General features: G+C 70.3%; 92 protein-coding genes and 2 tRNA genes (1 of these 94 cut by a window edge). 51 read left to right on the forward strand and 43 right to left on the reverse strand.

Going from position 1 to position 93,443, the window contains the following annotated elements:
• The 3 genes in view from ACIGJI_RS12500 to ACIGJI_RS12510 are tightly spaced (at most 42 nt apart) and all read left to right on the forward strand, a layout consistent with a single transcriptional unit that may run on beyond the window.
• Nucleotides 1-178, forward strand: partial view of an alpha/beta fold hydrolase gene (locus tag ACIGJI_RS12500; protein WP_268776812.1) — the final stretch only. It extends 587 nt beyond the left edge of the window; 178 of the gene's 765 nt are visible here — the last part of the coding sequence; its start codon lies beyond the left edge, outside the window; the stop codon is at nt 176-178.
• Between the two features lie 42 nt (nt 179-220).
• On the forward strand, nt 221-2,092 hold the full coding sequence (locus ACIGJI_RS12505) for an ABC-F family ATP-binding cassette domain-containing protein (protein WP_363447053.1): 1,872 nt from the start codon (nt 221-223) through the stop codon (nt 2,090-2,092).
• A gap of 39 nt (nt 2,093-2,131) precedes the next feature.
• Nucleotides 2,132-3,910, forward strand: coding sequence for a Na+/H+ antiporter (locus ACIGJI_RS12510; protein WP_268776814.1), 1,779 nt, complete (start codon nt 2,132-2,134; stop codon nt 3,908-3,910).
• A 110-nt stretch (nt 3,911-4,020) separates the two neighbouring features.
• Here ACIGJI_RS12510 and ACIGJI_RS12515 read toward each other — a convergent pair whose 3' ends face one another.
• A complete protein-coding gene (locus tag ACIGJI_RS12515; protein ID WP_259951517.1) occupies nt 4,021-4,659 on the reverse strand; it encodes a hypothetical protein in 639 nt (212 codons plus the stop codon).
• A 264-nt stretch (nt 4,660-4,923) separates the two neighbouring features.
• Here ACIGJI_RS12515 and ACIGJI_RS12520 point away from each other — a divergent pair, with 264 nt between their 5' ends.
• The 3 genes from ACIGJI_RS12520 (at nt 4,924) to ACIGJI_RS12530 (ending at nt 7,630) form a co-directional block, all read left to right on the forward strand.
• On the forward strand, nt 4,924-5,829 hold the full coding sequence (locus tag ACIGJI_RS12520) for a MetQ/NlpA family ABC transporter substrate-binding protein (protein WP_363447051.1): 906 nt from the start codon (nt 4,924-4,926) through the stop codon (nt 5,827-5,829).
• Nucleotides 5,830-5,927: 98 nt separating this feature from the next.
• Entirely contained in the window at nt 5,928-6,971 is a 1,044-nt protein-coding gene (locus ACIGJI_RS12525; protein ID WP_187661970.1) for a methionine ABC transporter ATP-binding protein, read from the forward strand.
• Nucleotides 6,971-7,630: a methionine ABC transporter permease gene (locus ACIGJI_RS12530; protein WP_187661969.1), complete on the forward strand. Its 660-nt coding sequence runs from the start codon at nt 6,971-6,973 to the stop codon at nt 7,628-7,630. The genes ACIGJI_RS12525 and ACIGJI_RS12530 overlap by 1 nt, the downstream gene beginning before the upstream one ends.
• Nucleotides 7,631-7,636: 6 nt before the next feature.
• Here the strand turns inward: ACIGJI_RS12530 and ACIGJI_RS12535 are convergent, their stop codons facing one another.
• On the reverse strand, nt 7,637-8,560 hold the full coding sequence (locus ACIGJI_RS12535; protein ID WP_363447048.1) for a pseudouridine synthase: 924 nt from the start codon (nt 8,558-8,560) through the stop codon (nt 7,637-7,639).
• A 344-nt stretch (nt 8,561-8,904) separates the two neighbouring features.
• Nucleotides 8,905-9,654: an NAD(P)H-binding protein gene (locus tag ACIGJI_RS12540; RefSeq protein WP_363447046.1), complete on the reverse strand. Its 750-nt coding sequence runs from the start codon at nt 9,652-9,654 to the stop codon at nt 8,905-8,907.
• 63 nt (nt 9,655-9,717) lie between these two features.
• Between ACIGJI_RS12540 and ACIGJI_RS12545 the strand changes: the two genes are divergently transcribed.
• On the forward strand, nt 9,718-10,188 hold the full coding sequence (locus ACIGJI_RS12545; RefSeq protein ID WP_187661966.1) for an Rrf2 family transcriptional regulator: 471 nt from the start codon (nt 9,718-9,720) through the stop codon (nt 10,186-10,188).
• Between the two features lie 236 nt (nt 10,189-10,424).
• Here the strand turns inward: ACIGJI_RS12545 and ACIGJI_RS12550 are convergent, their stop codons facing one another.
• Both ACIGJI_RS12550 and ACIGJI_RS12555 read right to left on the reverse strand, forming a co-directional pair.
• A complete protein-coding gene (locus ACIGJI_RS12550) occupies nt 10,425-10,919 on the reverse strand; it encodes a MarR family winged helix-turn-helix transcriptional regulator (RefSeq protein ID WP_025105633.1) in 495 nt (164 codons plus the stop codon).
• Nucleotides 10,916-11,425 (reverse strand): GNAT family N-acetyltransferase, encoded by a 510-nt coding sequence (locus tag ACIGJI_RS12555; protein WP_363447043.1) that lies wholly within the window; start codon nt 11,423-11,425, stop codon nt 10,916-10,918. The genes ACIGJI_RS12550 and ACIGJI_RS12555 overlap by 4 nt, the downstream gene beginning before the upstream one ends.
• A 123-nt stretch (nt 11,426-11,548) precedes the next feature.
• Here ACIGJI_RS12555 and ACIGJI_RS12560 point away from each other — a divergent pair.
• From ACIGJI_RS12560 to ACIGJI_RS12585, 6 genes are all read left to right on the forward strand, one after another.
• Nucleotides 11,549-11,620: transfer RNA gene (locus tag ACIGJI_RS12560), tRNA-Gln, on the forward strand.
• A 1-nt stretch (nt 11,621) separates the two neighbouring features.
• Nucleotides 11,622-13,052: a bifunctional UDP-N-acetylglucosamine diphosphorylase/glucosamine-1-phosphate N-acetyltransferase GlmU gene (gene glmU, locus ACIGJI_RS12565; protein WP_315637954.1), complete on the forward strand. Its 1,431-nt coding sequence runs from the start codon at nt 11,622-11,624 to the stop codon at nt 13,050-13,052.
• Nucleotides 13,053-13,059: 7 nt separating this feature from the next.
• Complete coding sequence (locus tag ACIGJI_RS12570) at nt 13,060-14,094, forward strand: ribose-phosphate diphosphokinase (RefSeq protein WP_187661963.1); 1,035 nt, start codon at nt 13,060-13,062, stop codon at nt 14,092-14,094.
• Between the two features lie 92 nt (nt 14,095-14,186).
• Nucleotides 14,187-14,663, forward strand: a complete 477-nt coding sequence (locus ACIGJI_RS12575; RefSeq protein WP_363447041.1) for a hypothetical protein — start codon at nt 14,187-14,189, stop codon at nt 14,661-14,663.
• A gap of 15 nt (nt 14,664-14,678) precedes the next feature.
• Nucleotides 14,679-15,572 (forward strand): FAD:protein FMN transferase, encoded by an 894-nt coding sequence (locus ACIGJI_RS12580; protein WP_363447038.1) that lies wholly within the window; start codon nt 14,679-14,681, stop codon nt 15,570-15,572.
• Nucleotides 15,569-17,143, forward strand: a complete 1,575-nt coding sequence (locus tag ACIGJI_RS12585) for a flavodoxin reductase (protein WP_363447036.1) — start codon at nt 15,569-15,571, stop codon at nt 17,141-17,143. Before ACIGJI_RS12580 ends, ACIGJI_RS12585 begins: the two co-directional genes overlap by 4 nt.
• A 438-nt stretch (nt 17,144-17,581) precedes the next feature.
• Here the strand turns inward: ACIGJI_RS12585 and ACIGJI_RS12590 are convergent, their stop codons facing one another.
• Together ACIGJI_RS12590 and ACIGJI_RS12595 are read right to left on the reverse strand one after the other, a co-directional pair.
• The gene (locus ACIGJI_RS12590) at nt 17,582-19,069 is read right to left on the reverse strand and encodes a cell wall metabolism sensor histidine kinase WalK (protein ID WP_187661959.1); all 1,488 of its coding nucleotides are present in this window, start codon (nt 19,067-19,069) and stop codon (nt 17,582-17,584) included.
• Between the two features lie 26 nt (nt 19,070-19,095).
• On the reverse strand, nt 19,096-19,824 hold the full coding sequence (locus ACIGJI_RS12595; RefSeq protein ID WP_136051691.1) for a response regulator transcription factor: 729 nt from the start codon (nt 19,822-19,824) through the stop codon (nt 19,096-19,098).
• Nucleotides 19,825-19,988: 164 nt separating this feature from the next.
• Between ACIGJI_RS12595 and ACIGJI_RS12600 the strand changes: the two genes are divergently transcribed.
• The 3 genes from ACIGJI_RS12600 (at nt 19,989) to ACIGJI_RS12610 (ending at nt 23,546) form a co-directional block, all read left to right on the forward strand.
• On the forward strand, nt 19,989-21,452 hold the full coding sequence (locus ACIGJI_RS12600; RefSeq protein WP_363447034.1) for an ABC transporter permease: 1,464 nt from the start codon (nt 19,989-19,991) through the stop codon (nt 21,450-21,452).
• Nucleotides 21,453-21,499: 47 nt separating this feature from the next.
• Complete coding sequence (locus ACIGJI_RS12605; RefSeq protein ID WP_396654779.1) at nt 21,500-22,219, forward strand: ABC transporter ATP-binding protein; 720 nt, start codon at nt 21,500-21,502, stop codon at nt 22,217-22,219.
• A gap of 76 nt (nt 22,220-22,295) precedes the next feature.
• Nucleotides 22,296-23,546, forward strand: a complete 1,251-nt coding sequence (locus ACIGJI_RS12610) for an FAD-binding oxidoreductase (protein WP_363447032.1) — start codon at nt 22,296-22,298, stop codon at nt 23,544-23,546.
• Between the two features lie 51 nt (nt 23,547-23,597).
• On the opposite strand, the gene gndA is transcribed toward ACIGJI_RS12610, so the two are convergent.
• Nucleotides 23,598-25,052, reverse strand: coding sequence for an NADP-dependent phosphogluconate dehydrogenase (gndA, locus tag ACIGJI_RS12615; RefSeq protein WP_363447030.1), 1,455 nt, complete (start codon nt 25,050-25,052; stop codon nt 23,598-23,600).
• A 164-nt stretch (nt 25,053-25,216) separates the two neighbouring features.
• Here gndA and ACIGJI_RS12620 point away from each other — a divergent pair, with 164 nt between their 5' ends.
• Both ACIGJI_RS12620 and ACIGJI_RS12625 read left to right on the forward strand, forming a co-directional pair.
• A complete protein-coding gene (locus tag ACIGJI_RS12620; protein ID WP_363447028.1) occupies nt 25,217-26,275 on the forward strand; it encodes a D-2-hydroxyacid dehydrogenase in 1,059 nt (352 codons plus the stop codon).
• Between the two features lie 17 nt (nt 26,276-26,292).
• Nucleotides 26,293-26,817, forward strand: coding sequence for a gluconokinase (locus ACIGJI_RS12625; RefSeq protein WP_366243970.1), 525 nt, complete (start codon nt 26,293-26,295; stop codon nt 26,815-26,817).
• On the opposite strand, the gene ACIGJI_RS12630 is transcribed toward ACIGJI_RS12625, so the two are convergent.
• Nucleotides 26,802-26,927, reverse strand: a complete 126-nt coding sequence (locus ACIGJI_RS12630; RefSeq protein ID WP_259954603.1) for a hypothetical protein — start codon at nt 26,925-26,927, stop codon at nt 26,802-26,804. The genes ACIGJI_RS12625 and ACIGJI_RS12630 overlap by 16 nt on opposite strands.
• 225 nt (nt 26,928-27,152) lie before the next feature.
• On the opposite strand from ACIGJI_RS12630, the gene ACIGJI_RS12635 reads away from it, so the two are divergent.
• Nucleotides 27,153-27,770 (forward strand): 50S ribosomal protein L25/general stress protein Ctc, encoded by a 618-nt coding sequence (locus ACIGJI_RS12635; protein ID WP_363447024.1) that lies wholly within the window; start codon nt 27,153-27,155, stop codon nt 27,768-27,770.
• A 96-nt stretch (nt 27,771-27,866) separates the two neighbouring features.
• Nucleotides 27,867-28,448, forward strand: a complete 582-nt coding sequence (pth, locus tag ACIGJI_RS12640) for an aminoacyl-tRNA hydrolase (protein WP_280565640.1) — start codon at nt 27,867-27,869, stop codon at nt 28,446-28,448.
• 16 nt (nt 28,449-28,464) lie between these two features.
• Here pth and ACIGJI_RS12645 read toward each other — a convergent pair whose 3' ends face one another.
• Both ACIGJI_RS12645 and trpS read right to left on the reverse strand, forming a co-directional pair.
• Entirely contained in the window at nt 28,465-29,106 is a 642-nt protein-coding gene (locus tag ACIGJI_RS12645) for a hypothetical protein (RefSeq protein WP_363447021.1), read from the reverse strand.
• Between the two features lie 26 nt (nt 29,107-29,132).
• Complete coding sequence (gene trpS / locus ACIGJI_RS12650; protein WP_259954607.1) at nt 29,133-30,137, reverse strand: tryptophan--tRNA ligase; 1,005 nt, start codon at nt 30,135-30,137, stop codon at nt 29,133-29,135.
• Between the two features lie 62 nt (nt 30,138-30,199).
• Here trpS and ACIGJI_RS12655 point away from each other — a divergent pair, with 62 nt between their 5' ends.
• Nucleotides 30,200-30,865, forward strand: a complete 666-nt coding sequence (locus ACIGJI_RS12655; RefSeq protein ID WP_363447018.1) for a DUF4166 domain-containing protein — start codon at nt 30,200-30,202, stop codon at nt 30,863-30,865.
• Here the strand turns inward: ACIGJI_RS12655 and ACIGJI_RS12660 are convergent.
• The 6 genes from ACIGJI_RS12660 to sdhC form a co-directional block, all read right to left on the reverse strand.
• A complete protein-coding gene (locus tag ACIGJI_RS12660) occupies nt 30,859-31,698 on the reverse strand; it encodes an exodeoxyribonuclease III (protein WP_259954609.1) in 840 nt (279 codons plus the stop codon). The genes ACIGJI_RS12655 and ACIGJI_RS12660 overlap by 7 nt on opposite strands.
• Nucleotides 31,699-31,707: 9 nt before the next feature.
• The gene (locus ACIGJI_RS12665) at nt 31,708-32,913 is read right to left on the reverse strand and encodes a YihY/virulence factor BrkB family protein (RefSeq protein ID WP_259954610.1); all 1,206 of its coding nucleotides are present in this window, start codon (nt 32,911-32,913) and stop codon (nt 31,708-31,710) included.
• A 114-nt stretch (nt 32,914-33,027) separates the two neighbouring features.
• Nucleotides 33,028-33,795, reverse strand: coding sequence for a succinate dehydrogenase iron-sulfur subunit (locus ACIGJI_RS12670; protein ID WP_187661947.1), 768 nt, complete (start codon nt 33,793-33,795; stop codon nt 33,028-33,030).
• Nucleotides 33,796-33,797: 2 nt separating this feature from the next.
• A complete protein-coding gene (gene sdhA / locus ACIGJI_RS12675; RefSeq protein WP_259954611.1) occupies nt 33,798-35,624 on the reverse strand; it encodes a succinate dehydrogenase flavoprotein subunit in 1,827 nt (608 codons plus the stop codon).
• 19 nt (nt 35,625-35,643) lie between these two features.
• Complete coding sequence (locus ACIGJI_RS12680; protein WP_149085820.1) at nt 35,644-36,084, reverse strand: succinate dehydrogenase hydrophobic membrane anchor subunit; 441 nt, start codon at nt 36,082-36,084, stop codon at nt 35,644-35,646.
• Nucleotides 36,084-36,518 carry a succinate dehydrogenase, cytochrome b556 subunit gene (gene sdhC, locus ACIGJI_RS12685; protein ID WP_082758508.1) on the reverse strand — a complete coding sequence of 145 codons (435 nt, stop codon included), beginning with the start codon at nt 36,516-36,518 and terminating at the stop codon, nt 36,084-36,086. The genes ACIGJI_RS12680 and sdhC overlap by 1 nt, the downstream gene beginning before the upstream one ends.
• A gap of 165 nt (nt 36,519-36,683) precedes the next feature.
• Between sdhC and ACIGJI_RS12690 the strand changes: the two genes are divergently transcribed.
• The 9 genes from ACIGJI_RS12690 (at nt 36,684) to ACIGJI_RS12730 (ending at nt 47,125) form a co-directional block, all read left to right on the forward strand.
• Nucleotides 36,684-37,799: a mannose-1-phosphate guanylyltransferase gene (locus ACIGJI_RS12690; RefSeq protein ID WP_071329657.1), complete on the forward strand. Its 1,116-nt coding sequence runs from the start codon at nt 36,684-36,686 to the stop codon at nt 37,797-37,799.
• A gap of 147 nt (nt 37,800-37,946) precedes the next feature.
• Nucleotides 37,947-39,065: a BMP family protein gene (locus ACIGJI_RS12695; protein WP_187661944.1), complete on the forward strand. Its 1,119-nt coding sequence runs from the start codon at nt 37,947-37,949 to the stop codon at nt 39,063-39,065.
• A 105-nt stretch (nt 39,066-39,170) separates the two neighbouring features.
• The gene (locus ACIGJI_RS12700) at nt 39,171-40,685 is read left to right on the forward strand and encodes an ABC transporter ATP-binding protein (protein ID WP_363447015.1); all 1,515 of its coding nucleotides are present in this window, start codon (nt 39,171-39,173) and stop codon (nt 40,683-40,685) included.
• Complete coding sequence (locus ACIGJI_RS12705) at nt 40,682-41,989, forward strand: ABC transporter permease (RefSeq protein WP_187661942.1); 1,308 nt, start codon at nt 40,682-40,684, stop codon at nt 41,987-41,989. The genes ACIGJI_RS12700 and ACIGJI_RS12705 overlap by 4 nt, the downstream gene beginning before the upstream one ends.
• Nucleotides 41,989-43,272 carry an ABC transporter permease gene (locus ACIGJI_RS12710; protein WP_396667033.1) on the forward strand — a complete coding sequence of 428 codons (1,284 nt, stop codon included), beginning with the start codon at nt 41,989-41,991 and terminating at the stop codon, nt 43,270-43,272. The genes ACIGJI_RS12705 and ACIGJI_RS12710 overlap by 1 nt, the downstream gene beginning before the upstream one ends.
• Nucleotides 43,273-43,300: 28 nt before the next feature.
• Entirely contained in the window at nt 43,301-43,699 is a 399-nt protein-coding gene (locus ACIGJI_RS12715; RefSeq protein ID WP_363447013.1) for a cytidine deaminase, read from the forward strand.
• A complete protein-coding gene (locus tag ACIGJI_RS12720) occupies nt 43,696-45,009 on the forward strand; it encodes a thymidine phosphorylase (protein WP_187661939.1) in 1,314 nt (437 codons plus the stop codon). The genes ACIGJI_RS12715 and ACIGJI_RS12720 overlap by 4 nt, the downstream gene beginning before the upstream one ends.
• Nucleotides 45,010-45,057: 48 nt before the next feature.
• Nucleotides 45,058-46,173, forward strand: coding sequence for an adenosine deaminase (locus tag ACIGJI_RS12725; protein ID WP_363447011.1), 1,116 nt, complete (start codon nt 45,058-45,060; stop codon nt 46,171-46,173).
• 82 nt (nt 46,174-46,255) lie between these two features.
• The gene (locus tag ACIGJI_RS12730) at nt 46,256-47,125 is read left to right on the forward strand and encodes a PfkB family carbohydrate kinase (protein WP_363447009.1); all 870 of its coding nucleotides are present in this window, start codon (nt 46,256-46,258) and stop codon (nt 47,123-47,125) included.
• On the opposite strand, the gene ACIGJI_RS12735 is transcribed toward ACIGJI_RS12730, so the two are convergent.
• The 7 genes from ACIGJI_RS12735 to ACIGJI_RS12765 are packed head-to-tail and all read right to left on the reverse strand — an operon-like array spanning nt 47,122 to nt 53,395.
• Entirely contained in the window at nt 47,122-47,868 is a 747-nt protein-coding gene (locus tag ACIGJI_RS12735) for an alpha/beta hydrolase (RefSeq protein ID WP_259954619.1), read from the reverse strand. The two genes, ACIGJI_RS12730 and ACIGJI_RS12735, sit on opposite strands and share 4 nt — an antisense overlap.
• Before the next feature lie 36 nt (nt 47,869-47,904).
• Nucleotides 47,905-49,059, reverse strand: coding sequence for a mannitol-1-phosphate 5-dehydrogenase (locus ACIGJI_RS12740; RefSeq protein ID WP_363447007.1), 1,155 nt, complete (start codon nt 49,057-49,059; stop codon nt 47,905-47,907).
• Nucleotides 49,056-49,490: a PTS sugar transporter subunit IIA gene (locus ACIGJI_RS12745; RefSeq protein WP_187661934.1), complete on the reverse strand. Its 435-nt coding sequence runs from the start codon at nt 49,488-49,490 to the stop codon at nt 49,056-49,058. The genes ACIGJI_RS12740 and ACIGJI_RS12745 overlap by 4 nt, the downstream gene beginning before the upstream one ends.
• The gene (locus ACIGJI_RS12750; RefSeq protein WP_187661933.1) at nt 49,487-51,121 is read right to left on the reverse strand and encodes a PTS mannitol transporter subunit IICB; all 1,635 of its coding nucleotides are present in this window, start codon (nt 51,119-51,121) and stop codon (nt 49,487-49,489) included. The genes ACIGJI_RS12745 and ACIGJI_RS12750 overlap by 4 nt, the downstream gene beginning before the upstream one ends.
• Nucleotides 51,118-52,803 carry a phosphoenolpyruvate--protein phosphotransferase gene (gene ptsP, locus ACIGJI_RS12755; RefSeq protein ID WP_363447002.1) on the reverse strand — a complete coding sequence of 562 codons (1,686 nt, stop codon included), beginning with the start codon at nt 52,801-52,803 and terminating at the stop codon, nt 51,118-51,120. Before ptsP ends, ACIGJI_RS12750 begins: the two co-directional genes overlap by 4 nt.
• Complete coding sequence (locus ACIGJI_RS12760) at nt 52,800-53,081, reverse strand: HPr family phosphocarrier protein (RefSeq protein WP_187661931.1); 282 nt, start codon at nt 53,079-53,081, stop codon at nt 52,800-52,802. The genes ptsP and ACIGJI_RS12760 overlap by 4 nt, the downstream gene beginning before the upstream one ends.
• Nucleotides 53,078-53,395, reverse strand: a complete 318-nt coding sequence (locus tag ACIGJI_RS12765) for a PTS sugar transporter subunit IIB (protein WP_187661930.1) — start codon at nt 53,393-53,395, stop codon at nt 53,078-53,080. The genes ACIGJI_RS12760 and ACIGJI_RS12765 overlap by 4 nt, the downstream gene beginning before the upstream one ends.
• A 164-nt stretch (nt 53,396-53,559) precedes the next feature.
• Between ACIGJI_RS12765 and ACIGJI_RS12770 the strand changes: the two genes are divergently transcribed.
• Nucleotides 53,560-55,482 (forward strand): PRD domain-containing protein, encoded by a 1,923-nt coding sequence (locus ACIGJI_RS12770; protein WP_363447000.1) that lies wholly within the window; start codon nt 53,560-53,562, stop codon nt 55,480-55,482.
• Nucleotides 55,483-55,485: 3 nt separating this feature from the next.
• Here ACIGJI_RS12770 and ACIGJI_RS12775 read toward each other — a convergent pair whose 3' ends face one another.
• From ACIGJI_RS12775 to ACIGJI_RS12785, 3 genes are read right to left on the reverse strand one after another with little or no spacing between them, the layout of a single operon-like run.
• Nucleotides 55,486-55,749: an HPr family phosphocarrier protein gene (locus tag ACIGJI_RS12775; RefSeq protein WP_259954622.1), complete on the reverse strand. Its 264-nt coding sequence runs from the start codon at nt 55,747-55,749 to the stop codon at nt 55,486-55,488.
• 2 nt (nt 55,750-55,751) lie between these two features.
• The gene (locus ACIGJI_RS12780) at nt 55,752-57,422 is read right to left on the reverse strand and encodes a phospho-sugar mutase (RefSeq protein WP_366243961.1); all 1,671 of its coding nucleotides are present in this window, start codon (nt 57,420-57,422) and stop codon (nt 55,752-55,754) included.
• Nucleotides 57,419-58,252 carry a purine-nucleoside phosphorylase gene (locus tag ACIGJI_RS12785; protein ID WP_363446995.1) on the reverse strand — a complete coding sequence of 278 codons (834 nt, stop codon included), beginning with the start codon at nt 58,250-58,252 and terminating at the stop codon, nt 57,419-57,421. The genes ACIGJI_RS12780 and ACIGJI_RS12785 overlap by 4 nt, the downstream gene beginning before the upstream one ends.
• A gap of 48 nt (nt 58,253-58,300) precedes the next feature.
• Between ACIGJI_RS12785 and ACIGJI_RS12790 the strand changes: the two genes are divergently transcribed.
• Nucleotides 58,301-59,749: an NAD(P)H-quinone dehydrogenase gene (locus ACIGJI_RS12790; protein ID WP_025105680.1), complete on the forward strand. Its 1,449-nt coding sequence runs from the start codon at nt 58,301-58,303 to the stop codon at nt 59,747-59,749.
• A 97-nt stretch (nt 59,750-59,846) separates the two neighbouring features.
• On the opposite strand, the gene ACIGJI_RS12795 is transcribed toward ACIGJI_RS12790, so the two are convergent.
• Complete coding sequence (locus ACIGJI_RS12795) at nt 59,847-61,613, reverse strand: biotin carboxylase N-terminal domain-containing protein (RefSeq protein ID WP_259954231.1); 1,767 nt, start codon at nt 61,611-61,613, stop codon at nt 59,847-59,849.
• A gap of 78 nt (nt 61,614-61,691) precedes the next feature.
• Entirely contained in the window at nt 61,692-62,327 is a 636-nt protein-coding gene (locus ACIGJI_RS12800; protein ID WP_268776835.1) for a nucleoside triphosphate pyrophosphatase, read from the reverse strand.
• Between the two features lie 23 nt (nt 62,328-62,350).
• On the opposite strand from ACIGJI_RS12800, the gene ACIGJI_RS12805 reads away from it, so the two are divergent.
• Genes ACIGJI_RS12805 through ACIGJI_RS12820 form a run of 4 tightly spaced genes read left to right on the forward strand, consistent with a single transcriptional unit; the run spans nt 62,351 to nt 66,542 of the window.
• Nucleotides 62,351-63,595 carry a TRAM domain-containing protein gene (locus ACIGJI_RS12805; RefSeq protein WP_363446991.1) on the forward strand — a complete coding sequence of 415 codons (1,245 nt, stop codon included), beginning with the start codon at nt 62,351-62,353 and terminating at the stop codon, nt 63,593-63,595.
• A 43-nt stretch (nt 63,596-63,638) separates the two neighbouring features.
• The gene (locus ACIGJI_RS12810; RefSeq protein WP_071329676.1) at nt 63,639-64,298 is read left to right on the forward strand and encodes a response regulator transcription factor; all 660 of its coding nucleotides are present in this window, start codon (nt 63,639-63,641) and stop codon (nt 64,296-64,298) included.
• Nucleotides 64,288-65,523 carry an ATP-binding protein gene (locus tag ACIGJI_RS12815; RefSeq protein ID WP_187661923.1) on the forward strand — a complete coding sequence of 412 codons (1,236 nt, stop codon included), beginning with the start codon at nt 64,288-64,290 and terminating at the stop codon, nt 65,521-65,523. The genes ACIGJI_RS12810 and ACIGJI_RS12815 overlap by 11 nt, the downstream gene beginning before the upstream one ends.
• Nucleotides 65,520-66,542, forward strand: coding sequence for a hypothetical protein (locus tag ACIGJI_RS12820; RefSeq protein ID WP_363446989.1), 1,023 nt, complete (start codon nt 65,520-65,522; stop codon nt 66,540-66,542). The genes ACIGJI_RS12815 and ACIGJI_RS12820 overlap by 4 nt, the downstream gene beginning before the upstream one ends.
• A gap of 197 nt (nt 66,543-66,739) precedes the next feature.
• On the opposite strand, the gene ACIGJI_RS12825 is transcribed toward ACIGJI_RS12820, so the two are convergent.
• From ACIGJI_RS12825 to ACIGJI_RS12840, 4 genes are all read right to left on the reverse strand, one after another.
• Nucleotides 66,740-66,982, reverse strand: coding sequence for an acyl-CoA carboxylase subunit epsilon (locus ACIGJI_RS12825; protein WP_187661921.1), 243 nt, complete (start codon nt 66,980-66,982; stop codon nt 66,740-66,742).
• Complete coding sequence (locus ACIGJI_RS12830; RefSeq protein WP_396667030.1) at nt 66,979-68,568, reverse strand: acyl-CoA carboxylase subunit beta; 1,590 nt, start codon at nt 68,566-68,568, stop codon at nt 66,979-66,981. The genes ACIGJI_RS12825 and ACIGJI_RS12830 overlap by 4 nt, the downstream gene beginning before the upstream one ends.
• 87 nt (nt 68,569-68,655) lie before the next feature.
• Nucleotides 68,656-69,645, reverse strand: coding sequence for a hypothetical protein (locus ACIGJI_RS12835; protein WP_363446985.1), 990 nt, complete (start codon nt 69,643-69,645; stop codon nt 68,656-68,658).
• Nucleotides 69,646-69,724: 79 nt separating this feature from the next.
• On the reverse strand, nt 69,725-70,417 hold the full coding sequence (locus tag ACIGJI_RS12840) for an NTP transferase domain-containing protein (protein WP_336501841.1): 693 nt from the start codon (nt 70,415-70,417) through the stop codon (nt 69,725-69,727).
• Nucleotides 70,418-70,665: 248 nt separating this feature from the next.
• Here ACIGJI_RS12840 and ACIGJI_RS12845 point away from each other — a divergent pair, with 248 nt between their 5' ends.
• Genes ACIGJI_RS12845 through ACIGJI_RS12855 form a run of 3 tightly spaced genes read left to right on the forward strand, consistent with a single transcriptional unit; the run spans nt 70,666 to nt 74,532 of the window.
• Nucleotides 70,666-72,684: an ABC transporter ATP-binding protein gene (locus ACIGJI_RS12845; RefSeq protein WP_363446983.1), complete on the forward strand. Its 2,019-nt coding sequence runs from the start codon at nt 70,666-70,668 to the stop codon at nt 72,682-72,684.
• Nucleotides 72,660-74,225, forward strand: coding sequence for a hypothetical protein (locus tag ACIGJI_RS12850; RefSeq protein WP_187661918.1), 1,566 nt, complete (start codon nt 72,660-72,662; stop codon nt 74,223-74,225). The genes ACIGJI_RS12845 and ACIGJI_RS12850 overlap by 25 nt, the downstream gene beginning before the upstream one ends.
• Before the next feature lie 40 nt (nt 74,226-74,265).
• Nucleotides 74,266-74,532 (forward strand): DUF3039 domain-containing protein, encoded by a 267-nt coding sequence (locus tag ACIGJI_RS12855; protein ID WP_060923586.1) that lies wholly within the window; start codon nt 74,266-74,268, stop codon nt 74,530-74,532.
• Nucleotides 74,533-74,553: 21 nt separating this feature from the next.
• Here the strand turns inward: ACIGJI_RS12855 and ACIGJI_RS12860 are convergent, their stop codons facing one another.
• On the reverse strand, nt 74,554-75,879 hold the full coding sequence (locus ACIGJI_RS12860) for a nicotinate phosphoribosyltransferase (RefSeq protein WP_363446981.1): 1,326 nt from the start codon (nt 75,877-75,879) through the stop codon (nt 74,554-74,556).
• Between the two features lie 62 nt (nt 75,880-75,941).
• On the opposite strand from ACIGJI_RS12860, the gene murI reads away from it, so the two are divergent.
• The 4 genes from murI to ACIGJI_RS12880 all read left to right on the forward strand — a co-directional run bounded on the left by murI (nt 75,942) and on the right by ACIGJI_RS12880 (nt 79,166).
• Nucleotides 75,942-76,778: a glutamate racemase gene (gene murI, locus ACIGJI_RS12865; RefSeq protein WP_187661916.1), complete on the forward strand. Its 837-nt coding sequence runs from the start codon at nt 75,942-75,944 to the stop codon at nt 76,776-76,778.
• Between the two features lie 33 nt (nt 76,779-76,811).
• On the forward strand, nt 76,812-77,549 hold the full coding sequence (gene rph, locus ACIGJI_RS12870; protein ID WP_259954222.1) for a ribonuclease PH: 738 nt from the start codon (nt 76,812-76,814) through the stop codon (nt 77,547-77,549).
• A gap of 2 nt (nt 77,550-77,551) precedes the next feature.
• Nucleotides 77,552-78,145, forward strand: a complete 594-nt coding sequence (gene rdgB, locus ACIGJI_RS12875) for an RdgB/HAM1 family non-canonical purine NTP pyrophosphatase (RefSeq protein ID WP_363446978.1) — start codon at nt 77,552-77,554, stop codon at nt 78,143-78,145.
• 100 nt (nt 78,146-78,245) lie between these two features.
• Nucleotides 78,246-79,166: a cation diffusion facilitator family transporter gene (locus tag ACIGJI_RS12880; RefSeq protein WP_366243956.1), complete on the forward strand. Its 921-nt coding sequence runs from the start codon at nt 78,246-78,248 to the stop codon at nt 79,164-79,166.
• A gap of 9 nt (nt 79,167-79,175) precedes the next feature.
• On the opposite strand, the gene ligD is transcribed toward ACIGJI_RS12880, so the two are convergent.
• On the reverse strand, nt 79,176-81,161 hold the full coding sequence (ligD, locus tag ACIGJI_RS12885) for a non-homologous end-joining DNA ligase (RefSeq protein ID WP_363446975.1): 1,986 nt from the start codon (nt 81,159-81,161) through the stop codon (nt 79,176-79,178).
• A 57-nt stretch (nt 81,162-81,218) separates the two neighbouring features.
• Here ligD and ACIGJI_RS12890 point away from each other — a divergent pair, with 57 nt between their 5' ends.
• Nucleotides 81,219-82,031, forward strand: a complete 813-nt coding sequence (locus ACIGJI_RS12890) for a Ku protein (RefSeq protein ID WP_187661912.1) — start codon at nt 81,219-81,221, stop codon at nt 82,029-82,031.
• A 12-nt stretch (nt 82,032-82,043) separates the two neighbouring features.
• Here ACIGJI_RS12890 and ACIGJI_RS12895 read toward each other — a convergent pair whose 3' ends face one another.
• From ACIGJI_RS12895 to ACIGJI_RS12920, 6 genes are all read right to left on the reverse strand, one after another.
• The gene (locus ACIGJI_RS12895; RefSeq protein WP_187661911.1) at nt 82,044-82,808 is read right to left on the reverse strand and encodes a DedA family protein; all 765 of its coding nucleotides are present in this window, start codon (nt 82,806-82,808) and stop codon (nt 82,044-82,046) included.
• A gap of 78 nt (nt 82,809-82,886) precedes the next feature.
• A tRNA-Leu gene (locus tag ACIGJI_RS12900) sits at nt 82,887-82,968 on the reverse strand.
• Nucleotides 82,969-83,035: 67 nt separating this feature from the next.
• A complete protein-coding gene (locus ACIGJI_RS12905) occupies nt 83,036-83,617 on the reverse strand; it encodes a hypothetical protein (protein ID WP_363446972.1) in 582 nt (193 codons plus the stop codon).
• On the reverse strand, nt 83,614-84,459 hold the full coding sequence (locus tag ACIGJI_RS12910; RefSeq protein ID WP_363446970.1) for an endonuclease/exonuclease/phosphatase family protein: 846 nt from the start codon (nt 84,457-84,459) through the stop codon (nt 83,614-83,616). Before ACIGJI_RS12910 ends, ACIGJI_RS12905 begins: the two co-directional genes overlap by 4 nt.
• Entirely contained in the window at nt 84,456-85,253 is a 798-nt protein-coding gene (locus ACIGJI_RS12915) for a glycosyltransferase family 2 protein (protein WP_366243954.1), read from the reverse strand. Before ACIGJI_RS12915 ends, ACIGJI_RS12910 begins: the two co-directional genes overlap by 4 nt.
• 94 nt (nt 85,254-85,347) lie before the next feature.
• Nucleotides 85,348-85,740, reverse strand: a complete 393-nt coding sequence (locus tag ACIGJI_RS12920) for a hypothetical protein (RefSeq protein ID WP_363446966.1) — start codon at nt 85,738-85,740, stop codon at nt 85,348-85,350.
• A gap of 101 nt (nt 85,741-85,841) precedes the next feature.
• On the opposite strand from ACIGJI_RS12920, the gene ACIGJI_RS12925 reads away from it, so the two are divergent.
• From ACIGJI_RS12925 to ACIGJI_RS12945, 5 genes are all read left to right on the forward strand, one after another.
• Nucleotides 85,842-87,023 carry an ATPase, T2SS/T4P/T4SS family gene (locus ACIGJI_RS12925; protein ID WP_363446964.1) on the forward strand — a complete coding sequence of 394 codons (1,182 nt, stop codon included), beginning with the start codon at nt 85,842-85,844 and terminating at the stop codon, nt 87,021-87,023.
• A complete protein-coding gene (locus ACIGJI_RS12930; protein ID WP_187661904.1) occupies nt 87,020-87,877 on the forward strand; it encodes a type II secretion system F family protein in 858 nt (285 codons plus the stop codon). The genes ACIGJI_RS12925 and ACIGJI_RS12930 overlap by 4 nt, the downstream gene beginning before the upstream one ends.
• On the forward strand, nt 87,874-88,752 hold the full coding sequence (locus ACIGJI_RS12935) for a type II secretion system F family protein (protein WP_363446961.1): 879 nt from the start codon (nt 87,874-87,876) through the stop codon (nt 88,750-88,752). Before ACIGJI_RS12930 ends, ACIGJI_RS12935 begins: the two co-directional genes overlap by 4 nt.
• 227 nt (nt 88,753-88,979) lie before the next feature.
• Nucleotides 88,980-89,690 carry a hypothetical protein gene (locus ACIGJI_RS12940; RefSeq protein ID WP_363446959.1) on the forward strand — a complete coding sequence of 237 codons (711 nt, stop codon included), beginning with the start codon at nt 88,980-88,982 and terminating at the stop codon, nt 89,688-89,690.
• Nucleotides 89,691-89,692: 2 nt separating this feature from the next.
• Complete coding sequence (locus tag ACIGJI_RS12945; protein ID WP_359801397.1) at nt 89,693-90,202, forward strand: helix-turn-helix domain-containing protein; 510 nt, start codon at nt 89,693-89,695, stop codon at nt 90,200-90,202.
• A 104-nt stretch (nt 90,203-90,306) separates the two neighbouring features.
• Here ACIGJI_RS12945 and ACIGJI_RS12950 read toward each other — a convergent pair whose 3' ends face one another.
• Nucleotides 90,307-90,879 carry a hypothetical protein gene (locus ACIGJI_RS12950; RefSeq protein ID WP_359801395.1) on the reverse strand — a complete coding sequence of 191 codons (573 nt, stop codon included), beginning with the start codon at nt 90,877-90,879 and terminating at the stop codon, nt 90,307-90,309.
• A gap of 58 nt (nt 90,880-90,937) precedes the next feature.
• Nucleotides 90,938-91,210 (reverse strand): hypothetical protein, encoded by a 273-nt coding sequence (locus ACIGJI_RS12955; protein ID WP_363446954.1) that lies wholly within the window; start codon nt 91,208-91,210, stop codon nt 90,938-90,940.
• A 127-nt stretch (nt 91,211-91,337) separates the two neighbouring features.
• Between ACIGJI_RS12955 and ACIGJI_RS12960 the strand changes: the two genes are divergently transcribed.
• Entirely contained in the window at nt 91,338-92,429 is a 1,092-nt protein-coding gene (locus tag ACIGJI_RS12960) for a hypothetical protein (RefSeq protein ID WP_363446952.1), read from the forward strand.
• Nucleotides 92,395-92,898 carry a hypothetical protein gene (locus tag ACIGJI_RS12965; protein ID WP_363446950.1) on the forward strand — a complete coding sequence of 168 codons (504 nt, stop codon included), beginning with the start codon at nt 92,395-92,397 and terminating at the stop codon, nt 92,896-92,898. Before ACIGJI_RS12960 ends, ACIGJI_RS12965 begins: the two co-directional genes overlap by 35 nt.
• The last annotated feature ends 545 nt before the right edge of the window (nt 92,899-93,443 follow it).

The raw sequence follows: 93,443 nt of genomic DNA on the forward strand, positions 1-93,443 counted from the left end.
CTCCATCGTCGTGCGTGCGGAACCCAGCGCCTGGGTGACCGATGAGGACGCGCGACGGTTCGAGCACGGCGGGGTGACGGTGCGCAGCATCCCCGGCGCCGCCCACACCGTCTGGTACAGCCACTTCGAGGTCTTCACCGCCGCGCTGCCGGAGCTCTTCGCCCCCTCGCTCGTCTGACCGGGCGACCGCCCGACGCGGCGCGACTACCCTGGAGAGGACATGGCACATCTTCTCGGGGCCGAAGCCCTGCACCTCGAATACCCGACCCGCGTCGTCTTCGACGCCGTGACCCTCGGCATCGAGGAGGGCGACCGCATCGGCATCGTCGGCCGCAACGGCGACGGCAAGTCCAGCCTTCTCGCCATGCTCGCCGGCCGGAAGGAACCGGACTCCGGGCGCGTGACCGTGCGCGGCGGCACCCGCATCGGCGTCCTCGACCAGGCCGACACGCTCCCCGACGACATCACGATCGCCGCCGCCGTGGTCGGCGACATGGCCGAGCACGAATGGGCCGGAGACGCCCGCGTCCGCGATGTGATCGAGGGGCTGCTGACGGATCTGCCGTGGGACGCGCAGATCGGCTCTCTCTCCGGCGGGCAGCGCCGCCGTGTGTCCCTCGCGAAACTGCTCACGGGCGACTGGGACGTCATCGCGCTCGATGAGCCGACGAACCACCTCGACGTCGAGGCGATCACGTGGCTCGCCGGGCACCTCAAGAAGCGCTGGCCCGCGAACGCCGGAGCCCTCCTCGTCGTGACCCACGACCGGTGGTTCCTCGACGAGATCTGCACCGAGACGTGGGAGGTGCACGACCGCATCGTCGAGCCCTTCGAGGGCGGCTACGCGGCCTACATCCTGCAGCGGGTCGAGCGCGACCGCATGGCGGCGGCGACAGAGGCGAAGCGGCAGAACCTCGCCCGCAAGGAGCTCGCCTGGCTGCGCCGCGGTGCCCCGGCCCGCACCAGCAAGCCGAAGTTCCGCATCGACGCCGCCAACGAGCTCATCGCCGACGTGCCCGAGATCCGCGACAAGGTCTCGCTGCAGTCGCTCGCCGTCTCGCGGCTGGGCAAGGACGTCGTCGACCTGCTCGATGTGGGGGTGACGTACCCTTCGACAAGCTCAGGGACCCAGGGAGGCTCAGGGACCCAGGGAGGCTCAGGGACCCAGGGAGGCTCAGGGGGCGGGAAGACCGTGCTCAAGGACGTCGAGTGGCGGATCGCCCCGGGCGAGCGCACGGGCATCCTCGGCGTGAACGGCGCCGGGAAGTCCACACTCCTGGGGCTCATCTCCGGCACGGTCGAGCCCACCGAGGGGCGGATCAAGCGCGGGAAGACCGTGCAGGTCCGTACGCTCACGCAGCGCCTCGACGAACTCCTGCCGCACTGGAACGACCCCGTGCGCGTGGTCATCTCGGGTCTGCGCACGTCGTACACGCTCGGCGCCGGGTCGAAGGCGCAGGACCTCACGCCCGGACAGCTCCTGGAGCGACTCGGGTTCTCGTCCGCCCAGCTCTCGACGCCGGTGAAGGATCTCTCCGGTGGCCAGCAGCGTCGGTTGCAGCTGCTGCTGGTGCTGCTCGACCAGCCGAACGTGCTCATCCTCGACGAGCCCACGAACGACATGGACACCGACATGCTCGCCGCGATCGAGGACCTCCTCGACTCCTGGTCGGGCACGCTCCTCGTCGTGAGCCACGACCGGTACTTCCTGGAGCGGGTGACGGATCAGCAGTACGCGATCCTTCCCGGTCCGGACGGCGCGGGGCGCCTGCGGCATCTCCCGGGCGGCGTCGACGAGTACCTGCGCCTGCGACAGCACCTCGAGACGGCCCCGGCGACCGCGGCAGCGGCCCCCGCAACGAGCGGTCTCGACGGCGCTGCTCTCCGGGCGGCGCAGAAGGAAGCCGCCGCCCTGGAGCGCCGCATCCAGAAGCTCACGCAGCAGGTCGACACGGCCAAGCACGCCCTCGCCGACCACGACCAGTCCGACTACGAGGGCCTCGGCGAGCGGATGAAGGCGATCTCGGCGCAGGAGGCCGAGATCGAGGAGCTGGAGCTGCGCTGGTTCGAACTCACGGAGCAGATCGGCTGACGGAGGAATATCCTTCTCCCACGACTGTTGGGAGTAGCGATGGAAGGCCTCGAAGTAACCGTCCTGCTCGGACTCACGATCCTCGTCGGAACCCTGATCGCCCCGCGCGTGCGTCTCGCGCTGCCCCTCGTCCTCGTCATCCTCGGTCTGGCGCTGGGATTCATCCCGCCGCTGCGCGAGGTGCAGCTTCCGCCGGAGACCGTGCTGCTGCTGTTCCTGCCGGTGATGCTGTTCTGGGAGAGCCTGACCACGTCGCTGCGGTCGATCCGCCGCGACTTCCGCTACATCGTGCCGATGAGCACCCTTCTCGTCGTCGCCTCCGCGTTCGCGGTGGCCGGCATCGGCGTGCTGTTCGGCATGCCCTGGGAGATCGCGCTCATCCTGGGTGCTGCGGTCGCACCGCCCGATGCCACGGCCGTCGCGGCCCTCGGTCGGCTGCTGCCGCGTCGGATGTTCATGAAGCTCAAGGCCGAGAGCCTGACCAACGACGGCACCGCGCTCGTGCTCTACGCCATCGCCGTGTCCCTCGCGCTGGGCGGCCAGGTCACGCCGCTCTCGGTCACCTGGGACGTTCTGGTGTCGTACGTGGGCGGGATCGCCGCGGGGATCGTGGTCGCGGCCCTGGCCACGCTGCTGCTGCGCCGCATCTCCTCCACCATCGTCATCAACGTCACGCTGCTGCTCGTGCCGTTCTCCGCGTTCCTCATCGCCGAGCTCGTCCACGCGTCGGGCGTGCTCGCCGTGGTCGTCGCCGGACTGATCGTCGCCTGGGTGTCGCCGCGCGTGACGACGGCGGCCTCGCGACGGCAGGCCGACGCGGCCTGGCCGTTCGGCGTCTTCCTCCTGAACGGGGCGCTGTTCGTGCTCATCGGCCTCGAGGTGCAGTTCGTTGCGCACGAGATCTCCGCCGCCGCCATCGGCCGCCTGGTGCTCGTGACGCTCGCCGTGTGGGCGACGCTCTTCGCCGTCCGGTACGTGTTCCAGCTCCTCAACGTGCTGTTCCAGCGTCGCCCGGCCGAACGCCCGCCGCGCGGCGCCCGCTCCCGCGCCCGACTCGTGTCCACGGTCGCCGGCATGCGCGGAGCGGTGTCGCTGGCGATCGCACTGTCGGTGCCGACCGGCGTCTCCGAGGGGAGCGTCGTGGGCGGCCGTGACGAGATCGTCTTCGTCACCGCCGGGGTGATCCTGCTCAGCCTCCTCGTGCAGGCGCCTCTCCTCCCCGCGCTCGTGCGCTGGGCGCGATTCCCGGTCGACCATGCCGAGGACGAGGAGTACGAGCTCGCCGAGCGCGCGATCTCCGGAGCGGCCCTGGCCGCGCTCGACGACCTCGCCGCGGAGCACGGCATCGGCCAGGAGGTGCGCGACCGGGTACGTGCCGAGGGGTACCAGGCGCTGGAGTTCGCGAACGCCCGGACGCTCGCGCGGGAGCAGGCGCTCATCGACGCCGAGGCCGACGCGCTGGACGAGATGCTCGGCGAGCCCGATCCCTACGGCACCGGGGGAGAGGCGCGCAGCCGCGAGGACGAGGACGCGGGTGACGTCGCGGTGTCGGCAGGGACCGCCCCCGACCCCGAGGCGACGGACGGCACGACGCTGCAGATGATCGCGACCTCCGCCGACGTCGACCTCGCCCAGCGCTCGCCGCTCGTGCGGCACGAGGAGCACACCCGGCTCAAGCTCGCGCTGCTCGACCGCAAGCGCGAGGTCCTGCTCGGGCTCCGCGGCGCCGGCACCGTGGACGACATGGTGGTCCGCCGGATCTCCGCCCGTCTCGACCTGGAGCAGGTGCGTCTGCAGGGCATCGAAGAGCTCGACTGACCCGCCTCGCACGCGGCTATGCGGTTTCGTCGTTCCCGTCCCGATCAGACAGGACTTGCGAAGCGGGACCGGGCGCACGCTTGCGCCCGGTCCCGCTCCGGTAGCAACGGCTACACGCCTGAAAGATCCACCCAGTGCGTCAGCTTCAACCATGCGCTCCCGGTTCCCGAGAGCTTGAACTTCACCTCGGCGAGCACCCGGGGAGAGGTGAGCGAGTTCTGCGGCGGCTTGGTCTGGAAGCCCCACCCCGTGTTGTAACTGTAGGTATTCGTCGTGGGGGCCTTCTTGATGATGGACGGTGAGCCTCCGCCGCTGTAAATCTCTACCTTTCGACCCTGGAGGGCGAACCCGGGATCTGGCGTCCATCGACCGGTGACCTTCTCTGTCCGGATCTGATCGCCTTTGCTGTTCAGGCTGTAGGTAATCGTGATGGACGACTTGACCGATCCGTTGTCGTGGTTGCCGCCCACCGAGGAGCGTGGAGCCACGACACCGGGGATTACGGGCGCGCTCGGGACGGGAGGAGAAGGAACTCGCGTCTCTATGGTGGCGGTAGTGCTGCCCTCCTCAACCGGTATCTGCTCTGTCTGCTGGTAGACGATCTCTCCAGTTCGTACGTCTGACACGACGATCGTGGATGACGCATACGAAGGCTTCTCTTCGGTAGCCGCATACGCGGCTGACGTGAGGGAGAGGGAAAGTGCCGCGGCTGCGGCGACCGCGAGTCCGGCCTTCTGATGTCTGTTCATGATTTCTCCGGTCGTTGCTGTGGCGCCAGACGGCGCCTTCGCTCGGATGAGCGCGTCGAGCCCAGCACGTGCACCGAATTCTGGCGAAGACTGTTTCCTTGTCTCACGCGATCCGGTGCCGTGGGGAATGCGCCACCGCGGGCTCCACGTACCCCAGCAACCGAGGGTGCCACGCGGCTATGACGCCGTGTGACATCCCGATTCCGCGACAACGCGGCCTCCTGCCTAACGTTGTCGAGTCCCGCCAGGAAGGAACCCCTCATCATGTCCCGCCGCACCACCTCCGCCCTCGCCGCGCTCGCCGCGGTCCCGCTGTTCGTCGCCCTTGCCGGGTGCGCCACCTCGTCCGACGCGGGGTCCGGCGACGGCGGTTCCGAGAACGAGACCGTCAAGATCGGCGTGGTCGGCGAGAGCGACCCGCAGTGGCCCGCTTTCGTGGATGCGGCGGCTGACGCCGGCATCACGGTCGAACTCGTCGACTTCGGCTCGTACGAGCTGCCCAACCCGGCGCTGAGCGAGGGGGAGATCGACCTCAATCAGTTCCAGCACGTCGTGTACCTGGCGCAGTACAACGAGGCCTCGGGGGATGACCTCGCGGCGATCGGTTCGACGCAGATCTACCCGCTCGGTCTCTACTCGACGAAGTACGACTCGGTGAAGAACATTCCTGAGGGGGAGACCGTCGCGGTTCCCGACGACGCCTCCAACCAGGCCCGCGCGCTTCTCGTGCTTCAGGCCGCTGGCCTCGTCGAGCTTAAGGACGGCGGCACGGCTTTCTCTGATCTCGCAGATGTGGACGAGAGCAAGTCGTCGGTCAAGGTCACCGCGCTGGAGGCTGCTCTCACCCCGGAGGCTCTGCCCGACGTGGCTGCGGCCGTCATCAACAACGACTTCGTCGAGGATGCGGGCCTCTCGTTCGACGATGCGCTCTTCACCGACGACCCCGAGGACCCGAGCGCGCTCCAGTATGTGAACATCTTCGCGTCTCGCGCCGAGGACGTCGACAATGAGACGTACCTCAAGCTCGTCGAGATCTTCCAGACCGACGAAGCTGTGCAGGAGGGGCTGGCGAAGTCGTCCGGAGGAACCGGTGTCACTCTGCAGACGCCGGCAGATGAGCTGGCCTCGCTGCTGAAGGACGTCCAGAAGGACGTCGCTGCGAACGGTTGATCAGGTTCACCTGAGAGAATCGGGCGACGCGGACGCGTCGCCCGATTCGTCGTCTTCAGGCCGACCCCGCCCTTTCCTCCCTCAAGACCGGAGAACCTATGCCGATCGTCTCCCTCGAGCACGTGTCGAAGAGCTACCCCTCGCCGTCCGCATCCGGCACGCAGATCACCGCCGTCGACGATGTGTCTCTGCAGATCGAGCAGGGAGATGTCTTCGGAATCATCGGCTATTCGGGTGCGGGGAAGTCCACCCTGGTGCGGCTCATCAACGCGTTGGAGCCGGCCTCCGCGGGCCGCATCACCGTCGACGAGGTCGAGATCACCGCACTCAGCGAACGTGAGCTCCGGCGCGTGCGAAGCGGAATCGGGATGATCTTCCAGCAGTTCAACCTCTTCTCATCGAAGAGCGTGCGGGCCAACATCGCGTATCCGCTGAAGCTCGCGGGATGGTCGAAGGCCGACATCGACGCGCGCGTGACCGAGATGCTGTCTTTCGTGGGGCTGAGCGACAAGGCACGCTCGTACCCCGAGCACCTGTCGGGAGGGCAGAAGCAGCGCGTCGGGATCGCGCGGGCGCTCGCGACCAGGCCGGCGATCCTCCTCGCCGACGAAGCGACCAGTGCGCTGGACCCGGAGACGACACATGAGGTCCTCTCCCTGCTCAAGCGCGTCAATGAGGAGCAGGGCGTCACGATCGTCGTCATCACCCACGAGATGGACGTCATCCAGACGCTCGCGACCAGGGTCGCCGTCATGGACCGCGGGCGAGTGATCGAGCAGGGAGACGTGTTCGAGGTCTTCTCCAACCCGCAGCATGCCGCGTCGCAGCGATTCGTCGGTACGGTCGTCAAGGGCGTTCCCTCCCCGTCCGAACGCGCCGTCCTGCGTGAACGGCACCAGGGACGACTCGTAACGTTCTCCTTCCGTGACGGTGGTCCGTCCCAGGCGCAGGTTTTCCTTGAGCTGGCGGAGGCCGGGCTGGAGTTCGAGCTCGTCTTCGGAGGTATCAACGACATCCGCGGTAGGGCCTTCGGCCACTTGACTCTCGCGATCCGCGGGGACGACGCTCGCATCGACGCGACGCTTGCACGGATCTCGGAGCGCATCGAAGTGACGGACATCGACCGCGAGGAGGTGCGCTGATGGATCGTCTGATCGAGTTGGGTCCTGAGTTCTGGACGGCTGCCGTCGAGACGCTTTACATGGTGTCGCTGACGCTGGTGCTGGGCGGTCTGTTGGGAGGCCTGATCGGAGTGGGGCTGTACCTGACACGGCCGGGCGGCATGCTGCAGAACAGAGCGATCTCCGCCGTGCTGAACCTCTTCATCAACTTCTTCCGCCCGATCCCCTTCGTGATCCTCATCACGGTCCTGATCCCGTTCTCCCGATTCATCGTGGGCAGCGGCATCGGCACGAACGCTGCCATCGTCGCCCTGGTGGTGGCGTCGATGTTCGCCATCGGCCGGATCGTCGAGCAGCATCTGGTCGGTGTCTCGCCGGGAGTCATCGAAGCCGCGCGCGCGATGGGAGCCGGACCGTGGCGAACCCTCCTCACGGTGGTGATCCCCGAGGCGCTTGGGCCGCTAATCCTGGGATACACATTCGTGATCGTGGCGCTTATCGATATGACGGCGATGGCGGGTTACATCGGCGCAGGCGGGCTGGGAAACTTTGCGTTGACGTACGGCCGACGCCAGTTCGAGCCTGTCGTGATGTGGGCGGCTGTGCTCCTCATCGTCGTGTTCGTGCACGTGGCTCAGACGCTCGGCACCCGGCTCGCGCGGAAGGTCATGCGCCGCTGAGGCCGATCAGCGTGCCGGGGCCTCCTGCAGGCTCCGGCGCGTGGTGAACGTGCGCTCCTGCCCGCTCAGCGGATCGGTGAACCGGAGCTCGCGTGCGAGGAGCTGGAGCGGGCGGCTGAAGTCGTCCGGACGCTCCGGCTGCAGCACGGGGTAGAAGCCGTCATGGAGGATGCCGAGGCCGAGCGCGGCGAGGTGTACGCGGAGCTGGTGCATCTTCCCGCTGTGCGGACGGAGAAGCGTGTGCACGACGCGGTCGTCGGCGGCGATGACCTCGATGAGCGTCTCGGAGTTCGGCTCGCCGTCCTCATCCACCTGCACGCACACCTGACCGCGGAGCTTCTCGATGCGGTTGCGGTAGACGAGCGGGAATCGCGACGGATCCCAGTCTGCCGGGCGCGCGGAGACGGCCTCGTAGACCTTCTCCACGCGGCGGTCCTCGAAGAGCAGTTGGTAGGCGCCGCGGGTTGCAGGGCGGGCGGAGAACATCAGCAGCCCCGCCGTGGCCCGGTCGAGGCGGTGGATGGGCGTGAGATCCGGGTTGCCGAGACGGTTGCGCAGCCGGACGAGGGCGGAGTTCTGCAGGTACTTGCCGCCCGGCGTGGTGGGGAGGAAGTGCGGCTTGTCCACCACCACCAGGTGCTCGTCCTGGTGCAGGATCTCCTCGGCGAACGGGATCTCCTTCTCGGTCGGAGGCTCCCGGTAGTACCAGACGAACTCCTCGGCGCCGAGAGGCGTGTCCCGGGAGAGCGGCCGGCCGTCGCGCGCGACGATCTCCCCGCGGTCGAAGCGCACGAGCAGCCGCTCCGGATCCAGGTGGAAGAACCGCTCGACCATGTAGGCGGCGACGGTGGGCCATGCACCCGTCATCGGCACGTGCAGCCGGGTCGCGCCGACCCCGTCGCGCACGGGAAGCGGGGAGGGCATGCCCATGTCTCGGCCTTCGGAGCAGGGGTCGCGGGGCCGCGACCGGGTGCTTCCAGCCTAGGCGACCGGCCGGGCAGAGTCCGTGGGCCGCGGCCGCCACTCATCCCGCCTCGGTTGCACGATCCCGTTGCGCCTGCACGACCGTTCCGGGGTTTTCGTCCCACGTCCGGACCTCGGTCGTGCATCCGGAGTGGTGGGGACCCGACCGGAGACAGGGTCGCTGTCCGCCTCGGTTGCACGATCCGGTCGCGCCTGCACGACCGTTCCGGGGTTTTCGTCCCACGATCGGACCCTGGTCGTGCATCCGGAGCGAGGGGACCGGCGACGGAGCCCCGGAACCGGTCGGGGTGTCAGCGGGTTTCGGTGGACAGCCAGTCGTCGAAGGTCGTCGGCGCCGTCCGCGCGTCGTCGCCGGGAAGCAGCACCTCACCCGCGAACTCGACGCCGAGCGCGGCACCCTTCCACGCGGCGCGCAGCGGAAGCTCACGCCCCCACGCGGCGAGGGTGCGGCGCGCCATGTCGACGGCGTCCTCCGTGCGGGGTCCGGCGATGTCGAACGAGCCGCCGAGGGCCGGCGACTCCGCCGCATCCACGAGCGCGACGGCCACGTCTGCGGGCGCGATGGGCTGCAGCAGCAGAGGGGGTACGATGCCTTCACCGTCCTCGATGCTCCACTCGGCGATCATCGCGGGGAAGTCGTGGAACTGCGTCGCCCGCACGATGGTGAAAGGCACCGCGCCGCGCGTGACCTCACGCTCCTGGGCGCGCTTACCCGCGTAATGCGGATTGCCGCGCACCCGATCGAGCGCCGCGATCGAGAGGGCCACGTGGTGGCCGACCCCCGCCTCGCCCTCGGCGGTGAGCAGCGTGCGGCTGAGCGTGGTGAACACCCGCTCGGCCTCGGCGACGTCGGATACCGGGGGATTCGTCGCATCGACGACCGCATCCACCCCGCGCAGCAGGGCGGGGAGGCCTTCGCCCGTGGTCAGATCGACGCCCTCGCTGCGGCTGAGCGACAGCGGATCGTGCCCCCGACGCCGAGCCTCTTCGACGACCAGTCGCCCGATCCGCCCCGTTCCCCCTGCGACCGCGATGCGCATGCCCACTCCTTCAATCATGGATATTGTGTGTCCACAATAGGGCGGCCTGGATACGATGGGCAAGTGAAACTTCCCGAGACCTCCGAATGGGTGCTGCACACCGTCGCGGTGATCGCCCAGCTCCCCGCGGGGTCGACGGTGTCCGGAGCCCAGCTCGCCGAGCATTTCGGGGTGCCGGGGCCGTATCTGTCGAAGCAGCTCGCCAAGCTCGTCCGCGCCGGAATCCTCACAGGCAGCACGGGACCCCGCGGTGGTTTCCGTCTGGCCAGGGAGCCCGAGAGCATCAGCATCCTCGATCTCGTCTCCGCGGTGGACGGCGCCGCCGACCCCTACATCTGCCGCGAACTCCGTCAGCAGGGGAGGGGCGCCGCCCGCCCGGAGGACTGCACCGCGCCGTGCGGACTCGCCGTCGTGATGCGCCGCGCCCACGACGCCTGGCGGGCTTCGCTGAAGGCAGTGTCGATCGCCGAGGTCGTCGCCACGCTCCCGGACACCGTCCCGGCCAAGAACCGGCGCCTCCTCCTCGGTCCCTGACCTACCCGTTCGCACGATCCGTGCCGGGTCGTGTCCTGCGACGTCTGCACGATCCGGGTCCGGATGCACGACCCGTGTCGGATCGGTCCTGCGACGTCTGCACGACCCGGGTCCGGATGCACGACCAGGTGACCACTTCTCCCGGGCAGCCGTGCACGGATCGTGCAGGCGGAACAGACCGGACGGGTCGGACGGAACGGACGGAACAGGCCGAACCGAACCACTCCAGGATCGGGTCAGGTGTCGAAGCTGAGGCTCAGTTTCCGCAGCAGGGCGGCCAGCCGGTCACGGTCGGCGCGGGAGAGGGCGCGCAGCAGGTCGGCCTCGGCGTCCACGAGCCGGGTGATCGCGGCGTCCACGCGGACCCGGCCGTCGTCAGTCAGGGTCACGAGCACGCTGCGGCCATCCGCCGGGTCGGCCTCGCGGCGCACGAAGCGACGGCCGACGAGACGGTCGATGCGGTTGGTCATGGTGCCGCTCGACACGAGAGTCTGCTGCAGCAGCTGCTTGGGCGAGAGCTGGAACGGCGAACCCGCCCGGCGCAGCGCCGACAGCACATCCCACTCCCACGGCTCGAGGTCGCTCCGACGGAACACCTCGCGGCGTGCACGGTCGAGGTGCCGCGAGAGGCGATCCATGCGGGACAGCACCTCGAGCGGGGAGAAGTCGAGGTCGGGGCGCTGCGTGTTCCACGCACCGACGATCCGATCGACCTCATCCGCCTCGCTCATCCGTTCATTATCGCGTGCGGCGGCGTCGTGGCCGCGGATGACGTGGGGAGCAGCATCGTGAGGAACGCGCTGTGCGGATCGGGCAGGTACGAGCCGAACGGCGCGCCCTCCCGAAACCCGGCGGCGGTATACATGGCCAGGGCGGGAGCGAAGAAGGGGTCCTTGCCGGTCTCCAGCGAGAGGCGACCGATGCCTCGCGCGGCCGCGTCGTCGAGGAGGTGGCCGAGCATCGTGCGCCCGAACCCGCGCCCGCGGAACGCCGGGTCGGTGCGCATCGACTTCAGCTCCTCGTGTCCGTCGGCCACCACGGCCAGCGCACCGGTCGCGGCGATCCGTCCGTCGACGATCCCCGTGAAAAACCGGACGCGCGGAGTGAGGAGCCGGTCGAGCGGGAGCGCATGCTGGCTCTCCGGCGGAGCGGTGCCGTCCATCTCCGCATGGTGAGCGGCGATGAAGGCCGCGATCTCGGGGGTGGCGACGGTGACGCGCTCGATCACGATGGTCATCGCCCCAGCATCGCAGAGCGGTGTTTCGGGCGGATGACGGGCCGGTGCGACGCGGGTCGCACACACAGGAACGGACACCGGGACGTGGCAGACTTATCGGGCGGTGCCCCGGGGGTGCCGCGGTCCGCCGTGGTGTAATGGCAGCACGACAGCCTTTGGAGCTGTGAGGTCTAGGTTCGAGTCCTGGCGGCGGAGCATGACTGAGAACAACCTCGCCGTCGTCGTCCTCGCCGCAGGCCAAGGCACGCGCATGAAGTCGCGCCTGCCGAAGGTGCTGCACCGGATCGGCGGGCGTCCGCTCGTCGGACACGTGCTGACGACCGCGACCCGCCTGCACCCGGCGCACATCGAGGTGGTCGTGCGGCACGAGCGTGATCAGGTCGTGTCCGCGCTGCATGACGACTATCCGGAGGCGATCTTCGTCGATCAGGACGAGGTTCCCGGCACGGGGCGCGCGGTCCAAGTGGCGGTGGATGCCCTTCCCGCCGATTTTGACGGCGACGTCCTCGTCCTGTCCGGCGACTGCCCGCTGGCAGATGCGGACACGCTGTCCGCCTTCCTCGCCGAGCACCGCGCCTCCGGAGCGCCGGCGACCCTCATGACCGCCCTCGTCGATGACCCCACCGGCTACGGGCGGGTCATCCGCGACGCGGACGGCGGCGTCGACCGCATCGTCGAGCAGAAGGACGCGACGGAGGAGGAGGCCGCCGTCAGCGAGATCAACGCCGGCATGTACGTCTTCCGTGCCGCCACGCTGCGCAGCTACCTGCCCCGGCTCGGTGTCGACAACGCGCAGGGCGAGATGTACCTCACGGATGTGCCCGGCCTCGTGCGCCGGGACGGCGACCGGGTCGCCGCCTCGATCGTCTCGGACGTCGAGGTCACGTTCGGGGTCAACGACCGCGCCCAGCTCGCCGAGGTCGGTCGGCGCCTGAACGCCCGCATCGTGCGCCGCTGGCAGCTCGAGGGCGTCACGATCGTCGACCCGGCCACGACCTGGATCGACGACGACGCCACGCTCGCCCCGGACGTCACCGTGCTCCCGAACACGCAGATCCTGCGCGCGACGACGATCGCCGCGGGAGCGACGATCGGCCCGGACACCACGCTCGTCGACTGCGAGGTGGGGGAGGACGCGGTCGTCCGCCGCACCGACGCGACCCTGGCCGTGATCGGTGCCGAGGCGACCGTCGGCCCGTTCTCGTACCTCCGCGCCGGTACCGTGCTCGGCCCGAAGGGCAAGATCGGCGCCTACGTCGAGACGAAGAACGCCGAGATCGGCGAGGGCAGCAAGGTCCCGCACCTGTCGTACGTCGGTGATGCGACCATCGGCCGCGGGGTGAACCTCGGGGCGAGCACCATCACCGCCAACTACGACGACGTCAACAAGCACCGCACGGAGATCGGCGACGAGGTGCACACGGGCTCGCACACGGTGCTGGTCGCGCCCGTTAGGCTTGGTCCTGGTGCGAAGACCGGCGCCGGCGCCGTCGTCCGCAAGGACGTCCCGGCCGGTGCTCTGGCCATGAGCGTGGCCCCCCAGCGCAACATCGAGGGGTGGGTCGAGAAGAACAGAGCAGGGACGGGCGCGGCGGATGCCGCGGCCCGGGAGAATTCGGCGGAATAGGCGGAGCATGGCCCGGAAGAAGAAGACGGTCGACCTGGATCGCGACAACGGCGTGGCCCCCGGCCTCGTCGCCAAGACGAAGAAGCGTCTGGTCATCGCGGGTGGTCGATCGCATCCCGAGCTGACCGCGGCCGTCGCCGCCTCGCTCGGCACCGAGATCGCTCCGGTCGAGCACCGCACCTTCGCCTCCGGCGAGATCTACGCCCGCTTCGAGGTCTCGATCCGCGGCTGCGACCTCTTCCTCGTGCAGACGTTCGGCGAGCCGGTCAACGAGTGGCTCATGGAGACGCTCATCATGATCGACGCCGCCAAGCGCGCCTCGGCCAAGCGGATCACCGTCGTCGCCCCCTACTATCCGTATTCGCGTCAGGACAAGAAGGGCCGCGGCCGCGAGCCCATCAGCGCCCGCCTCGTCGCCGATCTGCTCAAGACGGCCGGCGCCGACCGCGTCATGAGCGTCGACCTGCACGCCGCCCAGATCCAGGGCTTCTTCGACGGCCCCGTCGACCACCTCTTCGCCAAGCCGGTGCTCCTGGACCACTTCGAGCGCACACTCACCCCGGAGGACCGCGAGATCCTCACGGTGGTGTCCCCGGACATGGGACGCGTCCGCGTGGCCGACACCTGGTCGGACAGCCTCGGGGCGCCGCTCGCGATCATCCACAAGCGCCGCGACCCGAAGGTCGCCAACCAGGTCTCGGTGCACGAGATCGTCGGCACCGTCGAGGGGCGCACCTGCCTCCTCGTCGACGACATGATCGACACCGGCGGCACGATCGTCAAGGCGGCGCAGGCGCTCAAGGCGAACGGCGCGCACCGCGTGATCGTCGCGGCGACCCACGCGATCTTCAGCGACCCGGCGTCCGAGCGGCTGCAGGACGCGGCCATCGACGAGGTCGTCGTCACGGACACCATCCCGCTCTCGGAATCGCGCCGCTGGGAGACGCTGACCGTGCTGCCGATCGCGCCGCTGCTGGCCCGCGCGATCCACGAGGTCTTCGAGGACGGCTCCGTCACAAGCATGTTCGGCGGGGACGCGTAACGCATCGGGACGGCACAGCCCGTGCATAGCCGGGCTGCTTACGGTCGAGTCATCGACGGAAGAGTCGACCGACGCCGACCACGGAGGACCCCATGATCCGCACGACCGTTCCCACCTCTGTCCGCACCGGCACTGCCCTCCTCGGGGTCGCAGGGCTGTTCGTCCTCGCCGGATGCTCGTCGACCGGCGACGCCGCAGACAGCTCGACCGGCACTGACGAGACCGCGGGGTCGAGCTCCTCGTCCTCGTCGAGCGGGGGTGACGCCTCCGGCACCTACACCGACGGCACGTACACCGCCGACGGCTCGTACCAGACCCCGGAGACGGTGGAGGAGATCACCGTCACGCTCACGCTCGCCGACGGCGTCGTGATGGAGGTCGAGGTGTCGGGCGACCCGAAGGCTCCGGAGACCGAGCGGTACCAGGGCGAGTTCATCGACGGGATCGCCGATGAGGTCGTGGGGAAGCCGATCGACGAGCTGAATGTCAGCCGCGTCGCCGGGTCGTCGCTCACGAGCGGCGGCTTCAACGACGCCGTGGCCTCCATCAAGGAGCAGGCCGCCGCCTAGGCGCGAGGCGTCCTCATGGGGGAGTGGCGATTCGAGGCGATCGGCACCGGGTGGGAGATCGAGACCGGCGCCCCGCTCACGGATGACGTCCGCGCGGCCGTGACAGTGGAGATCGAGCGGTTCGATCGCGCCTGGTCCCGGTTCCGCGACGACTCCGATGTGGCCCGGCTCGGACGGTCGGGCGGCTCGCTGTCCTCGCCGGACGCGGGGCCGATGCTCGACGCCTATCGCGATCTCGACGCCGCCACGGCCGGTGCCGTGAACCCCCTGGTCGCCGACAGCCTGGAGGCCCTGGGCTATGACGCCGCGTACTCGCTGCGGGCCGGGGATCCTCGCCCCGCTCCCGCGTCCTGGACATCCCTGCTGACCTGGTCGGCGGACACGGTCGAGGCGCACGATCCCGCCCTCCTCGACGTGGGCGCCCTCGGCAAGGGACGTCTCGTCGACCGCGTGATGGCGGTGCTGGCCGACATCCCCGGTGATGTTGTCGTGGATGCCGGTGGGGACATCCGCGTGCGGGGTGCCGGCGTGCGCATCGCGCTTGAGCACCCGTTCGATCCGCGGAAGGCGATCGGCGTCGTCGAGGTCGCTGACGGAGCGTTGTGCGCATCGGCCGTCAACCGAAGGGCCTGGGGCGAGGGCCTCCACCACGTGCTCGATGCGCGGACAGGACAGCCCGTCCGCACCTGGGCGGCGACGTGGGCACTGGCCCCGGAGGCGATGAGGGCAGATGCCGTGGCCACCGCGCTGTTCTTCGACGGCGGCCCGGAGCTGGCCACCCGCTGGGGCGTCGAATGGGTGCGCATGACCACCGACGGCCGTGTGCAGCGCTCGCCGGGCTGCCAGGCCGAGCTCTTCACCGCAGCTCCTGCGCGAGCCGCCGGAACCGTGGGAGACACGACACCATGACCACTGCCTTCGCCGCCGCCCGCCAGCGCGTCCTCGCCGTCCTCGGCGCGCTGTCGATGTACCGCCTCGTGCTGTTCGCGCTGACGGCACTCGCGCTCATCGCCCTCGTGCTCTCCCTGCTCGGGGTGATCGTCTCTCCGACCCCGGTCGAGCTGCTGGCCTCCTTCGCGGTGCTGGCGGTGGCGATCTCCGCCGTGGACGCGGTCGCCCAGCGCCTGCTTCGCCTTCCGTGGCGCGTCGAGTCGTCCCTCGTCACCGCCCTCATCCTCTTGTTCGTGCTGCGTCCTGGCATCGAGCCGTCGGCCCTGCTCGGCCTCGCGATCGCCGGCGCGGTGGCGAGCGCGTCCAAGTACCTCATCGCCTGGCGGGGACGGCACATCTTCAATCCGGCCGCGTTCGGCGCCGCGGTGGTGTCGATCCTCGGAGCGTTCGGCGCGTTCAGCTGGCTCGGCACCTCGTCCTCGTGGTGGGTCGGCACACCGGTTCTCGTGATCCCTGTCGTCCTCCTCGGGCTGGCCGTGCTGTGGCGCACGGAGAAGGTCGGCGTCGTCCTCCTGTTCCTCGTCGTCGCCGTGGCCACCTCGATCGTGCGGCAGGCGGTGCAGGCCGGGCAGTTCGACATCTCCTTCGACGTCGTCACGGCACTGTCGTTCGCAGTGCTCCAGTCACCGTTCCTCTTCCTCGGCGCCTTCATGCTGTCGGAGCCGTTGACGCTGCCGCCGCGGCGTCGTCAGCAGCTCGTCGTCGCCGTCGTGGTCGGGCTCCTCGCGGGGTGGCCGATCTCGGTGGGGGGCCTGTTCACGCTCGGTCAAGAGCGCGCCCTGCTCATCGGCAACCTCGTGGCCTTCGCGTTCGCCCTCCGCGGTTCGGTGCGCCTCGTCCTCGAGCGCCGCGCCCTCGTGACGCCGACCGCGCAGGAGCTCACGTTCCGGGCGAAGGGCCGCGTGCGGTTCCTGCCCGGGCAGTACCTCGAGCTCGATGTCCCGCATCGGCGCCCTGACGCGCGGGGGACGCGCCGCGAGTTCAGCATCGTGTCCGCCCCCGCCGACCTCCCGACACTCCGCATCGCCTACAAGAACGGCGACCAGCAGCATCCGTCGAGCTACAAGCGCGCTCTCGCGGCGGCCGCGCCCGGCGCGACCTTCGCGGTGACGGGCACCTGGGGCGATTTCATCCTGCCGCGTGGCGAGCAACCGGTACTCATGGTGGCGGCCGGCATCGGTGTGACACCGTTCGTCTCGCAGCTTCGGCAGCTCCAGGCGACGGGGCAGCGGCGTGACATCGTTCTCGTCTATGTGGCGTCCTCGGCGGAGGAGCTCGCCTTCCGGGACGAGCTGGCCGCGACGGGTGTGCGCACGGTCGTGTTCACCCGCGACGACCCGGCCGACCTTCCTCCGCACTGGACGTGGGGGCAGGGGGCACGCCTGGACGCGGAGACCCTGGAGAGCGCGGTGGACGACCTCTCGGCGCGGCACGCGTTCATCTCCGGCCCGCCGCGACTCATCGCCGACCTCGCGCCGGCGCTGCAGAAGGCCCGTTCCCTCACCACGGACGCCTTCGCCGGCTACTGACCCGGATCGTCTTCCCTTCCCTCGGCCTGGGGACGTTGCGACACCTGCACGACCCAGCGACACCCGCACGACGGAATCCCCGGTCTCGTCGTGCATAGCGCCCCCGGATCGTGCAGGCGGCCCGGCCACGACAGAACCGGGATGGGCGGATCGGTCGTGCGGGCGGGGTCGGGTCGTGCGCGCGCATGGGTCGTTCGGCCTCGGACACCAGCGGACGACGCCTGCACGACCCGGTGGCGCCTGCACGAGCGGACGGACGGATCGGTCGTGCGGACGGGACAGGGTCGTGCGGGTGAGCACGGGCTCGGCTCGACCTCGGACACCGGCCGGGGGACACCCGCAGGACCTGACCACGCCTGCACGAGGGGATGGACGGATCGGTCGTGCGGACGGGGTCGGGTCGTGCAGGTGGGCGCGACAGAAGTCGGAACCCCCGGGTCAGTCGGGCGGGGTCTCGCCGGGAGGAGTCATCGGGATACGGACCGTGAAGGTCGTGTCGCCGGGCTCGCTCTCGACCGAGATCCGGCCGTGATGACCCTCCACGATGGCCTTGACGATCGCGAGACCGAGTCCGGTGCCGCCGGTCTGCCGGGCGCGGGAGCTGTCCCCGCGGGCGAACCGGGCGAAGAGCTCGTCGCGGAGGGCGGGATCGATCCCCGGGCCGTCGTCGTGCACGCGCAGCACGGCCTCGTCGCCCTCCCGAGCCACGCTCAACGTCACCGTGGTCCCCGCGGGGGTGTGCGTCCGGGCGTTGGCGAGCAGGTTCGCGACGACCTGATGCAGGCGCCCTGCATCACCGACGACGGTCACCGGCTCGTCCGGCACCTCGATGTTCCAGTGGTGGTCGGCCGCCGTCGGCCGCGCATCCGAGAGGCCTTCGAGGGCGAGCTGGGCGAGGTCGACCGTGCCGTACACGAGTTCGCGTCCCTCGTCGAGACGGGCGAGGAGCAGGAGGTCCTCCACGAGCCGTGTCATCCGCAGCGACTGCGCCTGGATGCGCTCCAAGGAGGAGGTCGTGCCCTCGATGACTGCGTCTTCCTTCGTCGCCTCCGGTGCCTGACGCAGTGCCCGCAACGAGAGCTCCGAGTAGCCGCGGATCGAGGCCAGAGGCGTACGCAGCTCATGGCTCGCGTCGGCGACGAACCGGCGCATCTGCTCCTCGTTCTTCTGCCGCGCCGAGAGGGACGTGTCCACGTGGTCGAGCAGCTTGTTGAGCGCGGCGCCGACGAGCCCGGTCTCCGTCCGCGGATCGGCCTCGCTCGCTGGCACGCGCTCGGTGATGCTGACCTCGCCGCGGTCGAGCTGCTGATTGGCGACCCTCGTCGCGGTCGCCGCGACCGCGCGCAGCGGCCGCAGCCCCACGCGGATCGTGACCGCCGTGGTGAGGGCGAGGAGGATCAGGCCGCCCGCCGTGGCCAGCAGGATCACGGTGAGGAGCTGCGTGAGCTGATTCTGGACGTCGTCGCGGGGGAGCCCGGTGACGACGACGACGCCGTTGCTCGCGGTGGTCGCGACGACCCGATACGAGCCGAGGCCGTCGAAGGAGACCGTGGCAGGGGTGCCGAGTGCGACCGTGCCGTAGAGCTGCTGCAGCTGATCGGGGGTGAGTGGCTGCGGCGCGCTGTTCAGCGCCCCGCGGCTGTCCTCGAAGGCGACGCCGCTCGGTCCCGCGATGGGGCTGCCGAGCGACAGCAGCAACCCGGGCATGGGGTCCAGGCGATACAGGATGTTGTCGACGGTGGCCTCGGACGGCGCGATCCCCTCCACGATCCGATCCCTGATCGTCGCGGCGTAGCTCTTCACCTTGTTGTCGAGCTGGTCCTCCAGCGTGCTGCCGAGGGTGGCGCTGGTGATGACGGCGACGATGACGAGGATCAGCGACACGAACCCGATCACCGCGGTCATCAGCCGCGTCTGCAGACTCATGGGCCGTCGCGCCACCGTCGCTCCGCTCACTGCGGGGCCTTGATCATGTAGCCGACGCCGCGCACGGTGTGCAGGAGGGGCGTGCGGCCGGCGTCGATCTTCTTCCGGAGGTAGGAGATGTAGAGCTCCACGACCGAGGACTTGCCGCCGAAGTCGTAGCTCCAGACGCGGTCCAGGATCTGCGCCTTGGACAGCACCCGGCGCTCGTTGCGCATGAGGTACCGCAGCAGCTCGAACTCGGTCGCGGTCAGCTCGATCTCCACGCCGTCCCGGACGACCTCGTGGCTGTCCTCGTTGAGCGTGAGATCGGCGACCCGGAGGATCGACTGCCCGTCGTCGGCGCTGGCGTGTCCGGTGCGCCGGATGATCGCGCGGAGCCGGGCGATCACCTCCTCCAGGCTGAACGGCTTGGTCACATAGTCGTCGCCCCCGGCGGTGAGCCCGGCGACGCGGTCGCCCACGGCGTCCTTCGCCGTCAGGAAGAGGACGGGGACGAGGTTGCCCGCTTCGCGGAGCCGCTTGAGCACGGCCATCCCGTCGAGGTCGGGCATCATGATGTCGAGCACGAGGGCGTCCGGCTCGAACTCCTTCGCGACCTGGAGCGCCTCGAGGCCGGAGGACGCGGTGCGCACCTCCCAGCCCTCCATGCGCAGGGCCATGGCGAGCAGATCGGTGAGCATCTGCTCGTCGTCCACGGCGAGGATGCGCAGAGGGGAGCCGTCGGGGCGGCGCAGTTCGGGCAGGTCGCTGGTCATGCGTCTATTCTGCGGAACTTCCTATGTGATTTCTATGGAACGGGCTATGGGTTCTCTGGGAGATGTCCGCCTCATAGAACCCTCATCATCCGTCCCTCGGATCCGCATAACGGTCGTCCCTAGCGTCGGTTCCGCGCCGCGATCGTCGCGGCGGGAGGAGAGACATGTACGGACGATATCTGCGGCGCGAACTCGCGGGCCGCAAGAAGCAGACGGCGATCGTGGCCACCGGGCTCGCGATCGCGATCGGACTGGTGATCGTGGTGAACGCCCTGACGACCGGTGTGCGCGACGCCCAGACCCAGTCGCTGGCAGCGGTCTACGGAGTGGGGACGGATCTCACCGTCACCGGCGCCGCCGCGGAACCGGGCGACGGGACGGGACCGCGGTTCGAGTTCGACGAGGACGCGGGGGAGAGCGACGGCGAGACCACGACCCTGGAGCAGTCGACCCTGCGCACGGACTTCGGCCGGACGACGCTCGAGGCCGCGGTGCTGGACACGGTGGCCGGTACCGACGGCGTCGCCGCCGCGACCGGTGCGCTGAGCCTGACGAACTCGACATTCTCCGGTGAGCTGCCGAGCGGCGGCTTCGGCGGGCAGGACGGCGCGGAGGGCGGCGAGGCGCCCATGGAGGGCCAGGCGCCCCCGCAGGGTGGCGGCGGTGGCGGGGGCGGTGCGTTCGGCATCGACTCGTTCACCGTCCTCGGCATCGACCCGTCCGCGACGGAGCTCGGCCCGCTGGCCTCCGCCGAGATCGGCGAGGGGCGTGGGCTGGACGCCGACGACAGCGGAGCGCTCGTCGCTCTGGTGGACAGCACGTACGCCGCGAGCGAGGACATCGCCGTCGGCGACACCCTGGACATCGCCGGCTCCGACGTCGAGGTCGTCGGCCTCCTCACCTCGGCGTCGGATGCCGCAGACACCGCGGCGGACGTCTACCTCCCGCTCGACACCGCGCAGGAGCTGGCCGGCGTGGAGGACGTGATCTCCACGGTGTACGTGCAGGCGGATTCGGCGTCGTCCCTCGACGAGGTGCAGACGGCCCTGGCGGAGGAGCTTCCCGACGCCACCGTCTCCTCGCAGTCCGAGCTCGCCGCGACTGTCTCCGGCTCGCTCTCGAACGCGACGGCGCTCGTCACGAATCTCGGCACCTGGCTGTCGATCATCGTCCTCGCCGTCGCCGTGCTGCTCTCGGTGCTCCTCACCCTCTCCGGCGTCGGCCGTCGCACCCGCGAGTTCGGCACCCTGAAGGCGATGGGGTGGTCGAACGGCCGCGTCGTGCGTCAGGTCGCCGGGGAGTCGATGGTGCAGGGACTCCTCGGAGGAGCGGCAGGTCTCGTGCTCGGCCTCGCCGGGATCCTGATCATCACCGTCGTGCAGCCGACCGTGGCCGCCGGCTCCACGGCCGTCGGCGGAGGCCCGGAGGGAGGAGGCGGCTTCGGCGGCCCCGGCGGCATGGCCCCGGGCGCAGAGACGGCCGACATCGTGCTGCAGGCACCGCTGACCCCCTGGGTGCTCGTCGCCGCCGTGGGCCTCGCGGTGCTGGGCGGGCTCGTCGCCGGCGCCTTCGGAGGCTGGCGGGCCGCGCGGCTGAGCCCGGCCGAGGCCCTGCGGTCCGTCGCATGAGCGGCGTCGCGAACCACACAGGAGAGAAGGAGACCGAGATGACCACGATGACGGATTCCGAGGCCCGCGTTCCGGCCTCGTCGGCGGCGACCCCGCTGTACCGGGCGACGGGTGTCACGCGCACCTATACGCGGCGGGGACGGACGGTGACCGCGCTCACCGGCGTCGACCTGGAGATCATGCCCGGCGCCTTCGTCACGATCCAGGGGCCGACCGGAGGAGGCAAGTCGACGCTGCTGCAGCTGCTGGGGGCGCTCGACACCCCGACTGCCGGGACGTTGCAGCTGGACGGCCGTGAACTGTCGTCGGCGTCGCCGTCGGAGCTGGGACGGATCCGCGCGCAGGAGATCGGATTCGTCTTCCAGGGGTTCAACCTGATCCCGACGCTGACGGCGGTGGAGAACGTCGACATGGCCCTGGAGCCGCTCGGCATCGACCGGGCGGAACGACGCACGCGGGTCGCCGCCGCTCTCGCCCACGTCGGCCTGGCGGACCGCGGAGACCATCGTCCCGCAGAGTTGTCCGGCGGGCAGCAGCAGCGTGTCGCGATCGCGCGGGCGATCGTCAAACGCCCCCGAGTGCTGCTCGCGGACGAGCCGACGGGCAACCTCGACGAGAGCATGCGCGACGAGATCCTCGACCTCCTCGAACGGCTGTGCGCGGAGGGCATCACCATGGTCGTGGTCACGCACGACTCCGCGGTGGCGCGGCGGGCGACGAAACGGCTGCGTCTGACGCAGGGGACGGTGAGGGACATCACCCGGTAGTCGGCGGCGCGGGGGAGGGGCGGACGGCGAGCCGCCCCTCTTCCGCGATGTCCGACCCCGGGTCTACCGTGTGCTCATGGTCGACCACGTCGAATCCGCACAGCCCACCGTCCACCGTCCCTCCACCGTCTCCGAGGTCGCCGCGCTCGTCCGCGCCGCCGCGCAGGAGGCGGTCCCCCTGACCGTCGTCTCCGGCGGCCACGGGCCCTGGTCCCACGCCCCCGCTCCCGGTCTGCGCCTCGAACTCGGGGCGCTCTCCTCGATCGAGGTCGACGGCACCGCCGTGCGCATCGGCGGCGGTGCCGTGTGGGGCGACGTCGCGAAGACTCTCGCCGGCCACGGCCTCGCCCTGAGCTCCGGCGACACGGCCAGCGTCGGCGTCGGCGGTCTCACCCTCGGCGGCGGCATCGGCTGGATGGTGCGCGCCTGGGGTCTCGCCGTCGATCAGCTCGTCGGCGCCCAAGTCGTCACCGCGAGCGGAGACGTGGTGGAGGTCTCGGCCACGCAGCATCCCGACCTGTTCTGGGCGCTGCGCGGCGGTGGCGGCAACTTCGGCATCGTCACCCGTTTCGACTTCGAAGCGCATCGCCTGCCGGGGATCGCGCTGGCCGAGTCCGTCGTCGAGGGCGACGCGACGGCCGTGCTCCGGGCCGCGCGTGAACTCCTCCGCGACGCCCCGCGCGAGCTGACCGTCACGTACATGGACGTGCCGCCCATGGACCCGAGCGCTCCGGCCGGTGCCCGGCTGACCGCCGTGTGGGCCGGGCCCGACCCGGAGGCGCTGCGCGTGGAGCTCGCGCCGATCACCGCCCTCGACGGTGTCACGACGGAGATCACCGAACCCGCCTATCGGGAAATCCTGATGGAGATGCCGCAGCCCGAGGGCGGCGAGGCTCCCGCCCCTCCCGGGTTCCTCGGCGGGAACGGTCTCGTCGCCGACCTCGACGACGAGACGATCGATCGGCTGGTGGCCTATCGGCGGGAGTACCCCGCCTCGGTCGTCTTCCTCCGGTCCCTCGGCGGGGCGTTCGGCGACGTTCCGCAGGAGGAGACGGCCTTCCCGGCGCGCACCGCGACCTGGTTCGTCATGGCCGGTGCCTTCGATGTCGCGGGGATGCTCGACGAGGAGGGGCGGGCGAAGGCCGCCGCCGACGCGCAGCGGATCGTCGCGGGCCGCCTCGCCGAGTACAGCAACTTCGTCGACCGGGAGCGACCGGACGCGGTGTCCGGGATGTACGACGGCGACGGCTACGCGCGTCTGCGGGCGGTGAAGGCGCAGTGGGACCCGCAGAACGTGTTCCGCCGCAACCACAACATCCTCGTGTGACGCACGAAGGGCCGAGCACCGTACGGTGCCCGGCCCTTCGCAGACCCGAGGTCAGTGCGTGTCTTCGGCCTCGATCTCGGAGCGGTCGCCCGACCACAGCGTGTGGAAGGTGCCCTCCTTGTCGATGCGCTTGTAGGTGTGCGCGCCGAAGAAGTCGCGCTGACCCTGCACGAGAGCAGCCGGGAGGCGGTCGGCGCGGATGCCGTCGTAGTACGACAGCGACGACGAGAACGCCGGAGCCGGGATGCCGGACTGCGCCGCCGTGACCACCACGCGACGCCATGCCGCCTGGCCGCGGGTGAGTGCCTCGGCGAAGTACGGAGCCGTCATCAGCACGGGCAGGTCGGGGGTCTCCGCGTAGGCGTCGGCGATTCGGTTCAGGAACTGCGCACGGATGATGCAGCCGCCGCGCCAGATCTTCGAGATCGCACCGAGGTCGATGTTCCAGCCGTACTCGGCGGCGCCGGCACGGATCTCGTCGAAGCCCTGCGAGTACGCGACGATCTTGGAGGCGTAGAGCGCAAGGCGGACGTCCTCGACGAAGGCGTCGACCTCGTCGGCCGGGACCGTGAACTCCTCGTCCGGACCGGGAAGCGCCGCTGCGACCGCGCGCTGCTCGGGGTGCGAGGAGAGCGAGCGGGCGAACGTCGCCTCGGCGATGCCCGAGACCGGGACGCCGAGCGAGAGTGCGGTCTGCACCGTCCAGGCGCCGGTGCCCTTCGCGCCGGCCTGGTCCAGGATGACGTCGACCAGCGGCTTACGGGTCGCCGCGTCGACCTGGCGCAGCACCTCGGCCGTGATCTCGATGAGGTACGACTCCAGCTCTCCGCGGTTCCACTCGGCGAAGATCTCGGCGATCTCTGCGGGGGTCTTGCCGGTGCCGCGACGGATGAGGTCGTAGGCCTCGGCGATGAGCTGCATGTCCGCGTACTCGATGCCGTTGTGCACCATCTTGACGAAGTGGCCGGCGCCGTCGTGGCCGACGTGCGTCACGCAGGGCTCGCCCTCGGCGACTGCGGCGATGGACTTCAGGATCGGCCCGAGCGTGATCCAGGACTCGTCCGAGCCGCCCGGCATGATCGAGGGGCCGGTGAGGGCGCCCTCCTCGCCGCCGGAGATACCCGCGCCGACGAAGTTGATGCCGGTCTCGCGGACCGCCTTCTCGCGGCGGATGGTGTCGGGGAAGTAGGCGTTGCCGCCGTCGACGATGATGTCGCCCGGCTCGAAGACCTCCACGAGGGAGTCGATCACGGCGTCGGTCGGCGCTCCGGCCTTGACCATGATGATCGCGGTGCGCGGCTTCTGCAGCGAGTCGGCGAACTCCTGGTACGTCTTCGCGGGGATGAAGCCCGCCTCGGGATGCTCGTCGAGGAGGGTCTGGGTCTTCTCGTAGCTGCGGTTGAAGATCGCCACGGTGTTGCCCTCGCGGCTCGCGAGGTTGCGGGCGAGGTTCGACCCCATGACGGCGAGTCCGACGACTCCAATGTTCGCTGATGCTTCGGGCACGGAAGGCTCCTCGATCGTGAAGAAGGGTTGCCTTCAGCGTATCGCTGTGCGCCGGATGGAGGCGCACCCGATGACGCATCACCGTCATCGTCCGCGACGTCGGGCGGTCCGGAGGCTCCGGACCTCTACGCTGAAGGGAGCACAGGAGCTGGAGGGAGTCGGTCGTGACGGAGTCCGAGAAGAAGGTCCGCGCCGTCGTCGCGGTGCCGTTGACGGAGGAGCTGTGCGGGCTCATCGAGGAGCTCGAGCCGCGGCTCGAGGTCATCCACGACGCGGCGCTGGTGCCTCCCATGCGCGGTCCGGCCGACTGGTCGGGCGACCCTGACTTCACCCGCACGCCGGAGCAGCAGCGCGCGTTCGAGGCCCTCGTCGACTCCGCCGACGTGCTCTTCGGCATCCCCGACGTCGACCCCGACGCACTGGCGCGGACGGTCTCTGCGAACCCGCGGCTGCGGTGGGTCATGACCACGGCGGCGGGCGGCGGCAGCACGGTCAAGGCCGCGGAACTCGACCGCGCCGATCTCGACCGCATCGTCTTCACCACCAGCGCCGGCGTCCACGGCGGCACGCTCGCCGAGTTCGCCCTCTTCGCGGTGCTCGCCGGGGCGAAGGACCTTCCGCGCCTGCGGACCGATCAGGATCAGCGCATCTGGCCCGAGCGGTGGGAGATGCGCCAGGTCGACGAGATGACCGTGCTCGTGGTGGGACTCGGCGGCATCGGCGCGGAGTGCGCCCGCCGTTTCCACGCTCTCGGCGCTCGGGTGTGGGGGACCAGTCGCTCCGGTCGTCCGGTCGAGGGCGTCGATCGCCTCATCGCGCTGGACGACCTCGTGGACGCGGTGGGGGAGGTCGACGCGATCGTCGTCACGCTTCCGGGCACGGAGCAGACCAGACACCTCATCGGCGAGGAGGTTCTGCGGGCAGTGAAGCCCGGGGTCATCCTCACCAACGTCGGGCGCGGGAGCGTGGTCGATGAGGCGGCGCTGCTCTCCGCCCTCGACGACGGCCGCGTCGGCTTCGCCGGGCTGGATGTCTTCGAGCAGGAGCCGCTGGCCGCCGAGTCCCCGTTGTGGGCGCATCCGCGCGTGCTCGTCAGCCCGCACACGGCGGCGCTCAGCTCGAAGGAGGAGGAGCGCATCGCGCGGCGGTTCGCCGAGAACGCCACCCGCCTGCTCGACGGTCGGGAGCTGCGCGCAGTGGTCGACACGGTCGAGTTCTACTGAATCGGGATGCAGCAGGCATGAGCGTGCGCATCGTCGTGATGGGGCCGAGCGGATCCGGGAAATCGACGGTCGGTGCGGCGCTGGCGGAGAGCCTCGAAGCGCGCTTCGTGGACGGTGACGATCTGCATCCGCTGACCAACGTCGAGAAGATGGTAGCGGGGATCGCCCTCGATGACGAGGACCGGATGCCCTGGCTGCGGGTGGTCGGACGGACGCTCGCCGCCGAGACGCACATCGTCGTCGCCTGTTCCGCGCTGCGGTGGCGCTACCGGGATGCCATCAGGGCGGAGGCGCCGGACGCCTTCTTCGTCGAGCTCGGCGTGGCACGGGAGACGCTCGCCCGGCGACTGGGTGGACGGCCCGACCACTTCATGCCGGCCTCGCTGCTCGATTCCCAGCTCGACGCGTGGGAACCGCTGACGGGTGACGAGCCCGGCGTCCGGGTCGATGCCGCGCTCCCGCTGGTGCAGGAGGTGGCGGCGATCCGGAAGGCGCTCGCCGCGGAGACGGGAACGCCGGGGGAGCCTCAGTCCTTGCGGTAGCCCGAGCGGCCGAGGGAGAAGAGAGCCGCACCCGTGGCGACGGCCGCGCACACCGACATGGCGCCGATCAGCCAGAGGAGGACGTGGGAGAGGAAGGCGCCGTCGAGCATGGGGGTACTCCGAATTTCTGCAGTGGGGACCGGTGTCCTCAGCCTATCGGGTCATCCGGTACCATGGAGGCGTACCTCGGCGAGGGACGCTTCTGCGCGTGCGCGGGCGTCCGTGATCGACGCGGCGAAGCAAGCCCGGTGGCTTTCCTCACGCGTCCGCGTTCGAGTCCACAATTCCAAGACCACCGCGCGGCGCCTTCGCTGCGTGCCCCGAAGGAGAACCTCATGTCTGAAGACACCACGGTCCACGCCGAGCTGCGCAGCAGCTTCGGCAAGGGCTTCGCCCGCCGTCTGCGCGCCGCCGGCAAGATCCCCGCGGTCATCTACGGCCACGGCACCGAGCCCGTGCACGTCGCGCTGCCCGGCCACCAGGTCTCCCTGATCATCCGTCGCGCCAACGCGCTGCTCGACCTCGACATCGAGGGCACCTCGCAGCTCGCGCTCGTCAAGGACGTGCAGAAGGACCCGGTGCACCAGATCATCGAGCACATCGACCTCCTGGTCGTGAAGAAGGGCGAGAAGGTCGCCATCGACGTCCCCGTCGTCGTCACCGGTGAGTCGGCCCCCGGCACCATCGTCAACCTCGATGCCACGACCATCCAGGTCGAGGCGGAGGCCACCCACATCCCCGAGAACATCGAGGTCTCGGTCGAGGGTCTCGAGGAGGGCGCGCACATCACCGCCGCCGACGTCACCCTCCCGAAGGGCTCGACGCTCCTCACCGACGCCGAGGTCCTCGTGGTCGCGATCTCCGTCCCGGCCGCTCCGGTCGAGGACGAGGAGACCGCGGGCGAGTCCGCCGAGGGTGCCGCCGAGGCGTCCGAGGAGGCCGCCGCGGAGTGATCTCCGCCTGCTTCATCACGGAGGGGACGCGATCGGATCGCGTCCCCTCCGTCGTATCCTGACCGGGGTGACGGCTCCGGCGAGAGAGGACGAGGAATGGCAGCCACCTGGCTCGTGGTCGGTCTCGGCAATCCGGGACCCCGCTATGAGGCGACCCGCCACAACATCGGCCAGATGGTCGTCGATGAGCTCGCGGCGCGGCGCGGAGAGAGCTTCCGGGAGCACAAGGGCGGCGCGCGCGTCGTCGAGACCTGGCTCCGGCCCGGCGCCGACAAGCTCGTGCTCGCGAAACCCAACACCTTCATGAACGTGTCGGGCACCCCTGTCGCAGCGCTCGCTCGGTTCTACTCCGTCCCTCTCGACCACGTGGTCGTCGTGCACGATGAGCTCGACATCCCGTTCGACACGGTCAAGCTCAAGACCGGAGGAGGGCATGGTGGTCACAACGGCGTGCGTGACATCGCGCGGGCCCTCACGAGCCCGGACTTCCCGCGGGTGCGGGTCGGCATCGGCCGACCGACGGGGCGCCAGGATCCTGCCGACTGGGTGCTCTCCCCGTTCGGCAAGGACGAGCGTGCGAACCTTCCCCTGCTCGTGGGTGACGCCGCGGACGCCGTCGAGCTCCTCGTCGGGGAAGGCCTGCTCGCCGCGCAGCAGAAGCATCACGCACCGCGCTGACCGGCGCCCCGCGGGGTCAGGTGGTGAAGGTGGCGTATCCCGCGGCGCCGCCGACGGCGAAGGCTGTGAACACGGCGACGAAGAAGATGACTGCGCCGAGGACGGCGACGATCAGCGCGGCGATGCCCGCTCCACGTCCCTGCTTCCGGCGGATCGCGATGATGCCCAGCACGATCGCGGCGATGCCGAGAACCGTGCCGGCCCAGAACGACAGCTCCGTCCACAGCACCTGATCACGCGCGGGGGACAGGAACCCGAGATCTCCCGAGGAGCCGTTGATGCCCTGCGGGATGCGGCGGCCCACCTCGAACGCGCTGACGCCGCCGATGATCGGCATGACGACGGCCGCGAGGATCGAGAGGCCGAGGGCGAGCAGGCCGAGGAACCCCGAGGGCTTCGGCGCGGCATCCGGCGCGGTGTACGTGCCGGACGGTGCCGCATAGCCGCCCACGGGCACCTGATACGCCCCCGGAGGTGCAGCCGGGGGTGCCGGCTGGCCGTATCCGCCGGCGGGCGGGTACGGTGCCGGAGCCCTCGGCGGTACGGACGCGTACGCGGGCGGCGGGATCGCACCGGAGACCGAGTCCTGCGGGACCGAGGCCGTCGGAGGGGCGGGCGGAACGGCGCCGGACGGAGGGGGCAGCTGCGGATCGGTCACGATGTCATCCTAGGGTGGCGCGCGGCTCAGACCCGGCGCAGCAGTCCGACGCGGTCGTACACGTCGGACAGCGTCCGATCGGCGACGGCATCGGCGCGGGCGGCGTTCTCGGCGAGGATCCGGTCGAGCTCGGCCGGATCGTCGAGGAGTTCGAGCGCACGGTCGCGCACCGGAGCGAACTCCTCCACGACGACCTCGGCGAGGCCCTTCTTGAAGTCGCCGTACCCGCGACCCGCGTACTCGTCCTCGATCGCGGGGATCTGGCGTCCGCTCAGCGCGGCGTAGATGGTCAGGAGGTTCGAGACGCCCGGCTTGGCCTCGCGATCGAACCGCACGGTGCCCTCGTTGTCGGTCACCGCGCGCATGATCTTCTTCGCCGACTTCGCCGGGTCGTCCAGCATCCACAGCACGCCGGCATCGCTCTCGGCCGACTTCGACATCTTGGCCGTCGGATTCTGCAGGTCGTAGATGCGCGCCGTCTCCTTCTGGATGACCGGGACCGGCACCGTGAAGGTCTCGCCGAACCGCGAGTTGAAGCGCTCCGCGAGGTCGCGGGTGAGCTCGACGTGCTGCTTCTGGTCGTCGCCGACCGGCACGACGTCCGTCTGGTAGAGCAGGATGTCGGCGGCCATGAGCACCGGGTAGGTGAAGAGGCCGACGCTGGTCGCATCGGCGCCGTAGCGGGCCGACTTGTCCTTGAACTGGGTCATCCGTCCGGCCTCACCGAAGCCGGTGATCGTGCTGAGGATCCAGGCGAGCTCGGCGTGCGCACGCACGTGCGACTGCACGTATAGCGTCGACTGCGACGGCTCGATGCCCGCCGCGATGTACTGCGCGGCGGTACGGCGGGTCTTCTCGCGGAGCTCGGCCGGGTTCTGGGCGACCGTGAGGGCGTGCAGGTCGACGACGGAGAAGAACGCGTCGTACGAGGTCTGGAGCTCCCGCCACTGCAGGAGTGCGCCGATGTAGTTGCCGATCTGGAGGGAGTCGGCGGAGGGCTGCATTCCGGAGTAGAGACGAGGCTTGTTCACCCGTCAATCCTATGCGTCCGCGCGGCGGACCCCTGCGCCCGCCGATCCCTTACGCTGACGTCATGACGAGCGGTGCGCCTCCGACGCGGGGACAGGTGTTCCTCGACGCGTTGGGCGCGGACGCCGAGCGTCTGCACCCGGAGATCCTCGCGCAGTATCGCGCTCCCGTCGCGGCGGGGCACGCGGAGGGGGTGTTCGCCGTCGCGGGGCGCCGCTTCGGTCGCGCAGCCGGTCTCGTGCGTCCGATCGTCGGGCCGGGTCTTCTGGTGCCGACATCGGGACGAGATGTCCCGTTCGTGCTCCGCACGGCCTCGGGGCGCACAGAGACCGGCCGCGCGACGCTCGACTCCATCCGCGAGTTCCGTTTCCCCGGACGGACCGCGCGGATCGTCGACCGGCTCACGGTGAGCGTGCGGCCGGGACTGGTCCGGAACCTGCTCGGCGCCCGAGGCCGCGTGGAGCTCATCGAGGAGTGCAGCGTGACGGCGGAGGGCTTCCTGCGGATGCGCACCGTCCGAGTCGCGCTGCGGCTGTGCGGTCGGCGGTTCGCGCTGCGCGGTCCGCTCGGCGTGCGGGTGGACCTGGTCGACGGCTGGGACGCGGAGCACCGCCGGCGCACGATCGATATGCGTGCCGTGAACCCGCTGCTCGGCACCGTCTTGGAGTACCGCGGATGGTATCGGGAGTCGGAGCCGTCGCCCTCCGAGCAGCCCGACCCGGGTCAGTAGGTGTAGTCGACGACGACCGGCGCGTGGTCGCTCCAGCGCTGGTCGTACGCGGCCGCACGCGCCACGTGGTACGCCTGGACGCGCTCGGCGAGAGCGGGCGTGGCCAGGTGGTAGTCGATGCGCCATCCCGAGTCGTTGTCGAAGGCCTTCCCGCGCATGGACCACCACGTGTACGGCCCGTCCACCTCGCCGTGGAAGCGGCGGCCGACGTCCACCCAGCCCAGGCCGGTGCCGACCGAGCCGTCGACGCCGGTGACCGGGGTCCCGGCCTCACCGAGGAAGCGATCGAAGTAGGCGCGCTCACGCGGCAGGAAGCCGGCCTTGGTGCGGTTGCCGCGCCAGTTCTTGATGTCGAGCTCGCGGTGCCCCACGTTGAGGTCGCCGGTGACGAGGGCGAGGGCGCCGTCGGTGTTCAGGCTCGCCAGTCGCGCTTCGAACGCGTCGAGGAACTTCCACTTCTCGTCCTGCTTCGGGGTGTCGGCCTCGCCGGAGTGCACGTAGGCGCTGACGACGGTGAGCGGACGGTCGCCGATCAGGAAGTCCGCCTCGATCCAGCGCCCCTTGGAGTCGAAGTCCTCCGGGCCGAAGTCCGCCCGGGAGGCGAGCGCGGGGAGGCGGCTGGCGATCGCGACGCCTGCGCGCCCCTTGGCCGTGGCCTCGTCGTGAACGAAGGTCCAGCCGGGGAGGGCGGCCTCGATGTGCTCGTCCTGCCCGCGCACCTCCTGAAGGGTGAGGATGTCGATGTCTGCGGCATCCAGCCACGTGCTCATCCCGTTGCGGGCGGCCGCCCGGATCCCGTTGACATTGACCGAGGCGATACGCAGGTGAGGCATTCCTCCAGCCTAACGAGCACCGCCGACATCGCGGTTCTGACGGTGATCGAGCTCGGAGAGCAGGCGCTGCGCGAGAGGGGAGGTCGGGGGCGCGGGCGGGGGAGCAGAGGCCTCCAGTCGCGCGACCTCGTCCTCCGCCTCGCGGACGGCGTGCCCGGCCGCCCAGCTCCGATACCACGGGGCCTCGTCTTGCGCGGCTCGGGCGTCGCGCAATCGGATCCGCGCCGCCGCGAGCAGGGTGGCGTGCTCCGCCACCCGCCGCTCGGCCTCCGTCGGCAGCAGGAGCGGGAGGTCGCGGTCCTGGGCGGCGACGGCGATCCAGGAGGCGGCGACGAGCATGACCACCCCGTTCACCCGGAACCACAGCAGCAGCCCGACGAAGATCGCGAAGGTCGCCAGCAGGGGATTCGACGGCGTGTAGCTCAGGAGGAACCCGACCCCGAACTGCAGCACCGTCATGGCCGCGCCGCCGAGGAGGGCGCCCGGCCAGATGGTGCTCCAGTGCAGCGAGGTGCCGGTGAGGAAGCGCACCATCGCCGCCAGCGCCCCCGTCAGCAGGACGAACGACACGAGCACCGTGCCGATCCGGATGCCGAGGTTGAGGCCGTCCGATCCCGCGTCCCAGCCGAGGAGCGAGAGCACCCAGCTCAGCACGGCGGCGCTGGCCGAGCTGAGGGCGGAGCCGAGGATCAGCGAGACACCGAAGATGAGGGCGGCGAGGAGGTCGCGCGCTTTGAGGAGGAGGTAGCTGCGGCGGTCGGGCTCGAGGCCGAAGATGTCCCGCACGGCTCGCCGGGAGAAGGTCACCCAGCCGATCGCCGTCCAGATGACCGTGCCGAGCGCGATGAGGCCGGTGATTCCGAGGAACCCGGTGGTGTTCGACGCGATCTCCTGCACCTGTGCGGGCGTGAAGACGCCGCCCTCGTCGAGGATGAGGTTCGGGATGTAGTTGTTGATGATGTCGATGAGCCCGTTCACGGCCTCCTCGCTGCCGCCGAGCCAGAGCCCTGTGATGGCGAACGCGAGGTAGACCGCGGCGAAGATGGCGAACAGCGCCTGGTAGCTCACCCCGGCGGCGAGCAGGAAGCCGTTGTGTTGCAGGAAGTGGCGCCACACCCGCACCGGGAAGAGACCGAGGGTCCGCCGCGTCAGCGCGGTCGCGCGCTCGACCGCGGCATCGAGGCGACCATCGGTCGCCGAACCGGGCTCGGACACGCCCCCACCCTACCCAAGACCGGTCACGCCCTTCCGCGAGAACAGGCACAGACGCGAGAACAGGCGGCCCCGTCCGGGACCGCCTGTTCTCGCGTGGGTGCCTGTGTCGGTGCGTCAGGGACGGCCGCGGAGGACCGCCTGCTTGACCTCGGCGATGGCCTTGGTGACCTCGATGCCGCGGGGGCACGCCTCGGAGCAGTTGAAGGTCGTGCGGCAGCGCCAGACGCCTTCCTTGTCGTTGAGGATGTCGAGGCGGACCGCAGCGTTGTCGTCACGCGAGTCGAAGATGAAGCGATGCGCGTTGACGATGGCCGCCGGACCGAAGTACTGTCCGTCCGTCCAGAACACCGGGCATGACGACGTGCACGCGGCGCAGAGGATGCACTTGGTGGTGTCGTCGAAGATCTCGCGGTCGGCGATGGACTGCGTACGCTCCTTGCCCTTCTCCGGCACGGAGTTCGCGACGAGGAACGGCTGCACCTCGCGGTACGACGCGAAGAACGGCTCCATGTCGACGACGAGGTCCTTCTCCAGCGGCAGGCCCTTGATGGCCTCGACGTAGATCGGCTTCGAGATGTCGAGGTCCTTGATCAGCGTCTTGCACGCCAGGCGGTTGCGGCCGTTGATGCGCATGGCGTCGGAGCCGCAGATGCCGTGGGCGCAGGAGCGCCGGAAGGTGAGCGAGCCGTCGACCTCCCACTTGATCTTGTGCAGGGCGTCGAGGACGCGGTCGGTGGAGTAGAGCTCCACGTCGTAGTCGACCCAGTGCGGCTCGGCGTCGATCTCCGGGTCGAACCGACGGATGTTGAAGGTGACGATGAAGGACTGGATCCCGGTCTCTTCCGTCGTGTCTGCCGGGGCCTCGGCGAGGGCGTTGGACATGCTCAGTACTTCCTCTCCATCGGCGGGTAGTTGAACTCGCCCTTGTCGTTCTTGGTGAAGACGACGGGCTTCCAGTCGAGCTTGATGTGGTCGCTCGGGTCGGAGGAGTGCGGGTCGCCCGTGAGGTACGCCATGGTGTGCTTCATGTAGTTCTCGTCGTCGCGCTTCGGGAAGTCGTCGCGCATGTGGCCGCCGCGGCTCTCCTCGCGGTTCTGTGCGGCGTAGACGACGACCTCGGCGATGTCGAGCAGGAAGCCCAGCTCGACCGCCTCGAGTAGGTCGGTGTTGAACCGGTGGCCCTTGTCGTCGACGTGCACGTTCTTGTAGCGCTCACGGAGCTCGGCGATCACGCCGAGGACGTGCTGGAGGGATTCGTGCGTGCGGAACACCTGCGCGCCCTTGTCCATCTCGTCCTGCAGCGTCTTGCGCAGCACGGCGATCCGCTCGGTGCCCTGGTTGTTGCGCAGGCCCTCGAGCATGTCGGAGACGAACGCCGCGGGGTTCTCCGGAAGCGGGACGAAGTCCGCCGTCTTGACGTACTCCACCGCGTTGCGACCCGACCGCTTGCCGAACACGTTGATGTCGAGCAGCGAGTTCGTGCCGAGACGGTTGGCGCCATGCACCGAGACGCAGGCGCACTCACCGGCGGCGTAGAGGCCGGGGACGACGGTGTCGTTGTCCGCGAGCACCTCGCCGTTGTTGTTCGTGGGGATGCCGCCCATGGCGTAGTGCGCGGTCGGCATGACGGGCACCGGCTCGACGACCGGGTCGACGCCCAGGTACGTGCGGGCGAACTCGGTGATGTCCGGGAGCTTGGTCTCGAGCACCTCGGCGCCCAGGTGCGTGCAGTCCAGCAGCACGTAGTCCTTGTGGGGACCGGCGCCGCGGCCCTCGGCGACCTCCTGGACCATGCAGCGCGCGACGATGTCTCGGGGCGCCAGGTCCTTGATGGTGGGGGCGTACCGCTCCATGAAGCGCTCACCCGAGGCGTTGCGCAGGATCGCGCCCTCGCCGCGCGCACCCTCGGTGAGGAGGATACCGAGGCCGGCGAGGCCGGTCGGGTGGAACTGGAAGAACTCGAGGTCCTCGAGGGGGAGGCCCTTGCGCCAGACGATGCCCACGCCGTCGCCGGTGAGAGTGTGTGCGTTGGAGGTCGTCTTGAAGATCTTGCCGAAGCCGCCGGTCGCGAAGATCACGGCCTTGGACTGGAAGACGTGCAGCTCGCCCGTGGCGAGGTCGTACGCGACGACGCCGGCGACCTGCGTCGCCCCCGCCGCGTCCTTCACGGTGATGAGGTCGAGCACGTAGAACTCGTTGAAGAAGTTGATGCCGAGCTTGACGCAGTTCTGGAACAGCGTCTGCAGGATCATGTGGCCGGTGCGGTCGGCAGCGTAGCACGCGCGTCGGACCGGGGTCTTGCCGTGCTCAGCCGTGTGGCCGCCGAAGCGGCGCTGGTCGATCTTGCCCTCAGGGGTGCGGTTGAAGGGGAGGCCCATGTTCTCGAGGTCGATGACCGCGTCGATGGCCTCCTTCGCGAGGATCTCCGCCGCGTCCTGGTCGACGAGGTAGTCGCCGCCCTTGACGGTGTCGAAGGTGTGCCACTCCCAGGAGTCCTCCTCGACGTTCGCGAGGGCCGCCGCCATGCCGCCCTGCGCGGCACCGGTGTGCGAGCGCGTGGGGTACAGCTTGGAGATCACGGCCGTCTTCGCGCCGGGGCCGGCCTCGATGGCCGCCCGCATGCCGGCGCCGCCGGCGCCCACGATGACGATGTCGAACTGGTGGTAGTGCACGCCGTCACGGACGACGGAATCCTGCGTCTGGGTAGTCACTTCTCGTTTGCCTCTTCTTCTAGCCCTGCGCCTGGCAGGTCTCCCACAGCGTGCTCGACTCGGTCACACCCAGGCACGGGTCGAACGTGAAGACGACCAGGGTGCCGAGGAGGATGAGCAGGCCCGCGGCCAGGCCGAGGGCCCAGACGAGCGCCTTGCGCGCGGTGGGGTTGGTCACGTAGTCGTTCACGATCGTGCGCATGCCGTTGGCGCCGTGGATGAGGGCGAGCCAGAGCATCAGCACGTCCCACCACTGCCAGAACGGCGTGGCGAACTTGCCGGCGATGAAGGCGAAGTCAAGGGCGTGGATGCCCTCGCCGACCATGAGGTTGACGAAGAGGTGGCCGAAGATCAGCACGACGAGCACGACGCCCGAGACGCGCATGAAGACCCAGCCCCACTTCTCGAGGTTGATGCCGCGCTGACGGCGGGCGGGAGCGGCGACGGTCTGCGCGCTCATCAGTGTCCTCCTCCGAAGCCGGCGAACGCGAGCATCAGGTGACGCGGCACGAAGCCGGCCATGATGATGCCCCACACGAGCAGCACGCCCCAGAACAGCTGGCGCTGGTACTTGGCGCCCTTCGACCAGAAGTCGACGGCGATGATGCGCAGGCCGTTCATGGCGTGGAACACGATGCCCGCCACGAGCACGACCTCGCCGATCGCCATGACCGGGTTCTTGTATGTGCCGATGACCGCGTCGTACGCCTCCGGCGACACCCTGATCAGCGCCGTGTCGAGCACGTGCACCAACAGGAAGAAGAAGATGGCGACTCCGGTGATGCGGTGAAGCACCCACGACCACATGCCTTCGCGACCCCGGTAGAGGGTGCCGCGGGGGGTCTTGGACGTGGTTTCCGAAATCGACGGTGTCAAGCGAGCGCTTGTGGACACGGTCGTCCTCCCTGGATCGATGTGTTTCGGTCGCGTGCGCTGCTTCGTCCACATCTGGCCTGGAGGAGGGTCAGGCACGCCCGATCGGAGTCCATCCTATTCCCGTGCGGACGCCGCGGGCGACGAAGGGGAGCCTAAGTCGAACCCGCCGCTACGCTGGCCTGCATGAGCGAGCCGATCGAAGACTTCTATGCGGTCATCCCCGCCGGTGGCATCGGCAGTCGGCTGTGGCCGCTGTCCCGCGCGGACGCCCCGAAGTTCCTGCACGACCTCACCGGCTCCGGCCATTCGCTGCTGCGCGATACGTGGGACCGGCTGGAGCCGCTCGCCGGACCGGACCGGATCGCGGTGGTCACCGGCCGCGCCCACCGAGCTGCGGTGGAGGCGGAGCTGCCCGGCATCGCCGACCTCAACGTCTTCCTGGAATCCGAGCCCCGCGAGTCCGCGGCGGCGATCGGGCTGGCCGCGGCCGTGCTGCATCGGCGCAACCCGGACGTGATCATCGGCTCGTTCAGCGCGGACCACGTCATCCGGGGCACGCGGGTCTTCGAGTTCGCCGTCCGCGACGCCGTCGAGGTCGCCAGGGAGGGCTACATCTGCACGATCGGCATCGCGCCGACCGAGCCGGCGGTCGGCTTCGGCTACATCAAGAAGGGGCCGGAGCTGGTCGTGGAGCGCGCCAGGGAGGCGGCCCTCGTCGAGAGCTTCGTCGAGAAGCCGGATCTGGAGACGGCCAGGGCCTACCTCGCCGAGCGCACCTACCTGTGGAACGCGGGCATGTTCATCGCGAAGGCGAGCGTCCTGCTGGACGAGCTCGCGGCCAACGAGCCCGCCCTGCACGCCGGTCTTCTCGAACTCGCCGAGGCCTGGGACGACCGGGAGCTCCGCGGGCCCGCCGTCGACCGCATCTGGCCACGGCTGAAGAAGATCGCGATCGACTACGCCGTCGCGGAGCCGGCGGCGCGGCGCGGGCGTCTCGCCGTGGTCCCCGGGCACTTCGACTGGGACGACGTGGGGGACTTCGCGTCGCTGACGAAGCTCATCACGAACGGCCGCAAGAACGACCTCGCCGTCCTCGGGCCCCGCGCCCGGGTGCTGACCGACGCGGCCAGCGGCATCCTCGTCAGCCAGACCACCCGCGTGATCAGCCTGGTGGGGGTGCAGGACATCGTCGTGGTCGACACCCCCGACGCGCTCCTGGTCACGACGGTCGAGAACGCGCAGCGGGTGAAGGGCGTGGTGGAGTCGCTCAAACTCAACGGCCAGGGCGACGTGCTCTGATGAGCAGCGCTCCGTGCTCATCGGCAGGGTTGATTTCAGCTTTGTAACCATTGGCCCGGCCGCCCGGGGCCGACGTGCACGAACGTCGAAACACTAGGTAACTTTGATCGATCCGCGATGGCCGCGGGTTCGTTGAGGGAGGCATCCGTGACCATCTCCACCACCAAGAAGCTGCTCGGCGCGACGGTCGCCGCCGGTGTCGTCTTCGCTCTTGCCGGCTGCGGTCAGGCGCCGACCGACGAGTCCGAGGGCGGATCCGCCCCCGTCGACTCGGACTTCAAGCCGTGCCTCATCTCCGACGCCGGCGGCTGGAACGACAAGTCGTTCAACCAGTCGGCCAAGGAAGGCATGGACAGCGCCGCCGACGAGCTCGGCATCAAGCCGCTGGAGTTCGAGTCCGCCAACGACAACGACTACGCGCCGAACCTCGAGACCGCCGTCTCCGAGGGCTGCTCGCTCATCGTCTCGGTCGGCTTCAAGCTGTCCGCAGCCACGGTCGAGTCCGCGCTCGCGAACCCCGAGATCGACTACGCGATCATCGACGACTGGGCTGACAACGACTTCGACGGCACCACCGACGCGCCGAACATCAAGCCCCTCGTCTTCGACACCGCTCAGGCTGCCTACCTCGGCGGCTACGCCGCGGCCGCCTGGTCCGCAGAGGCCGGCGTGAACAAGGTCGGCACCTTCGGCGGCATGCAGATCCCGTCGGTCGCCGTCTTCATGGACGGCTACCAGCTCGGTGTCGAGAAGTACAACGAGGACAAGTCGGCCGACGTCCAGGTCTTCGGTTGGGACGCCGCCACCCAGAAGGGCTCCTTCACGGGCGGCTTCGACGCCAACGACACGGCCAAGCAGACCGCCCAGGGCGTGCTCGACCAGGGTGTCGACGTCATCCTCCCCGTCGGCGGCCCGGTCTACCAGAGCGCCGCAGCGGCGATCAACGACAGCGGCAAGGACACGCTGATGCTCGGTGTCGACAGCGACCTCGCCGTCGCCGACCCCAGCGTCGCCGACATCACGCTCGTCTCCATCATGAAGGCCATCGACGTGGCCGTCCGCGACGCGACGCTCGCGGCCGCCGCCGGCGAGTTCGATCCGGAGCCCTACATCGGCACGCTCGAGAACGAGGGCGTGAAGCTCTCCGGCTTCGGCGACTTCGAGGCGGACCTGCCCGAGGGCCTCACGGACGAGCTGTCCGCTCTCCAGGAGCAGATCATCTCCGGCGACATCACGGTGGAGTCCGAGAACTCTCCCACCCGCTGAGTCGGAGCCGTACCCAGCACGGGGCGAGTGGCGCAGGCTGCCACTCGCCCCGCACTGTGGGCGGCGACGATTCTCCTCGGTGACTCTTCTGGATAAGGTGCAGATATGAAGCTCGAACTTCGCGGCATCACCAAGCGATTCGGCAGCCTCGTGGCGAACGACCACATCGATCTCGTGGTCGAACCCGGTCAGATCCACGCTCTCCTCGGCGAGAACGGTGCAGGCAAGTCGACGCTGATGAACGTGCTCTACGGCCTGTATCAGGCGGACGAGGGCGAGATCCTCCTCGACGACGTCGTGCAGCACTTCCGCGGCCCCGGCGACGCGATGGCCGCGGGCATCGGCATGGTGCACCAGCACTTCATGCTCGTGCCGGTGTTCACGGTGGCCGAGAACGTCATGCTCGGTCACGAGCAGACCAAGGGCCTCGGCACGCTCGACATCGCGAAGGCGCGCGAGCACGTGCGCGCGGTCGCGGCGCGGTTCGGGTTCGACATCGATCCGGACGCCGTCGTCGGCGACCTGCCCGTCGGTGTGCAGCAGCGCGTCGAGATCATCAAGGCGCTGTCCCGCGACGCCAAGGTCCTCGTCTTCGACGAGCCCACCGCGGTGCTGACGCCGCAGGAGACCGACGAGCTCATGGCCATCATGCGCCAGCTCCGGGACGAGGGCACCGCCATCGTCTTCATCACGCACAAGCTGCGCGAGGTGCGCGAGGTCGCCGACCGCATCACGATCGTCCGGCTCGGCAGGGTGGTGGGGGAGGCCTCGCCGACCGCCACCAACGCCGAGCTGGCCTCGCTCATGGTCGGCCGCGCGGTCGAGCTGACCGTGCACAAGGAGGCGCCGCGCCTCGGCGAAGGCGGCCTGGAGGTCCGCAACCTCCGGGTGCTCACCTCGACCGGAGCCATCGTCGTGGACGACGTCGACTTCACGGTCCGCCCCGGTGAGGTCCTCGCCATCGCCGGTGTGCAGGGCAACGGCCAGACCGAGCTCGTCGAGGCCATCGTCGGCCTCGCCGCACGCGTCGAGGGGAACATCATCCTCGACGGCACCGAGCTCGTGGGCAAGAGCGTCCGCGGCATCCTCGACGCCGGTGTCGGGTTCGTGCCGGAGGACCGTACCGAGGACGGCCTCGTCGCCGGATTCTCGGTCGCCGAGAACCTCATCCTCGACCGCTCCGACGATCCCGCCTTCAGCCGGGCCGGGACGCTGCGTCGCGGCGCCCTGGAGGACTTCGCCAAGGAGCGCATCGCGGAATACGACATCCGCACGCAGGGCCCGGACACCCCCGCGGGAACCCTCTCCGGAGGCAACCAGCAGAAGGTCGTGATCGCGCGCGAGATGAGCCGGGAACTTCGGCTCTTCGTCGCGGCCCAGCCGACGCGCGGGGTCGACGTGGGCTCGATCGAGTTCATCCACAAGCGCATCATCGAGACGCGGGACGCGGGCATCCCCGTGATCGTCGTCTCGACCGAGCTCGACGAGGTCGCCGCCCTCGCCGACCGGATCGCGGTCATGTACCGCGGCACCATCGTCGGCATCGTCCCCGGTGACACGCCCCGGGAGACACTCGGACTCATGATGGCCGGAGCGGCCGATGCGGAGGTGACCGCGTGAGCGGCGCGACACCCGGTGCAGGAGACGTCACGAAGGGGCTGCCCCCCGAGCAGCTCCCGCCCAGCACGGGCCTGGCGGACGAGGTGCCGCCGCCCCCGCGCGGCAACGCCGTCCTCAAGGAGATCCTCCGCGGGAGTGCGGTCACGACGATCCTGGCGATCGTCCTGGCGCTCATCGTCGGCGGCATCCTCATCGCCTTCACGAACGAAGACGTGCAGAAGGCCTCCGGATACTTCTTCGCCAAGCCGAGCGACACGTTCGTCGCGGCATGGAACGCGGTCTACAACGGCTACGAGGCGCTGTTCCGCGGAGCGATCTTCAACGCCCGCGGCGCCGACTTCGCCGCGCAGATCCGACCGCTGACGAACACGCTGGGCTTCGCGGCTCCGCTGATCGCCGCCGGTCTGGGCGTCGCGCTCGCCTTCCGCGTCGGCCTGTTCAACATCGGTGCCCGCGGTCAGATGCTCGTCGGCGTCGCGGTCGCGGCCCTGCTGACGTTCAACCTCGACCTGCCGATCTGGTTCCACCTGCCCGTCACCCTGCTGGCCGGTATCGCCGGCGGGGCGCTCTGGGGCGGCATCGCCGGTCTCATCAAGGCACGCACGGGCGCGCACGAGGTGATCCTCACGATCATGCTCAACTACATCGCGTACTACCTGCTGCTGTGGATGATCCGCACGCCGGGGCTCCTGCAGAAGCCGGGGACCAATCAGGCGCTCGGTTCGGCGACGCCGGAGAGCGCGCAGTTCCCGACCCTGCTCGGCCCGCAGTTCCCGCTTCTGGATCTCGGCTTCGTCATCGTGGTCATCGCGACGGTGTTCGTGTGGTGGCTCATCGAGCGCTCCTCGCTGGGCATGCGCATGCGCGCGGTGGGGGAGAACCCGCACGCCGCTCGCGCCGCGGGCATCAGCGTCAAGCGCGTCTACGTCTACGCGATGCTCTTCGCGGGTGCCCTCGCCGGCCTCGCCGGCATGAACCAGCTCCAGGGCGCCGTCACCACCGGCGTCACCGAGACCATCGACGCCGGCATCGGCTTCGACGCCATCACGGTCGCCCTCCTCGGACGCAGCCGCGCGTGGGGGACCTTCGCGGCCGGAATCCTGTTCGGTGCCCTCAAGGCGGGCTCGTTCTCGATGCAGGCGCAGGACATCCCCGTGGACATCGTGCTCGTCGTGCAGTCGCTCGTCGTGCTGTTCATCGCCGCGCCGCCGCTGCTGCGCACGGTGTTCTTCCTCCCCAAGTCCGACGCAGAGAAGGCGGCGAAGGCGAGAGCCAAGGCCGCGAAGAAGGCGGTGACGGCATGATGTCGCTCGTGCAGACCGAAGCCGCCGACGGCACGGTGCAGCTCGCCACCGTCCGGGAGCGTCACCTCAAGGCACCGATCAGCCTCGCGATCGTCACCGCGCTGCTGGCCGTGCTCTTCCTCGCCGTGCCGCGCAGCGGCACCAGCACCTTCCGCCTCGGCGACCGCACGTCGGCCTTCGAGCTCCCCGACGTGGAGCTGCCCACCGCGCCGACCTTCTGGGTCGTCTTCGCCGTGCTCGTCGTCCTCACGGTCGCAGCGTTCCTCCGGGCGTGGACGTACCGCGCCCCGTCGATCTGGCTCATGGTGGTCTACGGCGTGCTCGCGGTCTTCGCGTTCCTGGTCTGGGCCGCAGCCGGGGGCCTCGTCCCCGTCACGAGCCTGCTGTTCGGTGCCGTGTCGCTGTCGGTGCCGCTCGTGTTCGGCGCGCTCGGCGGCGTCATCGGCGAACGGGCCGGTGTCGTCAACGTGGCCATCGAGGGGCAGCTGCTCCTCGGCGCCTTCTCGGCGGCGCTGCTGTCCAGCATCACCGGCAACGCTTTCGTCGGCCTTATCGGCGCCATGATCGGCGGCGTGCTCGTCGCGAGCGTGCTGGCGGCGTTCGCCATCAAGTACCTCGTCGAGCAGGTCATCGTCGGTGTCGTGCTCAACGTCCTCGTCACCGGGCTCACCGGATTCCTCTACGGAGCGCTCCTCGCCCCGAACGAGGCCGAGCTGAACACCCCGGTCCGCTTCTCCCGCATCGAGATCCCGGTGCTGAGCGACATCCCGATCATCGGTCCGGTGCTGTTCAACCAGACCTTCATCGTGTACCTCATGTTCATCACCGTGGCCGTCGTCGCGTGGGGCCTGTACCGCACCAAGTGGGGCCTGCGCCTCCGCGCGGTGGGCGAGCACCCGCAGGCGGCCGACACGGTCGGCATCCGGGTCAACCCGACCCGCTTCTGGAACGTGCTGCTCGCGGGCGCGATCGCCGGCATCGGCGGTGCGTACTTCACGCTCGTATCGGTCCCGCAGTTCGGCAAGGAGATGACGGCAGGTCTCGGCTTCATCGCTCTCGCCGCCGTGATCTTCGGCCGCTGGGACCCGATCCGCGCGACGCTCGCCGCCCTGCTCTTCGGATTCGCGACGAACCTGCAGAACCTGCTCTCGATCCTGAAGACGCCGATCCCCGGCGAGTTCATGCTCATGCTGCCGTACGTCGTCACGCTGCTCGCGGTCGCCGGATTCGCCGGTCAGATCCGGGGCCCTGCCGCCAGCGGCAAGCCGTACATCAAGTCGTAGAACCCGCAGGGAAGAAGGAACCACCACCATGACGGACATCGACTGGGATGAGCTGCGGCAGGTCGCCGCGGATGCCATGACCAAGGCGTACGCGCCGTACTCGCGCTACCGCGTGGGAGCGGCGGCTCTCGTCAGCGACGGGCGGATCGTCGCCGGCTGCAACGTCGAGAACGCCTCCTACGGCGTCACGCTGTGCGCCGAGTGCGCGCTCGTGGGCGATCTGTTCATGTCCGGCGGCGGGCAGCTCGTCGCCTTCGTGTGCGTCAACAACGACGGCGAGACGATCATGCCGTGCGGCCGGTGCCGCCAGCTGCTGTTCGAGCATGCGGTACCCGGCATGCTGCTGGAGACCGTCTCCGGCATCCGCACGATCGACGAGGTGCTGCCCGACGCGTTCGGGCCGCGCGACCTGGGGGACGCACGATGACCGCGGGACAGGCTCAGGGAGCCATCGAGCAGTTCGACGCGATCGACGTGATCCGGGCCAAGCGCGACGGAGGCGTGGTCCCGGAGCCGGCCCTGCGCTGGATGGTGGACGCCTACACGCGCGGCTACGTGTCCGACGCGCAGATGGCCTCCTTCGCGATGGCGATCTTCCAGCGCGGCATGGAGCGCGACGAGATCCGCGTGCTCACCGACGCGATGATCGCTTCCGGGGAGCGGATGAGCTTCGCGACTCTCGGCAAGAAGACCGTGGACAAGCACTCCACGGGTGGCGTGGGCGACAAGATCACCCTGCCGCTCGCGCCCCTCGTCGCCTCGTTCGGCGTGGCGGTGCCGCAGCTCAGCGGCCGCGGCCTCGGCCACACCGGCGGCACGCTCGACAAGCTGGAGTCCATCCCCGGCTGGCGCGCTGCGCTCAGCAACGAGGAGATGTTCGCGCAGATGCAGGGCGACGTCGGGGCCGTGATCTGCGCCGCGGGGTCGGGTCTCGCGCCCGCCGACAAGAAGCTCTACGCGCTCCGCGACGTCACCGGCACCGTGGAGGCCATCCCGCTGATCGCCTCCAGCATCATGTCGAAGAAGATCGCCGAGGGGACCGACGCTCTCGTCCTGGACGTGAAGTTCGGTTCCGGCGCCTTCATGCAGGACATCGACAGGGCTCGGGAGCTCGCGCGCACGATGGTGGCGCTCGGCACGGACTCCGGTGTCGCGACCACGGCACTTCTGACCGATATGAACGTTCCCCTGGGCCGCGCGATCGGCAACGCCAACGAGGTCCGCGAGTCGGTCGAGATCCTCGCCGGCGGGGGACCCGCCGACGTCCGGGAGCTGACCGTCGCGCTCGCGAGGGAGATGCTCGCCCTCGCCGGTCAGCCTGACGCCGACGTGGAGGCAGCGCTCGACGACGGCCGCGCCATGGACACGTGGAAGGCGATGATCCGTGCGCAGGACGGCGACCCCGACGCGGCGCTCCCGGTGGCGCGGGAGACGCACGTCGTGACGGCGCCCGCGGACGGCGTCGTGACCCGCATGGACGCGCTTCCCTTCGGCATCGCCGCCTGGCGTCTGGGCGCCGGGCGTGCGCGCGCGGAGGACCCGGTGATCTTCGAGGCGGGGATCGATCTGCATGCGAAGCCGGGGGACCGGGTGTCGGCGGGGCAGCCGCTGTTCACGCTCTCGGCAGCCGACGAGGCGCGCTTCCCCCGGGCGATCGAGGCGCTCGAGGGCGCCTGGGAGCTCGGCGACGAGGCTCCGACCGTGGGACCGATCGTCCGCGAGCGCATCACGGCGTGAGGCCCGGGCGCTAGCCTGGACGAACACCCCGCGACCGAGAGGATCCCCATGTCGATCGATGCGAGCGGCGACGTCGCCATCCAGGGCGTCTCCCTGCGGAGTCTGCCGAAGGTGTCGCTGCACGACCACCTGGACGGCGCGGTGCGCCCGGCCACGATCATCGAGCTCGCCGACGCGATCGGTCTCGAGGTCCCGGCATCCGACCCTGCCGCGCTCGGTTCGTGGTTCGCGAAGAAGAGCGACGCGGGATCGCTGGTGGAGTACCTGAAGACGTTCGAGCTCACCACCGCGGTCATGCAGACCCGTGAGGGGCTGACGCGCGTCGCGCGAGAGTTCGTCCAGGACCTCGCGGCGGACGGTGTCATCTACGGTGAGGTGCGCTGGGCGCCGGAGCAGCACCAGGCGCGCGGGCTCTCGCTGGAGGACGCCGTCGAGGCGGTGCAGCAGGGCATCGAGGAGGGTGAGGACGCTGTCGACCGCGACGGCCGCAGCATCCGCGTCGGCCAGCTCCTCACCGCGATGCGGCACACCGACCGGGCGCGGGAGATCGCCGAGCTCGCAGTGGACTTCCGCGGACGGGGTGCCGTGGGCTTCGACATCGCCGGCCCCGAGGACGGCTTCCCTCCGTCGGACCACCGCGCGGCCTTCGACTACCTCGCCGAGAACTTCTTCCCGGTGACCGTGCATGCGGGGGAGGCGGCCGGGCTCGCCTCGATCCGCTCCGCCCTTCTGGACGGGCGTGCGCTCCGACTCGGACACGGCGTGCGCATCGCGGAGGACCTCGAGGTCGTCACGCAGGAGGGCGACGAGGTGCAGGTGCGCTTCGGTGACCTCGCCCGCTGGGTGCGCGATCGGGAGATCCCGCTGGAGCTCTCCCCGTCGTCGAACCTGCAGACCGGAGCCGTCGCGGCGTGGGGGCAGACCCTCGCCGATCATCCGTTCGACCTGCTGTACCAGCTCGGGTTCGCGGTGACGGTGAACGTGGACAACCGCACCATGAGCGCGACCTCCCTCACGCGGGAGCTGGCGCTGCTCGTGCAGACGTTCGAGTACGACCTCGACGACCTCGAGGCCTTCCAGTTCAACGCCGCCGCTGCGGCGTTCCTCCCCGTCGAGGAGCGGGAGGAGCTCGTCGAGATGATCGCCGAGGGCTTCGGCGCCTGACCCGGCGGCCGACACGACCCGTCGCGGCCGACACGACCCGTCGGCACGGCCGGAACGGGAGGCGGGACGCGAGGATGGGGGCATGCCCGCCTCCGTCTTCCTCGCCGGTCCCGCCTCGTGGAACCGGATGGTCCTGCTCGACCGGCTCCCCGAGCCCGTGCCCCACATGCAGTTCGCGCAGGCGAGCTGGGAGACGGTCGGCGGCACGAGCGCCGGCAAGGCGCTGAGCCTGACGACGCTGGGGCGGCCGGTCGTGCTGCATGGCATCGCCGGAGAGGACGAGGACGGGCTGCGCGTCCGCGAGGCGCTGCAGGCGGCCGGAGTGGTCGCGCACTGGACGGACGGGATCACCGAGCGGCACCTCAACCTGATGACGCCGCGCGGTGAGCGGGTGTCGCTGTACCTCTCGACCCCGGCGGAGACGACGGGGGAGGCGGACGGGGCGGACGCGGCGGAGATGGCTGGAGCCGACGCCGTCGTCCTCGACCTGGCCGCCGAGCCGCGACGGCTGCTCCCGCTCGCAGTGGCCAGCGGCACGCCGCTGTGGGTCGACGTGCACGACTACGACGGCGTCGGGGAGTACCACCGGCCGTTCCTCGCGGCAGCCACGGCGGTCTTCTGCAACGCGGACCGGCTGGACGCGCCGGTGGAGTTCCTCCGCGCCGTCGTCGCGGAGGGAGCGGCGTTCGCGGTGTGCACGCTCGGCGCCGAGGGAGCGGTCGCGGTGGGGGCGGACGGTGCCGAGTTCCGGGTGCCCGCCGTGCCGACCACCGTCGTCGACACCAACGGCGCCGGCGACGCGTTCTTCGCGGGCGTCCTCGACGCGCGGCTGGGAGGCGCGGACCTGGCGTCGGCGCTCTCGGCGGGCGCACGCTCGGCCGCCGGAGTGCTGACCACCCGGCATCTGCACCCGCTGCTCGACCCGATCCTCGGGGATCCGCGGGCGGCCTAGGGCGCGACCTGCTCCAGGAACCCGCCGACGACCTCGGTGACCTCGGCGTCCATCTCGTCGTCGTCGATCGTCGGGGTACCGTCGCCGGACTGGGGTCCGTAGTCGCCGAAGGAGGCGTGGGAGGCGCCGTCGATCTCGACGAACTCGGCGTCCGCGGGGAGCTCGGAGCGGGCGTCCGCGATCTTCTCGGGTGTGGAGAGACCATCCTCGCTGCCGGAGACGCTCAGCACCGGGAGGTCGGTGCCTGCGAGGTCGGTCGCGCAGTAAGAGGCGAAGAGGACGAGGGCATCGGCGTCCGTCGCGAGTTGACAGGCGCGCACCCCGCCGAGGGAGTGGCCGCCCACGGCCCAGACGCCGACGTCGGGCGCGGCGCTCGTGAACGAGTCGAGTCCGCGGGGATCGAAGAACGCCAGATTGAGCCAAGGCCGCGTGATCACGACCGTGGTGCCCTCCGCCGCGAGCCCCTGGAGGATCGACGCGTAGGCCCAGGGGTCGACCTTCGCGCCGGGGATGAAGACGAGCCCCCGGTCGGAGGAGCCGTCCGCGGGCTCCAGGACGATCCCCTCATCGGCATCGGTCACCGTGATCGCCGGGTTCTCGCGGACGGCGGTCAGCGGTGCGGGCTCCGCGTCCATGACGCCGACCTGGCTCCAGACGAGGACTCCGCCGATGGCGAGGAGGATGACGATCGCCACGCTCCACAGGACTCGCTTCAGGACGCGGCGCCGGGGCTTCTTCTGCACAGCAGCAACGCTACCCCGGCCCCGACGCCGCGTCCCTCAACCGGCGAGCGCCGCTTGACGGAGGGCCACGGCGTCGCGGACGGCGGGGAAGAGCGGGTGCTCCGGATCGAGGCCAGTGGTGCGGACGGTGAAGCCCGCCGCGTTCTCCGTGCGCAGAAGGGTCTGCAGCTCGACCGACTGCTCGTCGGCGGCGTCGTCGAACTCCAGCGCGGAGGCGACGGCGGCCACCAGGGCATCCGTCGGCAGTCCGTGCTCGGCTGCCATCGCCGCGGGGCCGATGAACCGCTCGTGCCGGGAGATCTTCCGCAGGGGCTGACGGCCGACGCGCTGCACGGTGTCCACGAGCTCCGGGTTCCGGAACCGCTCCAGGATGGTCGCACGGTACTGCGCGAGGTCTGCGGGGTCGAGCCCGTGCTCGACGACCAGCACCGCCGAGGTCTCTTCGAGGGCGGCCGACACCTGCGCGGCGATCGCGTCGTCCGCGAGGGCGTCCGAGATCCGCTCGATGCCCGCCCGTGCACCGAAGTACGCGGTGGCGGCATGACCGGTGTTCACCGTGAAGAGCTTGCGCTCGATGTACGGCGCGAGGTCGTCGACGAAATGGGCGCCGGGGATACGCGGCGGGGTGTCGCCGAACGGCCGGGCCTCGATCGCCCACTCGAAGTACGGCTCGACGGTGACGTCGATGCCCCCACCGTCCGGCTGCGCCGGGACGATGCGGTCGACGGCGGTGTTCGCGAACACCGCACGCGCGAGGAGGACGTCGGCATCCGGCCCCGCCGCCGCGACGATCTCCTGCCGCAGCTGATCGGTGGCGCCGATGGCGTTCTCGCAGGCCATCACCTGCAGCGGCGCGGCCTCGGGGGAGCGCAGCGCGAGCCCGGCGACGATCGACGGGGCGACGAACCGCAGCACGGTGGGGCCGACGGCGGTCGTGACGACGTCGGCCGTCGCCACCTCCTCCGCGACCACGGCGGGGTCCGTGCGGCTGTTCACCGCACGGAACCCGGAGACGACGTGGTCGGTCCCTCCGGGGCCGGCTTCGTGCACGGTGTACGAGTCCGACCGGTCGATCGCCTCCACGAGTGCGTCGGCGACGTCGCTGAACACGACCTCGTACCCGCCCTCGTGCAGGAGCAGGCCGACGAAACCGCGCCCGATGTTGCCCGCCCCGAAGTGGACCGCCTTCATCCCTCGTTCACCTCCGAGAGGAGAGCGAACAGCTCGTCCGGCGTCGCCGCCGCTTCCAGCCGGGCGACGTCGTCCTCCTCCGAGAAGAGGATCGCGATGCGGGATAGGATGTCCAGGTGCTCATCGCCGACGCCGGCGATGCCGATCACGAACCTCGCCTGCTCGCCGTCCCAGTCGACGCCGCCGTCGTAGCGGACGACGGAGAGCGCGGACGCCAGGATCGTGTCCTTCGCCTCGTTCGTGCCGTGCGGGATGGCCAGGCCGTTGCCCATGTACGTCGACACGGTCTCCTCGCGCTGACGCATCGCATCGACGTACGCCGGGGTCACCGCGCCGGCGGCGACGAGGATGTCCGTCGCCTCCTGGAGCGCGTCGTCCCGCGACGCGCCTCCCGGGTGGATGCGGACCTGCTCGGCTGTGAGAACGCTCATTCTTCGTCCTTTCGCTGTTCCTTGACCATCTCGACGACCTCGTCGTACTTCGGCGAGTTCATGAAGTTGTCCACCGAGACGTGCAGGGAGTCCGGCGACTTCGCCGTGGCCCGGTCGGTGAGCTGCTGCTGCGTGATGACCACGTCGGCGGCGCCGTCGAGGTTGGCGATGGCGGCGTTCGTGACGGTGATGCCCTCGATGCCGGCCTTCTTCAGCTTGTTCCGCAGCACGCTGGCGCCCATGGCGGACGAGCCCATACCGGCGTCGCACGCGAACACGATGGTCTCGATCGGGGCCGCCGCGACCGCAGTGGTGGCGGGAGCGGGCGTGGACTCCGGTGCCGCCGTCGCGGTCGAGGTGCGCAGGGCGTCCATCGCCGCGGACGACTTGCCCTTGTTCGCCTCGGTCTGCGCGATGGCCGCACCGAACGTGTCGCCCTCGGCGGCGAGGTCGCGCTTGCGCGAGGCCCGCAGGATGACGCCGGTGATGAGGAAGGTCACCGTCGCGGCGATGATGACCGACAGGTACACCACGAGGAGGTTGGCGACGCCGGGGCCGATGGCCGCGGCGGTCACGGCGATGATGCTGCCCGGGGCGGCCGGGAAGGCCAGTCCGCCACCGAGGACCATGTTCGTGGTGACGCCGGCCGCTCCACCCGCGATGAGCGCGAGGATCGTGGTCGGCTTGCTGAGAGCGTACGGGAAGTAGATCTCGTGGATGCCGCCGAAGAACTGGATGATGGCGGCACCGGGAGCCGAGGCCTTCGCGGCGCCGACCCCGAAGAAGGTGAAGGCGAGCAGCAGGCCGAGGCCGGGGCCGGGGTTCGCCTCGATGAGGAAGAGGATCGACTTGCCCGTCTCCGCAGCCTGCTCGATCCCCAGCGGGGTGAACACGCCGTGGTTGATGGCGTTGTTGAGGAACAGCACCTTGGCCGGCTCGACGATGATCGACACGAGCGGCAGCAGGTTGAGCGACACGAGCCAGTCGACGGCGGCGCCCAGCGCGGCGCTGATGCCCAGCATGACCGGACCGAAGGCGAAGAACCCGACGATGGCGAGGAGCATGCCCAGGATGCCGGCGGAGAAGTTGTTGACGAGCATCTCGAAGCCAGGGCGGATCTTGCCGTCCCACAGCCTGTCGACCTGCTTCATGATCCAAGCGGCGATCGGGCCCATGATCATCGCGCCGAGGAACATCGGGATGTTCGTGCCGACGATCACACCGACGGTCGCGATCGTGGCGACCACGCCGCCGCGCTCGCCGTAGACCATGCGGCCGGCCGTGTTCGCGATCAGGAGGGGCAGCAGGTAGGTGACCATCGGGCCGACCAGGCCCACGTAGGCCAGGATGTTGCCGTCTGCGCCTTCGGCGACCGCGGTCATCGCGCCTTGCCAGCCGAGGACGGCGGAGTCGCCGCCGCCGCCGATGATCTCGGCGACGCCGGCCCAGTGCCAGCCGAACGGGCTCTCGGCGCCGAAGAAGCCCTTCGGGATGAAGAGCATCGTGATGAAGCCCCAGGCGATGAAGGCCGCGATGTTCGGCATGATCATGCCGGAGAGGAACGTGCCGAAACGCTGCACGCCCACGCGGAGGCCACCGGGGGCGGTGGCGGCGGGTGACGTCGTCGTCATGATGTGGTCTCTTTCTGATGAGGGGGGAGTGCCGCGGCGAGGGTCGCCGCAGCGGTGCGGGCGGAGGGGGCGTCGTCCGCGGCGAGCGCGGCTTCCGCGAGGCGGAGGGCGTCGTCGCGAGTGCGGGCGGCGAGCGCCTGGCGGACGTCCGCGAGGGCGGACGGCGCCATGGAGAGGCTCGTCGCACCGAGCCCCACGAGGACGACCGCGAGCAGCGGGTCGGCCGCGGCCTCGCCGCAGATGCCGACCGGCTTGCCGAGGCGGGCACCGGCGGTGCCGACCTCGCGCACCAGCCGCAGCACCGCGGGGTGCCAGGGGTCCTGGAACGAGGCGACCGAGCCGAGCAGCCGGTCCGCGGCCATCGTGTACTGCGTGAGGTCGTTGGTGCCGATGGACGCGAAGTCGGCGTGGGCGAGGACGCGGTCGGCGAGCAGGGCGCTGGACGGCACCTCGACCATGACGCCGGCCGTCTTCAGGCCGTACTCGCGGGCGAGGCCTGTGAAATACACGGTCTCCTCGACGGTGGCCACCATGGGCGCCATGACCCACAGATCGGCGTCGGTCGCGGCGTCGGCCTCAGCCAGCGCGGTCAACTGCTCGCGGAGGATGTCCTCGCTCGCGCGGAGAGCCCGCAGACCGCGCAACCCCAGGGCCGGATTCTCCTCGTGCGCGTCGTTGAGGAAGGCCAGGGGCTTGTCGGCCCCTGCGTCGAGCATCCGCACGACGACCTTCTTGCCGGGGAAGGCCTCCAGGAGCTCGCGATAGGACTCCCGCTGCTGGGCCACGGTCGGCGCCTGCGACGCGGAGAGGAACAGGAACTCGGTCCGGAACAGCCCGACGCCCTCGGCCCCGCGTGCGACCGCATCGGCGGCGTCGGCGGGCTTCCCCAGGTTCGCGAGGAGGGCGACCGGTGTGCCGTCGGCGAGCGCACCGGGCGTGAGCGGCGCGTCGTCCGCGACCAGTCGGGCCGCGGCGCGCTCGGCGGCGCGGCTGCGCTCCTCGGCGGTCGGTTCGCGGGTGATGACGCCTGCGGCGGCATCGACGATCACGGTCTCCCCGGTCGTCAGCGCGTGCCCGTCGCCGACGCCGACCACGGCCACGATGCCCTTCTCCCTGGCGAGGATCGCCGTGTGGGAGGTGGGGCCGCCGTCGGTGGTGACGAGGGCGAGCACCTGGTCGAGGTTCAGCAGCGCCGTGTCGGCGGGCGCGAGGTCGCGTGCCACGAGGACGAACGGGTGCCCGGGATCGGGCACGCCGGGGGCATCCACCCCGCGCAGCCGGGCCAGCACCCGCTGCGCGATGTCGTCGAGGTCGGCGGCGCGCTCGCCGAGGTAGCCGCCGACGGCCTCGAGCGTGGCCCGGAAGCCCGCGAAGGCGTCGTGAACGGCCCATTCCGCGGTGGCCCCGGCATCGATCCTCGCGTCGACCTCGTCCTGCAGCGTCGGGTCCTCGGCGATCATCGCCTGCGCCTCCAGCACCTCCTGCGCGGCGCCGCCGGCGGCCTCGCCACGCTGCGTCAGCTCCTGCGCGACGACGGCGACGGCCTCGCGGACCCGCGCGCGCTCGGCATCGGCCCCGGCGGTGCTCGGGACGTTCTCGGGCGCGGGCAGCGCCTCGGTCATGCGGACGACCGGTCCCTGCGCGACGCCGAGACCGATGCCCACGCCTCGCAACGCGCTCATCCGGCCGCGTCCTGGTCGTGGTCGGTCGTCAGCAGCTCGGTGAGCGTGTCCAGTACGCCCTCGGCGCCGTCGCCGTCGGCCGTGAGCGTCACGTAGTCGCCGTGCTCGATGGCCAGCGCGATCACCCCGAGGATGCTCGCGGCGTTGACCGGCGTGCCGGAGTCCTTGGCGATCGTGACCGCGAGCCCGGAGTCCTTCGCGGCCTGCGCGAAGATCTTTGCGGGCCGGGCGTGCAGTCCGTGCGAGGAGCCGATGCGGACGGTGCGGGTGGCGGTCATGGTGTTCCTTTCGGGGCCCCGCCGGCGGCGGCGAGGGTCGACTGGGCGAGAAGAAGGGTGCGGACGCCGTCGCGGTCCGCGAACACGTCGTCCGGCAGGACGGCGACGGGCGCGCGGGTCAGGTCGCGGATGGCGTCGAGGCGCTCACGCAGATGCGGGCCCACGAGGACGAGGTCGTGTCCGCCGAGGGGGACGGTGCTCTCGACCCCGGCACCCGCATCCCAGTCCAGGCCTGCTGCCGCTGCGGCAGTGCGCAGGCGCTGAGCGACGAACGTGCTCGACGCGCCGGCGCCGCAGACCACGAGAATCCTCATCGATGTCACCCTTCCTGAGAACAGTCTGGGAAACGTGACCACGGCGGCACCAACACGTTCTCTTCCGCCCCTGCGGAATGCTCCTCGCCGCGCCCGTGTCGCCGGAGGCTGTCATCATGGAGAGCAGTCGGACAGTGCCGTCAGCACGGGAACTCGGAGGGACCATGTCGCGCCAGCGTCAGGACCAGCTCCTCGCCGCGCTGCTGCGCGAGGAGGGCTGGGCGACCGCAGGCACGCTGGCCGATCTCCTGGGTGTGACCCCGCGGAGCATCCGCTCCTACGTCGCGGCACTGAACGCCCGCACGCCGGGCGCCGCGGTCGTCGAGTCCGGCCCCGCGGGCTATCGGGCGGGCCCCGGCGCCCGCGGCGCGCTGCGCGTCCGGCAGGGCGGCGACTCCGCCCCGCGCGAACGGCTGCACGCCCTCGTCCGGCTGCTCCTGGACGAGCCGGAGGGGATCGACGTCTTCGACACCGCGGATGCGCTGCACGTGAGCGAGGCGACGCTGGAGGCGGACCTGGTCCGCGTCCGCGGTCTCCTCGACGGGACCGACCTGACGCTCGACCGGGCCCGTGAGCGGGTGCGGCTCCACGGAGACGAGGCCGCCCAGCGCCGCCTGCTCAGCCGCCTCGCCCACGACGAGATGGACGACGCGTCGTTCCACCCGGAGATCTTCCGGCGGGCCCTCTCCGGGACCGCGGTCGATGCGCAGGCGGTCGGACCCTTCAAGTCGGCCCTCGTGCGCGAGCTCGGCGAACTCGGCTACTACGTCAACGAACTCGCGATCGCCGACGTGCTCCTGCACATCGCGATCGCCGCCGAGCGGGTGGCCGCCGGCCGTGCCCTCGAGGCACCCCCCGTGGGAGCTCGACCGGAGATCCCGCGGGTGGGAGCGGTGATCGCCGGCCTCGCCGCCGAGCACTTCGCCGTGGTCCTGGGCGAGGGCGACAGCGGTCACCTCGCCTCCCTGGTCCTGACGCGGATCGTCGCGCCGGGTGGCGAGGCGGCGCAGGAGCTCGCCCGCAGCGGCGTCGCCCCGGACGTGGAGGCGGCGGTCAGAGCGGAGATCGCGCGGGCCGCGGAGGACTACCGCGTCGACCTCGTCGACGAGACGTTCGTGCTCCGCCTCGCGCTGCACGTGCAGAACCTCCTGCGCCGCGCCGAGGAGAGCGCCCTCACCCGGAACCCGCTGACCCGCTCGCTGAAGACGACCTATCCGATGATCTTCGAGGTGGCGGTGTCGATCGCGAGCGGTCTGCACGACCGGCTCGGCACGCCCATCCACGACGACGAGATCGCCTACATCGCCATGCACGTCGGGGGACGGCTGGAGCGGAGCCGCAAGGCGGAGTCCATCCTCACCGCGACCATCGTCTGCCCCGGCTACTACGAACTCCACGAACTCCTGCGTTCGAGCGTGGACCGCTCGCTGGGTTCCGCGATCGAGGTCACCAGCGTCGTCACGAACGTCGACCCGGACTGGGCGTCGTTCGACACCGACCTCGTGCTGAGCACGATCGAACCCGGGGCTTCCGGCGACCGGTTCGTGCGCATCCAGCCGTTCCTCACGGACGCCGACGTCGACCGCATCCAGCAGGCCGCAGGGCGGCTGCGCCGCGGTCGACGGCTCGCCCGGCTGCGGGAGGAGCTCGCGCGGTACTTCCACCCCGATGCCTTCGTGCACCCGCTCCCTGACGAGGGCGAGGAGGCCATCATCCGGCGGCTCGGCGCCCCGCTCGTCCGCGCGGGGCTGATCGGAGACGACTACGTGGAGAACACGATCGTGCGCGAGCGCATGTCCTCCACCGCGTTCACCGATGCGCTCGCCGTGCCGCACGCGCTGCAGATGACCGCGACCCGGACGGCGATCGCGCTCGGCGTCGCGGACGGGTCGGCGGCCTGGGGGGACGGACGCGTGCAGGTCGTCGCGCTCGCCGCCTTCAGCGAGAGCGACAGGGCGGCTTTCCAGACCGTGTTCGAGCAGCTCGTCGAGGTGTTCAGCGAGCGGGAGAGCGTGCAGCGGATCGTCCGCCGCGGGGCGACCTTCGAGGGCTTCCTCGACGAGCTCGTCGCCGTGATCGACGGCTGAGACTCAGGCGTCGGGCGCGAGCACCAGGGCGAGCTGCGCGAGGACGCGCTCGGACGACGGACCCGGCGCCGTCTCCAGGGTCACGGCGTCCCCGGGGGCGAGGGCGAGGTCCATCACCGCGAGGACGCTGCGCAGATCCACGGCCGTGCCGCCGGCGGTGCGCAGCGTGACCGGGAGCTCGTGCGCCTGCGCGAGGCGCACGAGCTCCGCGACCGGTCGTGCGTGCACCCCGTTGTGGGCGCTGACGACGACGTGGCGGACGGGCATGGTCAGGAGCGCTCGTCCAGGAGGACCCGGACACCGGCCTCCAGCTCGGCGACGGCGGCCGCCGCACCCTCCGCGGAGTCGGCTGCGGCGTCGATGTAGACCTTGAGCTTCGGCTCCGTTCCGCTCGGGCGCACGATGACCCGGGATCCGTCGGAGAGCCGGTACCGCAGCACGTCCCCGGAGGGCTGCCCCGGTGCGCTCTGCAGCAGGTCCTCGGTCGACGCGATCGAGCGTCCGCCGATCTGCGTGGGCGGAAGCGAGCGCAGCGACAGCATCACCGTGCCGATGAGCGACAGGTCAGCCACCCGCACCGACACCTGGGAGCTCGCGAAGTGACCGTACGTGTCGCCCACCTCGCGGACGAGATCGGCGAGGGTCAGCCCGCGCTCCTGCGCCTCGGCGGCCAGCCCGAGCACGGCGACCGCGGCGGAGATGCCGTCCTTGTCGCGCACGGTCTCGGGGTTGACGAGGTAGCCCAGGGCCTCCTCGAAGCCGAAGACGATGCCGGGAGCCCGCGAGATCCACTTGAACCCGGTGAGCGTCTCGTGGAAGTCCAACCCGTGGTGGGCGGCGATGGCGCCGAGCCCGGGGGAGGAGACGAGCGAGCACGCGAGCGAGGCCCCGGGAGTTCCGGCCGCGGCACGCGCGGCGCGGGCGCCGAGCAGCAGTCCGACCTCGTTGCCGGTCAGACGTCGCCAGCCGTCCGCGGCGGTGTCGTCGGGGACGGCCACGGCGAGCCGGTCGGCGTCCGGATCGTTGGCGAGGATGAAGTCCGCCTTCGCCCTCCGGGCCGTGGCGAACGCCAGGTCCATGGCGCCCGGCTCCTCCGGGTTGGGGAAGGACACCGTGCGGAACGTCGCGTCCGGGTGGAGCTGCTCGTCGACCACGATCGGCCGCGGGTAGCCGGCAGCGTCGAGGATGCGCGCGAACGTCTCCCAGCCGACGCCGTGCATCGCGGTGTAGACCCAGCGCAGGCGGCGGCCTGCCGCGGGTGCGGGGGCGACGGCCGCGGTGGCGGCGACGTAGGCCTGGACGAGATCCTCGCCCGCGGTCTCGTAGGCGCTGGACCGCGGCAGGGCACGCACGTCTCCGCCGTCCGCGACGCGCTGGATTTGGGCGGCGATCTCGGCATCGGCGGGAGCCACGATCTGCGAACCGTGATCCGCGCCGCCGAGGTACACCTTGTAGCCGTTGTCGTCCGGCGGGTTGTGGCTCGCGGTCACCATCACGCCCGCGTCGGCGCCGAGGTGCCGCACCGCGAAGGCCAGCACGGGGGTGGGGAGCAGGCGGGGGAGCAGGATCGCGCGCAGGCCGGCACCGGCGAACAGCTCCGCGGAGTCCTGGGCGAACACCCGGGAGTTGCGGCGGCCGTCGTAGCCGATCACCACGGTCGGGGTCGCGCCCGCGGCCCGCTCGCGCAGATACGCCGCGAAGCCCGCCGCGGCCTGGGAGACGAGCACCCGGTTCATCCGGTTGCTTCCCGCCCCGAGCGCGCCGCGGAGCCCGGCCGTGCCGAACGCGAGACGACTGCCGAAGCGGTCGTCGAGCTCCGCCGTGGCGGCCTCATCCCCGGAGGCGGCGCGGGTGATGATGCCGGCCAGCTCGTCGCGGGTCTGCGGGTCGGGGTCCTGGCGCAGCCAGGCGCGGGCCTGGGCGAGCCGCTCCTCGCTCACAGGGCCTCGACCACCCGGGCCAGCAGGTCGGAGATCACCGGCTCCGCCTCGCGTCCGGCCTCGATGACCTCGGCGTGGCTGAGCGGGGTCTGCTGGATCCCGGCCGCGAGGTTCGTGATGAGCGAGAACCCGAGGATCTCCATGCCGGCCTCGCGCGCCGCGATCGCCTCGAGCGCGGTCGACATGCCGACGATGTGGCCGCCGATGTGCTTGGCCATCTGCACCTCGGCCGGGGTCTCGTAGTGCGGGCCGCGGAACTGCGTGTAGACGCCCTCGTCGAGGGCGGGGTCGACCGTACGGGCGATGTCGCGCAGGCGCTTCGCGTAGAGGTCGGTGAGGTCGATGAACGTCGCGCCCTCCAGCGGGGAGTCGGCGGTGAGGTTGATGTGGTCGCTGATCAGCACGGGCTGGCCGGGCTTCCAGGTCTCCTTGATGCCGCCGGCGCCGTTGGTGAGCACCATGATCTTCGCGCCGGTGGCTGCGGCGGTGCGGACGCTGTGCACGACCCGGCGGACGCCGTGGTCCTCGTAGTAGTGCGTGCGGGCACCGATGACGAGGATGTTCTTCCCGCCGGGCGTCCGGATGCTGCGCAGCGTGCCGACGTGGCCCTCCAGAGCGGGCTTCGAGAACCCGGTGACCTCGGTGGCGGGGATCGTCGCCATGGTCTCGCCGATGAGGTCGGCGGCCTTGCCCCAGCCGCTGCCGAGCGTGAGGGCGATGTCGTGCTTCTCGACGCCGGTCAGCCGCGCGATGTCGGCGGCGGCTTCGGCTGCGACCTCGAACGGGTTCGCAGCGGGGTCGTCGAGGGGGTTGCTGTGGGTTTCAGGCATGGATCCACTCTAGGAAGTGGCAGGCTCCGGTGCCAGGATTGCGGAAGAATGGAGAGCATGTCTTCCACCACTTTCGAGCGCACTCAGCGCGTCGCCGTCCTCGGCGGCGGACCCGGCGGTTACGAGGCGGCCCTGGCGGCCGCCCAGCTCGGAGCGGAGGTCACCCTCGTCGAGCGCGTCGGTGTCGGCGGATCCGCCGTGCTCACCGACGTGGTGCCCTCGAAGAGCCTCATCGCCACGGCGGACGCCGCTGTCGCCATCTCCGAGGCCAGCGACCTGGGCGTGAACTTCTACGCCAAGGGCGAGAACGGCAAGCCCCTCAAGCCGGAGATCGCCATCAACCTCGCGGCGGTGAACAAGCGCCTCGTGGCGCTGGCCGGTCAGCAGTCCGAGGACATGCGCACCACCCTCCTCGACGCAGGCGTGCGCATCCTCTCCGGTCACGGCCGTCTGGAGGGTCCGAACGCCATCGTCGTCTCCACGGGCGAGCGGGGCACGGACTTCGACCGCGTCGAGGCCGACACCATCGTCGTCGCGGTCGGCGCCTCGCCGCGCGAACTCGACTCCGCCAAGCCCGACGGCAAGCGCATCCTCACGTGGACCCAGCTCTACGACATGAAGGCGCTGCCCGAGCACCTCATCGTCGTCGGCTCCGGCGTGACCGGTGCCGAGTTCGCCTCCGCCTACATGAACCTCGGGGCGAAGGTCACGCTCGTCTCCAGCCGCGAGCAGGTCCTCCCCGGCGAGGACCAGGATGCGGCGCGGGTGCTGGAGAAGGTGTTCAAGCGCGGCGGCATGCAGGTGCTGTCCAAGTCGCGCGCCGAGAAGGTCGAGGTCACCGGAGACGGCGTCACGGTGACCCTGTCCGACGGTCGCACTGTCGAGGGCAGCCACTGCCTCATGGCGGTCGGCTCGATCCCGAACACGGCCGGCATCGGTCTGGAGGAGGCCGGTGTCGAGCTCGACGACTCCGGACACGTCCGGGTGAACCGCGTCGCGCGCACCTCGGTGCCGAACGTGTACGCGGTCGGGGACTGCACGAACTTCTTCCCCCTGGCCTCGGTGGCCTCCATGCAGGGTCGCACGGCGGTGTTCCACGCGCTGGGCGACATCGTCATCCCGCTCGAGCTCATCAAGATCACCTCCAACATCTTCACCGCGCCGGAGATCGCGACCGTCGGCTACGGCGTCAAGGACGTGGAGGACGGCCTCGCGGACGGCATGGTCTACAAGCTCCCGCTCGCCGCCAACCCGCGCGCGAAGATGATGGGCATCAAGGACGGCTTCGTCAAGCTCATCGCGCGCAAGGGCTCCGGCACCGTGATCGGCGGAGTGATCGTGGCCCCGAAGGCCTCCGAGCTCATCTACCCCATCGCGATCGCGGTCGAGCGTCGCCTCACCGTCGACCAGGTCTCCCGGGTCTTCGCCGCGTACCCCTCGCTCTCGAGCAGCATCACCGACGCGAGCCGCGCGATGCACCTCGTGAACATCTCCTGACCCGAGACCCCGCGCAATCGCCGAGACCCCGGGCTGCAGACATCTGCAGCCCGGGGTCTCGGCGTGAAAGCGGGGTCTCGCGTGTCAGGAGATCGGGTCAGGAGATCGTGAGGAGCTGGTGGCCGGCGGACACCGTGGTGCCAGCGGCGGCGTCGATGCTGCCGACGACGCCGTCCTTGTGCGCCTGCAGCGGCTGCTCCATCTTCATCGCCTCGAGGACGACGACGAGGTCGCCCTTGACGACCTGCTGCCCTTCCTCGACGGCGACCTTGACGACCGTGGCCTGCATCGGCGACTTCACCGCGTCGCCGGAGGCCCCGGCGTTGGCGACCGTGGCGTGGCTGCGACGCGACGGCGGCACCGCCGCAGGGCGTCCCGTGGTGCCGGGGGCGACGGCGACGCGATCGGGCAGGCTGACCTCGAGCCGCTTGCCACCGACCTCGACGACCACCGTGTGCCGGGCGTTCGCGGGGGCCGGAGCCTCGAGCTCGCCGTCCCACGCGGGGATGTCGTTGTCGAACTCGGTCTCGATCCACCGCGTGTAGACGCCGAACGTCCCGTCCTCGGCCGTGAAGGCGGGGTCGCGGACGACCTTGCGGTGGAAGGGGATGACGGTGGGAAGGCCTGCGACCTCGAACTCGTCCAGGGCCCGACGCGCGCGCTCCAGGGCCTCGGCGCGGTCCTTGCCGGTGACGATGATCTTGGCGAGCAGCGAGTCGAACGCGCCGGAGACCGCGTCCCCGGCGGTGACACCGGAGTCGAGGCGGATGCCGGGGCCGCCGAAGGTCTTGAAGACGTGGATGGGGCCGGGCTGGGGGAGGAATCCACGACCCGGGTCCTCGCCGTTGATGCGGAACTCGATGGAGTGGCCCTGCGGCTGGGGGTCGTCGTAGTCGATCGTGCCGCCGGCGGCGATGCGGAACTGCTCGCGGACGAGGTCGATGCCGGTGACCTCCTCGGACACGGGGTGCTCGACCTGGAGGCGGGTGTTCACCTCGAGGAAGGAGACCGTGCCGTCGGCGCCGATGAGGAACTCGCACGTGCCCGCACCGACGTAGCCGACCTCCTTGAGGATGGCCTTGGACGCCGAGTAGAGCTTCTCGTTCTGCTCGGGCGTGAGGAACGGGGCGGGTGCCTCTTCAACGAGCTTCTGGTGTCGACGCTGCAGCGAGCAGTCGCGGGTCGAGATGATGACGACGTTGCCCTCGGCATCGGCGAGGCACTGGGTCTCGACGTGCCGGGGCTTGTCGAGGTACTTCTCCACGAAGCACTCGCCGCGGCCGAACGCGGCGACCGCCTCGCGCGTGGCGGACTCGAACAGCTCCTCGACCTCGTCGAGCTCACGGGCGACCTTGAGGCCGCGACCGCCGCCGCCGTAGGCCGCCTTGATCGCGATCGGCAGACCGTACTCCTGCGCGAAGGCGACGACCTCGTCGGCACCGGAGACCGGGCCGGGGGTGCCGGGCGCGAGGGGCGCGCCGACCTTCTCGGCCACGTGGCGGGCGGTGACCTTGTCGCCGAGCGCTTCGATGGCCTCCGGGGAGGGGCCGATCCAGATCATCCCGGCGTCGATCACGGCGCGCGCGAACTCGGCGTTCTCCGCGAGGAACCCGTAGCCCGGGTGCACGGCGTCGGCGCCGGCGCGGCGGGCAACGGAGAGGATCTTTTCGATCTGGAGGTAGGTCTCGGCGCTGGTCGCGCCACCGAGCGCATACGCCTCGTCAGCGAGGCGCACGTGCAGCGCGTCCCGATCCTGGTCGGCGTAGACGGCGACCGAGGCGATCCCGGAGTCACGAGCGGCACGGACGATGCGGACGGCGATCTCGCCGCGGTTGGCGACGAGCACCTTCGCGATTTCAGGCATGGTTGCCAGCCTAGCGAGTAGCATCCCGATACTTTTGACGACTCTCGACAAGAAAGAGGGAAAAACGTGGAGGGGAGTCTACGACCACAGATCCGTCCACCGCACTCCGAGATCGGCAGCGAGACGGCGCACGGTGGAGAGTGACATCCCCACGACGGTGGAGGGATCGCCCTCGACCCGGGTGATGAAGGCGCCGCCGAGGCTGTCCACGGTGAAGGCTCCGGCGACATGGAGCGGTTCCCCCGATGCCACGTACGCGGCGATCTCCTCATCGCTGATGTCCTCGGCGAACGTCACGGCGGCCTCCGCGACAGCGGTCGCCTCGACGGGCTCGGCGCCGGGGGAGACGCGGAACACGGAGTGCCCGGAGTGCAGCACGCCGGTGGCGCCGCGCATCTCCTGCCACCGGCGCGTGGCCTCCTCCGGCGTGTAGGGCTTGCCGTAGACCCGGTCCCCGAGCGCGAACATGGAGTCCCCGCCGATCACGATGCCGTCGAACACGCCCTCGGCGGCCAGCCGCTCGGCGACGGCGGCGGCCTTGGCGCGAGCGAGCAGCAGCACGAGGTCGGCGGGTGCGACGGGGCCCATGCGCTCCTCCGCGGCGGCGGCCAGGGCGTCCTCGTCCACCTCCGGCGACAGCGTGAGGGGTTCGATGCCGGCCTGACGCAGCAGCATGAGCCGGGCAGGGGATGTCGAGGCGAGGCAGACGCGCATGGAGACCACCGTATCCTCGAAGGATGACTTCCTCCGCAGCCGACGTGCTCGATCTCGACATCACCGGCATCGCCCACGGAGGCACCTTCATCGCCCGTCACGACGGTCGCGTGGTCTTCGTCTCCGATGCGATCCCGGGGGAGCGCGTCCGAGCCCGCCTGCTGGATCCGTCCGCCGGCGCCGGGGAGCCCGACACCCGCAGCTTCTGGCGCGCCGAGACGATCGAGGTCCTCGAGGCCTCCCCGCATCGGCGGCCGCACATCTGGCCGGAGGCGGACGTCGCGCACGACCCCGCCCAGCGGCCCGGGGGTGCCGACCTCGGGCACATCGACCTCGGGCACCAGCGCGTGCTCAAGCGACAGGTTCTCTCGGAGGCGTTCGACCGCTTCGCCGGTCCCGGACTCGAGGCGCCGGAGATCGAAGCCGTGGAGTCCGGGGATGGGACGGGGTGGCGGACGCGGGTGACCCTGCACGTGGACGACGAGGGACGGATCGGCCCCTTCGCGGCCCGCAGCCACCGCGTCGTCCCGGTGTCGACGCACCCGCTCGCCCGCCCCGCGATCGCCGAGGCCGCCCTGGCCCTGCAGGGCGAGAAGGCCGGACGCATCGAGCTCGTGGAGCCCGCGGACGGCCGGGTGCGCATCCTCCGCCACCCCGAGGCCGAGCGGCGCTCACCGCGGGATCGTCGTCCTCGGCCGACACCCGAGGTCGTGCAGGAACGCGTCGGTGACCGCACGTTCGACGTCGACGCCGGAGGGTTCTGGCAGGTGCACCCCCGTGCCGCCTCCGTCCTCGACGGTGCCGTGTACGGCCTGCTCGACGGGCATGTGGAGCCGGACGCGACGCACTACGACCTGTACGGAGGCGTCGGCCTCTTCGCGCGGACCCTCGCGGATCTCGGCGGCACCGATGTCGTCACGGTGGAGTCCAGCCGCCGGGCGACGCAGCACGCCGCCGCGAACCTCGCCCCGCTCGACGTGACGGCGGTCACGGCTCGCGTCGACCGCTTCCTGCAGCAGCCTCGACGCGGAGGCGCCACGGGAGCCGTCGTGCTCGATCCGCCGCGGTCGGGGGCCGGGCGGGCGGTCGTGGAGGGCGTGCATGCGCTGAGTCCGTCCGCGATCGCCTACGTCGCCTGCGACCCGGTGGCCCTCGCCCGCGACCTCGGCACCTTCCGCGGCCTGGGGTGGGAGGTCGGTGCCCTCCGCGGCTTCGACCTGTTCCCGCACTCGCATCACTTCGAGGTCGTCGCCCTGCTCACCCGGTGAGCGCATTCCCGGCCCCGGGTCCGCGACTCACTAGGCTGTGGGCATGAGCACCGTCGCCCTCATCGACGACCACGAGTCCGTCCGCCTCGGCCTCGAGGCCGCGTGCGCCAGGGACGGGCAGACCGTCGTGTTCACCGGGAGCACGGTCGGCTCCTACCTCGTGTGGCGCTCGTCCACGGGCGCTCCACCCGCAGACGTCGTCGTGCTCGACCTCACGCTGGGGGACGGGACGACGGTCACGGAGAACGTCGTGTCCCTCGTCGCCGACGGCGCCAGCGTGGTGATCCACAGCGTCGCCGACCGTCCGGCAGCCGTCCGCGAGGCGCTGGCGGCCGGCGCGGCCGGAGTCGTCAGCAAGTCCTCCGCCCTCGACGACGTGCTGGATGCGATCCGCACCGTGGCACAGGGTGAGGCTCTGAACAACGTCGAATGGGCCAGCGCGGTCGACGGCGACCGCGCGTTCGCCGACGCCCAGCTGTCCACCCGGGAGCGGGAGGTGCTGCGCCTGTACGCGACCGGCCTGCCGCTGAAGGCAGTGGCCGAACGCCTCGGCGTCGCGTACTCCACCGCGAAGGAGAACATCACCCGGATCCGGGTGAAGTACGTCGAGGTCGGTCGGCCGGCGCCCACCAAGGTCGATCTGCTGCGGCGCGCGATGGAGGACGGCATCGTGACGGCCGACGGGGCGCCGAGTGCCCGCTGAGCCGCTGAGCGTCCGCGACGCCTGGAGCAAGATCCCGTCTCCCGGCAGCGCGGAGAACGGCTTCGAGCGGTTCACCGGGAAGCGGATGGAGCGCATCCTCGCGATCGTCGTCGCCCTGGGCTCCGCCGTGCTCGGGGCGCAGGCGCTGATCGCGGCCGTGCACACGATGTCCCGCGCGGACGTGCCGCACATCGCGATGCTCATCGCGGTGTTCGTGCCGTTGGCGGCGATGCTCGTCGCCTGCCTGGTCGGACGCGGCGTGCGCCTTGCCGCGGGGGTCTTCGCCGTCGTGTACGTCCTCGCGCTCGCGGCATGGCCGGTCGTCGTCGATCCCACCGACAAGGTGGCGGGGGACCAGCCGTGGATCTTCTTCCTCGTGAACGTCGGAGTCGTGGCGGCGATGCTGGCCTTCCCCGTGCGGCTGCAGTTCGCGTGGGCGGTCGGGGTGCCGTTCGTCTACGGGTACGTGCGTCTGGTGCAGGGCGACTTCTCGCGGGAGTTCTGGGTGACCACCGCGTTCGACGTCTCCTTCACGCTCATCCTCGGCGTCGTGATCGTCTCGCTCGGCTGGATGTTCCGCTCGGTCGCCGCGGGCGTGGACGAGGCGCGGGGCACGGCGGTGGCGTCGTATGCGACGGCGGCGGCCGCCGCGGCGGCGGAGGAGGAGCGTGTGGCGATGTCGGCGCTCATGCACGACAGCGTGCTGGCCGCACTCATCGCCGCCGAACGCGCGGAGGGCGAGCGGGCGAGAGAGCTCGCCGTGGCGATGGCGCGGGAGGCGCTCACGCGGCTCGCGAACACGGAGGCGGCGGTCGCGGAGGAGGGTAGCGATGAGCCGGTGGGCGCCGCGCAGATCGTCGTGGAGCTGCGACGGGCCCTCTCCGAGCTCGGCGCCGACGCGATCGTGGAGGAGCGCGGCGGGAGCGGCCTCATCCCGGGGCGCGCAGCGAGGGCTCTCGTGCTCGCGGCGCGGCAGGCGATCGGCAACGCGGTCGCGCACGCCCACGGGCGCGGCCTGCACATCCTCGTGGTCGGTCACGGCGACGAGGGCATCGCCGTGACGGTCTCCGACACCGGGAACGGGTTCGACGTCGACACGATCGGTCCGGATCGGCTCGGCATCCGCGCCTCCATCCTCGCCCGTATGGCCGGTGTCGCCGGCACCGCGCGGATCTCCTCCGACGAGGGCGGCACCGTCGTCACCTTGGGCTGGGAGCGCTCATGAACCGGACCGTGCGGAGTGTCGCGACCTCGCTCGCCGTCGGGTTCGCGCTGTACTTCGTCGCCCGCGGGATCTGGTGGATCGAGCAGCCGACGGCACCGCTGCTCATGGTCCTCGCGATCGCCGCGTACCTCGTCGTGGTGAACATCGCGATCCTCGGCAGCCCGGCCACGGTCCGGATGCCGCTGTGGTCGGCTCTCCTCGCGCTGGCCGTGAGCGCGGTGATCCCGGCGCTCGTGACCCTCTCGCTGGAACCGGACGATCGCACGGCGCCGTTCGCCACCTGGTACATCGGCGCTCTCGGGCTGCTCGGCGTGGTGTGCGTGGTCCGGCGCCGGCCCTGGGTGGGCTGGACGACGCTCGCCGTGCTCGTCGTCTCCGCGTCGCTCGCGCTGGGCATGGGCGTGGCGATGAACCTCGGCGTGGTGGGCTCAATCATGTGGGTGGCGGTCGCCCAGCTGCTGGTGATGTTCTGGGATCGCGCCGTCAGCGACACGGAGCGCCTGTCCGAGATCCAGCAGGCCGTGTCGGCCTGGCATGCGACGCAGCGCGTCCGCCAGCGCGAGCGTCGGCTGCGGACGCAGTTCGCCCTCGCGGTCGCCGGCCCGATCCTCAGCAGGGTGGTGGCCTCACGCGGGCTGCTCGACGACGACGAGCGCCTGGAAGCCCGGCTTGCTGAGGGACGTCTGCGCGACGAGCTGCGCGGCGCGGACCTGTTGAACGACGACGTCCGCAATGCGATCGACGCCGCGCGCCGCCACGGTGCCTCGGTGACCGTGTTCGACGAGGGTGGGCTCGACGGCGTGGACGAGGGGCGGCGGATGGAGATCCGGGACGAGCTCGCGGCGGTTCTGCGCAGCGCGGGTACCGGCCGGATCATCATCCGCTCCGCACGGGATCCGCTCGTCGCGGTGACGGTCGTCGGCCGCGCGGGCCTGCGGGCCTCGGACGACGACTCCGTGGACCTGTGGCACGAGATCGCCAAACAGCGGCGTGAGACCGCCTCCGACGCACGGAAGTGAGAGTGGGCGAGGGGCGGCGAATCCGCCTGCCCCTCGCCGTGCGGACAGTTACCCGAAAACCGTCCGCTGGTGGCCGATCAGCGTCTGTCTACCCTGGGACAGAGAGACCAGCCGAACGCGAAGCGTCCCCTTCAGTCTGCGGGGTCGTGCAACGGTTGTCTGTAGGTATTTTGGGGGACAAAACACGTCGACCCGATTCAGCCGGCGAAGCGTCCCCAGGGGATGTCGCGACGCAGCGGTCGGCGCAGCGGGCGCTGCGTGCGCGTCCACGCCGACACCCGCGGCTCCTCGACCGTCGCCTCCGCCTGCTCGGTCTCGTAGGCGTCGCCGAGCACCGCGATGAGGGCCGCGAGTTCCTCCTCCGTGGCGGCGCCGCGCGTGATCTCCAGAAGGAGCGGCGCGGGGGCCGTCCCGTCGACGGCGGATTCCTGCGCGCTCACAGCGGGATGTTCCCGTGCTTCTTCGGCGGCAGCTCTGCGCGCTTGCCGCGGAGCGCGCGCAGAGCCTTCGCGATCGCGACGCGCGTGTTCGCCGGTTCGATGATGCCGTCGAGCTCGCCGCGCTCGGCCGCGAGGAAGGGCGAGGCGACGTTGTAGGTGTATTCGTTGGCCAGACGCGTGCGGACCGCCGCCACGTCCTCGCCGGCGTCCTCCGCCTTGCGGATCTCGCCGCGATAGAGGATGTTGACGGCGCCCTGGCCGCCCATCACGGCGATCTCCGCGGTGGGCCAGGCGAGGTTCACGTCGGCGCCGAGCTGCTTCGACCCCATGACGATGTACGCGCCGCCGTACGCCTTGCGCAGGATCACCGTCACGAGCGGCACGGTGGCCTCCGCGTACGCGTAGAGGAGCTTGGCGCCGCGGCGGATGACGCCTGTCCACTCCTGGTCGGTGCCTGGCAGGTATCCCGGCACGTCGACGAGGGTCACGATCGGCAGCGAGAACGCGTCGCAGAACCGCACGAACCGGCTCGCCTTCTCGCCGGCCTCGATGTTGAGCGTGCCCGCCATCTGGGACGGCTGGTTGGCGATGATGCCGACCGAGCGGCCCTCGATGCGGCCGAAGCCGATGACGATGTTGGGAGCGAACAGCGGCTGCACCTCGAGGAAGTCGCCGTCGTCGACGACATGCTCGATCACCGTGTGGATGTCGTACGGCTGGTTCGGGGAATCCGGGATGAGCGTGTTGAGCGTGCGGTCGGCGTCGGTCGTCTCGAACTCGAACGCGCTCTCGTAGGACGGCAGCTCCGCCATGTTGTTGTCCGGCAGGAATCCGAGGAGCGTGCGGGCGTAGTCGATCGCGTCGTCCTCGTCCTCCGCGAGGTAGTGGGCGACACCGGAGCGCGTGTTGTGCGTGTAGGCGCCACCGAGCTCCTCCATGCCGACGTCCTCGCCGGTGACCGTCTTGATCACGTCGGGCCCGGTGACGAACATCTGGCTGGTCTTGTCGACCATGATGACGAAGTCGGTGAGGGCGGGCGAGTAGACGGCGCCGCCGGCGGCCGGGCCCATGATGATCGAGATCTGCGGGATCACGCCGGAGGCGCGGGTGTTCAGACGGAAGATCTCGCCGTACTTGCCGAGCGCGACCACACCCTCCTGGATGCGCGCCCCGCCGGAGTCGAGGATGCCGATGCAGGGCATGCCGCCGGCCAGGGCGAACTCCATGACCTTGACGATCTTCTCGCCGGCGACCTCGCCGAGCGACCCGCCGAAGGTCGAGAAGTCCTGCGAGTACACCGCCACGGTGCGGCCGTGGATGGTGCCGACGCCGGTGACGACGGAGTCCCCGTAGGGGCGCGAGCGGTCCATCCCGAACGCGGTGGTGCGGTGGCGCACGTACTCGTCGAACTCGACGAAGCTGCCGGGGTCGACGAGGAGTTCGATGCGCTCGCGGGCGGTCATCTTGCCCTTCGCGTGCTGCTTCTCCTTCGCCTTCGCCTCGGCGTCGACGACGGCCTCGGTGTAGCGAGCGCGCAGGTCCGCGATCTTGCCGGCGGTGGTAAAGGGGTCGGGCTTGTCCGTCACGGATTCCACCCTAGCGTCGGGTCCGCGCCGTCCGTTGGATGATCGGCACAACGGGTCGACGGATCCTTTGGCGAGGTGCGCGACCCCTCACGTCCCGGTCGCGCCGGAACCCGGGCGCGGCGGCAGATCGTGGTCGCCGTCGCTCTCACCCGCCTCGATCTCGTCCGCCGCATGCTCACGCCGGCGTCCGGCGATCTCACCCACCCGATGACCGACCCACCCCGCGCCGCGCGCCACGGTGCCGGCGGCTCCGGCGACGGCGGTGCCGGCGTAGCGCGCCCCCCGGAGCATCCGCAGCTCCACCTTCTCGGCGCCGGGCACGGGCTCCAGCTCGGCGGGCAGGGTGAGCGGTGCGGAGCCGAACGCGCGGTGGGACGTGGTGAGCACCCGGCGGCCGAGGATGTGGTTGCCCGCCCCGCCGATGGCCGCGCCGATCCCGAAGGGCATCGCCTTACCGATGAACGAGGCGCCGCCCCTGGCCGCGAACTGCTTCACGAACATCCCCTTGAGCTGGTCCACCAGGGGTCCCACCGCGGCGCGGGGCAGCGACTTCGTCACCATCTCGCCCCAGTACGCCGAGCGGCTGCCCCCGCGCCCCGCGACCTGCCGGGCGAGCTGGCCGACGAGGTCGACGCCCTCCTTGCCGAGCATGAGCGTCATGACGAGAGCGCGTGCGCGGTCGGGGTTGCCGACCGCGATGCCGTGCACCTCGGCCACCGACTGCGCGAAGAGGGCCGTGGACTCCACGAATCCCACGGTCTCGACGCCGGAGAGCGCGAGCGTGATCCCGGTGCCGATGCCGGGCACGACGGCGGTCGCCCCCACCGCGGCCCCACCCGTCGTGACGGCCGCGAGGTAGCGCCGCTCCAGGATCCGGATGATCTCGTCGGGCGTCGCGTGGGGGTTGCGGAGCCGGATGCTGCGGATGTGGGCGAGCACCAGCGGCCGCTGGATCGACAGGACCCGATCGAGCCCGCGCACCATCATGGGGTGCTCGGGGGAGCCGACCGGGGGTACGCCCTTGTCCCACGGGGCGTCGTCCGGCAGGGAGTGGATCTTGTGCACCTTGGGGGCCATGCGCCGATCCTATGAAGCCCGTCCGCGAAAACACCGAGAGCCCCGGTCCGTGGCGGAACGGGGCTCTCGGAGGGGAGCGTCACACGAACAGGTTCGCGCGCTCCAGGTCCTCTGCGAAGTCGACCTCGACCGCGTACAGGTCGGAGACGTCCATCGGCTCGAGCAGCAGGCCGTCCTCGGCGATCGCCAGCTCGAGGCCGCGCTCGAAGTAGTCCTGGTCCTCGACGCGCTGCAGCTGGCGCATGAACGCCTTCTTGAAGCCCGACGAGATGTAGTTGATGCCGACGGCCTCGCCCAGGCCGCCCTTGACCGACTTGGACAGCTCCTTGATGAAGCCCTCCGCGGTGACGGTGTACTTCACCTCTTCGTCGCTGACCTTGGCGGTGTTGACGGTGACGAACGACTGGTCGCGCTCGATGTATGCGGCGGCGCGGCCGAGGATCATCGGGTCGAAGACGACATCGCCGTTCATCCACAGCACGCCGCTCTTGCCGGTGGCGCCCAGGGCGCGCAGCAGGCTCTTCGACGTGTTCGTCTCGTCGTAGCGCTCGTTGTGGACGTAGTTCACCGAGGGGAAGGCCTCGATGATGGTCTCGGCGCGGTAGCCCACCACCGTGGTGATGCGTGCGTCGGAGCCGAAAGCGGCGCGGATGTTGTCGTGCTGCTGGCCCATGATCGTGCGGCCGTCGTTGAGCTCGGTGAGCGGCTTGGGCAGCGCGCGGCCGAGGCGAGAGCCCATGCCGGCTGCGAGGATGACGGTCTGAAGAGTCACGAATACTCCTAAGGAAGTTGTGTTCACGGTCGGTTCACCGACCAGACACTTCGTCGTGCCGGGAATCATGCTAGCGATTCCCCCTGAGAACCCCGGGGCCAGGCAGGCCCCGTTGCCATTTCGTGATCGAGTACACACGCAACGCACAGGGACGACAACCCCCTTGCGGAAAGCGCCGGGGAGGGGATCCGGTTGCGGAATGTCGCGTGGGGCCTTGGCTCTCAGCCACCCGTTGATACCGTAGGACGGTGACTTCCTCCCCTGATGACCCCACCCCCCAGGCAGAGGGAGCCGAGACTCCGACCGAGGCCTCCGCGCCCGCTCGGAAACCGGCCGCCAAGAGACCTGCCGCGTCCACCGCCGCGAAGAAGTCGACCTCGGCCTCGGCCAAGGCGCAGACGGCCGCAGCGGACAAGCCGGCTGCGAAGAAGCCCGCGGCCGCGAAGAGCACCGCGGCGAAGTCTGCTGCTGCGAAGACCACGGCCGCGAAGTCTGCTGCTGCGAAGACCACGGCCGCGAAGACCGCGGCTCCGAAGTCGGCAGCTGCGAAGACCGCGGCTCCGACGTCGGCAGCTGCGAAGACGACGGCCGCCACACCCTCCGCCGCGAAGACCACGGCCGCGAAGTCCACCGCGGCGAAGTCCTCCACTTCGACGAGGACTGCCGCGGCGAAGAAGCCGACCGCCGCGCGGACGGCGAGGCCCGCACCGACCAAGGCGGCAGCCGAGAAGGCCGCGCCCACGGCTGAGGTCGTGGTCGAGCCCACCCCCGCGGCGAGTGTCGATCCCGCGACCGCTCCAGCAGGCGCTCGCACGGCGTCCGCCGCCCGCGCGGCTGCGGCGAAGAACACGGCCGCACGCTCGACCGGCTCGAAGCGTCCGGCCGCGACGTCGACGAAGGCGGCGAGCACATCGGCGGCCAAGACGGCTGCGGCCAAGACGGCTGCGGCCAAGGCCGCCGCGGCGAAGACCGCTGCCGCGAAGGCCTCGGCGGCCAAGACGACGGCCAAGACCACCGCCGCCAAGACCGCTGCGGCGAAGGCCGCCGCGGCGAAGGCGGCCGCGGCGAAGGCCGCCGAAGACGAGGCAGCGAAGGCCGCCGAAGACGAGGCCGTGAAGGCCGAGGCCGCGGAGGCCCAGGCGGCTGAGGTCGGGACCGTCGAGTCCGCAGCCGCAGAGGTGAGCACGGCCGAGACGCAGCCGGAGGAGTCCGGCGCGGTACAGGCGCAGACCGTGGCCGCAGAGACCGTCGAGACCGACGAGGCCGGCACCTCGTCCGTCGAGACGGCGACACCGGCCCGAGACACCGCCGAGGAAGCGACGCCGGTCGAGGAGCCTGCTGCGGCGGAGTCCGAGGCGGAGGTGTCGGACACCGCACTGCCGGTGACCAAGGAGCCCGCGCCCGATGACCGGCGCGTCGCGGAGGTGGAGACCGTCGAGGTCGTCGAAGCGGTGATCGCCGAGGAGCCCCCGACCGAGGCCGATGACTCGGCGGCAGCCGAGCCCGCCACCGAGGCGATCCGCATCCGCGGTCTCGTGAAGCAGTTCGGCGAGAACCGCGCGGTCGACGGCATCGACCTCACCGTGCCCGCGGCCTCCTTCTACGGCATCGTCGGCCCCAACGGCGCCGGCAAGACCACGACCCTCTCGATCGTCGCGGGTCTCCTGCGCGCGGACGAGGGCAGCGTCCTCATCTGCGGCATCGACCAGGCGGCCGAGCCCCTGGCGGCGAAGCGCGTCATGGGCGTCCTGCCCGACCGGCTGCGCACCTTCGACCGGCTCACCGGCCGACAGCTGCTGTATTACTACGGGCTGCTGCGTGGGCTCTCCGCCGACGTCATCGAGAAGCGCACCGGCGACCTCGCCAGGGCCTTCGACCTCGGCGACGCCCTGAATCGGGTCGTGTCGGACTATTCCGCGGGCATGACGAAGAAGATCATGCTCGCCGGCGCGATGATCCACTCTCCCCGCGTCCTCGTTCTCGACGAACCGTTCGAATCCGTCGATCCGGTCTCCTCCGCAGTGATCCTCGACATCCTCCGCGCCTACGTCTCGCACGGCGGCACGGTGATCCTGTCGAGCCATGGGATGGATCTCGTCGAGCGCGTGTGCTCCCGGGTGGCCATCATCGTCAACGGTGAGGTCCTGGCCGAGGGCACGATCGACGAGGTGCGCGCGGGACAGACGCTCGAATCGCGCTTCGTGGAGCTCGCAGGTTCCAGCGGAGAGGTGGAGGGGCTCGAGTGGCTGCACACGTTCTCCGACTGAGGTTCGCGCTTCTCCTGGGCGCCCTGCGCGGGGAACACCGGGCGCGCACCCTGCTCTCCTTCGGCGCGGTCGTCGCGGTCACCGTGGTGGTCTGCGTGGCGGTCTTCAGCCTCGGCGACGCGCCGGTGCCGGTCTCCCAGGCCGTGACGGTGCTCGGTGGCGCTGCCCTTCTGCTCGGCTTCCTCGTGGGGCCGCTGCTCGTGGGAGCCGTCGATCAGCTCGATCCGCGGCGCTTCGCGGTGTTCGGCGTCGATGAGCGGAAGATGCCAGGGGTGCTGGCGCTCGCATCGCTGGTCAGCGTGCCCAGCCTCGCGCTCCTCGCGGTCTACATCAGCGTGACGGTCGTCGCGATCCGCGCCGGCGCACCGTGGGTGCCGGCCGTCCTCCTGGCGGTGATCGGGCTGCTGTCGACCATCCTCCTGTCCCGGGTCGGGATGGCGCTCAACGCGCTTCTGCTCCCGGAGCGTCGTTCCCGGGAGCTCACCGCGCTGTTCGCCCTGGCCCTGATCGTCATCGCGTTCCCGGTCGCCGTGTTCCTCGGCTCGCTCCGCTGGGACGGTGAGGTGCCGGCGTCACTGGCGACCCTGACCTCGGTGATCGGCTTCACGCCGCTCGCCGCCTCGCCGGCGGCGATGTTCGCGGCGGCCGAAGGCGAGACGGCTGCGGCGTGGGGAAGCGGACTGGTGGCTGCCGTCACCCTCGCGCTGCTGTGGTTCGCCTGGACCTGGTTCGTACGGCGCCTGCTGACGACGACCGAGCGTCCGGTGGCGGCGCGCGAGCGCAGCGGACTCGGCTGGTTCGGCCTGCTGCCCTCCAACGCCTTCGGCGCCATCGCGTCGCGAAGCCTCGTGTACTGGCTGCGCGACCGCCGGTACATCATGAACATCATCGTCGTGCCCGTGGCGGGCGTGCTGACGGTGTTCCCGCTGATCGTCGCGGGCGTGCCGGTCGAGATCGCCGCCCTCGTCCCCGTGCCCGTCATGGCCCTCTTCTTCGGATGGTTGCCCCACAACGACGTCGCCTACGACTCGACGGCCCTCTGGACGCACGTCGCGAGCGGTGTCCGCGGGGTTCCGGACCGTCTCGGACGCCTGGTGCCGGTGCTCCTGGTCGCCGTGCCGGTGCTGGCGATCGCCGTACCGCTCTCGCTCCTGCTGGCCGGGCGCTGGAGTCTTCTCCTCCCGCTCGTCGGCCTCGGTGCGAGCCTGCTGTTCTCCGCCCTCGGCATCTCCAGCGTGGTGTCGGTGGTGGCGCCGTACGCGGTATCCCGTCCCGGGGACAGCCCGTTCCAGCAGCCGCAGCGCCCGACCTCCCGAGGGATCTACGGCCCGGCGGCGGCGTTCCTCGGTGCGATCGTCCTGAGCGTGCCCACCATCTGGCTGTTCGGTGCGAGCATCGTCGCCGATCCGGGCTTCGCGCCGGCGGCTTTCTGGGTCGGCATCGCCACCGGCATCGTCGCCTTCATCGGAGGAGCTGTGATCGGCGGACGCATCTTCGAGCACAGCGGCGAACGTCTGATGGAGTTCGTCGAGACCGCGTGAGACCGCCCCGCCGAGGCGGAGACGCGGCTAGAATCGCGGGATGAGTACTCCGCTGGACAGCCCCGATCAGGGCGGCGTGGCAACGCTTGATCGCGAACTGGAAGAGCTCCTCCGCGAGGAGAACATCGAACCGGGCGACCACGAGCGCTTCTCGCACTACGTCAAGAAGGACAAGATCCTCGAGTCGGCGATCACAGGCAAGCCCGTCCGCGCGCTCTGCGGCAAGAAGTGGACGCCGGGCCGCGATCCGGAGAAGTTCCCGATCTGCCCGACGTGCAAGGAGATCTACGAGTCGATGGTCGGCTGACCGCCGTCGCTCGGCCCCGCTTCAGTCCGCCTCGACGTAGACCGTCGGGATCGCCGGGTCCGACTTGCTGAGTGCCAACGCACGCACCGGCAGCTCTTCACGGACACGCAGGTGATGCGCGCGGGCGGAAGCCGTCCCTGCGGCGCCCTCGAAGGCGGTCTCGATCTCTCCGCCCTCGACGAGGGTGACCTGGAGCGGTCGGCCGTCCAGGTGGTCGGCAGGCGTGTCCAGCGCCTCGAACCCGTCCGAGACGACGACCGTCTCCGCCGCGGCAACCCCGTCGCTGAGCGTGCGGAACGCCGCCTTGCGGCCACCGAACGACGCCTTGTCCGCGGACGCCTTGGCGACCCCGACCCACGAGCTGTCGGCGTCCTGCCGGGCGACGAGCTTGTAGACCATGCTCGCCGTGGGGTATCCGGAACCGGTCACGACGGAGGTGCCGACGCCGTACGCGTCCACGGGGGAGGCCGCCAGCGCGGCGATCGCGTACTCGTCGAGGTCGCTCGTGACCGTGATGCGGGTCTCGGTGGCGCCGAGCTCGTCCAGTTGCGCTCGGACCTCGGCGGCGACGGTCGGCAGGTCCCCGGAGTCGATGCGGACGCCGCCGAGCCCGGTCCCGGCCACCCGGATCGCCGTCTCGACGCCGGTGCGGATGTCGTAGGTGTCGACGAGGAGCGTCGTGTCCACGCCCATGCTCTCGACTTGAGCACGGAAGGCGTCCTCCTCGCTGTCGTGCAGCAGCGTCCACGAGTGCGCAGCGGTGCCCATGGTCGGGATTCCCCAGGCGCGGCCGGCCTCGAGGTTGCTCGTGGCGCCGAACCCGGCGATGTACGCCGCCCGTGCTGCGGCGACAGCGGAGCGCTCGGCTGCCCGCCGGGAGCCCATCTCGGCGAGAGGACGCTCGCCGGCGGCGATGCTCATGCGGGCCGCGGCCGTGGCGACCGCGGAGTCGTGGTTGAGGACGCTCAGGGCGAGCGTCTCCAGGACGACGGCGTCCGCGAACGATCCCTCGACCGTGAGGATGGGCGACCCGGGGAAGTAGAGCTCGCCCTCGCGGTAACCCCGGATCGTGCCGGTGAAGCGATAGCGCTCGAGGGAGGCGAGGGTCTCGGCGTCGACGACCCGCTCGTCGCGTAGGAAGCGCAGCTCGTCGTCGCCGAAACGGAAGTCGCGCAGCAGGCCGAGCAGTCGTCCGGTTCCGGCGACGACGCCGAAGCGGCGTCCGCCGGACAGGCGTCGGGAGAAGAGCTCGAAGACACTCGGGCGGGAGGCGGTGCCGTCCCGGAGCGAGGCGGCGAGCATCGTGAGCTCGTAACGATCGGTGAGCAGCGCCGTCGACGTGGTCATGCGCTCAGCTTAGTGAGGCCGTGATGCACGAGGCGGCGCGCACGCGGGTAGGCTGGGGAGTCATGAACGACGCGCCCATCGGGATCTTCGACTCCGGTGTCGGCGGGCTCACGGTGGCCAGGGCCATCCGCGCCCAGCTGCCCCGCGAATCGTTCGTCTACATCGGTGACACCGCCCACTCGCCGTACGGCCCCAAGCCCATCGCCGACGTCCGGCGCTATGCGCTCGAGGTGCTCGACACCCTGGTCGACCAGGGCGTGAAGATGCTGGTCATCGCCTGCAACACGGCGTCGGCGGCGATGCTGCGCGACGCACGCGAGCGCTACGACGTGCCGGTGGTCGAGGTGATCGGCCCCGCCGTGCGCCGCGCGGTGTCGACCACGAGGAACGGCCGTGTCGGTGTGATCGGCACGGTCGGCACGATCGGTTCGCGGGCCTACCAGGACATGCTCGAGGTGAACGAGCGCCTGCAGGTGTTCACCGCCGCGTGCCCCCGGTTCGTCGAGTTCGTCGAGGCCGGTGTCACCGGTACCCCCGAGGTGCTGGCCGTCGCCGAGGAGTACCTCGCGCCACTGCGCGAGGCCGACGTGGACACGCTCGTCCTCGGGTGCACGCACTATCCGTTCCTCCGCGGCGCCATCAGCTACGTCATGGGGGAGGGCGTGACGCTGGTCTCCAGCGACGACGAGACCGCGGGCGACGTCTACCGCCAGCTCGTCCGCGGCGATCTGCTGGCGCCGGCCGATGCCACCGCCACCTACGTCTACGAGGCCACGGGCGACTCCGCCGACGACTTCACGGCGCTCGCCAACCGCCTCATGGGTCGCGAGGTGCGCGACGTGCAGCTCGTCCAGACCGGCGTCATCACGCTTCCCGATTCCGCCCTCGACGCGCGCTGAGCCCGTCGCTCCATCCCCGACCGAGAGAAGCTCATGACCGACATCGTCCGCGCCGACGGCCGTTCCACCTCGCAGCTGCGCGAGATCACCATCGAGCGCGGCTGGAGCGCGCAGGCCGAGGGGTCGGCTCTCATCAGCTTCGGCGGCACGAAGGTGCTGTGCACCGCCTCGTTCACGAACGGCGTGCCCCGGTGGCTCACCGGCAAGGGCAAGGGCTGGGTCACGGCCGAGTATGCGATGCTCCCGCGAGCGACGAACAGCCGCAACGACCGGGAGAGCGTGAAGGGCCGCATCGGCGGTCGGACGCACGAGATCTCCCGACTCATCGGCCGCGCGCTGCGCGCCGTCGTCGACACCAAGGCGCTCGGCGAGAACACCATCGTCATCGACTGCGACGTGCTCCAGGCCGACGGCGGCACCCGCACCGCGGCGATCACCGGCGCCTATGTCGCCCTGGCCGACGCGATCGAGTGGGGCCGGGAGAAGAAGTTCATCGGCAAGAACTCGACGCCGCTGCTCGACTCCGTCTCCGCGGTGTCCGTCGGCATCGTGGACGGGGAGCCGATGCTCGACCTCGCCTACGTCGAGGATGTCCGCGCCGAGACCGACATGAACGTCGTCGTGACCGGCCGTGGCCTGTTCGTCGAGGTGCAGGGCACGGCCGAAGGGGCGCCGTTCGACAAGCGTGAGCTCGACGCGCTCCTCGACCTCGGCGTCGCCGGCTGCGCGGACCTGAAGGACCGGCAGCTCGCCGCTCTGGCAGGAGCCTGAGCATGCGCGTCGTCCTGGCGACCCACAACCCGCACAAGGTGGCGGAGTTCCAGCAGATCGTGCAGCAGACACGGCCCGACCTGGAGGTCGTCGGCTACGACGGCCCCGAGCCGGTCGAGGACGGAGTGACGTTCGCTGAGAACGCGCTCCTCAAGGCGCGAGCGGCCGCCGCACACACCGGCCTCGCGGCGCTCGCCGACGACTCCGGCATCTGCGTGGACGTGCTCGGCGGGTCGCCCGGAGTGTTCTCGGCGTACTGGGCCGGTCAGAAGAAGGACGCCGCGGCGAACCTGGAGCTGCTGCTCGATCAGCTGCGCGACATCGCCGACCCTCATCGCTCCGCGCACTTCACCTCGACGATCGCCCTCGTCCTCCCGGGCGGTCGCGAGCACGTGGTTGAGGGGAGCTGGCCAGGACGGCTCGCCCGCGAGGCGTCGGGAGCCGGGGGTTTCGGGTACGACCCCGTCTTCATCCCGGACGGTCAGCCGGCCGGCGCGGAGCGCACTGTGGGGGAGTTCACGGCGGAGGAGAAGCAGGCGCAGTCGCATCGCGCCCGCGCCTTCGCCGCGCTCGTGCCGCTGCTCGCCGCGCTCTGAGGGACTCGCAGAAGAACCCCTGCTGACGGTGAGAATCGTTACTGTTCCCGACTAGCCGGGAACGGCCTTGACGGGCCCGCCGCCGGGCTAGCCTGGGGGCATGCACGATCATGCGCCCGCCCCCGGCGGTCTCCGTTCGGCGAGCAGCCGCCGCCTGCTCGCGATCTCCCTGACCCTCACGGCCACGGTGATGATCGTGCAGGTCGTCGGAGCTCTGCTCACGGGCTCGCTGGCGCTGCTCGCGGACGCCGCGCACATGTTCACGGACGCCTCGGCGCTCGTGATCGCACTGATCGCCGCGACCGTGGCGGCGCGCCCCGCGGACGACCGCCGGACGTTCGGCTACCAGCGGGCCGAGGTGTTCGGCGCGCTCATCAACGCGGTCATCCTCATCGCCCTCGCCACGGTCGTCGCCGTGCAGGGCGTGCAGCGGCTGCTGAACCCCTCCGAGGTCGAGGTCGCGGGAGGGCTGATGCTCGTCGTCGCCGTCGTCGGCCTCGTCGCGAACGCGGTGTCGATGTGGCTGCTCAGCCGGGCCCAGCGGACGAACCTCAACGTGCGCGGCGCCTACCTCGAGGTGATGGGCGACCTGCTCGGCTCACTGAAGGTCATCATCGCGGCCGGTGTGATCCTCGTGACGGGCTGGATGCCCGCCGACGCCCTCGCCTCGCTGTTCATCGCGGCGATGATCATCCCCCGGGCATTCGTCCTGCTCAAGGAGGTGTTCTCCGTCCTCGCCGAGTCGGCGCCGAAGGGCATGGCCGTCGGCGAGATCCGCACCCACCTGCTCGGCTACGACGGCGTCGTCGGAGTCCACGACGTGCACGTGTGGCAGCTCACCCGCGGAGCCCCCGTCTTCACCGCGCACGTCAGCGTGCGCCCGGACCTGCTGGCCGATGGCCGCTCGGCGGCGCTGCTGTCGGAGATGCAGGCGTGCCTCGCGGATCACTTCGACGTGGCGCACTCCACGTTCCAGATCGAACCCGCCGAGCAGAGCGACTGCGAACCGCACCACGCCTGAGGGAGCCGCTCACGCCTCGACGGTGATCTCGTCGACGGTCTTGTCCGGGCGCAGACCTCGCCAGCGGGCGTGCCGGAGGATACCGTCCGGCGTCCAGTTCGCGAACTCCACCTCGCCCACGAGTTCGGGGCGCACCCACAGGGCGTCGGAGGCGTCGGGGCGGGGGACGCCGTCGAGCGGTGCGCCTGGCACCCGCAGCGGCTCCAGGCGGGCCAGGAGGTCGCGGAGGATGCGGTCCGTGAAGCCGGTGCCCACCCGGCCGATGTAGCGGAGGTCGCCACCCTCCGGGATCGCGAGGAGGAGAGAGCCGAGAGTGCCCTCGCGCTCGCCCTTCCCCGGGCGGATGCCGACGATCACCGCCTCCTGCATGCGGGTGTTCTTGAGCTTGAGCCAGGAGGGTGAGCGCTGGCCGGCACGGTACCGGGAGGAGGGATCCTTGACGACGACGCCTTCCAGCCCGAACTCCTCGCTGGCGGCGAGCGCTGCGTCCACGTCGTCGAAGACGGGAGGGACCTGGATGGGCGCGTCGACCCCCGCCACGATGTCGCCGAGCAGAGTGCGGCGCTCGCGGAGCGGCATCCCGGTGAGATCGTGGCCGTCGAGACGGAGCAGGTCGAACAGCATGTACACGATCGGTGTGCGCACGACCTCGCGCTCAATCTCCCGGGGCCGGGTGAGGTGCATGCGGTTCTGCAGCAGGGAGAAGCTCGGCCGGGCGGCGCTGTCGAAGGCGACGATCTCCCCGTCGACGATCGCCTCGTCGACGGGGAGGAACGGGGCACCGTCGGCCGTCAGCTCGGGATAGCGCGCGGTGATGTCGGTGCCGCGTCGGGCGTGCAGTGACATGTGCCCGTCGCGCCAGGTGCCGATCGCACGGATGCCGTCCCACTTCACCTCCACCCATGACGGCGAGCTGAGGCTTCGGGCGATCGCCGGGGTGCCGTTCTCGGCGAGCATCGGCGCGAGCGACGGGAGAGTGGTCCCGGTGGGGGACGCCGTCTGCTCGGCGAGCGGCCGGCCGCGACGGGCGGGGGAGGGCGCCGCCGCCCGGATCGCGGGAGCTCGAGCCGCTGTCGCGGCGTGCGCGTTCGCCGGCAGAGCAGAAGTGTCGGGGCGGAGGGAGGAGAGCGGATCGAATCCGGCGCCTACGCGCGCGAGCACCTCGTCCAGCTCGAGGTGAGCGAGGTCCGGGTCGTCGAGCTCCTCCCAGGTGCGCGGCGCCGCGACGCCGGGGCGGGCGCGCCCGCGCAGGGAGTACGGGGAGATCGTCGTCTTCTTGCCGTTGTTCTGGCTCCAGTCGAGGAACACCTTGCCCCCGCGCACGGCCTTGGACATGACGCTCGTGGCGAGGTCCGGGTGCTCGTTCTCGATGATGCGCGCCAGCTCTTTGACCACGGCGGAGACCTCGTCGCTGGTCTGCTCGCCGGGCAGGGCCGCGTAGAGGTGGATGCCCTTGCTGCCGCTGGTCACGGGCAGAGGGTCGAGCCCCATCCCGGTGAGGAGCGTCCGAGCGATCCGGGCGACCTCGGCGCACTGCGCGAGGTCGGCGCCGGGTCCGGGGTCGAGATCGAGCACGAGACGGTCGGGACGGCCGGGAAGCCCCTCCGGGGTGAACCGCCACTGCGGCACGTGCAACTCGATCGCCGCGACCTGCGCGAGCCAGACGAGCGTGGGCACGTCCTCCACCAGCGGGTACGCCTTGGGGCCGTCGGAGTGCTGGATGTCCTGTCGCGGGATCCAGTCCGGGGCGCCGGGCTCGAGCTGCTTCGTGAAGAAGGAGTCCTCGGGAGCGGCGGCGGTGCCGACCCCCTCGACCCAGCGCTTGCGGGTGACCGGGCGGCCGTCGAGGAGCGGGAGGAGGAGCGGGGCGATGGTGGTGTAGTAGGCGATGACCTCGCCCTTGGTCGTGCCCGTCTCCGGGTAGACGACCTTGTCGAGGTTGGTCACCCGCAGCCGTCGGCCATCGACCTGCACGACCTGCGCCTCTCCCACCATGGAGCCAGCGTAGTCAAGGGGTGGTCGTGACGGGTGTGGCTGGTGTCTACTGGTGTGATGAGGACGATCTGGAAGGGCGCCCTGACGTTCGGGCTGGTGAACGTGCCGGTCAAGGTGTACTCGGCGACCGAGGACCACGACGTGCCGCTGCATCAGGTGCATGAGAAGGACGGCGGTCGCATCCGCTACCAGCGCACGTGCGAGGTGTGCGGCGAGACGGTGGCCTACTCCGACATCGATCGCGCCTACGTCGACGACGGGCAGACCGTCGTGCTCACCAAGGACGACCTCGCGGCGCTGCCGGCGGAGAAGAGCCGCGAGATCGATGTCGTGGAGTTCGTGCCCTCCGACCAGGTCGATCCGCTCACCCTCGACAAGCCGTACTACCTGGAGCCCGACTCGAAGTCTCCCAAGGCGTACGTGCTGCTGCGCAAGACCCTCGAGCAGACCGACCGCACCGCGATCGTGCGGTTCACGCTGCGCCAGAAGACCCGGCTCGCCGCGCTGCGCGTGCGGGGCAAGGTCCTCGTGCTGCAGACGCTGCTCTGGTCGGACGAGGTCCGAGAGGCGGAGTTCCCGTCGCTCGACGAGGATGTGCGGATCTCGAAGAAGGAGCTGGAGTTGTCCTCGTCGCTCGTGGACAGCTACTCGGCCGACTTCGACCCCGAGGAGTTCGTCGACGAGTACCAGAAGGAGCTCCGTACCCTCATCGACGCGAAGATCGAGGCCGGGGAGACGTTCGACGTGGCGGAGACTTTCGGCGGCGATGCCGAGAAGGCGGCCGACGGCGGCGAGGTCATCGACCTGATGGAGGCGCTGCGCGCAAGCGTCGCCCGCTCCAAGGAGAAGCGCTCCAAGAACGCGGGCTGATCCGCGGCCGGGTCAGTGCTTCCCGTCGCCGTCCAGGTCGGGGGCGCGATCGAACACGTCGGCGTCGAGGACGAGCTCCTCGGCCTCCTCGTGATCCGTCACGACGTCCTCTCCTGCGGCCGCGGCCTTCTTGGCCTTGTGGCGCTCGGAGAAGTAATGCCACAGGGTGACGAGCGCGGTGCCGCCGACAGCGATGAGCAGGATGATGTCGATGTACTCGACGACGAGGTCTCGCACCCACGGGATGTAGGCGATGAGGTAGCCGACCATCGTGAGTCCGAAGCCCCAGATCATCGCCCCGATGAAGTTGTAGAGCGAGTAGCGCCGCCACGGCATGTGGCCCACGCCCGCCGCGACCGGGGCGAACGTGCGCACGATCGGCACGAAGCGCGCGAGGATCACGGTGAGGCCGCCGAAGCGCTCGAAGAACGCGTTGGTGCGCTCGACGTTCTTGCGGCTGAAGAGGCCGGACTCCTTGCGTTCGAACACGGCAGGACCACCCTTGTGGCCGATGACGTAGCCGACCTCGCCGCCGATGAACGCGGAGAGCGCGATGAGGAGCGAGACGACCCAGATGTTCACGCCGAAGACGTTGCTCGTGTGGGTCAGCAGGCCCGCGATGATGAGCAGAGTGTCACCGGGCAGGAGAAAGCCGACCAGCAGACCCGTCTCGGCGAAGATGATGAAGCAGACCACGAGGAGCGCCCACGGACCCGCCGCCCCGATGATCGTCTGCGGATCGAGCCACGGGATGAGCGCGGTAGGGGCGTGCAGCATGCTTTCGAGCACTGGCGGGATTCCCGTCGGTCGTGAGGTGTCGGCGGTGGAGCGATGCGGGCACCGAAGCACCCGTCGTGCGGAAGGTGGGACTTGAACCCACACGCCCTGGGGCACAGGAACCTAAATCCTGCGTGTCTGCCAATTCCACCACTCCCGCGCGGTGGCTTCAGTCTACTGACCCGCGCCCCGTTCGACCCTGGGGATCGTCCCGCAGTTCCGCGCCGTCACGCCGAGCGGCGACGCTCCAACCGGACGACGGCGACGAGGACTCCGGCCGCAAGAGCCCCGAGTCCTCCCATGGCCATGTCGCCGATGGTGTCTTCGTAGGTGACGAAGATCTCGTCGGTGACGAAGGTGCGGCCCGCCCACTCGATCATCTCCCACACGGCGCTCGCCGCGAGCCCGATCACGGTGCAGAGCACGAGGGGGATGCGGGCGCGGAACGCCGCGGACTCCTGCGCCGTGACGACGCCGAGGCGGGAGAGCACGAGGTAGCCGGTGGCGGCGAGGGCTCCCGTGCAGACGAAGTGCACGACGAGGTCCCACCCGGTGAGCGTGCGGTACAGGTCGAACACGTTGCTCGCGGCGGCGACGAGAACGATCAGGCCGATTGCCAGGTCGATGCCGCCGCGCATGCCGAGGACGCGGGGGAGCATGAGGGCGGGGAGGGCGAGTGCGAGGATGCCCGCATCCGTCGGGGTCGACCAGATCGCCGCGACGAGGACGCTGAGGACGCCGATCACACGAACGGCGTCGGCGCCGTACTCGGCGATGGAGTGCGGCGGGCGGAGGAAGTCCTCCTTCATGCGGTCTCCTCGGGTGGGATGGCGCCGGGGGCGAGGTCGATCAAGGCCTGCACGGCGAGATGATCCGACGGCCAGCCTCCTCCATACTGCCGGGCGTTGATGCCCGCCCGGCGCACGGGCAGCGCGGGGGAGGTGAGGATGCCGTCGATGCGCCGTCCGCGCCGGGGTGGGCGGTAGCCGGCGAATGTGCTCCAGGCCGGTGTGCGGCGGGAGACGGTCGCCGTCCACGAGTCGCGGAGGACGTCGTCGGCTTCGACGGCGCACCACGGTGCCGTGCCGGCGGGGGCGTTGAAATCCCCGACGAGGACGACGGGGCTCTCCGCTGCGGCGGCGACGTCGTGCACCGCCTGCGCTTGACGGAGCCGGGCCCACGGCGAGAACGCGTCGAGGTGGGTGTTGAGCACGGTGAGGGCGGCGCCGGTGCGGCGGTCGCGGAAGGACGCCTCCACCACCACCCGCGGGGAGACGCTCAGCCAGGAGCGGGAACCGGGGCGGTCGGGGGTGCGGGAGAGCGCGACCTGTCGCCAGCCGCCCAGTTCCAGTCGGTCGGCGTCGTAGAAGAGCGGACAACCCTCGCCGCGGGGTCCGGCGAGGCGGCCGTGGCCGACGCGGTGGAACGACGGGCCGAGCGCGGCGGAGACCTCGGCAGCCTGCGCGGGCAGGGCCTCCTGTATGCCGAGGATGTCCGGCCGCTCCGCGCGGAGGAGCGCGGTGAGCCGGGGACGTCGAACCGACCAGCGGTCGGCGGGCGGCCAGGCGAGCGCGCCGAGGTCGCGGCGGATGTTGAGGGTCATGACGTGCAGCTCGGTGGTGGACGGCGATCCGAGGAGCGGCGCGGTCATCGGCGGGCTCCCGGCGCGGGGACTCCGAGGCGGTGCAGCACCCGGCGCAGCGCGAGCCGCACCCAGCGCACGGGAGGGAAGTCCTCCGGCCAGTGCACGAGGACCGTCCTGGCGCCGACCGAGGACCGGCGTGCAAAAGAGCGTCCGCTGCCGAACGGGCGCATGGAGATGCCCATGTCGGTGTGCAGGAGCCAACGGATGCGGTGGCGCTCGCCGACGTGGAACGCGAGGTCGAGGTCGTCATGGAGCTCGGCGTCATCGCGGTGCACCCGGTCCCGGACGGAGAGCCAGGCCGAGCGGCGGAGGGTGAGATTCGATCCGAACAGCGGCGCGTGGCCCAGGGCGGAACCGCACACGACGACGTAGGAGAGGAGGTAGGCCGCCGCGAGGGGCCGGCGCAGGAACCGGGGGCCGTCGACGAAGTGCGCCCCGCCCGTCCAGGCTCCGACCCGCGGATCCCGCACGTACGCGGCCGTCATCGTCTCGACCCACCGCGGCCCCGGTACCCCGTCGGCGTCGAGCCGCAGGATCACGTCGCCCGTCGCCGTGTCGTACCCGGTCGCGCTCGCGGCCGGGATGCCCGGAGTCTCGCACCGCACGACCCGCGCGCCGTGCCGGGCGGCCACCGCGGCCGAATCGTCGGTCGAGGCGTTGTCCACGACGATGATCTCGTCGGGCGGGAGTGTCTGCCGGGCGAGGGCGCGGAGGCATCGCCGCAGTTCCGCCGCATCGTCCTTGACCGGGATGACCACGCTCAGGGTCGGTTCAGGGGCGGCTGGTGTGGCGCGGTTCACGTCGTCTCCTCGCAGGTCTGCTCCTCAGCCTAGGGAGCGCGACGACGGGCGACGTACCGGTTGACACCGGGGCGGGCGGCTCGATACGGCGGCGTCAGGACGAGCCATCGATGCAGACGGCCTGCCCCTCGACGAACGTGTCGATCGCAGTCCGGCGGAGTGCCTGCTCGCGGTCGGGGTCCGCGGCGTCGCCGTTCTGGACGCCGACGCGGTAGTCGTAGAGCGCGCGCAGGTCGTCGCTTACGGCCGTCGCCGCCTCCTGTACCTCGCCGTCGACGTCGAGATCGGCGTATTCGTCCGCCAACTCCTTCAGGCGCTCGGTCTGCTCCGGAGTCGCCGTACCGCCGACCGTGTCCTGTGCGAAGAAGGCCTCGAGTTCGGTGTCGACGGCGGCCACGCTCTGGCACTGCAGGAGATCGGGACCACCGGTGCAGCCGGACAGGAGGAGAACGCCGAGGAGCCCGCACGAGACAGTGAACCGCTTCATGCCTGCACCGTATCGGGTGCCGGACCGCCTCCGGTCGGAGGCCGCGCAGGGGGTGTGGATAACTCCGCGGGCCGAGAGCTGATCGTTGCGAGGATGCAGGGATGGAGCAGCCCGCGTCGATCATCGCCGACCTCGTTCGGCGTCGGCTGCGGACCGAGGGTGTGGATCCGGCGATCGACCCAGAGCGGGCGCGGGAGGTTACAAGGGCGGAGGTGCGGCGCCACGACGATCGGGCTCTCGCGCGGGGCGGCGTGCTCGTGGAGGACGAGGCGGCGTGCGTGCGGGACGTTCTCGCGGCGGTGAGCGGGTTCGGCGCTCTGCAGCCCCTGCTCGACGACCCCGGCATCGAGGAGGTGTGGATCAACGGAGACGGGGTCGTGCATACCGCGCGGGGTGGTGTGGCGGAGCGGACAGCGCTGCGGCTGGACGAGGCGACGGTGCGGGATCTGGTGGAGCGCATGCTGCAGGCGACGGGGCGGCGCGTGGACATAGGGCAGCCGTTCGTCGATGCCTCGCTGCCGGACGGTTCGCGGCTGCACGTGGCGATCGCCGATGTCGTCCGCGGGTCGTGGGTGGTCAACATCCGCAAGTTCCTTCCCGGGCACCGCTCGCTCGACGCGCTGACGGCGCAGGGCGCGCTGACTCCCGGTGCCGCGCAGGCCCTGGGTGAGGCGATGCGGGCAGGTGCGTCCGTGATCGTGTCCGGGGCGACCCACGCGGGAAAGACGACCATGCTCGGGGCGTTGCTCGCCGCCTGCGCGGCGGACCAGCGCATCATCACGGTGGAGGAGACGTTCGAGCTCGCGGTGGACGGTCCTGATGTGGTCGCGCTGCAGGGGCGCCAGCCCAGCCTCGAAGGCACGGGGGAGATCACGCTGCGACGATTGGTGAAGGAAGCGCTGCGGATGCGGCCGGACCGGCTCGTAGTGGGGGAGGTGCGTGACGCGGAAGCGCTCGACCTCGTGTTGGCGCTCAACACCGGCGTCCCCGGCGCCTGCACGGTCCACGCCAACTCCGCTGCGGAGGCGCTCGACAAGCTGTGCCTGCTGCCGCTCCTCGCCGGGCGGAACATCGACCGCGGCTTCGTCGCTCCGGCGATCGCGTCGTCGGTCGATCTCGTCGTCCACTGCGCGCGCGATGCGGCAGGCCGACGATACGTCGAGGAGATCGTCGCGCCGACGGGTGAAGTGGTCCAGGGACGGGTGCTCAGCACTCCGGTCTTCGGCGCCGCCGCACACCGGCCGCTACGGTCGGCCTCGGTCGGTTCGGGGGTCCTCGCATGACGATCCTCCTCGGCGCGACGCTTGCGGCCGGCGTGCTCCTGACCCTGTCGCCATGGCTGTGGCCGACGGCAGAGCGCTCCACCTCCACGGCGCACCGCGGACGCCTGGTCCGTCTGTCGGGTGAGGCGGGGTTCCCGTCCCTGCAGACCCGCTCCCTCGTGATCGGCATCGCCGGCGCCGCCCTCGGTGCGGCGTCCCTCGTCTGGCTCGTCACGGGGAGTGCCGCGCTCGCGGTCCTCGCCGGGATCGCCGGCGGGACTGCGCCGATCGCCTACCTGCGCGGCCGACGACTCCGGCTGCGGCGTCTGCGCCGGCAACTCTGGCCCGATGTCTGTGACCTGCTGATCGCCGCTATCCGCGTCGGCCTGTCGCTTCCGGATGCGGTGGCCACCCTCGCCGAGTCGGCGCCCCCGGCGCTCCGCCCCGCATTCGGCGTGTTCGCCCGAGACCTGCGGAGCAGCGGACGGTTCGACGCGAGTCTCGACCGGTTGAAGGTCGTCCTCGCCGATCCGCTCGGGGATCGGATCATCGAGACGCTGCGGATGGCGCGGCAAGTCGGCGGCACCGAGCTCATCGGCGTGCTGCGGGCGTTGTCCTCATCCGTCCGTGCTGACGCGGCGCTCCGCGGCGAGGTTGAGGCGCGGCAGTCGTGGATCCGGGGAGCCGCCGTCCTCGGCGCCGTGGCGCCGTGGATCATCCTCACCCTCCTGATCCTCCGTCCGGAGGGGGCGAAGGCGTACAGCACACCGGAGGGCATCGTCGTGATCGTCGTGGGCGCGGTCGTCTCGGTCGTCGCGTTCCGCCTCATGATCCGCATCGGTCGGCTGCCCGAGCCCCGTCGGTGGTTCGGGTGAGTGGGCTCTCCGCGCTGGCCGTGGCCGTGCTGCTCGGCGGTGGCTTCGCGGCGGGGGTCCTGGCGCTTCTCTCCGGCCTGCCGCGGTGGCGCGCTGCATCCCTCGCTTCACGGATCGCGCCGTACATCCGCGACGTCGTCGACGATGACGTGCTGCCGCGGGAGGCTCTTCCCCGGGCCGGCGCGTTGCCTGCCGGTGGATTCCGCCTGGGAACCCTCGGTGGGGAGATGATCGACCGCGTCCTCGGCGGGAGCGAGGGCCTCCGACGACGACTCGCGCAGGCGGGCTCGCCCCTCGATCCCGTCGCCTTCCGTGGACGCCAGCTCGCCTCAGGTGTGGTCGCGCTCGTCTGCGGAGCGCTCGCCGTCATCGTCCTCGTGCTGATCGGTCGGTGGTCCGTTCCCGTCGGTGCCATCCCGCTCCTGGCGGGAGCGGCGGGCGCCGTCGGCTACGACATGCGACTCTCGGCGCGGGTGCGGGCACGGAAGGTGCGCCTCACCGAGGAGTTGCCGACGACCCTGGAGTTCCTGGCCCTCTGCCTCTCTGCGGGCGAGGGGTTCCTCGATGCCGTGAAGCGCGTGGCCGGTGTGGGGTCAGGGGAGCTCACGGTCGAGCTGCGTCGCGTGATCGTGGAGGTCGGGACGGGGTCGTCCCTCGCCGACGCGCTGGCCGCCATGGCGGGTCGGCTGGAGCTTCCGGGGCTGACCCGAGCCGCGGACCAGATCGTCGCCGCGCTCGAGCACGGAGCACCCCTCGCCGCGGTGCTGCGCGCGCAGGCCGATGACACCAGGGAGGAGGCCAAGCGCACGCTCATCGAGCAGGCCGGACGGAAGGAGATCCTCATGCTCCTCCCTGCTCGGTCGGCTTGCATCTGACGCCCCGGTCACCCTCCCGAAGTTCCCGTTCGAGGTCTCCCTCCGGCACATCGCAGAGGCCGCGTGATGCGCTCTCTCGACGTGGTGACTTGTGCCGCGAAGTCGCGCACGGTTTTGTCGCGCCCGAAAGCTCCCGCCAGCAACGGCTGACGGGTCACCCAGGGCGAAGTCCACCCAGGACCGAAGGTCCACCCAGGGCGCAGTCCACCCAGAGAAACGAGATTCAAATGACCACCAACACCGCACCCTTCGTGCAGGCTTTCACGACTTTCCGCCGCTCGGTGGCGCAGGCTGTGGACTTCCAGAACCCGAACTACACGAACTCCGCGCTGCACCGCGAGCGGTTCAAGCAGCTCATGGACGCCCGCGCCGCGCTGCTCGACCGGATCCCGGACGCGAAGGACGCCGACTCGGATGCGCAGATCGCCGAGGTGCTGGACGGCCTCGCGCCGAAGAACGCCGACGAGGTGGCGCTCCAGGAGGCGGAGTGGCGCAAGGTTTCCGCGCTGGTGACCGCTGGCCGGTCGCTGGAGGCGCTGATCCTCGCGGCGAACCCGCTCCGGCTCGCGGCAATCGCACAGTGGATCGAGGTCTCCCCGGAGGCGCTCGCATCGACCGACCCATCGGGCGTGATCGCCGAGGTCCGCGAGCTGGTGTTCCAGCAGCTGGTGGAGCATGGCGTCCCGGCCGCTGTCCGGGTCCGCGATCTGACGGCCGACGCGAACATCGTGGCATCGTGGCGCAAGGTGCTGAGCGAGGCGCTGGAGGGCGCGGTCTCGCTGGGTACCATGTCGCGCATGGCGCATCTGGATCCGCAGGGATACGCGGCGCTCGGGGTCGACGAGAACCTGGATCGTGACATCCAGATCGACTTCAAGGTCGAGAAGCTGGACGGTCTGAACCTCCGCCGCGACACGATCCCCGCAAAGCAGGCGTGATCGTGTCCGCGCGTCAGTCGGGGGTGCGGACGCCACCGGAGGTGGAGGCGGAGATCGTGCGCCTGGTCCGCGATGGGCTGACGCGCGGTCAGGTCGCGAAGGCTGTGGGCGTCCACCCCGCGACGGTCTCTCGGGTTGTCCGTGATACTGAGGGGCTGGAGTTCGCCCGCACGGGCTCCAGTTCCTCGGGCACCCCGGCAGCTATGGCGAAGGCTCGGGGAGTGCAGAGCGAGTACGCGCGGAACCGACGAGCGGCACTGTCCGATCGGATCCTGGATGCCACGGAGAAGACCCTTGATCTGCTGGAGAATACGACGGCTCCTCGGGAGCGGCAGTTCCTCTCCCAGGCGCTCCGCAATCACACGGCGGCATACGCAGACCTGACGGCGCAGGACGCGAAGGCGGCTCCGGACCTCACCGCGGTCGTTTCCCTCTTTGACCGATTCATGACTGGGGCCGAAGCGGTTGTCGCGGCAGCTGGTCCCGCACGCCCCGGTCTCATCCAGGACTGACGCTCCGCGCCTCTCACTTGAATCGAGAAGGCCCGGCACCCCTCGGAGGGCGTCGGGCCTTCTCGATGTCCAGGAAGACCCCACCGGAGGCCGGGGAGAACCGCTCAGTGCTCCTCTGCGAGTTGCCGGGCTTCTTCCTCTTCCTTAGCCTTGGCCTGGAGCTTGCGCGACTCGACCAGTATGAAACCAAGCTGCCGCGCGCACTCGTCCGCCGAGTCCTCGCCCCGGGCATATCGGTGGAGCTGTCCGGACACTCGACCTGCAGTTCGTACCACGGCGATATCGCTGGGGCCGAAGTCTTTGAGCACGTTCGCGATCATCCGGTCGGCGGGCTGCCCGAGGACGTATACATCGGAGATTCGGTCGAGTGCGGCTGCTTGGTACTTCGACTTTTCCCACCCTGGGACGGCAACGTAGCTACTCAGCGCCCCGCATATGGCCAACCACCGACGGGCTGCCTCGGCCTTCTCGGTTCGGTCGAGCTCAGCCTGGCGCGCTGCATGAGCGAACTCCCGCTCCGACTCACGATCCAGCCGATCCTGCTCTCGTTCCTGCTTGCGGTCCTCCCGCTCGCGTCGCCGGAGGTCGAGAGAAAATAGCCACGCCGCAAATGCGCCGATGACCGCACCGCCCAGGGCTCCCCACATCGTCGCCCAGAAGGTGTCCCAGAACTCCATGTCCGTACCTTATCCGTCGGCACCCGCGCAGTGGCTTCCAACAGGAACGCACCTACCTCTACAGGTTGTCCTTGAGCCACTTGTTGAGCGTGTCCGAGAGCCCGTAGGTCGCCCAGCTCTGGCCGTCAACCTTCACCACGACCACATCGTCGTTGGTGTCGATGTGCTTCTTGATCTCATCGCGGAGCGCGCCCACAGTGAGAGAGGACTTGACGAAGAAGCTGCTGTTGAGGGGCTTCGCCCACTTGGGGTGAGACTTCAAGTAATCGATGAGCTTGGTGTAGTCCTGGCCGGACTTGTTGAGGTCGTAGTTGACCCAGTAAACCGCCATGTTGATCTCCTAACCGTCGGAACGCCTGATCCATCACGGTAACTGGGGGCACGGACATTAGGTGCGGCCTGAGCAGCCGAACGGTACCTTGCCGATATGCTCGGCTCGACAGGAGCCTAGGAGCAAGATGACGACGACGTACCAGCTCGCGCCGTACCTACTTTGGATCAAGCCGGTCCGATCGCAAGGTGACATCCGTCCACTCGATGACATCGACGCCAACGGATTGAAGATGCGCGACCTACTCGCGCGGACGCTGACAGCCGTCATCGACGCGCCCCATCGCCTGCCCAAGAAGCCCGACACCGAGTTCAAGGTGACCGAGGTGCGCGTCGGCGAACGGTGCCTGTACTTTGTGGTCTCAGTCGGGAGTAGTGGGATCGAGTCGGAGATCGCCGAGCCCGGACAGCCTGAGACCTTCAATCGCACGGTGAAGCACGTCGAAAGCGTCAAGTACCGAAACCTGGTCGTCTTTCCGAAGAACGGCACGCACGCGGTGTTCATGACCGAGCGCATCGGGGTCGGCGGTATCAGCTCATTCATCGAGCGGCTCTTCAAGGACACCATTCAGGAGAACTTGCCGGGTGCTCTGTTCACTCAGAAGGCGCTCTTGTCCGCCGCTGAGCTCGGCGATCTGCCGATCATGGTCGAGTCCGTGAGCTTCGAGTTCCCCCAGCAGCGCGACGAGACTGGTCGCCTGACCGACCTCGGCGCGGCGGCCGGAAAGCTCAATTTCCGCCTCAAGCTGACCAACGCTCGCAAGCTCATCGGATTCACGAAGGGCAAGGGCAAGAACGCGAAGATCGACCCCAACCTGGTCTACGGCGTCATCGACGAGGCTCTCAGCCAGGCGGGCTTCGGTTTTAGGGGGCGTAAGCTCATGAAGACGAAGGGCGTCCGGGCCAAGGTCGGCGTCGAACTGCCGTCGGGAAACAGGCGTTCGTTTACGGTGGGGGAGCGCGAGGGGCCAGCCCTTGTCTACCCGCTCGGGCAGGTCAAGTCGGAAGATGACAACCAGCAGGAGTTGAACAAGCCGGATGACGAGATCCTCGTGTCCGTGGCTAGGGATATCCTCACGGACGTCAAGGGAAACTATGGCGTCAAGCGCTCTACCGCCGAGGATTGCGTTCTGCCAGACTCGCATGATCCGATAGAAGTGCCGACGGATTGGAAGGTGGTGTGGCGTGTCCCAGATCACACCGACTCAGGTAGTTCGTGACCACCTGGCCTTAGATTCTGATGTCCCCGGCCAGAAGACGCGCAGTATCGCGGTCTTCGTCGTCGGGCTGGTGTTCGCTGCTGCTGTGGGCGTCGGCGTGTGGCTGCTCGGGATCGAGACCAACGCGAACGGCGCGCTCCTGACCGCGACGTCGATCATGACAGGTCTCGTCTTCACGATGACCATGCGGTTCTGGGAGCGCAGTCTCGACGCGCGCTCCGACCCCGACCTCTTGTTTGATGCGCCCCGCCGGACAACGATCGACACGATGCGGACGATGCTGCTGTGGACGGTCTTCGCCGGGATCGCCTCGACTGCCTGGTTTGCAGCATTGGCGCTCGTCTACGGCACCGGCAGTTCTCCCGCGTGGCCGACCGGTGTGTCTGCCGGGCTGGTGACCTACCAGATGTTCTACGTGGTCCGCTCGCTGTTGGCGCTCTACTCGGCGTCTTACACGCTCAGGAAGTAGCCCGGTTCCCAGACGGCAGGGGCGTTCCGGCTGCGAACCCCCAGGTCGGGCCGAGAAGCCCGCACGGTAAAATTGGACCGTCGATCCGGAGTGTACCCCGGCGTAGACCTTGAGGCCCCCGGCGGATTCGCACCCCGAAACGGGGGCCTCTCTTCTGCTCGGGGGACGCTCACGACACGTCGAGGGGACGCGGTAATTGTGAGGCTGGGCTGGGTAGTGTAAAGTCCCCCCTGAAATTGAAGAGCGACAACGAATACCGGGGTTAGCGAGCCCCGTTTTCGCGCAGAGGAGTGGTACACAATGCCTCTGCCGGTGAGCAAACCCTACTGACGCACACCGTATCCCAACGAGGGTGGAAGACCTGCCGAGTATCGGCAGGAGGATGAGGTCTCGACCTCAAGCATTCCCTCCCCATCGCCCCGGCGATGGGTCTGGATACGGGGTGCGTTTGGGCGTGAGGAACGAATCGGTGACAACTGATCGTTAGTGTCGGGAGGCGCTGGCGGGGAGGATGTCATCATGCCTGGTCCCTATCCCAGAGAGTT

Origin of the sequence: Microbacterium sp. NPDC064978 (assembly GCF_044543605.1) — a bacterium.
Lineage (GTDB): Bacteria > Actinomycetota > Actinomycetes > Actinomycetales > Microbacteriaceae > Microbacterium > Microbacterium meiriae.

Excerpts from the sequence above, each read along its gene's own strand:
- rph (WP_259954222.1), top strand. The coding sequence starts at position 76,812 with ATGACCGACATCGTCCGCGCCGACGGCCGTTCCACCTCGCAGCTGCGC.
- pth (WP_280565640.1), top strand. The coding sequence starts at position 27,867 with ATGGCAGCCACCTGGCTCGTGGTCGGTCTCGGCAATCCGGGACCCCGC.
- ACIGJI_RS12550 (WP_025105633.1), bottom strand. The coding sequence starts at position 10,919 with ATGAGCGAGGCGGATGAGGTCGATCGGATCGTCGGTGCGTGGAACACG.
- ACIGJI_RS12765 (WP_187661930.1), bottom strand. The coding sequence starts at position 53,395 with ATGAGGATTCTCGTGGTCTGCGGCGCCGGCGCGTCGAGCACGTTCGTC.
- ACIGJI_RS12910 (WP_363446970.1), bottom strand. The coding sequence starts at position 84,459 with ATGACCGCGCCGCTCCTCGGATCGCCGTCCACCACCGAGCTGCACGTC.
- ACIGJI_RS12590 (WP_187661959.1), bottom strand. The coding sequence starts at position 19,069 with ATGAGTCTGCAGACGCGGCTGATGACCGCGGTGATCGGGTTCGTGTCG.
- ACIGJI_RS12715 (WP_363447013.1), top strand. The coding sequence starts at position 43,301 with ATGACGGACATCGACTGGGATGAGCTGCGGCAGGTCGCCGCGGATGCC.
- ACIGJI_RS12605 (WP_396654779.1), top strand. The coding sequence starts at position 21,500 with ATGACGGATTCCGAGGCCCGCGTTCCGGCCTCGTCGGCGGCGACCCCG.
- ACIGJI_RS12905 (WP_363446972.1), bottom strand. The coding sequence starts at position 83,617 with ATGAAGGAGGACTTCCTCCGCCCGCCGCACTCCATCGCCGAGTACGGC.
- ACIGJI_RS12925 (WP_363446964.1), top strand. The coding sequence starts at position 85,842 with ATGGAGCAGCCCGCGTCGATCATCGCCGACCTCGTTCGGCGTCGGCTG.
- murI (WP_187661916.1), top strand. The coding sequence starts at position 75,942 with ATGAACGACGCGCCCATCGGGATCTTCGACTCCGGTGTCGGCGGGCTC.
- ACIGJI_RS12710 (WP_396667033.1), top strand. The coding sequence starts at position 41,989 with ATGTCGCTCGTGCAGACCGAAGCCGCCGACGGCACGGTGCAGCTCGCC.
- ACIGJI_RS12630 (WP_259954603.1), bottom strand. The coding sequence starts at position 26,927 with ATGCTCGACGGCGCCTTCCTCTCCCACGTCCTCCTCTGGCTGATCGGC.
- ACIGJI_RS12540 (WP_363447046.1), bottom strand. The coding sequence starts at position 9,654 with ATGCGCATCGCGGTCGCAGGGGGAACGGGGCGGATCGGGCGACTGGTC.
- ACIGJI_RS12515 (WP_259951517.1), bottom strand. The coding sequence starts at position 4,659 with ATGAACAGACATCAGAAGGCCGGACTCGCGGTCGCCGCAGCCGCGGCA.
- ACIGJI_RS12805 (WP_363446991.1), top strand. The coding sequence starts at position 62,351 with ATGACTTCCTCCGCAGCCGACGTGCTCGATCTCGACATCACCGGCATC.
- ACIGJI_RS12790 (WP_025105680.1), top strand. The coding sequence starts at position 58,301 with ATGGAGAGCATGTCTTCCACCACTTTCGAGCGCACTCAGCGCGTCGCC.
- ACIGJI_RS12760 (WP_187661931.1), bottom strand. The coding sequence starts at position 53,081 with ATGACCGCCACCCGCACCGTCCGCATCGGCTCCTCGCACGGACTGCAC.
- ACIGJI_RS12750 (WP_187661933.1), bottom strand. The coding sequence starts at position 51,121 with ATGACGACGACGTCACCCGCCGCCACCGCCCCCGGTGGCCTCCGCGTG.
- ACIGJI_RS12785 (WP_363446995.1), bottom strand. The coding sequence starts at position 58,252 with ATGCCTGAAACCCACAGCAACCCCCTCGACGACCCCGCTGCGAACCCG.
- ACIGJI_RS12520 (WP_363447051.1), top strand. The coding sequence starts at position 4,924 with ATGTCCCGCCGCACCACCTCCGCCCTCGCCGCGCTCGCCGCGGTCCCG.
- ACIGJI_RS12510 (WP_268776814.1), top strand. The coding sequence starts at position 2,132 with ATGGAAGGCCTCGAAGTAACCGTCCTGCTCGGACTCACGATCCTCGTC.
- ACIGJI_RS12505 (WP_363447053.1), top strand. The coding sequence starts at position 221 with ATGGCACATCTTCTCGGGGCCGAAGCCCTGCACCTCGAATACCCGACC.
- ACIGJI_RS12770 (WP_363447000.1), top strand. The coding sequence starts at position 53,560 with ATGTCGCGCCAGCGTCAGGACCAGCTCCTCGCCGCGCTGCTGCGCGAG.
- ACIGJI_RS12835 (WP_363446985.1), bottom strand. The coding sequence starts at position 69,645 with ATGGCCCCCAAGGTGCACAAGATCCACTCCCTGCCGGACGACGCCCCG.
- ACIGJI_RS12610 (WP_363447032.1), top strand. The coding sequence starts at position 22,296 with ATGGTCGACCACGTCGAATCCGCACAGCCCACCGTCCACCGTCCCTCC.
- ACIGJI_RS12920 (WP_363446966.1), bottom strand. The coding sequence starts at position 85,740 with ATGAAGCGGTTCACTGTCTCGTGCGGGCTCCTCGGCGTTCTCCTCCTG.
- ACIGJI_RS12525 (WP_187661970.1), top strand. The coding sequence starts at position 5,928 with ATGCCGATCGTCTCCCTCGAGCACGTGTCGAAGAGCTACCCCTCGCCG.
- ACIGJI_RS12895 (WP_187661911.1), bottom strand. The coding sequence starts at position 82,808 with ATGCTGCACGCCCCTACCGCGCTCATCCCGTGGCTCGATCCGCAGACG.
- ACIGJI_RS12810 (WP_071329676.1), top strand. The coding sequence starts at position 63,639 with ATGAGCACCGTCGCCCTCATCGACGACCACGAGTCCGTCCGCCTCGGC.
- ACIGJI_RS12955 (WP_363446954.1), bottom strand. The coding sequence starts at position 91,210 with ATGGCGGTTTACTGGGTCAACTACGACCTCAACAAGTCCGGCCAGGAC.
- ACIGJI_RS12690 (WP_071329657.1), top strand. The coding sequence starts at position 36,684 with ATGAGCGAGCCGATCGAAGACTTCTATGCGGTCATCCCCGCCGGTGGC.
- rdgB (WP_363446978.1), top strand. The coding sequence starts at position 77,552 with ATGCGCGTCGTCCTGGCGACCCACAACCCGCACAAGGTGGCGGAGTTC.
- ACIGJI_RS12670 (WP_187661947.1), bottom strand. The coding sequence starts at position 33,795 with ATGTCCAACGCCCTCGCCGAGGCCCCGGCAGACACGACGGAAGAGACC.
- ACIGJI_RS12890 (WP_187661912.1), top strand. The coding sequence starts at position 81,219 with ATGAGGACGATCTGGAAGGGCGCCCTGACGTTCGGGCTGGTGAACGTG.
- ACIGJI_RS12585 (WP_363447036.1), top strand. The coding sequence starts at position 15,569 with ATGACCACTGCCTTCGCCGCCGCCCGCCAGCGCGTCCTCGCCGTCCTC.
- ACIGJI_RS12930 (WP_187661904.1), top strand. The coding sequence starts at position 87,020 with ATGACGATCCTCCTCGGCGCGACGCTTGCGGCCGGCGTGCTCCTGACC.
- ACIGJI_RS12855 (WP_060923586.1), top strand. The coding sequence starts at position 74,266 with ATGAGTACTCCGCTGGACAGCCCCGATCAGGGCGGCGTGGCAACGCTT.
- ACIGJI_RS12575 (WP_363447041.1), top strand. The coding sequence starts at position 14,187 with ATGATCCGCACGACCGTTCCCACCTCTGTCCGCACCGGCACTGCCCTC.
- ACIGJI_RS12700 (WP_363447015.1), top strand. The coding sequence starts at position 39,171 with ATGAAGCTCGAACTTCGCGGCATCACCAAGCGATTCGGCAGCCTCGTG.
- ACIGJI_RS12745 (WP_187661934.1), bottom strand. The coding sequence starts at position 49,490 with ATGAGCGTTCTCACAGCCGAGCAGGTCCGCATCCACCCGGGAGGCGCG.
- ligD (WP_363446975.1), bottom strand. The coding sequence starts at position 81,161 with ATGGTGGGAGAGGCGCAGGTCGTGCAGGTCGATGGCCGACGGCTGCGG.
- ACIGJI_RS12625 (WP_366243970.1), top strand. The coding sequence starts at position 26,293 with ATGAGCGTGCGCATCGTCGTGATGGGGCCGAGCGGATCCGGGAAATCG.
- ACIGJI_RS12940 (WP_363446959.1), top strand. The coding sequence starts at position 88,980 with ATGACCACCAACACCGCACCCTTCGTGCAGGCTTTCACGACTTTCCGC.
- ACIGJI_RS12595 (WP_136051691.1), bottom strand. The coding sequence starts at position 19,824 with ATGACCAGCGACCTGCCCGAACTGCGCCGCCCCGACGGCTCCCCTCTG.
- ACIGJI_RS12880 (WP_366243956.1), top strand. The coding sequence starts at position 78,246 with ATGCACGATCATGCGCCCGCCCCCGGCGGTCTCCGTTCGGCGAGCAGC.
- ACIGJI_RS12660 (WP_259954609.1), bottom strand. The coding sequence starts at position 31,698 with ATGCCTCACCTGCGTATCGCCTCGGTCAATGTCAACGGGATCCGGGCG.
- ACIGJI_RS12725 (WP_363447011.1), top strand. The coding sequence starts at position 45,058 with ATGTCGATCGATGCGAGCGGCGACGTCGCCATCCAGGGCGTCTCCCTG.
- ACIGJI_RS12795 (WP_259954231.1), bottom strand. The coding sequence starts at position 61,613 with ATGCCTGAAATCGCGAAGGTGCTCGTCGCCAACCGCGGCGAGATCGCC.
- ACIGJI_RS12655 (WP_363447018.1), top strand. The coding sequence starts at position 30,200 with ATGACGAGCGGTGCGCCTCCGACGCGGGGACAGGTGTTCCTCGACGCG.
- ACIGJI_RS12960 (WP_363446952.1), top strand. The coding sequence starts at position 91,338 with ATGACGACGACGTACCAGCTCGCGCCGTACCTACTTTGGATCAAGCCG.
- ACIGJI_RS12635 (WP_363447024.1), top strand. The coding sequence starts at position 27,153 with ATGTCTGAAGACACCACGGTCCACGCCGAGCTGCGCAGCAGCTTCGGC.
- ACIGJI_RS12800 (WP_268776835.1), bottom strand. The coding sequence starts at position 62,327 with ATGCGCGTCTGCCTCGCCTCGACATCCCCTGCCCGGCTCATGCTGCTG.
- ACIGJI_RS12820 (WP_363446989.1), top strand. The coding sequence starts at position 65,520 with ATGAACCGGACCGTGCGGAGTGTCGCGACCTCGCTCGCCGTCGGGTTC.
- ACIGJI_RS12720 (WP_187661939.1), top strand. The coding sequence starts at position 43,696 with ATGACCGCGGGACAGGCTCAGGGAGCCATCGAGCAGTTCGACGCGATC.
- ACIGJI_RS12950 (WP_359801395.1), bottom strand. The coding sequence starts at position 90,879 with ATGGAGTTCTGGGACACCTTCTGGGCGACGATGTGGGGAGCCCTGGGC.
- ptsP (WP_363447002.1), bottom strand. The coding sequence starts at position 52,803 with ATGAGCGCGTTGCGAGGCGTGGGCATCGGTCTCGGCGTCGCGCAGGGA.
- ACIGJI_RS12535 (WP_363447048.1), bottom strand. The coding sequence starts at position 8,560 with ATGGGCATGCCCTCCCCGCTTCCCGTGCGCGACGGGGTCGGCGCGACC.
- ACIGJI_RS12860 (WP_363446981.1), bottom strand. The coding sequence starts at position 75,879 with ATGACCACGTCGACGGCGCTGCTCACCGATCGTTACGAGCTCACGATG.
- ACIGJI_RS12600 (WP_363447034.1), top strand. The coding sequence starts at position 19,989 with ATGTACGGACGATATCTGCGGCGCGAACTCGCGGGCCGCAAGAAGCAG.
- ACIGJI_RS12570 (WP_187661963.1), top strand. The coding sequence starts at position 13,060 with ATGGCCCGGAAGAAGAAGACGGTCGACCTGGATCGCGACAACGGCGTG.
- ACIGJI_RS12740 (WP_363447007.1), bottom strand. The coding sequence starts at position 49,059 with ATGAAGGCGGTCCACTTCGGGGCGGGCAACATCGGGCGCGGTTTCGTC.
- ACIGJI_RS12775 (WP_259954622.1), bottom strand. The coding sequence starts at position 55,749 with ATGCCCGTCCGCCACGTCGTCGTCAGCGCCCACAACGGGGTGCACGCA.
- ACIGJI_RS12580 (WP_363447038.1), top strand. The coding sequence starts at position 14,679 with ATGGGGGAGTGGCGATTCGAGGCGATCGGCACCGGGTGGGAGATCGAG.
- ACIGJI_RS12730 (WP_363447009.1), top strand. The coding sequence starts at position 46,256 with ATGCCCGCCTCCGTCTTCCTCGCCGGTCCCGCCTCGTGGAACCGGATG.
- glmU (WP_315637954.1), top strand. The coding sequence starts at position 11,622 with ATGACTGAGAACAACCTCGCCGTCGTCGTCCTCGCCGCAGGCCAAGGC.
- ACIGJI_RS12680 (WP_149085820.1), bottom strand. The coding sequence starts at position 36,084 with ATGAGCGCGCAGACCGTCGCCGCTCCCGCCCGCCGTCAGCGCGGCATC.
- ACIGJI_RS12555 (WP_363447043.1), bottom strand. The coding sequence starts at position 11,425 with ATGACCATCGTGATCGAGCGCGTCACCGTCGCCACCCCCGAGATCGCG.
- ACIGJI_RS12530 (WP_187661969.1), top strand. The coding sequence starts at position 6,971 with ATGGATCGTCTGATCGAGTTGGGTCCTGAGTTCTGGACGGCTGCCGTC.